This window comes from Halorubrum sp. F4, from assembly GCF_027257195.1.
Taxonomy (GTDB): domain Archaea; phylum Halobacteriota; class Halobacteria; order Halobacteriales; family Haloferacaceae; genus Halorubrum.
Genome location: NZ_JAPDFS010000001.1, coordinates 84,012 through 190,797, shown reverse-complemented (window position 1 = coordinate 190,797; position 106,786 = coordinate 84,012). Strand labels below are relative to the sequence as shown.

The window sequence follows — 106,786 nt, the reverse complement described above, 5'->3', positions numbered from 1 at the left end:
CGAGCGCCTGCATCGCGTTGTCGCCCTCCTCCGGGGATTTCCCCGCGTGCGCCGAGGTTCCGCGGAACGTGGCCTCGACGTGCGCGATCGCGAGCACCCGCTCGATCCCGGAAACGATCCGGCCGGTCGGGTGTCCGAGCCCGACGTGGACCGCGAAGAGGTAGTCGATCCCCTCGATGAACCGGCTCTCGGCCATCGGGTGGCCGCCGCCGCCCAGTTCCTCTGCGGGCTGGAAGAAGACGACGAACCGTCCCGAGAAGTCGCTCTCCTTCACCGCCTCGAGCGTCGCGAGCCCCAACGTCATGTGGGCGTCGTGCCCGCACGCGTGCATCACACCCTCGTGTTCGGATCGGAATCCCCCGCGAGCGGGCTCGTGGTCGTCGTCGGTCGACTCCTCGACCAACAGGCCGTCGATGTCGACCCGGAGACCGACGGTCGGGCCCTCGCCGCGGTCGAGAACCGCCACGCAGCCGGTGACGCCGCCCGCCGTCGCCTCGAGCACGTCCTCGCGCGCGCCGCGTTCCCTGGCGCGTTCGACCCACTCGTCGTGAGCGCCATCGTCGTGAGCGCCCTCGTCGGGAACGTTCATCCGGTCGTCGGGGTCGTACGCCTCCCGCCCGACGGCGAGCTCGTCGACGCCGATCCGCTCTATCTCCTCGACCAGCCGGCTCGTCGTGTAGTACTCGCGCCAGCCGGGCTCGGGATGTTCGTGGAAGCCCCGACGCAACTCGACGAGCCGCTCCGCGACGGATCCTGTCATGTGAGTCCGTGGCGCCCGAACGTACTTAAGGGTCTCCGACGGGTTCGGAGAGAACCGAGGAGCTCCCGAATCGTCCGTTCACGGCCAAAAACGGTCGGTCCGTGAGCCCTCGATCGACGGCGACGGGACTCACCCCTCCAGCGTCCCGTTCAAGACCTTCGCCGCGACCAGTATCGGGTCCCAGACCGGACTGAACGGCGGCGCGTACGCCAGGTCCAGGCGCTCGAGTTCGGGGACCGTGAGGTCCGCCTCCAGCGCGGTCGCGAGGGTGTTCACCCGCACGGCCGCGCGGTCGGATCCGACGATGCTCCCGCCGATCAGCCGGCCGGAGTCGCGGTCGGCGACGAGGGTCACGTCCGTCTCGGCCGCGCCGGGGTAGTAGCCCGAGCGTGAACCCGCGGTGACCGTCTCACGAACCGGGTCGAAGCCGGCCTCGATCGCCGCCTCCTTCTCGAGGAACCCGACGCGGCCGCACTCCTGATCGAACGCCTTGACGACCGCCGTCCCGGCGATCTCGCCGACGGGCGTCGGGTCACCGGCGACCGTGGCACCGACCGCCCGACCGGACCGGTTCGCCGTGAGCCCGAGGGGCATCCAGGCCTCCTCGCCGGTGACCGCGTGGATCGCGGTCGCGCAGTCGCCGGCGACGTACACTCCCGGGAGGTTCGTCCGGCCGTACTCGTCGGTCCGGACCGCGCCGCCCTCGCCGAGTTCGACGCCAGTCCCGGAGAGCAGTTCCGTGTTCGGCTCGATCCCGACGCCGACGATCGCGAGGTCGACGGGGAACTCGTCGCCGTCGAACGCGACCGCCTCGATCCGGTCGTCGCCGACGAGTTCCTCGACGGGACGGCCCGTGTGGACGGCCACTCCCCGATCCGCGAGCTCCGTCTCGACCCGCTCGCCGACCGCCTCCCCGAACGGCGGGAGGAGGTGCTCGGAGCGCTGGAAGAGGTGAACGTCGAGCCCGCGGCCGGTGAGCGCCTCGGCCATCTCGACGCCGACGTACCCCCCGCCGACGATCGCGGCGGTCTCCGGAGCCGGCAGGGCCGCGTTGTGGTCGACGCGCTCGCGATCGACGGCCGACACGTCGGCCCGATCGGGGTCGTATTCCTCGGGATCGGCGACGTAGGCGTCGATCGCCGCGGCGGCGTCCATGTCGTGGAGGGTGAACGCGCCGTCCGTCTCCCGGACGTCGAACGGGCCCGTGACCGCCCGACCGCCCGTCGCGACGAGCAGGTCCCCGTACCTCCGTTCGAACGTCTCCCCGTCCGCGGTCCGCACCGAGACGCGCCGCTCCTCGGGGTCGACGCCGACGACCTCGTGGCCGCGCCGGAGGTCGATCCCGCGCTCGTCGACCTCGCTCGGCGACAGCGAGAGGAGGTTCGAGAGCCGCTCGATCCGTCCCTCAATGAAGTACGGCATCCCGCAGTAGGCGAACGAGATCCAGCGGCCCTTCTCGAAGACGACGACGTCGCGGTCGGGGTTCTCACGGCGGCACTTGCTGGCGGCGCTCAGTCCGGCTGCGTCGGCACCGACGACGACGAACGGGTCGGTCATGTCCGGAGGGTCGCCGACCGCGGACAAAAAGCCGTCCCCGACGTGCGCGGTGAACGCATCGGGCTCGCCGCTCGTCGCGTCGCCTACGAGCCGTTTCCGCTCTCGGTCGCGCCCTCGACGCCGAGCGCGTCGAAGAGCTTCCGGCGGACCGCCTCCTCGGTGAGGTGGAGGAGCGTGTCGCGGTTCCCGCCGCTCGCCTCGATGCCGGTGAAGATGCCGAGCGGGATCTCGACGGAGCCCTGCGTCGAGTGGCCGGCGGCGTCGCCCATCTCCGCGAACGCCTCCTGGAGGACGTTCCCGATGTTGAGCCGGATGTCCTTCGAACGGGCCGCGAGGTAGATGCGGTCGTCGGCGATCCCGAGCACGGCGGTCGTGGTGATCCCTTCCAGGTTGAGGAGGTGTTGGGCCGCCTGCGCGAGCGCCTCGCGGTCGCGGATGAACCCGGCCGTCGAGAAGAGGTGGCTTCCCTGGACCTGCCGGTTCTGGATCGCCTCCGCCAGGACGTCGAGCGTCTCCGGGGACATCGACGGCGACTCCACCTGTTCGAGCGTGTCGTGGTTGGCGAACGGATGGAGGTACGCCGCCGCGGTGAGGTCCGCGGGCGTGGTGTCGCGTTTGAAGTCCAGCGTCTCGGCGCGGATCCCGTACAACAGGGCGGTCGCGACCGCCTCCGTCGGCGACTGGTCGAACTCCTGGAGGTACTTCGTGAGGATCGTCGACGTCGAGGAGACGTTGGTTCGGACGTCGACGAACCGGGCGTCCGGCGGCGCGTCCGACTCGAGGTGGTCGATGTAGACGTCGATGCCGGTCTCGAGGTCCACGTCGTCCTCGGCGGACTTCGCGAGGTCGACGGCGGCGACCGTGTCGTACTCCGAGAGGGGTGGCGCGTCCGCCCGGGAGCGGAGGTCGATGCCGAGCAGGTTCACGAACGCCCGGTTCTCCTGGTGACCCACGTCGCCGGAGTAGAGGATGTCGGCCTCGACCCCGAACGCGTCCGCGATCGCCTGGAGGGCCGTCGCCGACGCGATCGAGTCCGGCTCGGGGTTGTCGTGAGTGAGGATCGCCATCCGGCCGCCCCCGCCCTCGATGATCTCGGCGAGCTGGCGCGCCATGTACTCCAGCTCGCCCGTCTCGAGCGACTGGAGGGCGCTGTCGGCTATCACCGTCGAGGGGTTGATCACCACGTCCGCACCGCGTTCCCGCAGTTCGTCCTCGCTGACCGGGTCCGACGCGCGCACGACCACGTACTGGTCGCCGTCGCGGTCGCGGATCGCCGAGACGGCCGCCTTGTTGGCCTCGACGTCGGACGCGAGGATCAACACGATGTCCCGGTCGTCGATGGCGTCGACGACGTCGGGCTCCGCGATGTCCTGGACGCGGGCGTTGAGGTCCTGGTCCCGTAGCGCCTCGACGCGGCTCTCGTCGCGGTCGAGGATGAGCACGTCCTTGCCGCGATCGGACAGGGACTCCGCGACCGCGTGCCCGACGCTCCCGCAGCCGAGGATCGCGTATCGCGTGCGTGCCGAGCCGGATGCGCCACTACTCATTGAACCTGATTTCCGCGGGACGACACTTAACGAGTGCGCTCTCGTCGCGGAGGTCCGATCGGAGGAGACGTCGACTTCGCCGGGTTCATGCGGTTTCACGCCAGTCTCGCGGCCGTCCGTCCGAGACGAACGCGGATCGTCGTCGCCGCGGTGCCCGGCGAATGAAAAGGCCTTTTACCGTGACTTGGATAGGGAAATTCGAGGGCCGGTAGCTCAGTTAGGGAGAGCGACGGACTCTTAATCCGTCGGTCGCGTGTTCAAATCGCGCCCGGCCCGTTTCCTCACCGAACGATCCCGAGTCATAGCGCGTACTCGTGGTACTCCCCTTCACAGGGTGGTCCGCGCTGTCCGAGTATCCGCCGCTCTCCGAGATCGATGACGAGGCTCGCGTTCGTCTGGCCGTGTTCGATCGCCGGGAGCGACGGGTCGACGTGGCTACAGATGCTCGACGGTCGACCGAAGTGGTCGCGGAGCCCCTCGCGGATCGATTCGGAGTCGATCCCGCCTTCGCCCGCGTCGTCGTCCGGGGCGGCGTCCGCGGCGAGCAGCCGACGGAGCCGCTCGGCGCGGTAGAGCGTGCTCGGGCCGCGCCGCTCGTTGACGCTCTCGACCGCGTCGGTCTCGAAGTGGTTCGAGTGCGTGAGGACGCCTCCGTCCGGGTGGATCGGGTTGACGAGTTCCGGGGCGGCCTCGAGGTCGATCAGTTCGCCGTCGGCGTGGCCGACGAGGACGTTCGCCGAGCAGACGCGGTCGGTCTCGAGGATCGGCCGGAGCGCGTCGTCGTACCGCTCGGCGTCGAGTACCTCGCGGAACCGGACGTGATAGGGTTTCCGGAGCCCCTCGCTCCCGTCGTCGCCGGAGATGAGGCCGTTGACCGCGATCCCGATGCCGTGTTCGTTCACGCCGATCTTCCCCCCGACGATACCTGCCTCCGTCATCGCCAGCACGTCCGGCGCGTCCTCGCGGCGGAGTTCCATAAGAAAGAGCGTGTCCACGATCGGCGCGAGCCAGTCCCAGTTCTGTCCCATGTACGTCGTTCCGTCGGCCGTGGCCGACGGCATCACTCCGAAGCTGGTACAGCCGTCGATCGGCGGCTCGGGTTCCGTCACGACCGTCTCGTTCGCCTTCTCCGTCTGCGCCTTCCACGCCGGATAGATCACCTCCCACCGGACGTTGAGCATCGTCACGTCGACGAGGGGAACGCCGCTCCCCTCGGCGATCCCGCGCATCTCGGCGGCGTACTCCGGGCTCTCGCGTTCGATGTACTCGACGTACTCGGCGGCGTGTTCGCGCATCGCGTCGACGTCGACTCCCTCGTGGGAGAACCGCTCGCGGTACGTCTCGACGTTGGCGGCGACCTCGTCGGCGAACCGCTCGCCGTGTTCGATCCCGCGTTCTCGGGGCGTGCCAGACAACACCACGCGCTCGAATTCGGCCATGGACGGAGTGGGACGGGGTGGATGATAAAACTTCGAGTGGGGACCGTCGCTCGGCGGGGGCGACCCCCAGGGCTTTCCCCCCGGCGGCCGACGTGGCCGTATGGTGACGAACCCCGTCGATCCGGACGACACGTTCGACCTCGGTGACGGACTCGCGGTCTCACGACTCGGGTTCGGTGCGATGCGACTGGTCGGCGAGGACGTCATCGGACCACCGAGAGACGAGCGGGCGGCGAGATCGGTCCTCCGTCGAGCGGTCGATCTCGGCGTCGACTTCGTCGACACCGCCGACTCCTACGGACCGGGCGTCAGCGAGCGGCTGATAGGCGAGGAGCTCGGTCCGGACGACGACGTCGTCGTCGCGTCGAAGGCCGGACTGCTCCGGAACCGCGACGGCGACTGGATCCCCCACGGCGACCCGGACTTCCTCCGAAATCAAGTCCTGTGTAGCCTCGATCGGCTCTCGACCGATTCGATCGACCTGTACCAATTTCATCGACCCGACCCGGACGTCGACTTCGCGGACTCGGTCCACGCCTTCGCCGAGATGAAGGACGCCGGTCGGATCGACCGCGTCGGCCTCTCGAACGTCTCCGTTGAGCAGCTGGAGACCGCTCAGGAGATCGTCGAGATCGCGACGGTACAGAACCGGTACGACGTGGGCAACCGCGACGAGGAGGACGTCCTCCGCGCGTGTGAGGAGTACGACGTCGGGTTCATCCCGTGGGGCCCGATGTACGCGGTCGAGGAGGAGGCGGCGCGTGGCGTGCTGGAGACGGTCGCCGACGAACACGGCGACGGAACGACCGCCCATCAGGTCGCGCTCGCGTGGCTGCTCGACCACTCGGACGTGATGCTCCCGATCCCCGGCACGTCGAGCGTCGACCACCTCGAATCGAACGCCGCGGCCGTGAACCTGGAACTGACCGACGACGACGTGAGGAAACTGAACGGGATCGACCCGCGGCCGTGACCCGATACGCCGGCGTCCCGATCGTCGTCGTCTAGATCCCGAACGTCGCCCGCAGCATGTCCCGCGTTCCGGGCCCGAGCCCGACGGCGAGCACGGTGACGAGCAACAACAGCGTGTATCGGGGCGACTCCTCGTAGAGCTCGCCGTTGAACACCCAGACGACGAAGGTCGCCGCGGCGAGCTTGACGAACAGGAACGGCCAGGCGTCGCCGGTGACCGCGAGCACCGACTCGGGGAGCAATCGACCGGTCCAGTTCACCACCAGCTCGTTGACGACGTGTTTCGGGACGAGGTTCGCGCTTCCCGTCAGCGCCGGCATCCAGTCGAGGCCGATCACGTTCGCGACCCCGTCGACGGCGTGCCCCCAGATGATCACGAAGCCGACGAACCCCGTCCCGCGGTTGATCGACGGCTCGAACCGCTCGATCAGTTTCCACGTCACCGCGGCGGACGCGCTCGCGATGACGAGGATGGACCCGATCACCTGCGGGTAGAAGGTCACGTAGTCGGTGGCGACCGCGAGGTACGCCAGATAGCCGACCGACGCCGTCAGCGCGACCGCGCCGGCTCCGAAGAGCGGCGGGGCGTAGTCGTCGACGATCCCTCGTTCCTCGAGCCCGTACGCGCCGATCACGCAGAGAAGCGTCACCGCGAAGACCGTGAAGTAGATGAACGGGCTGATGATCAGCGCGCTCCAGGGAAAGGATATCAGCGGCTCGACGCCGGCGCGTATCGCGGCTATCCCGGCGTCCTCGACGGTGCGGAGCGCGCCGCCGAACAGCATGAACGGGAACAGCGCGTAGAAGAACCGGAACTCCGTGGCGATCTCCAGTCGACGGAGCAGGAAGACGACCCCGATCAGCATCGCCAACAGGATCACCACGTAGCTCAGCGTCGAGACGGTGGTGTAGCCGGGGTACGCGACGACCTCACCCGCCGCGGCCGCGTCCGCACACGCGGAGGAACTCGTCAAAAGCTCCGTTCCGCCGTCGGCCGGGCGGACCGCACACTGTGCGGCCTGTCCGTCGGCGGCGACCGGCCCCCAGAAGTACCGCCAGAGGAACCGGTCGTACACGACCCGCGGGAGGACGACGGACCCGACGACGAGGATCGCGGTGATCGCGGCGACCGCCGCCGCCCACGCTCGCTCCGCTGAGAGCCCCAACCGGTCCTCGAACCGTGCGCTCATACCAGTGGTTCGGAGGGTTCCGGAGTTGAGGGTTCCGGTCGAGACCGATCGACGTCACCCCGGCGGGGCCAACGGGCTCGACGGGATCGAAAGGATCGACGGAACCGACGGAATCGACGGTATCGGAAATCCCGTGGATTCCGTCAGTCCACGTCTACGCGCTCAGATCGGCGGTCCCTCGGCCTCGTAATCGGTTCCGAGGATGATCATGGTCTGTGACCGCGAGAAGCCGTCCATGTTCGCGATCCGGTCGAACATCAGGTCCCGAAGCCGGTCCGTGTCCTCGGCGACCACGCGAAGGATCACGTCCCATTCGCCCGTCGTCAGGTGGATCTCTCGGACGCCCTCGATCTCCCGGAGGCGTTCGAGCGCGTCCACCTCGCGACCCTGTTCGACCCGGAGACCGACGAGCGCACTGACGCCGTACCCGACCGCCTTGGCGTTCACCGAGGCGTGATATCCCTCGATGACTCCCGCGTCCTCCATCCGGCCGACACGATCGTGGACCGTCGCGCTCGACATGTCGATCCGGCGCGCGATCTCCGAGAACGGGGTCCTTGCGTTCTCCTGGAGGATCCGAAGGATCGCCCTGTCCGTGTCGTCCAGTTCCATGCCGCTCGGTAGTCGCCGGAGGACTTTGAACTTGCCCCCGCCGGCGATCCGAGTCGGAACCGATACAGCGGACGGAACCGTGGCCCCGTTCGACGGCCGAAGTCGGAGAATTAAGTACCCGCCTTGTGACCGGGAAACGATGCCCTCCAGACGCATCCTGCTCGGACGCCTCGCTACCGTCGGTCTCCTCGGAACGTCGATCGCCGGCTTCACGGCCGGTTCCGCGGTCGGCTCGGCCGACACGGCCGACGTGACCGCCCCGAGCGACACGACCGACGCCGACCGCGACGTCACCCCGAACCGAACCGCCCCGTACGACGCGGCCCGTATCGCCGACGGCGACACCGTCGTCACCGCGGTCGTCGATCCCGCGGCCGTCTCGACGGTCGGTCTCCCCGAACCGTGGTCGACGCGGCTCTCCGCCGCGATGACCCGCGCTGACGTCTCTCTCGCCGACGCCGACTCGGTCGCCGGGAGCGTCGCGTTCTCGGGCGAGGCGGTCGAGGGGGCCGTCGCCGTCCGCGGCTCCTTCGACGCGGACCGGCTCGCCGCCGCCGTCGTGGACCGTGGTCGCTGGTCGACCACCCGAACCCGACGGGCCGGCGGGACGGACCGTCTGTTCCGAGGCCGTGAGGAGCCGTACGCGGTCGCCGTAAGCGATACCGAGCTCGTCGTCGGATACGCGCCGGTCGTCGATCGCGCCGCGGCTCACGCGGACGCCGCAGTCGGGACGGGTACTGCGCCCGGGACCGACGCCACGAACGCCGGAGACGCCCCGATTCCGCCGTTGCTGTCGGGTGACGTTGCGGTGTACGCGGACCTGGGTGAGTCGGGGCGGAACCGACTCCGTGACGTTCTCTCCGGCGCGCCGGAGGCCGTCCGTGCGAGCGTCGAGGCCGCCGGCTCCATCGGCGTCGCGCTCGGGATCGACGGCGGGATCGACCTCCGGTACACGGCGACGCTCGATCCGACGCGACTCACGCGCGAACGCCTGCGCCGGATCTCCGGAGGCGTCGATGCCGAGGGAGTCCTCGACGACGCGACGATCGAGATCCGCGGGCGGACGGTCGTCGTCGACGCGACGCCGACCCGCGAGGAGCTGTTCTCCCTCCACGACGATCTGCGCGCCGCCCGCGACGACGCGAACGGTGCCGGATTCGGCCGGTAGCTCCCGCCGAGCGTCTCACCCCTCGTCGCCGGCGAACGAGCCCTCCCGGATGGCGCGCTCGGCCGCCTCGAGTGCGGCCTCGGGATCGAACTCGTCGACGATCGCCCGACGCTCCGCCGGCGACGCGTCGGCCAGGTCTCGAGCGTGTGCCGTCACGTTCGGGACGGCCCTGAGGACGTTGTCGATGATCGGGATCGCGGCGGTTCGCGGCGATCGGCTTCCCGGGTTGAGGTCGATCACGATCTCCGTCTTGCCCGCCGCCGCGAGCGCCTCCGCACGATCGCCGTCCTCCAGCGGGACCACGACCACGTCGGCCGCGCCGATCCCGTCCGCGTCGACCGTCCCCCGGGCGTGTTCGAGTCCGGGGATCTCGCCGTCGCCGGTCAGCCCTTTCACCTCCGCTGCACCGTGTTCGCGGAGGTGTGCGGCGATCGCCTCCATCCGTTCTTCGGTCCGATTGAACAGGTTCACCTCGAGGTCGGCACCGACGGCCTCGGCGAGTTCGACGGTCTCACCGGGGACCAACGCGGCGACGTTGCCGTTCACGGAGAACACCGGCCGCTCCGCGGAGAGCAGCGTCGCGGCCGCGGCGCGCGCGGCGTCGTCCGCGCTCGGGAGCGTCCGCTCGCCGAGGAGGTAGTCGAACGCCTCGCCGCGACCCTGCGCGATGAGCCCCTGTTTCGAGGTGATCCCTCTCTCGACGCCCGCCTCGATCCGGTGTCGGGTGAGAAGCGACGCGTACCGCGGGTGATCCTCGGGGATCTCCGTCCCGGTCATGGTCGCGGTTGCCCCCCGGAGGAGTAAAGTGGCGCGTTCGCCCGTCACCGTCCGTGCCGATCGATCCGGTAGATCCGACCGGACGGTGAGGGTCCGACGATACGCGCGGGGGAGCCGACGACACACGTTTTTGACGGGGCGGCCCCTTCCGTGGGTATGAACGGATGGCAACGACGAGTCGTCGGCTACTTCCTTCTCTTAGCTCTGGCGCTCGTCGGTACCGCGGCGGTCTACCAGTGGGGGATGGGGACGTTCGAGGGGCGACCCCGGACGTTCCTCGACTCGCTCCAGTTCGCCGTCGAGATGTTCACGACCACGGGCTTCGGAGGGGACGCCCGCTGGACGAGCCCGCAGATGCAGGCGTTCATCGTGGTTACCGACCTCATGGGGATGGCCCTGCTCGTCGGCGCGCTCCCGGTCGTCGCGACGCCGCTCTTGGAGAGCGCGTTCTCGGACACGGCCCCCGAATCGCTCGACGATGATATCTCCGGTCACGTGATCATCTGCTCGTACACCACGCGCGCGGAGGTCCTCATCGAGGAGCTCGACGCACACGACGTCCCGCACGTGATCGTCGAGGCCGACCGCGATCGAGCGAACGAGCTGTACGGAGACGGCAACCGGGTGATCCGCGCGGATCCGGAGTCCGCGGAGGGGCTGGAGGGAGCGAGGCTGCCCGCGGCGCGGGCGCTGGTGGCCGACGTCTCCGACCAGGTGGACGCGAGCATCGTCCTCGCCGCCAAGGAGGTCGCCGAGGACGTTCCGGTCGTCAGCGTCGTCGACGACCCGGAGCTGGAGCGGTACCACCGGCTCGCCGGCGCGGACCACGTGCTCTCGCCGCGGCCGCTGCTCGGTCGCGGGCTCGCCGAGAAGGTGACGACCGCCCTGCGGACGGAGCTCGGGGAGGCGGTCGCGATCGGCGAGGACCTCCGGCTCGCGGAGGTGTCCGTCCGCCACGGCGGCGACCTGGCCGGGTCGACGCTCGCGGAGAGCGGGATCCGCGAGCGGGCCGGCGTCAACGTGATCGGTGCGTGGTTTCAGGGGGACTTCGACGCCTCGCCGTCGCCGGACGCGACGCTGGAGCGCGGAACCGTGCTCCTCGTCTCCGGCCGGCCGGACCAACTGGAGCGACTGGTCGGGATGACGCAGTCGTCGGTACGGCGCTTCTCGCCCGGTCGAACCGTGATCGCCGGCTACGGACAGGTGGGTCGGACGGTGGCGGCGGAGCTCGACGACGCCGGGATCCCGTACACCGTGGTCGACCGGACTGACGACGAGGGCGTCGACGTCGTCGGCGACGCCACCGAGCCGGAGACGCTCTCGACCGCCGGGATCGACGAGGCAGACACCGTCGTCCTGGCGCTCCCCGACGACACGACTACCGAGTTCGCCACCCTCGTGATCCGGGAGGCGGCACCCGACACCGAGATCGTCGCCCGCGTCGACGAACACGCGAACGTCTCGAAGACGTACCGGGCGGGTGCGGACTACGTTCTCTCGTTGGCGACCGTGACCGGTCGAATGTCGGCGGCCCGGCTGCTCGAGGGGCGCGAGGTGCTTTCGGTCGAGGGACAGGTCGAGGTGATCAGGCTCGAAGCGCCCCGCCTGGTCGGATCGACGCTCGGCGAGGCGAACGTCCGCGATCGGACCGGCTGTACCGTGATGGCGATCGAGCGTGACGGAGCGGTGCGCACGGAGATGGGTCCCGACACCGTCGTCGAACGCGGGGACGAGCTGGTCGTCGTCGGGACCGACGAGGGGATCCGCGCGTTCGAGCGAGCGTACGCGTAGTCGCCCTTCGCGTAGATACGGGTCACCTACGTATAGATGCGGGTCGGTCGATCCCGGTTTCCCCCGTCGCTCACTCGGAGGAGTCCCGACTGGGGAGCGTGATCACGGGACGGTCCGCGTTCGTCACCAGCTTCAGGCTGCGGTCCCCGGAGAGGAACTGCATGAGCCGGCTCCCGCCGCGGGAGCGGTAGGCGATCGCGGTCGCGTCGACGTCCTCGGCGGCGTCGAAGATCGCGCCCACGACGTCGCGGGCGTAGGCGGTGTGGTCGTCGGCGTCGGGGAACACGGAACGGACCGCGGCGTAGGATTCTTCCGCCAGCTCCTCGGACTGCTCGACCGGCGTCTTGTCCGGGACGCCGCCCCCCTTCTCGACGACGTGGAGGGCGGTCACCCGGCCCGGCCGATACGGTTCGAGGGCTCGTGCGGTCGCCAGCGCGTCCTTCTCGTTGGCGACCGGGAGGAGGACGTGGCCGAGCAACTCCCGTCCGTCGGTCGGATCGGTGTCCGTCATGTGTCGTACTACGTGGCCCTTCAGTTAAGAAGATACGCACACGGCACGCACGCCGAACGCTGACACGCGACGTCGACCCACCCCGTCACTCGTCGACGCCGGCGACGAGAAGCGCCAGCACGGGAACGATCTCGAGTCGGCCGATCCACATGAGAACGATCATGAGAAGCTTCGTCGTGTCCGGGAGGAACTCGTAGCTTCCGAACGGACCCAGCGGACCGAGCCCGGGGCCGATGTTCCCGATCGTCGCGAGCGAGGCGGCGAGGGCCTCGGTGCCGGACAGCGGCTGCCCGATCCGAGCCGTATCCAGTTCGATGAACATCGCCGCGATCGCGAATATGAGAAAGTACAACAGCGTGAACGTGAGGATACCGCGGATCACTTCCTCGTCGACGACCTCGCCGCCGAGCCTGACCGGGCGGACCACGTCCGGGTTCGCGGTGGTGTACAGCTCGCGACGGAGCGTCTTGAACAGGATCAGCCACCGGATCACCTTGATCCCGCCGCCGGTCGACCCGGCCGAGCCGCCGACGAACATCACGAGAAGCAGGAAGAATCGCGTCTGAATGTCCCACTCCGCGAAGTTCGCGGTCGCGAACCCGGTGGAGTTCATGAGCGAGGCGACCTGGAAGACGCCCTGCCGGAGCGCGTTCCCGGCGATGCCCTGGGTCGCTCCGCCGATCGCCGTCGTCGGGGCACCGCCCCAGAACAGTCCGACGGCGAGCACGGCGGAGAAACCGGTGACCAACCCGAGGTAGACGCGGAACTCGGTGTTCCCGAACATCTCCGTCGGGTCGTCGCGGATGACGTACCAGAACAGCGCGAAGTTCACCCCCGCGACGACCATGAACGGGACGAAGACCCACTGGACGACGGGGGAGAACGCGGCGATGCTGTCTCCCTCGGGGGAGAACCCGCCGGTCGGGAGCGTCGAGAACCCGTGGGCGATCGCGTTGTACAGGTCCATCTCCGGCGCGAGCCCGACGAGGTGGAGCGCGTACAGGAGGACGACGAACGCCACCGTGAGCCCGGCGTAGATGGCCCAGAGCGCGCGGGCTGTCTCGGCGATCCGGGGCGTGAGCTTCTGGAGATCCGGGCCCGGGGCCTCCGACCGCATCAGCTGAGCGCCGTTGACCGCGAGTTCCGGGAGGATCGCGATCATCAACACGATTATCCCCATACCGCCGAGCCACTGCGTGAGCTGTCGCCACATCAACACGGCGTGTGAGTGTCGATCGAAGCTGATCTCCGCGAGCGCGGTCGCGCCCGTCGTGGTGAACCCGCTCGTCGACTCGAAGAGCGCGTTCACCGGGTGTGCGAGCGCGGAGGCCGTGCCGTATCCCGCGAGGAGGTACGGCACCGCACCGATGATCGCCGCCGCGAGCCACGCGAGCGAAACGACGGCGAGCCCCTCGCGAGGCCCGAGCTCCGGATCCGGGTCGAGGCGCTCGAGTCCGCCTCCGACGGCGACCCCGATCGCCATCGAGGCGGCGAACACCCACACGTCCTCGGCATAGATCACGGCGACGAGGAGCGGAACGAGCATCGCCGCCGAGAGGTACTTGAGGACGCTTCCGACGTAGCTGAGCGTCGCCCGCTTGTCGATGGTTCGCGTCATGGATGGCGTCCCGGGTCGTGGAGACTGTGTTCGTGGGGCGAATAAGTAGGCGTCGATGCGGTCACGGGTCGACGGCCACCGACACGATCCGATGAATACCGGCACGGCCCGCCGATGACCCACGTCAAACCGCCGGCGACGACCGATGAGGTCCGGAAAGTCGCGTGACCTACGACGTCCAGAACGCCCGGGTGAACAACACGAGCACGGGGATTATCTCGATCCGGCCGATCCACATCAGGACGACCATCACGCCGCGGGTCGTCATCGAGAAGGAGGCGAACGTCCCGTAGGGGCCAGCCTCGCCGAAGGCGGGACCGATGTTGAGGAAGGTCGTCGCGGCCGCGCCCATCGCCTCGAACTCGGTGACGCGCAGGTCGGCGCGCTCGGCGTCGACGACGATCACGACGGTGAGTAAAAAGAATATCACGATGCTGAGGAGGAGGTAGCCGTAGATGTCGCGGATGACCTCCTCGTCGACGGGTTTTCCCGTGACTCGGATCGGACGGACCGCCTCGGGGTGGATCGCGGTGTAGAGGTTCCGACGGAACGCCTTCAGCGCGACGAGCCACCGCAGCGACTTGATCGAACACGTCGTCGATCCGACCATCCCGCCGACGAACATACACGCGAACAGCACGTGCTTGGCCGCGGGAGCCCACTGGACGTAGTCGGTGCTCGCGTATCCCGTCGTGGTCACGATGGAGGCGACGTTGAAGACGGCGTGGCGGAGCGTCCCCTCGGCCCCGAACGTCGTCGACGGATCGAGAAACAGCGCGATCGCGACGACCGAGGAGAAGGTCGCGAGCACGCCCAGATAGAAGTGGAACTCCTCGTTTCGAAGGAGCCGCATCGGCTCGCCGTTGATGAAGAAGTACAGCAGGACGAAGCTCGTCGACCCGACGACCATGAACGGGACGACCGCCCACTGGATGACGGGATGGAACGCGCCGACGGAGAGCGGCTCCGGGGAGAACCCGGCGGTCGCCACGGAGGTGAACGCGTGTGCGACCGCGTTGTAGAGGTCCATCCGCGGGTCGAACGCGAGCCCGAGCACGAAGTAGGTCGCGATCGCGAGAACGGTGAGACCCAAATAGAGCCCCCAGATGAGCCGGGCGGTCGCCGATATCTTCGGGGTGAGCTTGTTGACGTCCTGCGTCTGTGACTCCGACTCCATCAGCTGTGCGCCACCGACCCCGATCTCCGAGAGCACCGCCGTCGCGAGGATCAGGATGCCGAGTCCTCCGAGCCACTGGATCACCTGCCGCCACATCAGCACCGACCGGGAGTGGAGGGAGAAGTCGCGGAGGACGGTCGCGCCCGTCGTCGTCAGCCCGCTCATCGCCTCGAACATCGCGTTGACGGGATGGGCGATCGTCCCGACGCCGGCGACGACGAACGGGATCGCGCCCACGGCGGCGACGAGAAACCAGATCAACGCCACCGCGAGGAACGCCTCCCGCGGTCCGAGGTCCTCCTCGGGGTCCGCGAGCCGTCGGAACCCGGACCCGAGCGCGAGGGTGACGGCGATGGCGACGAGGAACGGAAGCGACGACTCGGCGTAGTAGACGGAGAGGAGAAGCGGAAACGAGAGCGGGACGACGAGGTACGTGAGCACGTCGCCGGTGAGCCCCACGCTCGCCCGCCAGCCGACGCGGACCCGTCTCGTTCGGGTCATCTCAGGCCATCGAAGCGATCTCGCCGACGTCGTCGGAATCGACGAGCAGGATCACGTGATCTCCGGGCTGAAGGACGGTGTCTCCCCGCGGCGTGACGAGCGCGTGGTTCCGGGTGATCGCGCCGATGACGAACCGGACGTCGATCTCGTCGACGAGCTCGGAGATCGGGCGGCCGACGAGCCCACATCCCTCGGTCAGCTCGAGTTCGAGCACCTCCGCCTGGTCGTTCTCGAGGACGGCGATGTTCTCTGCGACGCTCTCGTAGGTGAAGCGGGTGATCTCCTCGGCGGTCACGGTCCGCGGGTTGATCGCGATGTCGATGCCGATCTCCTCGAAGACGGTCACGTAGTCCGCGCTGTCGACGACCGCGATCACGCGGTCGACGCCGAGCCGTTTCGCGAGAACCGCCACGAGCAGGTTCTGCTCGTCGGAGCCGAGCGCGGTGACGACGATGTCGGCCTCGTCGACGTGCTCCCGCGAGAGGAACTGGGTGTCGGTCGCGTCGTGTTCCATCACGACGGTGTTCGGGAGGTCCTCCGCGAGCGCCCGCGCGCGCGCCGAGTCCCGCTCGATCAGCCGCGGTTTGAAGTCGCGATCCTCGAGCAGCCGGGCGGTCTGGTAGCCGATCTCGCTGCCCCCGACGATCACTATCTCGTCGGCGCGGCCGGGCGTGGCGTCCGGCGCGACGTCGTTGGCGAACGACTGGACGCTCTCGGGGCTTCCGATCACCACGGCGCGGTCGCCGGCTCCGATGTCGGTGTCACCGCGCGGGATGATCATCTCGCCGTTACGGAAGATCCCGACGAACGTCAGCGACTCGAACCGGTCGGCCTCGGACACCGTCTGTCCGGCCACCGGGCTCTCGGCGGCGATCTCGAACTCCGCCATCTGGACGAGCCCGCTCGCGAACGGGTCGACGTCGATAGCCGCGGGAAGGCCGATGACCCGGACGATGTTCTCGGCGGTCAACAGGTCCGTACACACCATGAAGTCGACGCCGAACGCGCCCTCGTTTCCCTCCCACGTCCGGAGGTACTCGGTGCTCTTCACGCGGGCGATGGTGAAGCCGTCGCCGAGCGTCTTCGCGGTCCCGCAGGTCACGAGGTTGGTCCGGTCGTCGTCGGTACAGGCGATGACCATGTCCGCGCGCTCGACCTCCGCGGCGGTCTGTATCCCGGACGTGGTCCCGTCGCCGGCGATCGTGAGCACGTCGAGTTCGTACTTGAGCTGTTCGGCGCGGTCGGGGTCGACGTCGACGACGACGACCTCGTGGTCCGGCGCGAGGCTCGCGGCGATGCTCGTGCCGACCTCGCCGGCACCGACGATGACCACGTGCATGGATGCACCCATTCGGCGGAGTTACAAGTGGATTTCCATCGCGGGTGGGTCGGTACTCGGTCGCCGTCGCCTACGCCTCCCCGCCGAAACTCGCCGGTTCGGTCCACGCGTCGCGCCCGGAGACCGTCCGCTGGGGGAACGGGATCGTGATGTCCTCCTCGTCGAACCGCGCTTTGACCGCCTTCACGTAGTCCGCTCGGGCCTTCACGAAGTCCGCCCGCGAGGGGTCGTCGATCCAGATCCGCGCCTGGAGCCCGACGTACGAGTCGGCGAGCTCTGTCAGCCGCACCGAGGGGGCGGGGTCCTCGAGGATCGCCTCGCTACGCTCGGCCTCCTCGACGATGATCTCCGTCGCGCGGTCGATGTCGTCCCCGTAGTCGATCCCGAAGACGAACTTCAGCCGCAGCGTCTTCTTCGCGACGGGGTTCTTGACCACGTCGCTGGTCAGGGCGTGGTTCGGCACCGTGAGCAGTTCGTTGTCGAAGGTTCGCACACGGGTGACCCGGAACGAGATGTCCTCGACGACCCCTGAGTTGTCCTTCCACTCGATCCAGTCGCCGATGCGGAACGGCTTGTCCGTGTAGATGAACACGCCCGCGACGAAGTTCTTGATCACGTCCTGGAGCGCGAACCCGACCGCGAGCGTGGCCGCGGCGGCGATCGTCGCCAGCGACCGGAGGAACCCCTGGTAGCCGGCCGCGCCGAACGCGACCGTGACGCCCGCGAAGAGCACGAGGAAGGTCGCGATCTTCTGGAGCGGCCGGCGCGCGTGCTCGTCGAGTCCCTGCCGGTCGAACAGCCGTCCGACGAACGGGGAGAACACCGCCTTGTTGATCACGTACACGCCCGCGAGCACGACGAGGAATATCCCCGCGGAGACGACGACGCCGGCGAACGGGCCGAGATACGGTTCCAGAAGGTCGCTGACGGGTGCCGTCGGGGCGGGATCGGTGCCCGTCGCCGTCGCGACCGCCGTCATCAGTGGAACACCGCCGTGTTCCCGCGCGTCTCGATCAGGTCGGCCCCGACCGTCTCCGCGAGTTCGTCGGCGAGTTCGTCCGTCGAGGTACCGCCGCGGGCGGCCCGGAGGAACTTCGCTTTCACCAGTTTCCGGTCGTCGAGCTGGTCGGACAGCTCGTCGACGACGGCCTCGATGCCGCTCTTCCCGACCCAGACGGTGACGTCGAGGTCGTGTGCCTCCTTGCGGAGCTGCTGGTCGGTCATACCCGATTCACTCGCTCGCCCGCATTGAAGCTTGAGGTTCGTGCCCGCCGGGGTCCTCACGGTCCGGCGCTCCCGCCAGTGCTCCCGCCGACTCGCCATAATTAGACTAGTCTAATCTTTTCATTAGATGCGCAAAGACTATGCGTGTCCCGGGCGGACGAGGAGGCAATGAGCGTCGATGGAGACGGGACGGAACGAAACGGCTCGGGGGTCTCGCGGCGTCGCGTCCTCGCCCTCGGTGCCGGGAGCCTCGCGGGCGGAGTCGCCGGCTGTCTGGGAGGATCGGCGACACCGGGTGCCGACGGGAACGGTGACGACGGGAACGACGACGGACCCACGGTCGTCGCGTCGTTCTTCACGTTCTACGACTTCGGACGGCGACTGGCGGAGGGGACGGACGTGTCCGTCGAGAACCTGGTCCCGACGGGCCTCCACGGCCACGGGTGGGAGCCGGACCCGTCGATACAGCGGCGGATCACCGACGCGGACGCCTTCATCCACGTCGGCCCCGACTTCCAGCCGTGGGCCGACCGCGCGATCGACGCGCTCGCGTCCGAGTCGATCGAGACGGTCCTGATAAACAGCCGGGAGGGGATCGAGCTGATCGACCTCGGCGAGGGGCTCACGGAGGACGAGGCGGTCGAGGGAGCGAAGGACCCGCACTTCTGGCTCGACCCGCAGCGCGCGAAACGCTCGGTCGAGAACCTCGCGAGCGGGCTGACGGACGTCGCTCCGGACGCCGAGGAGGTGATCCGTGAGAACGCAGCGGCCCTCGAGGCCGACCTCGACGACGTCGACGCGGCGTGGGAATCGACGTTCGAGGCGGCCGAGCGCGACGTGGTCTTCCTCGCCGCGCACAACGCGTTCGGCTACCTCTCGGACCGGTATGCGACCACCATCGAACCGCTCGTGGTGAACCTCGCGGCCAACGGCGACGTTCGCCCCGCGGACATGCGCCGAGCCCAGGAGACGATCGCCGAGAACGACATCCGACACATCGGGGCGGCGGTCTTCGAGCCGATCCGCTCGGCGAGGCAGTTGCTCGAACAGACCGACGTGGAGGCGTACTACCCCGTGACCCCGTACGCCGGGACCGCGGAGTCGTGGGCCGAGCGCGGCTGGGGATACTTCGACATCGCCCGCGAGGTCAACGCGCGGACGTTCCGGATCCTCCTCGGCGTCGACTCGCCCGAGGACGTGAGCTTCGTCGACTACGGCCGGAACTTCGAGCCCTGATACCATGTCGTTCGAAGGGATCCCATCGATCGGCGTCGACGCGGTCGAAACGAACCGGCCGGGCGAGAACGGGGAGACCGACCGCGTCGTCGACGTCGTCGACCTCACGTTCGGATACGCCGCGGCACCCGTGGTCGAGGACGTCTCGTTCGGCGTCGACCGCGGTGAGTACGTCGGAGTCATCGGTCCGAACGGCTCCGGCAAGAGCACGCTGTTGCGGCTCGCCTTAGGCCTCCACGATCCCGACGCCGGGAGCTGCCGGCTGCTCGGTCATCCCTCGCTCGCGTTCGCGGAGCGCGAACGCGTCGGCTACGTCGCACAGGACGTGACCGAGAACACGAAGCGGATGCCCATCACGGTCGCGGAGGTCGTGTTGATGGGACGGTTCCCCCACGCCGGGTTCGGCCGGGTGACCGAGTCGGACCGCGAACGCGTTCGCGAGGCGCTCCGGACGGTGGGGATGGAGAGACTCGCCGATCGGAAGATAACGGCCCTCTCGGGGGGACAGCGTCAGCGGGCGTACATCGCGCGGGCGCTCGCCGGCGAGGCCGAGCTCCTCGTGTTGGACGAGCCGACGGTCGGCGTCGACGCCGAGTCGGTGGACGCCTTCTTCGAGCTGCTCTCCGACCTCAACGATGAGGGGATGACGATACTCCTCGTCGAACACGACATCGGTGCCGTCCTCGAGCACGCCTCGCGAGTGATCTGTCTCAATCGCGAGGTGTACTTCGACGGGTCGCCGACGGCCTTCGCCGAGAGCGACGCCCTCGACCGGGCGTACGGGACGAACCTCGGCGGGAGGAAGGGAGATTCCGACGGGGGGAAGGGAGATATCGACGGGAGAAACGGAGGTGACGGGAGATGACCGCCCCCCTCATCGGCGACGCGGTCCGGGCTCCGTACGACCTCCTCGCGTGGCTGATCGGGCTGTGGAGCGACGCCCTGGCCGCGGTCGGCGACGCGCTCGGGATCGGCATGCTCGACTACGTCTTCATGCACCACGCGCTTCTCGTCGGGGGGCTGATCGCGGTCATGGCCCCGCTCGTGGGGACGTTCCTCGTCCACCGGCAGATGGCGCTCATCGGCGACGCGCTGGCACACACCGCCTTCGCGGGCGTCGCGGTCGGGCTGTTCGTCAACTCGCTTCTCGGCACGGGGATATCCCCGTACGTCACGGCGGTCGTCGTCGCGATGCTCGCCGCGCTCGCCATCGAACTGATCTCGGAGGTCACCGACGCGTACAACGACGTCTCGATGGCGATCGTGCTCTCGACGGGGTTCGCGCTCGGGGCGGTCCTCATCAGTCTGAACACCGGCGGACTCGCCGTCGGGATCAACCAGTACCTGTTCGGCAACCTCGCGACGGTCTCACGGGAGAACGCGGCGCTTCTCGTCGTGCTCTTCCTCGTCGTCTCGATCGTGGTGACGATCACCTACAAACAGCTGTTGTACGTCACTTTCGACGAGACCGCGGCCCGCGTCGCCGGCCTCAACGTCTCCTGGTACAACCGCCTCATGACGACGCTGACCGCGATGGTCGTGGTCGGCGCGATGCAGATCATGGGCGTGATCCTGGTCGCCGCGATGCTCGTCGTGCCCGTCGCCGCGGCCGCCCAGGTCGCCCGCGGCTTCCGTGAGGCGCTCCTCGCGTCCGTGGTTCTCGCGGAGATCGCCGTGATCGTCGGTATCACGCTGTCGTACCGGTACGAGGCGACCGCCGGCGGCACGATCGTCCTCGTCGCCGTCGCGGTCTACGTCGGCATGGTGTTGGCCGGGAAACTCCAGTCGCGGCGGGACGTCGTCGAGGAGTCCGAGGCGGTCACGGGAGGGATGGACGCCGCGGCCGGCGGATCGGCGGAGGACTGAGCCGGATTCGGCGGATCGACCGGCGATCGAGGCCGCTACTCGTTGACTTCCACCGTGACCGCGTCCCGCTCGACCGCGAGACGGAACGTCGGCACCGTCCGGTAGACCACCTCGACGACGTTCTTCCGCTCGAGGCTCCGGAGCGCACGGCGGACCTCCCCCACGTCGGGGTCGATGTCGTAGGTCCCCCGGAGTTCCTCGAGGACGCTCACGACCGACTGCGAGCGCTCGTCCGGGCCGGCGACGACCGCGAACACCCGGGCTTCGAGCTCGGGGACGCGGATCGTGTCGGGGGCGGCTCCCTTCGCGACCGCGTCCGCCTCGATGCCGGGTTCGACGTCGACGAGGTCGTTCGCCTCCGCGGTCGCCCGGATCAGGCTGTCGTCGTCGCGGTAGTAGTAGTCCTTTAGGTGGTTCTCGAGGTAGCGGTGGACCTCGCTGCCGCCGTCGACGCCCCAGGCCTCCTCCAGCTCGGAGTTCTTCGTCGGCTGGAGCCGCACCACGTCCGCGAGACGGTCCAGTTCCTCGTCGGTCAGGCTCATCGGTCCTCGACCGCGCTCGCCGCGCGAATGACCGTCGCCTCGTCGAACTTCGGGCCGACGAGTTGGAGGCCGACCGGGAGCCCGTCGGCCTCGCCCGCGGGCACCGAGATCGCCGGCAGGTTCGCGAGGTTGGCGGGCGTCGTGTTCGCGTCCGCGAGGTACATCCGGAGCGGGTCGTCGAGGCTCTCGCCCAGCTCGAAGGGGAGCACGGGCATCGTCGGCGACGCGATCACGTCCACGTCGGCGAAGGCGTCCTCGAAGTCCCGTCGAACCCACTCGCGGGCGTCCTGGGCCTTCCGATAGTACTTGTCGTGGTATCCCGCCGAGAGCGCGTAGGTCCCGAGCAGGATCCGGCGTTTGACCTCCGCGCCGAACGCCTCGCGGGTCTCGGCGAACGACTCGTTCCAGTTGCCGTCCGAGTCGGCACGGTGGCCGTACCGCACCCCGTCGAACCGTGCGAGGTTCGAGGAGGCCTCGCCGGTGGCGATCACGTAGTACGCCTGGACCGCGTGCTCGACGGAGGGGAGGGAGATCTCGGTCGTCTCCGCGCCCTGCACCTCGAGGTCGGCGATCGCGGCCTCGACCGTCTCGACCACGCGCTCGTCGGCCCCGTCGAACAGCTCCGTCGGCACGCCCACGGTCAGTCCGTCCACGTCGCCGTCGGCGGCCGCGGCGTATCCACTCTCCGGGACGCCCGCGTCAGCGCCGTCGACCTCGCGCGGATCGCGGGTCGTCCCGTCGTTGGGGTCGGGGCCGGCGATGACGTCGAGCGTCTCGGCGGCCCTCTCGACGGTGCCCGCGATCGGGCCGATCTGCTCGAGCGAGTTGGCGTACGCGACGAGACCGTACCGCGAGACGAGCCCGTAGGTGGGCTTGATCCCGACGACGCCACAGAACGCGGCCGGACAGCGCACCGACCCGCCCGTGTCCGATCCGAGCGCCACGTCGGCCTCGCCGGCGGCGACCGCCGCCGCGGACCCGCCCGACGAGCCTCCCGGTACGCGTTCGGGGTCGGCGGGGTTCCGCGTCGGGCCGAACGCGGAGGTCTCCGTGGTGGTTCCCATCCCGAACTCGTCCATGTTGGTCTTCCCGACGACCGTCGCGCCCGCGTCGGTCAGCCGCTCGACGACGGTCGCGGAGTACGGCGGGACGTAGTCGGCGAGCATCTCCGAGCCGCAGGTCGTCCGGACGCCCGCGGTGGAGATGTTGTCCTTGACCGCGACGGTCGCGCCCGCGAGCGGCCCCGAGGCGTCGGGATCGCCCTCGATCGTGTCCTCGGTGATGAACGCGTTGTAGTCGGTCGCCATCTACGACACCTTCGGCCCCTTGAAGAAGCCGTCCTCCGTCTCCGCGGCGTTCGAGAGCGCCTCCTCCCGTGTGAGTCCCTCCTCGATCTCGTCTTCGCGCATCACGTTGACGAGGTCCTCCTCGCGGTCGAGGTCGGGGACCTCGTCGAGCGCCTCGAAGTACTCGAGGATCTCCGCGAACTGGTCGGCGAACGCCGCCGTTTCTCCCTCCTCGAGACGGACTCGGGCCAGCTCCGCGACGTGCTCCACTTCGGCGGCGTCGACGGCGGGGTCGTCCCCGTCGGCCGAACCGTCCGAATCCGGCGTGTCTGTCATACCGGGAGGTACGACGGGCCGGGAGTAAGGGTTTCGGAACGCCGAACCCCCGGCGGTCCTCGCCGCCGATCAGATCACTCGTCGTCGACCTCGTCGGCGCGAACCGTCACCACCGGCGCGTCGGCCAGCCGAACGACCTTCTCGGAGACGCTGCCGAGCAGGTACCGTTCGACGCCGGTGTGACCTTCGGTGCCCATCACCACGAGGTCGATGTCGTTCTCGTCGATATACGCGAGGATCTCCTCGTGGGGGTTCCCCTGCCGGGCTACCGGAACCGTCTCGATGCCCTCGAGGTCGTCCGCGAGCTCTTCGACGTACGGTTGGGCCCGTTCCTCGACGGCCCGCCGTCGTTCCTCCTCGGACGGACGGTCCCCGGTGTAGCTTTTCACGCCCGTGAGGTAGTTGCTTCCAATCCCGAGATGGGCCTGACGCGTGTCGACGACGTGCAGCACGTGAACGGTGGCGTCGAACGCCTCCGCCAGTTCGCGTACGTGTGCTATCGCGGCCTCGGAGCCGGCGCTCCCGTCCGTGGGGAACAGTATGTGTTTGTACATGTCCTCACCACGGGGACGATCCGCACAGGCGTATAAAAATCCCCCCGGCGAAACCGATGTTCCGGCAAAAAACGATACCTCGGCGAAACCGATGGGACGACCGGGACGGCCCGTCGCACTCGGTTCGTCGACGACCTAGAGCAGGTCGTTCGCGACGAGCCGGTCGACCGCCTCGCGCAGGCGCTCCTCGCTCGCGGCGTAGGAGATCCTCGCGAAGCCGGGAGCGTTGAACGCGTTTCCGGGCACACAGGCGACTGAAGCCTGCTCGATCGCCCGCTCACACCAGTCGGCGTCGTCCGCGTCCACGGGTATCATCATGTAGAAGGCTCCGTCGCCGACGTCGACGTCGACGCCGTGTTCGTCGAACAGATCGACCAGCAGATCCCGACGGTCGGCGAACGCCTCGCGCATCTCCTCGACCGACTCGTCGGTGTTCTCGAGCGCCTCGACGCCCGCGCGCTGGACGAAGTTGGTCGCACACGAGACGGAGTGCGAGTGGAGCTTGCCCGCCTGGCCGACGAACCCCTCGGTCGCGTGGAGGTAGCCGAGACGCCAGCCCGTCATCGAGTACGCCTTCGAGAAGCCGTTGACCGTCACCGTGCGGTCGGCCATCCCGTCGAGGCTCGCGAGCGAGACGTGGTCCGCGTCGTAGACGATCCGCTCGTAGATCTCGTCGGAGATCACGGCGAGGTCGTGTTCGACCGCGAGGTCGCGAACGCCCTCGAGCGCGGCCTCCGAGAACACCGCGCCGGTCGGGTTCGACGGGGAGTTGACCACGAGGAGTTCGGTGTCGTCGGAGACCGCCTCGGCGAGGTCGTCGAGGGCGGGCTCCAGCTGGAAGCCGTGCGGAGCCAGGTCGACGCGGGAGAGGTCGCCGCCGGCGAGCTTCGCCATCGCCTCGTAGGAGACCCACGCGGGGTCCAAAAGCACTACCTCGTCCCCGTCGTCGATCAGCGTCTGGAACGTCTCGTAGAGCGCCTGTTTGCCGCCGGGAGTGACGACCACCTCGTCGGCGGTCGCGTCGATCCCGTCGTCGCGGAGTTTCGCCGCGATCGCCTCACGAAGGGACGGGATCCCGTTCGAGGAGGTGTACCCCGTATGCCCCGCGTCGAGGGCCGTCTTGCCGGCCTCGACGACGTTCTCGGGCGTGTCGAAGTCGGGCTCGCCCACCGAGAGATCGACGATGTCCGCCCCTTCGGCCTCCTTTTCGGCGGCCAGGTTCGATATCGCCAGCGTCGCGCTGGGCTCTACGCGTCCGATCCGGTCGGAGTAGTCGTATGCGTCGGTCATTGTGTTCCGTTGGTCGTGTGTCGTTTGGTCGTGAGCTTCGTCGATCGTGGGGAGCCGTCAGCCGTGAGGGTCCGTCGATCGTGGGAGTTCGTCAGTCGAGCTCCTCCGTGAGGTCGATGGCGGCACGAGCGGCATCCGCGCCCTTGTCTATCCGCTCGCGGGCCTCCGCCCCGGACATTCCCGGGCCGCTCACGCCGAACGTGACCGGGGTGTCGCGGTCGAGGCTCACCTCCGTGAGCTTCTCCGCGGTCGCGTTCGCGATGACGCGGTCGTGGTCGGTGTCGCCGGTGACGATCGCGCCGACGACGGCGACCGCGTCGACGTCCTCCCGCCGTGCCAGCCGATCGGCCGCGAGCGGGCTGTCGTACGCGCCCGGCACGCTCACTTCGTCGACGACGACCGCGTCGCGCTCGGCCGCCGCCTCCCGGGCGGCCTCGGCCATCGGTTCCGTCACGGAACCGTTGAACCGCGCCACCACCAGTCCCAGCGAGACCATACCACGGCTGGGAGGGGGGACGGCAAAGGTCTACCGTTCGGCGACGAGGACCGGCACGCGCTGACGGGATCCCTCGGACGGTGTTTAATAGGCTCGCGCCCCTATCGGGGGACATGACGGAACCCCTCGAAACGGCGACGTTCGGCGGCGGCTGCTTCTGGTGTGTCGAGGCGGCGCTCGAGGAACTCTCGGGCGTGGAATCGGTGACATCCGGGTACGCCGGGGGCCACACGGAGGACCCGACGTATCGGGCGGTCTGTACCGGCGAGACCGGCCACGCGGAGGTCGTCCAGGTCGAATACGATCCCGAGGTCATCACCTACGACGACCTGCTGGAGGCGTTTTTCACGATCCACGACCCGACACAGCTGAACCGGCAGGGACCCGACGTGGGGAGCCAGTACCGGTCGATCGTTCTCGCGCACGACGAGGAGCAGCGCGAGCGGGCCGCGGCGTACATCGAGGCGCTCGACGAGGAGTACGACGACGAGGTGGTAACCGAACTCGAGCCGCTGGAGACGTTCTACCGCGCCGAGGAGAAACACCAGGACTACTTCGCGAAGAACCCGGACGACGCCTACTGTACGTTCCACGCGCAACCGAAGGTCGAGAAGGTCCGCGAGAAGTTCGAGGCGAAGGTCGCGAAGTAAGAGGGACGTTCGCGACGACGGAGCCCGACTCGACCCGAGAGCCAAACCGCTTTAGGACCGCCGCCGTAAGGGGCGGTAATGGCGACGTGCGACGAGTGCGGGGAGTACGAGAACCTCCCGTACCAGTGTCGACGGTGTGGGCGGACGTTCTGTGCCGACCACCGGCTGCCGGAGAACCACGACTGTCCGGGGCTCGCGGAGTGGAACGACCCCGGCGGCGTCTTCGACAGCGGCTTCGACGACGGCGTCGAGGGCGGACCGGCGGGCGGCACCGGCGACGCCGGGGGCGGCGGCGTCACGAGTCGGATGAAACGGCGGATCGAGCGTGAGACCGGGACCGGCGGCCTGCTCGGCTACTTCCGCGGGAACGCCACCTACGTGTTGCTCGCGGCCATGTGGCTCACCTTCGTGGCGCAGTGGGCGGTGACGCTCACCCTCGGCGAGGCGGCCCACAGCCAGATATTCGTGTTGCGGTCGGACGCGCTCGGCAACGTCTGGACGTGGGTCACCTCCGTCTTCTCGCACTCGCGGGGCGGGCTGTTCCACATCCTCGGCAACAGCATCGTGCTGTTCTTCTTCGGCCCGCTCGTCGAGCGCGCGGTGGGTTCGAGGAAGTTCCTCGGCTTCTTCCTCGCCTCGGGGATCCTCGCCGGGCTCGGCCACGTGCTGTTCGTGCTCGCGACCGGCGGACTCGTGGGCGTGCTCGGAGCCAGCGGCGCGACGTTCGCGATCCTCGGCGTGTTGACGGTCTGGCGGCCGAACCTCGAGATCCTGTTGTTCTTCGTGATCCCGATGAAGCTCAAGTACCTCACGTGGGGCGTGGCGCTGATCTCCGCGCTCCTCGTCGTCTCGACGGGCGCGGGCGGCGTCGGCGGGATCGCCCACGTGGCCCACCTGATCGGGTTCGCGATCGGCCTCGCGTTCGGCACGCGGAACCGCGACCTCGCGCGTCATGCGGGCGGTCCGGGCGGAGTCTCGATGGGCGGCGGTCGCGTCCGTGGACCGGGCGGTCCGGGCGGACCCGGCGGCCCGGGCGGACGGTTCTGAATGCCGCCGGACTCGATCGCGAACCCGGAGTACCTCCCCGACTCGGACCGCTCGCGCGAGGAGATGGAGTCGCTCCAGCGTGAGTTGGCGGCGGAAGCGACGTTCGTGGACGACCTCGAGTTCACCCCCGACGACGTCGCGATCGACGAGGCCGCCGACCTCTCGGGGGGACTGCCGCCCGCGGCGGACGAAACTGCTGCTGTCTCGTCCGCCGACCCCGACGCTCCGGTCGTCGTGGGGATCGACCAGGCGTTCCGTTCCGAACACGACGAGGCGGTGTCGGCCGCGGTCGCGATCCGCGACGGGACTGTGGTCGAGTACGCGGACGCGGTCACGCCGCTTTCGATCCCGTACGTTCCCGGGCTGCTCGCGTTTCGCGAGGGAGAACCGATCCTCGCCGCGCTCGCGAACCTCTCCGTGACTCCCGACCTGCTCGTCTGTGACGGATCCGGTCGGATCCACTACCGCGAGGCCGGGCTGGCGACGCACGTCGGCGTGACCCGTGACCTCCCGAGCGTCGGCGTCGCGAAGAGCCTCCTCTGTGGCGAGCCGGACGAGCCGGTCGGGGAGCGCCCCGAGGGATGGCGAACCACGATCCGCGCCGACGACTCGGTGACCACCGCCGCACCGGGGACGGTCATCGGCCACGCCTACCAGTCGCGACAGTACCCGAACAGCCGTCGCGTGAATCCGCTGTACGTGAGTCCGGGCCACCGCGTGTCCGCGGAGACGACCGTCGACCTCGTCGCGGCGCTCTCGGCCGGCTACAAGCTCCCGGAGCCGACCCGCCTCGCTGACGCGCACGCGGACCGAGTGAAACGCCGACTCGGGGAGAACGACTGATCGGGCGGCCCCGTCCACGACCGATCGCGGCGCGGTGGCGTCGCCACCGGTGGTGCGGTGGCGTCGCCGTCGCTGGCGCGTCGTGGCCGCCACGACGCGGATCACCGCGATCCGCAACGTCGATCCGAGTCTTCCGCCGATTCGGATCTTCAAGGCTTTACGTGCGCGGAATGACCGCTCCGGTATGAGCCACCGGATCCTGCTTCTGGGCGCGCCGGGCGCCGGCAAGGGGACACAGAGCGCGAAACTGGCCGCGGAGTACGGGATCGAGCACGTCACCACCGGGGACGCGCTCCGGGCGAACAAGGACATGGAGACGGAGTACGGGACGCCCCGATCGTTCATGGAGGCGGGCGAGCTCGTCCCCGATCCGGTCGTCAACGAGATCGTGAAGACGGCCCTGGAGGACGCCGACGGCTTCGTGCTCGACGGCTACCCGCGGAACCTCGAGCAGGCGGAGTACCTCTCGGGGATCACCGACCTCGACGCCGTGGTCCTCCTCGACGTCGACGACGAGGTGCTCGTCGACCGGCTCACCGGCCGCCGCGTCTGTGAAGGATGTGGGGCGAACTACCACGTCGACTTCCAGCCGCCCGAGGAGGCCGGCGTCTGCGACGAGTGCGGCGGCGAGTTGGTCCAGCGTGAGGACGACACCGAGGAGACCGCGCGCGAACGGCTCGAGGTGTTCGAGGAGAACACCGAGCCCGTGATCGAGCACTTCCGCGAGGAGGGCGTCCTCGAGGAGGTCGACGGCGAGGCGACCCCGGATCGGGTCTTCGATCGGATCAGAGACGTCGTCGAGGCGTGATCGGTCCCGTCGTCGCGACCGTCTCGCGGCGACGATCCTACAAGGTTCTTAACCGTCGACCGCTAACCGCTCGATAATGAGTAAGGTCGAACGGCGCGTCCGCTCGCTCGTCTCGGAGGACGGCGAGATGCGGGACGCGATCGAAACCGTCCTGGATCACGCCGCCGACGGCGAGGTCCAGTGGGTCGAGGTCCGCGACGAGATCACCAGCGGACAGTGGGGACGGCTCATCGAGAAGGAGGTCCTCGTCGACGGCGAGACCGGGTTCGCGCTCGCCGACCGCGAGGCGATCGAGGCCGGATTGACCGACGACGACGGGAGCGGTGGCGGCGGCGACGCCGAGACCCCGGAGACCACCTCGTGGACGAAGTGGGACAAGCTGGCGGCGCTGGCGACGGTCGGCGCGTTCGTCGGCTACGCGGTCTCGCCGGTTCGAAACGTCATCGCCGGCGCGATCGACTTGGTGTTGGGCCCGCTCCTCGAGATCGTCCCCTTCTACGTCATCATCATGGTGATCGCGTTGGGAACCGGCCTCTACTCCACGCTGTTGCGCGCGGGACTGATGGACATGGAGAAGATGAGCCAGTACCAGGACCGCATGAAGGAGATCCAGGAGCGCCGAAAGGACGCCAAGGAGCGCGACGACCAGGAGGCGCTCGACGCGATCCAACAGGAGCAGATGGACGCGATGGGCGACCAGCTCGGGATGTTCAAAGAGCAGTTCCGCCCGATGGTGTGGATCATGTTCCTGACCATTCCGGCGTTCCTCTGGATGTTCTGGGTCATCGGCTATCGCGGGTCCAACGCCGCGTATCCCGCGATCGCCGCCCAGGAGCTCGTCGTCCCGCTCGCGGGCACGGTCACCTGGGACGCCGGTCTCGTCGGCCCGATCCAGATGTGGATCGTCTGGTACTTCCTCTGCTCGATGGCGTTCACCCAGCTGGTCCAGAAGAGTCTGAACATCTCGATGTCGCCGTCCTCGTCGTAGGTAGCTCGTCGTCGGAAGCGATCCGAAACGGAGCCCGTTCCTGCCGTCGTTTTCCCTCGTCTACTGATCGTCGTCAGCGACCGCTTCGTCGGCATCGTCGTCGTCGACAGCGTTGCCCGCTTCGACCTCCTCCGCGACGGCCTCGAACGCGGCGAGAATGACCCGCTTACACGCCTGTCCCTCCGTGCTCCAGTGGTGCGCGTAATCGAGCATGTCGTCGTAGATGTCGGGCTTACACCCCGCCGCCTGCGGGTGGCCCCCGCCGTTCACCTTCCCTGCGACCTCGTGGGCGTGCTGGAAGTCCTCGGAGCCGCGGATCGACGCCGAGCCCGCGGGCTTGACTATCACGACGGCGTCGGCTCCCTTCTCTCGAAGGCGCTCGGCCACTTCGTTCTGTGAACACCGGCCGTACGTCACCGCGACGCGCCAGTCGCCGACCTCGTGGGTAGCGGCGCGGTCGACGGCGGCGTCGATCCGCGCGGCCTTCTCGACCCGGCGCGCCTCGACGTACTCGCGGACGACGGGCGGGAGGTCCGCCCCGTACGCGCCGATCACGGCCGCGTACTCCTCGCTCCCGGACCAGTAGGAGTAGTCGGCGAGGTCGTCCGAGCGGGAGTCCTCCTTGATCCAGAGGTCGTGGTCGCGGGTCACCGCCGCGAGCTCGGTCCAGCGCTCGTCGAAGTCGTGATCGAGCGATCGGAGCGTCACGTCCGCGGTACACTCCTCGTCGGACTCGCCGACGACGAGGTCGACGCCGCGCTCTCGGACCGCCGCCGCGACCGCGTCGTTCCACTGGTGGTGGTCGAACCATCGGATCGACTCGCACGACTCCGAGAGCGCGTCCAGCGCCTCCTCGATCGGCTCGAACTCGTCGGGACAGAGGTCACAGACGTAGAGGTCGATCCCGTCGTCCGCGTACGCGACGACGCGTTCGAGGGCGGTGTCGAGCGAGTACGGCCCGGCCGAGACCAGGCCCACCGGCGACTCCGCGTGGGCGTTCTCGGTCGGATCGTCGGCTTCGGCGACTCCCGCGGCATCCTCGTCGGCGTCGGCGGTCCCGCCGTCCACGGCATCGTCGCCGTCGGCGGTTTCAGCCTCGCTGGTTTCGGCCCCGTCCGTCGCTCGCTCCGCGATAACGGTCTCGAAGGGTTCGACGTCGAGGGCGGCGTCGTACGCCTCGCGGATCATCGCGGCGCAGGCGAGCCCGTCGGCGTCGCCGTCGGCGATCACGACCGCCTCGCTGCCTTCGATCGTCTCGCGGGCGCGCCGCTCCGCGCGTTCGTCATCGAGCGAGTCGGGGTAAAAAAAGCCCGTTCCGGGAAGTTTGGTGTATCGGGACAGCGGGGTCCCGGTCTCGTCGATGAGGTCCTCGTCCATACCCGCAGGCCGGGCGGCAGCGGGAAAACTCCGCCGCTCCGCGACGGTGACCGCCGAGAACGAGAGCGGTCGGTCGCCGACCGAACCACCTAACCCCCCGCCGACCCCTTCGGGGAGCGTGAACGAGCGCGACGCCCTCCGGAGACTCGCGGCCGACCTCCCCCGCGCCGGCGACGACGCGGCCGTCGTGGACGGCACCGTCATCACCACCGACATGCTCCACGAGCGGACCGACTTCCCGCGGGGAACGACCCGGTACACTGCCGGGTGGCGCGCGGTGGGAGCGTCGCTGTCCGACGTCGCAGCGATGGGGGGAGCGGCGACCGCGGCCGTCGCCGTCTACGCCGACGAGACGTTCGATCCGGGCCAACTCGACCGGTTCGTCGCCGGCGCGGTCGACGTCTGTGAGGCCGTCGGCGCGGAGTACGTCGGCGGCGACCTCGACGAACACGTGGAGTTCACGACCGCGACGACCGCCATCGGGACCGTCGACGGCGGCGACGCCGCTTCCGCTTCCGGCGGTGTCACCCGGAGCGGGGCCGAGCCGGGCGACGCGCTCTGTGTGACCGGCGAGTGGGGCCGCTCGGCAGCCGCGCTCCGGCTCTTCGAGCGCGGAACCGAGGCCGCGGTCGAGCGCGCGAACGACCTCTTCCGCTTTACCCCCCGGATCGCCGACGGTCGGGTGCTGGCCGGGAGCGCGACGGCGATGATGGACTCCTCGGACGGTCTCGCGCGGTCGCTCCACCAGCTCGCGGAGGCGAGCGAGGTCGGATTCGCGCTCGACCGCGACGCGGTTCCGGTTCATCCCGCCGTCAACGACGTGATCGGGGACGGTGGCAGCGTCGGCGACGCCGACGGCGACGAGGAACGCTTCGAGCTCGCCGCACACTTCGGCGAGGACTTCGAGTTGGTGTGTACGGTGCCGGACGCGGACGTCGATCGGCTTCGGGAGGAGTGTCCGGCCGGCCTCGTTCGGGTCGGGACGGTCGTCGAGGCGGACGAGGAGGTCGCCGCCGACGGCGACCCGCTTCCGGACCGCGGGTACACCCACGGCTGAACTGCCTAGTTCTTCGGTTCGTCCGCGTCGACCTCGGACTCCTCGAGTTCCACGTCGGTTTCGAGGTCCTCCTCGAGGTCCGCCTCCAGGTCCGCGCCGTCGACCTCGGCCTGGAGGTCGTCGAGCTCGGCGTCGATCTCCTCGTCCGTGCTCTCGCTCGCGCCGTTCGCGTCCTCGCTCGGGGCGTCCGCCTTCCCGAGTTCGCCTTTCAGCGTCTCGAGTTCGGCGTCGACCTCGCTGTTCGTCGAGAGCCCCTCCAGCTCGCGGTCGATGCTGTCCTTGTCCGAGAGCGCGTCCTCGAACGCGCCGGTCTCCTCGAGCTCGTCCATCGCCTCCGCGCGCGCCTCCATCTCCTCCGTGCGCTCCTCGGCCCGCTCGATCGACCGGCTCACGTCCTCCATCTCGTCGCCGACGCCGGTCATCGCCTCCGAGACGCGCGAGGACGCCTCCGCGGCCTCGTAGCGGGCCTTCATCGTCTCCTTTCTCGTGCGGAACTCCTCGATGCGGTTCTGGAGCTTGTTCTTCTTCTCGACGAGTTGGTCCTGAGTGTCGTTCAGCTTCGCGATCTGTCCCTCCAGCTCCTCGATCTGCGTCATCTTCGACTTCTTCTTCTCGAGGGCCTTCCGCGCGAGGTCGTCGCGGTCCTGTTGGACCGCCTCCCTCGCCTGCCGGTTGTGCTTCTCGACGTTCTCCTCGAGCTTGCGCTTCTGGATCTCCAGGCGCTTCTTCTGGGTCGTGAGGTCCGCGATACCCTGTTTGACGTCCTGGAGCTCGTCGCGCATCTGCTCGTAGGAGTAGTCGAGCGACTCCGTCGGGTCCTCGGCCCGGTTCAGGAGGGCGTTCATCTTCGAGCGGATGACGTAGGAGGCGCGCGAGAGGATTCCCATGGGGGTCATACACGCTCCATCCGTTAAAACCTCATGTGGTTCGCGTCCGGTCTCACGTCGTGCGTGGTTCGCTCGTGCGTGGTTCGAGTCCTTGCGGATCGTAGCGGCGACCACCTGACCGTATCCTAAAGGTTTATTCGGGACGTAGTTAGATTCCTACGCATGGACATCGGCGTACTGACCGTTCCGCTCGGTGACGAATCGATCGAGGACGCGTCCGCGTACCTCGCCGGGCTCGACGTCGACGCGGTCGAGATCGGCGTCGGCGGCTTCCCCGGCGAGGACCACCTCGACCGCGAGGAGTTACTCGGAAACGACGCGGCGCAGGCGGAGCTCGCCGACCTGCTCGAGGAACACGGGCTGCGCGTCTCCGCGCTGGCGACCCACAACAACCCGCTCCATCCCGACGAGGAACGGGCCGAGCGGGCCGACCGGGAGCTGCGCGAGGCGATCGAGTTGGCCGCCGAACTCGGCGTCGACACGGTCACCTGCTTCTCCGGGTTGCCCGCGGGCGCGCCCGGCGATTCGACGCCCAACTGGATCACCGCTCCGTGGCCGACCGAACACGCGGAGGCACACGAGTACCAGTGGGACGAAGTCGCGATCCCGTACTGGAGCGACCTGGCCGAACACGCCGACGCCCACGGCGTCGATCTCGCGATCGAGATGCACCCGAACATGCTCGTCTACGAGCCGACCGGGATGCTCGCGCTCCGCGAGGCGACCAACGATCGCGTCGGCACGAACTTCGACCCCTCACACCTCTACTGGCAGGGGATCGACGTGGCGGAGGCGATCCGCTTTCTGGGCGAGCACGACGCGATCCACCACGTCCACGCCAAGGACACGAGGGTGTACGAGTCGAACGCCCGCGTGAAGGGCGTCCTCGACACGACGGACTACACCGAGGAGGCCGACCGCTCGTGGCTGTTCCGCTCGATCGGGTACGGCCACGACGAGGCCCACTGGAAGGACTTCGTCTCGACGCTCCGGATGGTCGGCTACGAGGGCGCGCTCTCCATCGAACACGAGGACTCGCTCACCTCCTCGCGGGAGGGACTGGAGAAGGCCGTCGACGTGCTCTCGCGGGCCGTCTTCGAGACGCGGCCGGGCGACGCGTACTGGGCGGAGTAATCGGGAGCGAGAGAACGACCACAACGACAACGATGACCGACGAACCACTGAAGATCGGCGTTCTGGGGTATCGATTCATGGGCAACGCGCACGCGAACGCGATGGCGCGGCTTCCGATGTTCTTCCCCGACGCGCCCGACGTCGAGCGGCACACGCTCGTCGGGCGCGACGAGGAGGCGCTCGCGGAGGCGGCCGAACGGTTCGGCTTCTCCCACACCGAGACCGACTGGGCCGACGCCATCGAGGCGGTCGACGTCTTCTACAACCTCGGACCGAACCACGTCCACGTCGACCCGTCGGTCGCCGCGCTGGAGGCGGGCGTTCCCGTCCTCTGTGAGAAGCCGCTCGCGCCCACCCTCGAGGGGGCGGAGCGCATGCGCGACGCGGCCGCCGCTGCGGACGTTCCCGCCGGCTGCGCGTTCAACTACCGGTTCGTTCCGGCGATCCAGCACGCGCGGAACCTGATCGCCGACGGCGAACTCGGCGAGATCCGACACGTCCGCGGTCGGTACCTCCAGGACTGGCTCGTCGACCCGGACGCGCCCTGGGCGTGGCGCATGGACGCCGACCTCGCCGGCTCCGGCGCGCTCGGCGATCTGGGCGCGCACTCGATCGACCTCGCGGGGTTCCTCCTCGGCGACGCGGTCGGCGGGATCGACAGCGTCTCCGGACACCTCGAGACGTTCGTCGAGGAGCGACCCGTCCTCGACGACGACGGCGACGTCGAGGAGTACCGCGACGTGACGGTCGACGACGCGTTCTCGGCGCAGGTCGCCTACGAGTCCGGCGCGATGGGAACCTTCGAGGCGTCGCGGTTCGCGACCGGCCACAAGAACGACCACACGGTCGAGGTCCACGGATCGAAGGGAAGCCTGCGGTTCTCGCTCGAGCGGCTGAACGAGCTCGAGGTGCTCCGCGAGGGCGACCGCGGCTACGAGACGGTGCTCGTCACCGACGAGTCGGACCCCTACGTCGACCACTGGTGGCCGCCGGGCCACGTGCTCGGCTGGGAGCACACCTTCGTCCACGAGAACTACGAGTTCCTCTCGGCGGTCGCGGAGGGCGGCGAGTTCTCGCCGTCGTTCGCGGAAGGATACGAGGTCCAGCGTACCCTCGACGCGATCGAGCGCTCGGACGAGCGTGGTGAACGGGTTAACTTATAACGGACTGACTGGAGTATCCACGGAGGACGCCTCGCGCTTCAGCGCGGGGAGGAAGCCCGGCCGATGTTAATTTTCAAATATGAGCCACCGACAGGAGGGATGAATTCCGATGATGTCTCCTCTATCGGAATGAATCAGTACCGGAGGTGAACGCAGTACTGTTGATCCGATGAGATCACACGGACTCACGTCCCGCACAACCACGGTATTTATATTCATTCTCATTGCGGTACCGATATGATCGGGGAAATCCCTCCTGAGACGTCCAAAGAGGAAGCAGCCGATCTCCTTGCCAAACTCGTTTCGATCGACACCCGGAACCCGCCGGGTCGGGAGAAACCTCTAGCCGAATTCATCTACGAGTGGCTGGAAAGTCGGGGGATCGACGCGGAAATTGTCGACCGCCCCGACCCCGATCGTCCGCAAGTCGTCGCGGAGATAGGCGCCGGCGATCCGGACGCGGGAAAGCTGGTTCTCAACGGCCATATGGACGTTGTACCACCGGGGGACCGCGATCGCTGGTCTGTCGATCCGTTTAACGGCGTCGTCGCCGACGGGAGGGTGTACGGTCGCGGTACCAGCGACATGAAAGCCGGTCTCGCTGCCGCGATGCTTGCGGGGCGAGCTGCGGAGTCCTCCGGTGCTGTCGATGGAAAGCTTATCCTTACCTTCGTGATGGGCGAGGAGACCGCTGAGCCCGGTACCAAAACGTTGTTGGAAGGCATCGATGCCGATTATGGAGTGGTTCTGGAACCGACAGAACTACACGTACACACGGTCGCGAAGGGACTCGCGTGGTACGCCGTCGAGATCGGAGGGAAGTCCAGCCACGCGAGCAAGCCGGAACTCGGAAAGAACGCGCTCGACGCGCTCTTCGGGAACGAATCCCGGCTCTCCGCCTATCGTCGTCGGATCGCCGAACGGACTCACCCGCTCATCGGCGAGTCGCTGTGTACGCCGACGATGGTTTCCGCGGGGACCAAGGAGAACGTGATCCCGGAGTCTGCGGAACTCCGAATGGATCGTCGGTTTCTGCCGTCGGAGGACGTCGACGCTCTCGACGAAGAGATCGAAGAGGTGTTCGATCCGCTCCGCGACGACGGATTCGAAGTATCGATCGACCGGGTGCGGACGTACGAGGCGGCTGAGATCGACCCCGACGAGCACGTCGCGACGGTTTTCAGGAAACACGCAAACGACGTCGCCGGTGTCGACACCGCCCCTGCCGGCAAAAACGCGGCCACCGATCAACGAAACTTCGTCAACGACGCCGGCATTCCGGCGATCATCTGGGGTCCAGGTACCTCGGCCCAGTCGCACACGACTGACGAATGGGCACGGATCGATCTCCTACATGACAGTGTCGACGTCCTCTGTCGCGCCGTCGAAGACCTCTGTTCGGTCTCCGTTGAAGAGACCTAACTCGATCCGGATCTTCAGTTCAGTCCTGACGACTCATCGGAAGCGATTGAGCTACGCCGAGCGAGGGCGGAGCCGTCGTTCGAAGACGGGGGTACCAGGTCCAGCGGGTCCTCGATACGATCGAACGGTCCGACGAGTGTGGCGAGTGGGTGGAGCTCTGATCGGTGGAGGCTGCCAACTCACGGACCCCCGTCTCCCTACGCCGCGACCGGGGCCGCCGCCGGCCCGTTCTCCTCGGCCCACTCGTCGATCTCGGACTCCTCGTCGGGCTCGTAGCTGCCGAGCGTCTCGCTGCGGTCGAACGCCACCGGCTCCCAGACGACCTCCAGCGTCTCGTCACCGGTGGCGTTGGCTACCGCCACCCGGTCGCCCGGACGGACGACGCCCTCCCCGGGCCAGCCGCCGAACGTCACCGAGTCGTCGGGGTCCTCCCCGCGGACGTACAGCTCCTCGGCCGGGACCGGGTCCGGGCCGGCCGCGACCACGACGAGACCGTCGGCCTCCCGTTCGACCTCGAACTCCGCGTCCGGCGGGGCGACCCCGTCGATGAGCCCGAAGACCGCGGCCCCGACGACCGCCAGGACCAACACCACGACGCCGACGAGGACGCCGGTCCCCGCCATGGGCGCGAACCCCCGTTCGTCGTCTCGATACCCGGTCATTCGTCTCCCGCTCCGCCGCGAGCGATATAAGGGTTTTTCCGCCGACTATCAGTCCGGATAACGCGGATCCACGCGGGCGTCCCGTCTCGAACCGGAACCCCGTTATTCGGGCGTCCCGTATCGTCCGGCGTGAACTCGTGGACCGAGAACCCGGAGGGCGGACGGGACCGCGGCCTTCGTGGGCTCGCTCGCGCCTGGATCGAGGTGCTGATCCGGCCGCGGCGCTTCTTCGCGAACGGCGTCGCTCCGGGCGATCAGGCCCCGGGATTGACGTTCGCCGCGGCCGTCGCCGCCGTCTTCGTCCTCGGCTGGATCGCGACCGAGCCGACCGTGGTGCCGTCGATCGCCGAGAGTTTCGTCCTCTCCGCGGCCGTCGTGGTCCTGCTCGTCACGGCGCTCGCGGCCCCGGTCGGGCTCCATCTGACCGCCGCGCTGGCGACGGTGTCGCTCGTGATCGCCAGTCTGGAGTTCCACGGCGGGGTCTCCTTTCGCGACCGCGGCGGCGTGAGCGAGACGGTGCAGGTGGTCGCGTACGCGAGCGCGCCGATGGCGCTCGCGGGGGCGGCAGTCCCGGCGCTTCGAGTCGTCTGTGGCGGATACGCGACGCTGCTGTTGTTGGTCGGGTTCCGGGTCGTTCACGGAACGACGCCGTTCCGGACGGTTCTCGCCGGGATCCCGGCGGCCGTGTTCGGATACGGGATCGGCTATCGCGTCGTGGCCGCGGTGCGGACGCTCTTCGCCGGCTGATTCGACGGCTGACCCGTCCCCGTGGCGGATGCCACCGATCGCCCTCCGGACGACTTTCGACAACCGTTTTAGGCGTGAGCCACTCGAGAGACTCAAATGGGATCCTGTATCATCTGTGGCGTCGACGTCGACGGCGGCGGTCGTATCTGCCGCTCACACCAGGAGGACGTGGTCTTCGACTTCCGGGGCGACAGCCCCGATGGGCTCGTCGCGAACCGCTTCTACCGCGGCGTCGTCGACGGCTACGCCGAGTTCGGCGTGTTCATCGATCTCGCGCCCGGCGTCACGGGACTGCTCCACCGCTCGGAGCTCGACAGACGGCTCGACAGCCTCGAGTGGGAGCCGGGCGACGACGTGTTCGTCCAGGTGAAAGGCGTCCGGGACAACGGCAACATCGACCTCTCGTGGTCGATCCGCCAGGCCGACCGCGAGTTCCGCGGGGCGCTCGTTCAGGACGGCGAGACCGAGTACGTGCCCGACGAGGACGAGGGCGCGGACGGAGGGGAAGCCGAGAACGCGGACAGCGACGACGCAGGCAGCGAGGATGCTGACGACGACGCGGACAGCGAGGACGCGGACGCGGCGAACACGCCGGCCTCGACCGAGGACGTCGCGGGAAATGAACGCTCCGCGGCGTCCGACGCGTCGGAAGCCGCGGGCGACTCGGACCGATCGAGCGGACGCTCGGAGGCGGACACCGACGGGACGGTCGAAGCGGGAACGACCGCGGACGAGACGCCCACCGACGAGACGGTCGTCGAGGGGGTCGCCGACGCGAGCGACGCGAGCGAGAACGTGAGAGACGACGTGAACGCGGAATCCGAGGCGGAGTCGGCACCGGACGCGGAGTACGAGCGCGTCGACGTCGAGACGCTCCCGGACCGCGTCGGCGAGACGGTCCGACTGGAGGGCGAGGTCGTGAGCACGCACCAGACGGGCGGACCGACCATCTTCGAGCTTCGCGACGCGACCGGCGTCGTCGACGCGGCCGCGTTCGTCGAGCCCGGCGTTCGGGCGTATCCCGAGGTCGAGGTCGGCGACGCGATCCGGATCGACGGCGAGGTCGAGCGCCGCCGCGGCGACATCCAGGTGGAGACGGAGGCGCTCGTGATTCTCGACGGGGAGGACGCCGAGACGGTCCGTCGCCGGCTCGCCGAGGCGCTGGCCGCGAAGGCCCGCCCCGAGGGACTTCAGCCGCTCGCCGGCGACGGGGCGGTCGCCGAGCTCGGCGAGGGGCTGCTTGACGCCGCGGAGGCCGTCCGCCGTGCGGTCCTCGAGTCGCGCCCCATCGTGGTGCGTCACCCCGCGACCGCCGACGGCTACGTCGCCGGCGCCGCGGTGGAACGCGCCGTGCTCCCGCTCATCCGCGACGAGCACGCGAAGAGCGACGCGGAGTACCACTACTTCACCCGTCGACCGACCGAGGAGCCGGTCTACGACATGGACGCGGCGACGAACGACGTCACCCGCATGCTTCAGGACCGCGACCGGCACGACGAGAAGCTCCCGCTGTTCCTGCTCGTCGGCACCGGATCGACCGTCGAGTCCGAGGACGGGCTCGACCTCCTGTCCGTCTACGGCGTGGAGGCCGTCGTCGTCGACGCCGCGGTCGCGGACCCCGAAACGCGAGAGCGGGTCGACACGCTCGTGTCGCCGGAGCTCGCCGAGGTCGACGACGACCTCTCGACGGGCGCGCTCGTCGCGTCGCTCGCGTCGGCGGTCAACGACGAGGTTCGGTCGGAGCTCGTTCACCTGCCCGCCGTGAGCTACTGGAGTGACACGCCGGACCGGTACGTCGACCTCGCCCGCGACGCCGGCTACGACCGCGAGCGGATCGCGGAGCTTCGCGAGGCGGTGGCGCTCGAGGCGTACTACCAGTCGTACCAGGACAAGCGCGAACTCATCGCCGACCTGCTGTTCGAGGACGGCGGTGACCTCGCCGCACACGTCTCCGAGCAGTTCCGCGAGAAGCTCGAGACCGAGATCGAGACCGCGAGCGCCAACGTCGTCAGCGAGTCCGTCGACGGGGTCGAGTTCGCGCTGCTCGACACCGACGAGTACACCCACCGGTTCGACTTCCCGCCGACGCCGCTGCTGCTCGACGACCTCCACCGCCGACACGCGAACGGCGACCCGTTCGCCACGGTCGGCATCGGCACCGACGAGCTGTACGTCCGGTCGACCGCGGACCTGTCGGTCAGGGAGGTTGCCGCCCGGGCGGACGAGATCGCTCCGGCCGCGGACGTCGCGACCGCCGGGCTCCGCGAGGGGAAGATCGGCTTCCTCTCCGGTGAGCGTGACGCGGTCGAGGACGCCGTCGTCGCCGCCATCGCCGAGCAGTTCTAGAATCGACCGCGCCGTTCCCTCGTCGGTTCGCATCTCGATCCGAGGCCGTCGGTCGCCTTCTCACTCCGATCTCGCCCGTCGGAACGGCCCGGGCGGCAGTCGTAACTCGTCGAGTTCGGGGAGGTGTTTGACGTTGAAGACGACCTTCAGCTCGTCGGAGAGCGGATAGCCGTTACACGAGAGCCGGAAGCCGCGCTCGGCGTGTTCCTCCGAGAGGATGTGGTTCGCGGGCTGGGAGAGCTCGCCCTCGACGAGGTAGACGGCGCAGTTCGCGCACGCGCCGCCACGACACGAGAACGGCCAGGAGAACCCGCGGTTCTCGGCGGCCTCGAGCAGGCTCTCGTCGGGTTCGACGAGGAGGCGACCGTGATCCGTCGGAGCGAGGTCGGCGTCGGCCGCCTTCGCGAAGAGGTCGCCGTCAGCGAGGTCCCACCCGCGGTCGGCGACCGCCTCGTAGTCGAGGAACTCCACGCGGATCGATCCGGTTCCGTCCCCCTCCGTGATGTCGATGTCGGCGGGGTCGTCGTCGGATCCGGTCGTTCCCGTGCCGTTCAGGTCGCGCTCGGAGAGTTCCCGGTAGGCACGCCTGACGAGCTGGAACTCCTCGATCGAGCCGCCCGTGTCCGGGTGTGCCTCCTTCACCCGCTCGCGGTAGGCCCGTTCGACGTCGGCGTCGTCCGCGTCCTCGTCGAGATCCAACACGTCGAACGGGGAGACCATTCGGTGTGTGACCTAGCCGATAGAGACGGATAAACGTCTCACAACCGCCGCTCTCCGCCGGTATTCGGAGGGACGTTTTCGGGGATCAGCCGGAGAGGATCCGGCCGATCGATCGTTTCATACCGTCGGCACGATTGATTATGTGTACGCATGACACGCGACGATCGGATCCCCGTCACCGTCCTCAGCGGATATCTCGGCGCCGGGAAGACGACGTTGGTGAACCACCTGTTGGAGAACCCGGGTGACCGACGGATCGCGGTGATCCTCAACGACATGGGCGAGGTGAACGTCGACGCGGAGCTGATCGCGCGCGAAAACGACGAGGAGGGCGTGATCGATCTCTCGAACGGGTGTATCTGCTGTCGGCTCCAGGACGACCTGTTGACCGAGGCGACCGCGCTCGCGGACTCCCGGGACTTCGATTACCTCCTCGTCGAGTCCTCGGGGATCTCCGAGCCCGTCCCGATCGCGCGGGCGTTCCTCGAGGGGACCGAGGGCGCGGATATCGACCCCACGGAGCGGTTCAGGCTGGACACGATGGTGACCGTCCTCGACACGTACGGCTTCTGGAAGGAGTTCGACGCGGGCGAGGACCTGCCGGGCGGCGCGAACGCCGGTGCAGGGGCGGAGCGTCCCCTCGCGGACGTGCTCGTCGAGGGGATCGAGTTCTGTGACGTCCTACTGTTGAACAAGACCGACATGGTTCCCGACGACGTGTTGGATCGGATCGAGTCGGTGGCCGAGCGGCTCGGCCCACGAGCCGAGCGGATCCGGACGACCTACTCGTCGGTCGACCCCGAACGGGTGCTCGACACGGGCTCGTTCGACTTCGAGCAGGCGAAACGCTCGGCGGGCTGGAAGCGCGCCATCGCCGAGAGCGAGGGCGACGATCCGAGTCACGACCACGCCGAGAACGGGCACGACCACACCCACGACCACGCCGAGGGCGCGGCGGCCGCCCACGGCGTCGACTCGTTCGTTTACCGCGACGACGACCCCTTCGCGCCGAGGGCGTTCGCGGACTGGCTCGACGACTGGGACGGTTCCGTGATCCGCGCGAAGGGGTTCGTCGCCGTCGCGGGCACCGACGAGGTGATCGGCGTGAGCCAGGCCGGGCCGTCGGTCCAGGCCGGACCCATCGGCGAGTGGGACCCCGACGACGACCGCCGAACGCGACTCGTGCTCATCGGCGAGGGAATGGACGAGTCCCGACTGCGCGCGGAACTCGACGATCTGACGGTGAGGGACGGATCGGGCGAGGACGACGATCGGACCGCCGAGGACGTCTTCCCGATCTGAGACGGGATTCAGTCGTTCGCGACCCGCTCGAGTCGATCGGACGTGACGGGTGCGGTCGCGGAGTGGTAGAACGCCTCGCCGGTCTCGGGCTCGAAGAGGTGGAGGCGCTCCGGGTCGTACGTCACCGAGACGGTCTCGCCCGGCTCGAGCGACGAGCGCGGTTCGGCTCCCATCTTGAACGTCGCGTCCCCGACCGAACAGTGGACGAGGAGGCTGTCCCCGAGCGGTTCCGTGACGTCGACCGTGGCGTCGAACGTGGTCTCCCCGAGGTCGGGCCGGTCACGGGCCGGATGGAGGTCCTCCGGTCGGACGCCGAGGACCGCGTTCCGACGGTTCCCCGCGTCGGGGTCGGCGAACGACTCGGCCGGGGTTCCGTTCTCGATCGCCTTTCCATCCCCGGTCTCTCCGGTCGGGAGCGGGATCCGGAAGGCGTCGTGGACCGCGACGCCCCCCTCCACCGCCACGTCGATCATGTTCATCGCCGGGTCGCCGATGAACTCCGCGACGAACCGGTTCTCCGGGAAGTCGTACAGCGCCTGCGGCGGGTCGACCTGCTGGATCTCGCCGTCGTCCATCACGACGACCCACTCGCCGAGGGTCATCGCCTCGGTCTGGTCGTGCGTGACGTAGACGGTCGTCGTCCCCAGTTCGGCGTGGAGCCGCGTGAGCTCCGCGCGCATCTGGATCCGCAGCTTCGCGTCCAGGTTCGAGAGCGGCTCGTCCATCAGGAACGCGTCCGGGTCCCTGACGATCGCCCGGCCGAGCGCGACGCGCTGGCGTTCCCCGCCGGACATGGCCTGCGGCTTGCGGTCGAGCAGATCGGTGATGTCGAGCGTCTCGGCGGCCTCCGCGACGCGCCGGTCGATCTCCTCGTCGGTGAACGAGTCGGTGGCATTCATGCCGAACGTGATGTTCCGCCGACCCGTCATGTGCGGGTACAGCGCGTAGTTCTGGAAGACCATCGCGACGTTCCGCTCTTTCGGCTCCGTGCCGGTGACGTCGCGGTCGTCCATGCGTATCTCGCCGTCCGTCGCCGTTTCGAGCCCGGCGAGCAGGCGGAGCGTCGTGCTCTTCCCGCAGCCGCTGGGGCCGACGACGACGAGGAACTCGCCGTCCCGGACCGTCAGGTCCACGCCGTTGACTGCGACGACGTCGTCGAACTCCTTGCGGAGGTTTCGTAGCGTTATCGTTGTCATATCATCTGGATGTCGTGGTTCATTTCTGTTGGATCGCGAACGTCTCCAGGAGCGGTTTCCGGAAGAGGATCATGAGCGCCAGCGGGGGGAGAAGCGTCAACACCGAACCGGCCATCACGAGCGACCAGGAGAGCTGTCCTCCCTGAACGTCGCCCTGAAGCAGCTGTAAGCCGACCTGTGCGACCTGGTTCGCCTCGGAGTCGATGATCACCAGCGGCCAGAGGTACTGGTTCCAGGCGTAGACGAACATGATGATCGAGACGCCGACGAGGACGCCCCTCGACATCGGTATCAACACCTGGAGCGTGAACTTCACCGGTCCGACGCCGTCGAGTTTGGCGGTCTCGACGATCGAGTTCGGGATCGAAAGGAAGTGCTGTCGCAGGATGAAGACGGTCGTCGCGCTCGCGAGATACGGGACCGTGATCGCGAGCAGGCTGTTGCCCCAGCCGAGGTCGTTGATCAGCTGGAACAGCGGGATGAACCGAACCGGAACCGGCAACAACAGCGTGAACAGCACGAACAGGAAGACGAGGTCCTTGTACGGGACCCGGTAGTAGACGATCGCCATCGCGGCGAACACGGAGATCACGAGCTTTCCGACGACGACCACGACGGACATCAGGAGCGAGTTCCACATGAACCGGCCGAACCCGTAGTCGACGATCGCCTCCCGGTAGTTCTCCACCGCGTACGTTCCGGGGATCAGGTCGGGGAGGCTCGTCACGATCCCCTGCTGTTTGGTGCTCACGACGACCGCGACGAGGATCGGGAACACCACCATCCCGACCAGAAGCCAGAGCTGGAGGTGGACGCTGACGCTCTCCTCGCGTCCGATCACCGCCAGCGGTTCGTCCTCGTCATCACCAGCTATCGCCCCCTTCAACGCCTCGAACCGTCGTTTCGTGTACTGGATCGCGTTCGTCATTTCACGCTCCGTAGTAGGAGTACTCCTCGGTCAGTCTGAACTGTATCACCATCAGGACGGCAACGACGAGGAACAACACGACGGACTTCGTCGAGGCGACCCCGAAGTTGAAGAAGGAGAACCCCTCGCGGTAGAGGTCGAAGATCAGGACGTTCGTCGCGTTCGCGGGACCGCCGCTCGTCAGCAGGTCGACGAACGCGAACGTGCCGAAGAACGCGTAGATCGTGTTGATGATCACGAGGAAGAACAGCGTCGGAGTCATGATCGGAACGTACACCGAGACGAGTCGACGCAACCGACCGACCCCGTCGAGTTCGGCGGTCTCCGTGAGCGCGTCCGGGACGTCCTTCATCGCCGCGATCATGAAGATCACGTTGTACCCGATCTGTTTCCAGATCGCCACGAGAAGGACGACGAGGAACGCCTGCGGGCCGTCGTTGAACCAGTCGACGTCGAACCCTACCGCCTCGATCGGCCCCGTGAGAACGCCGAGCGTCGGGTGGAGGATGAAGAGGAACACGAGCGCGGCGACTGCGGGAGGAAGGGCGTACGGCCAGATCACGGAGATCAGATACCAGCCCTGTCCGTCGTCGACCTCGTGGATGAGGAACGTCAGGTACAGCGAGACCGTGATCGTTCCGACGACCACGAGCGCCGCGAAGAGGACGGAGATCGCGACGCTCCGGTGATACGCCGAGCTTTCCAGAAGCGTCAGGTAGTTCTCGAGGCCGACGAACTCCTCGGCCCGGCCGAAGCCGGCATCGAAGAGGCTGGTTCGGAACGCGAGTGCAGTCGGATAGTAGAGGAAGACGACCGAGACCAGGAGCGTCGGCGCTAAAAGCAGGGCCGCCTCCAGTCGTCCGTCGAATATCTCTCGTGTGGACATCTGACCCGTCGACCTCGATCACTCGTAGTAGTCGGTCAGCACGGACTCGACCTCCGACTTCATCGTCTCGATCTCCGATCCGACGTCGTCGGCGTTGACGACGTCGACCGACTTGTCTTGGATCACCGTCTGGACGTTTCGGGCCGGACCGAGGAGCGCCCGCTTCGTGGCGGGGTCGGAGGCGTCGCCGTTCTGGAGCTGCTCGAGCGCGACGTTGTACATCGGGTTCTCCTCGAACCACCCCTCCTCGCGGAGCGAGTCGACGGATGGCTGCGTGATCGGGTAGTACCCCGATCCCTTGTGCCACTCCGTCTGGACTTCGGGTTGGGCCATGTACTGGAGGAGCCGCCCGATCTCCTCGTACCGGTCCTCGGGAAGCCCGTCGGGAACGTAGAAGGACGCGCCGCCGATGACCGGTCCCACTCGGGTTTCGCTGATGGACGGATACGGAGCCGCGTCGACGGTGAAGTCCTCCGAGTCGGCGATCAGTCCCGCGACCGACGCGGTGCTCGTGAGGACCATCGCGGACTCCTGCTCGATGAAGAGCGAGGTCGCCTCGCCCCACGCCTCGATCCCCGGGTTGGTGTAGAGCCCGTCGTCGGCCATCCCCTTCCACCACTCGTAGAGGTCGTGGACGGCGTCGGGCGTGTAGAACTCCGAAGGGTCGCCGGCGTGGCCGTTCTCGGCGTCGGTCATGAGCTCGCCCTCGAAGCCGTACCACGTCTCCACGAACCAGACGTGGTTCGGCCAGGTGATCCCGTACTGGGTGACGCCCTCGTCGACGAGCGTCTCCGAGGCGGATCGCACCTCCGCGAGCGTGGTCGGCGGGTCGTCCGGGTCGAGTCCCGCCTCCTCGAACGCGTCGCGGTTGATGTACATGATCGCGTTCGAGTTGTTGAAGGGAAGCGAGGCGAGCTCGCCGTCGACGGTGAAGAACTCCGCGACGTTGTCGAGGAAGACGTCAGTGTCGAAGTCGTCGGGGAGGATCTCCGCGACCGGCCGAACCTGGTCCGTGTCCAGCACCTGTTGGGCGAACAGGCTGTCGACCTGGAGCATGTCGGAGACGTTTCCGGAGTCGAACGCCGCGAGCGTGTTCGTCAGGACGTTCTCGTAGGAGTCCTGAAACTCCATGTTCGCCTCGATCCCGTGTTCCTCCTCGAAGCCGGCGGCGATCCCGTCGAGCGTCTCCCCGTTGGTGCCGCCCATGGCGTGCCAGACGGTCAGTTCGTCGGCGATGGGCGAGAACTGCGCCTCGTTCCCCTCGCTTCCACCCATACATCCCGCCAGCCCGGTCATCGCGCCCAGCGCCGCCCCGGTCGTGGCGAGCGTGTTTCGGCGTGAGATCCCGCGCGTCGAGTCGTTGTTCGACGTCATGCGACCGAAGGTGGCGAAAGCGACCTAAAAGCCTCTGCTAAGAGGTCTACGGACCGATTCGAGCCGTACGGACCGCTATATATCGCTCCGTCCCGGTTCGATCTCACGACCGCCCGTCCGCTCACGACGACCCGCCGAGCAGGCCCGCGTAGTCGGCGATGATCCCGTCCACGCCGACCGCGGCGAGCCACCGAGCCTGATACCACGTCTCGACCGTCCAGACGTTCACGTCGCGGTCCTCCGCGTGGGCGGTCTCCACGAGGTCGACGCCCGCGTCGTCCGCCGTCCCCGAGAAGGGCGTTCCTCCGACCAGTCCGATCGGCGGGTGGATCGCCTCGGCGTCGTACGCGCGGGCGATCGCGAGACCGTCCTCGACCGACTCGGAGAGGATCGGCGCGACCGGATACGACGAGACCTCGCGGCTCGCCGCCAGCGCGGCCTCGTAAAACGACGAGAGGAGCACCTCGTTGTCGTGGTCGTCGAGGACCGAACACACGCGCTCGACGAACGGCCGCCAGACCGCCGTGCGCTCGGTCAACTCCGCCTCCGGGAGCTTCTCGTCGGGTCGAAGGTCCCCGTGTCCGGGGTTCTTCAACTCGACGTTCACGCCCACGTCCGCGGGGAGCACGTCGAGCAGGTCCCGGAGGAGCGGAACCGTCTCGCCGCTTCCGAGCACCTCCGCGCTCGTGACGGTCTCCGTGTCCGTCTCGCGGACGAGACCCTCGGCGTCGGTGAGTCCGAGGGCACCGCCGGCGCGTCCCGCGAGCCGGTCGTCGTGAAAGACCACCACGTCGCCGTCGGCGGTCGCGACGGCGTCGACCTCGACGAGGTCGGCCCGTCGAGCGTCCGGGACGTCGCGGCCCGCGGCCGCCTCCACCGCCGCGACCGTGTTCTCCGGGTTCTCGCCGGCAAATCCGCGATGGGCGATGAGCGCGAGGTCGGAGCCGGTCTCCGGACCGAACGACTCGAGCGGTGCCGGCTCAGTCGCCTCCTCGCGCGTCCCACCGTCCGTGTACGCCAACCCGACCGCCCCCACGGTCGTGATCCCCGCGGTCCCCGCCAGGAGGGCTCGACGACGAGAGACGGTCGTCTCGGTGTCGCCGGTCGTCGACCGAGCGGGATCGTCGGGTCGGGTGGGATCGTCGGGCCGGTCTGCACCGTCGGACCGAGCCGGGTCGTCGGATCGGGTCATGGGTCGTCGCTGTCACGTCCGAATATAGGACCTGCTATGAGGGCTCCCGAGGGCTCCGTACCGAAACGTACCGGTCGCGTCGTCGTCTCGATCACGGACCCGTTTCGCGCTCGAGTCCGCTCAGATCCCGAGTTCCGCCTGGAGGTCGTCCCAGTCCTCGTGGAACCCGTGGGTGGACTCCGTTTCGGCGCCGACGGCCGACTGGTACACCTCGTCGTACTGGAGCAGTTCGCCCCACCCGTCGTGGAACGCCCAGTTACAGTATTGGCACATGTATCGGCGAACGCGTCGGTGCGCCATAAGCGTTGGCTGGGTCGAAAAAACGTGAGAACGGAGCCCTCGTCGATCGGACGGGTCGGCCGACTCAGGGTTCGAGGAGGACCTTCGTGACGCCCTCCTCGCGGGCGTCGAACGCCTCGTACATCTCGGGCGCCTCCTCGAGGTCGACGCGGTGGGAGACGACCCAGCTCGGGTCCGCGCGGCCCTCGATGATCATGTCGCGCAGGTACCGGTTGTACGACTTGACGTTACACTGGCCGGTCCCGCACTTGAGGCCCTTCTCGAAGAACTTCCCGAAGTCGATGCCGAGCCGCCCCTGTGCGGCCATGTCGTCGGGTGCGCCGGGGTCTTCGGGGACGTACAGCCCCGGAATGCCGAGCTGACCGGTCGGCCGGACGACCCGGATCAGGTTGTTGATCACGACCGCCGGGTTCTCCTTGGCCGGCTGGTAGGAGTAGTCCTCCGTGTCGGTGTCGACGTCGTCGGGATCAGTCGCCTGGTACCCGACCGCGTCGACGCCCTTGTCGACCATCCCGCCGTGTTCCTCGATGATCTGGTCGACCGGGTCGCCCTCCGAGAAGTCGATCGCGTGGGCGTCACAGTGCTCCTCGGCCAGTTCGAGCCGGCTCGGTACCTGGTCCACGACGTAGATCTCCGCCGCGCCCTTGATCTTGGCGCTGTAAGCGGCCATCAGCCCGACCGGGCCGGCTCCGAAGATGGCGACCGACTCGCCGGGTTGGAGGTCGGCCAGTTCGGTTCCGTGCCACCCGGTCGGGAAGATGTCGGCGAGGAGCGAGAACGCGTCCTCGTGTTCGCGTCCCTCCGGCAGTTTCAGCGCGTTGTGGTCCGCGTACGGGACGCGGAGCTTCTCGGCCTGTCCGCCCGGGTACGGTCCCATGGCGACGTAGCCGTACGCGCCGCCCGCGAATCCGGGGTTGACGTTGGTACAGAAGCCGGTGTATCCCTCCTCACAGTTCTGACAGAACCCACAGGAGACGTTGAAGGGCATCACCACGCGGTCGCCCTCCTCCAGCGTGGAGACGGCCTCGCCGACCTCGCTGACGATCCCCATGTTCTCGTGGCCGAAGACGATCCCCTCCTCGGCTGCGGTTCGGCCCTCGTACATGTGGAGGTCCGATCCGCAGATACACGACGTCGTGATGTCTACGACCACGTCGTTCGGGTGCTCGATCTCCGGTTCCTCCACGTCCTCGACAGCGACCTCGTACGGTCCCTGATACACTACTGCTTTCACAAGTGATCCATGAGAACGAAGGGCATCATTTGACGTAAGTCTATTTACAGGTCAGTTACCATTAATAAATCTATAACGATCGATAGCAACACTACTCCGGTGTGAGGCGACCGCGACGCGATCGTTCCCGGCGAGGGGTTCAAACCCTTCGAGCACCTCCATGCGAACGAATGACTCCCATACAGGGCACGGGATCCCCATGGTGACCTACCGGCGCGGCGGATACGTTCAGGACGGCGACGACGCGGTCGAACGCGGCTGTGACCACTGCGAGTGGCACGCCGTCGCCGACTCCTATCCGGAGCTGATCGGCGCCTACCAGCGGCACCTCAAAGCGGAGCACCCGAAGGCCTGGCTCAGGGTGTGAGGACGTGTTCCGCCGCGTGAGGCCGGTTCAGGTCTCGAGATCGGTTCACGTCTCGGCGCGTTCCCCGCGTCGTCTCCAGACGACCATGTACAGCTCCCACGGGTCGATCCCGTACCGTTCCGCGAACTCGTCACACGCCGCGAGGTAGTCGTCGTACTCGTCGATCGAGGGCGGATCCGGATACGGTCCCTCGAGGTCCGTCAGGTCACACAGGACCCTCCACTCGTCGGGACCGACGACGACGAAGCGGTCCGGGTGGACGAACGCGAGGAACGCCGAGGCGACCGGGAGGTCGACGCCCGGAAGCGAGGTCAACGCGTCGACCGCCGCCACGTACGACTCCCGATCCGCGTCGACCGCGGTCGAGATCGCCTCGAGAACCGCCTCGAAGTCGGCTCCCTCGAAGGCCTCCTCCCGCCGGCTCCGGTCCGTTCCCGGCGGCTCGTCGCCGAGGTAGCGACGGCCGTACCACCGCACCACCCACTGGGCGTCCCGCCGACCGTACTCGCCGCTTCGGAACGCGTCGGGCAGGGTCTCGACGGCCTCGGCCTCGACGGAGTACAGCGGTTCCGACTCACGGTACGCCTCGATCGTCGCCCTCACGTCGTCCCGCGAGAGATCCATACCTCGCGATCGGTCGCCGCGCACCTAACGCTTCCGCGCGGCGGGATGGGGCGGATGAACCACCGACACACTCATGCAACTAGCGGCATAGATCGTGACACATGAACGCGTTCCGAGCGGGTGGTCGACATGTCCAGTGAGGGTGACGACGCGGTCAAGACGATCTGCCCGTACTGCGGGGTGGGCTGCGGTATCCAGATCCAGCAAGGGGAGGACCTCGGCGACGTGAACTTCCGGCCGTGGGGTGACGCCCCCGTCAACGAGGGTCGCATCTGTATCAAGGGCGGCGCGGCGACACAGGTGATCGACCACGAGGACCGACTCACGGAGCCGCTGATCAAGGAGGACGGGGAGTTCCGCGAGGCGACGTGGGAGGAGGCGTACGACCGGATCGTCTCGGAGATGGAGCGGATCCGTGAGGAGCACGGCCCCGACGGGATGGGCTTTTACGGCTCCTCGAAGACGATGAACGAGGAGAACTACCTCCTCCAGAAGCTCGCGCGCCGCTACGGCACCAACAACGTCGACAACTGTACCCGGATGTGTCACGCCTCGACCGTCTGGGCGCTCCGGACCAGCCTCGGCGCGGGGGCGATGACGAACAGCATGGAGGACTTAGAGGAGGCCGCGGACGTCTTCTGGATCCAGGGGGCGAACCCCGGCGAGCAGCACCCGATCGCCAACAGCCAGTACTTCCGGCAGGCGGTCCTCGAGGGCGCGACGGTGATCCAGGTCGACCCGCACGCCAACAAGACGACGCGGTCGTTCGACATCGACGAGACCGACCGCCACATGCACCTCCAGGTGAACCCCGGCGCGGACATCCCGCTCCTCAACGTCGTGCTCAAGACGATCCTCGAGCGCCACGAGGCGGAGCCCGACGCGGGCTGGATCGACGAGGGGTTCATCGAGGAGCGGACCGAGGGCTTCGACCACCTGAAGGAGACGCTCGCGGACTTCGACGAGGAGGCGGCCGCCGAGGAGGCCGGCGTCCCGCTCGAGGACATCGAGCTCGCCGCCGAGAAGTACGCGATGGCGAACAACGCCGCGATCTTCACCGGGATGGGGATGAGCCAGCACACCTGCGGCGTCGACAACGTCCAGAACGAGATCAACCTCGCGTTGATCACGGGCAACCTCGGCAAGCCCGGGACCGGCGTCAACCCGCTGCGCGGCCAGAACAACGTCCAGGGGACGAGCGACGTGGGCGCGATGCCGAACGTGCTTCCCGGCTACCAGCTCGTCGACGACGACGAGGCCCGCGAGTCCGTCGAGGACGTGTGGGGATTCGAGGTACCCGACGAGCCCGGCCTCACGAACGTCGAGATCTCCCACGAGGCGGGCAAGTCGGTTCACGGGCTCTACGTGATGGGCGAGAACCCGATCATGAGCGAGCCCGACGGCAACCGGGTCGAGGAGCGGCTGAACTCGCTCGAGTTCATGGTGGCACAGGACATCTTCATGACCGAGACCGCCGAGCTCGCGGACGTGGTGCTCCCGGCGACGACGTGGGCGGAACGCGGCGGCACGGTCACGAACACCGACCGTCGCGTCCAGCGAATGCGCGGCGTCGAGAAGGTTCACGAGAACACGAAACACGACCTCGAGATCCTGATGGAGGTCGGCAGCCGGCTGTTCAGTGAAGCGGAGTTCCGCTTCGAGGACGTCGAGGCGGTCTTCGAGGAGCTCCGGGAGGTGTGTCCGATCTACCACGGGATGACCTACGACGGGCTCGGCGAGGAGGGACTCCACTGGCCCTGCTACGAGGAGGGGGACGAGGGCGACCAGTTCCTCTACGAGGACTCCTTCGACACCGAGAGCGGACTGGGCCAGATCGAGGGCGTCCGCCACCAGCCGCCCGCGGAGGTTCCGGACGAGGAGTACCCGCTCATCCTCACCACCGCCCGGCTCGAGGAGCACTACAACACGGGGACGATGAGCCGTCGCTCGCCGACGCTCTCGCGACAGCACCCCGAGAACTTCGTCGACGTCCACCCGAACGACGCGGAACGGTACGGTATCGAGGACGGCGACATGGTCCAACTCCGGTCGCGCCGCGGCGAGATCGAGGTGAAAGCGCAGGTGACGGAGGACATCAAGGAGGGCGTCGTCTGGACGACGCCGCACTTCGCGGCCGCCTCCGCGAACCGACTCACGAACGACGTGCTCGACGACCGTGCGAAGATCCCCGAGTACAAGGCCGCCGCCGCCGACATCGCGGTGACGGTCTCCGACGGTGGGGAACCGACCGACGGCGACGTGGCCGGCGACGACCCCGAGCCCGCCGACGACTGAACCGTTCTCGGCGTTTTGGCAGGGATTCGCCGTTCGAGTTCTCTGCGAGTCCCGATCCCACGCGATCGGAAACACCTCCAACGCTCTTGACCCGCCCCCGTGAAGGGCCGGTATGGTGACGACAGATCCCGACGACGGAACGCCCGAATCCGATCTCGCCGTGGCCCGATCGACGAGCACGCGCCCCATCGAGGAGGTCGCCGCCGATCTCGGCTTGGCTCCCGACGACGTCGAGCCGCGGGGTGACGGGGTCGCGAAGCTGACCCTGGACGCGGTTCGGTCGGCGACCGCCGGCGGGACCGACGGCACGACCGTCCTCGTGACCGGAATGACGCCGACGCCGAAGGGCGAGGGGAAGACGGTGACCACGGTCGGACTCGGACAGGGGCTCGCGGCGCTCGGCGAGTCGACGACGGTCGCGGTCCGGGAGCCCTCGCTCGGACCGGTGTTCGGGATCAAGGGCGGCGCGGCCGGCGGCGGCTACTCCCAGGTGTTGCCGATGGAGGCGATCAACCTCCATTTCACCGGGGACATTCACGCACTGACGGCCGCACACGACCTGCTCGCCGCGACCCTCGACAACCATCTCCACCAGGGGAACGACGAGGACGTCGACGTTCGCCGGGTTCACTGGCCCCGGGCGCTCGACGTCAACGACCGCGCGCTCCGCGAGGCGGTCGTGGGGCTGGGCGGTCCGACCCGTGGCGTACCCCGTGAGGACGAGTTCGTCATCACCGCGGCGTCGGAGCTGATGGCCGTGCTCGGGCTCGCTTCCGATCTCGAGGACCTCAAGTCCCGGGTCGGCCGGATCGTGCTGGCCGAGGACGTCGACGGCGACCCCGTGACGTCGACGGATCTCGGCGTCACCGGCGCGGTCGCGGCGCTGCTCCGTGACGCGTTCCGCCCCAATCTCGTCCAGACGGTTGAAGGCGTCCCGGCGCTGGTCCACGGTGGGCCGTTCGCGAACATCGCGCACGGCACCAACACTCTCGTCGCCGACCGGGTCGGCGCGTCGCTGTCCGACTACCTCGTCACCGAGGCGGGGTTCGGCGCGGACCTCGGCGCGGAGAAGTTCGCCCACATCGTCGCCCGCGAGGGGATCGTCCCCGACGTCGCGGTCGTCGTGGCGACGGTTCGGGGGGCGAAACGCCACGGGTTGGAGATGTGGCCGACCGACTTCGACGCGCTCGCGGACCCGGACCCCGAGGCGATCCGGGCCGGCGTCGACAACGTCCGCCGCCACGTCGAGATCGTCGAGTCGTTCGGGGTTCCGGCAGTGGTCGGGATCAACGTGTTTCCCGACGACACGGAGGCGGAACTCGCGGCACTCGAGGACGCGCTCGTCGACGACGGGATCGCCGTCGCGCGTTCGACCGCGTACGGCGACGGCGGCGAGGGAGCGACCGACCTCGCCGAGCGGGTCCGGAACCTCGCGGGGACGGGAGAGTTCACGCCGCTGTACGACGTCGACGAGTCGGTCGAAGCCAAGATCGGGACGGTCGCTCGCGAGGTGTACGGTGCCGACGACGTGGAGTACGTGGACGGCGCGCGCGACGACGTCGACCGCCTCGAGGAATGGGGGTACGGCGACCTCCCCGTGTGTCTCTCGAAGACGCCGTACTCCTTCTCCGACGACGCCTCGCTCACCGGCGTCCCGGAGGGGTGGACGCTCACCGTCAGGGAGGTAACTCCCTCCGCGGGAGCCGGGTTCCTCGTGGTCAAGACGGCGGACGTGATGACGATGCCGGGGCTGCCCGCGGAGCCGGCCGCCGAGGCGATCGACGTCGACGCCGACGGTGACATCTCCGGGCTGTTCTGAGCCCGGTCCGTCTACTCGGCGTCGGGACCGACCTCCCGCTTCTCCTTCGAGACGACCTCGACGTCCGCGATCCGCGTGTCCGGATAGCCGCCGTCGGCGTCCTTCTCGGCGGCCTTCACCATGTCCCAGACGACGTTGAGTCCGGTGGTGACTCCCTCGAGTGCCTCCATCTCACAGCCGGTCTTCCCGGTCGTCCCGACGGCGACGGTCAGCTCGACGCGGTCGTCGTCGACGGCGAACTCCGTGTCGACGTTCGTGATCGGGATCTGGTGGCACATCGGGATCGTCTCCCAGGTGTGTTTGACGGCCTGAATCGCCCCGATCCGCGCGGTCGCGAGCACGTCGCCCTTCGCGATCCCGTCGGCGCGGATCGCCTCGATCGTGGAGGGCGTGAGCCGGACCTCTCCGCGGGCGACCGCCCGTCGGGCCGTGTCGGGCTTGTCGCCCACGTCGACCATCTGGACGTCGCCGTCGGCGGTGGTGTGGGTCAAGTCGTCGTCGGTGGCTGGACCGGAGGCCTCGCTCGTGTCCGTCTCCTCACTCATCGTACAGCGCGTGCGGGAGCCGGTCGATTAAGTCCGTCGCCACGAGCCCGTGTCCGTTCTCCGCCGCCGCCGAATCCCCCGCGAGCCCGTTGACGTACGCGCCCGCGGCCGCCGCCTCGAACGGAGCCGTCCGGGCCGCGAGCGCACCGACGGTCCCCGCGAGCACGTCGCCGGTGCCGCCGACGGTCATGCCCGGATTGCCGGTGCGGTTCTGCCGAACCGTCCACGTCTCCCCGGCGTCGGCATCGGCCGTCCGTCCGGCTACCACGTCGTACCGCCCCTTCACCAGGAGGGTGTGGCCGAGCTCCGCGGCGAACTCCCGGACGAGTTCCGCCCGCTCGTCGGGATCGGCGGCGGTCTCGCCGCCCATCCCCCGAAGCTCCCCCTGATGTGGCGTACAGACCAGCTCGGCGTCCGTCTCGACCTCCGGGACGAGCCGGAGCGCGTCGGCGTCGACCACCGCCCGGCCGTGGAAGTCGGCGAGGAATCGACGGGCCAGTTCGAGCGATCCCTCGGAATCCCCCATCCCCGGCCCGATCACGACGACGTCCCCGTCCGCGGCGAGGTCCGCGACCCGCCGGAAGTGATCGGGCGCGAGCGCGTCCCCCGGCAGCTCCCGAACGATGAGGTCCGCGGAGTACCCCTGGACCTCGTCGGCGACGCCCGCCGGACACGCGACCCTGACGAGGTCGGCACCGGCCCGGAGCGCTGCTCGCGCGGAGAGCGCGGGCGCGCCGGTGTAGGGACCGCCGCCGACGACGAGGACCTCCCCGTTCTCGCCCTTGTGCGAGTCCGGATCCCGGCCGAGCCCGTGGAGATCGCCGGGACCGGTGTACCGCTCCGCGGCCACCGGGATCCCGATGTCGGCGACGGTCACGTTCGCCTCGATCCGGGCGAGCCCGGGCTTCGCGTCGTGGAAGGTCACGACGCGGTCCGCGTCGACGGCGATCGCCGCCTCCCCGCCGGTCGACTCCCCCGTGTCGGCGTCCATCCCGGAGGGGACGTCGACGGCGATCACGGTCGTGCCGGCGGATCCGTCGTCCGCGTCTCCCCGCAGTTCGGTTATCGCTTCCGCCGCCGTCCGTGCCGGCTCGCGCAGTCCGCCCGCGATCCCGGTGCCGAGCATCGCGTCGACGACCACGTCCGGGGATCCGAGGTTCACCTCGGCGGAGTCGGTGACGATCGTGATCGGGATCTCGGCCGCACGCAACGCCTCCCAGTTCTCGCGGGCGATCGTCGTCCCGATCGATTCCGGTCGGCCGAGCAGGTGGACCGTCACGTCACGGTCGGCGAGGAAGCGGGCCGCGACGAACGCGTCCCCGCCGTTGTTCCCGCGGCCGCACACGAGCGCGACCGCGTCGCCGGGATCGCTCGCCGCCCGGACCTCCCGGGCGACCGCGTTTCCGGACGACTCCATCAGCTGTTTTCGCGGAACGCCGAGCGCGGCCGCGTTCGCGTCCACGGCCGCCATCCGCTCGCTCGAGATCATATCGTCGATCCGTGGGTGACGGCCATAACGATGGTGGCCCGTGGAGTGAGCCGAAAGACCCGAGGGTGGTCCCGTTCGAGCCCCGGTTCCGTTCGACGACCCCGCTCGCTCCCGAACGGACGAAGATTCGATATCGCATGATGAAGTTTATTCGACGGAGGCCGGACACGGATCACGACATCGACTACCACATATCGGGGCGACTCCGGAACGGTTAGGGGGGAAGCTGAGACAGGGACACGCATGACGAGTTCCGACTGGGGCGACTGGCTGCCGCGCGCGGTCGCGGAGGCCGACCCCGAGACGGTGTCGCTGTGGTACCTCGGCTGTAACGGGTTCGCGATCAAGGGTCGCGACGGCACGGTCCTCTGGATCGATCCGTACGTGGGCACGGGAGACCCCCCGCGGACGGTGCGGATGGTTCCGGTCCCGTTCGACCCCGACGACGTCGACGTCGCGGACGCGGTACTCGCGACCCACGAACACACCGACCACGTCCACGGCCCCTCACAGGCCCCGATCCTCTCGAACACGGGGTGTGACTTCGTCGCTCCCGACGACTCGCTGGCTGTCGCCCGCGACGAGGAGCGGTGGACCGAGGAGTGGGCCGTCGACGACGAGCAGTTCACGGAGGTGACCGAGGGCGACGAGATACGGATCGGGGAGTTCACGATCCACGTCGTCGAGACGCACGACCCGGACGCGACCCATCCGGTCGGCTACGTGATCGAACACCCGACGGGCACCGTGTTCCACGCCGGCGACAGCAAACCCTCGCCGTCGTTCCCCGACCTCGCCGAGGAGTACGACATCGACCTGGGTATCCTCGCGTTCGGCTCGGTGGGAACGATCCCCGACAAGGAGACCGGCGAGCCGGCTCGGACCAAGTGGTACAGCGACGAGAACCAGGCGATCGAGGCCGCGAGCGCGCTGGAGCTCGACCGGCTCGTCCCCACGCACTGGGACATGTGGAAGGGACTGACGGCCGATCCGACGGCGCTCCACGAGCACGCCCGCAGCTTCGAGCACCCGAAGCGACTGGAAGTCGTGGAGATCGGCGACCGGATCGAACTGTAAGCGTCACCGCCGCCTAATCACCCCTCGCCGCGCGTAGCTATCCCTCGGCGCACGCCGTCACCCCCTGCCGCGCGCCGAGAGCAGTTATCACGCGTGAGAGGTCGCCCGTGGAATTTAAGCCCTGGCTTGCGGACGATAGCGTATGAACGAACGGACGGCGGAAGCAACGACCACCGTCGAGGAGGACGGCGTCCGCGTCGAGAAGTCCTTCACCGACGACGCGTTCCCGGTACCCGCAGTGACCTTCGAACTCTCCTCCCGTCGCGAGGACGCGGTCCGAGTGCGGATCGTCGACCGGATCCCCGATGAGTTCCCGATGGACCGAGTCGGGTTCCATCCCGACTACGAGAGTGAGAACTGGACGGCCTACAAGGACCACCGAGTGGAGTTCGAGCGGGTTCTCGAACCCGGCGAGTCCGTCGAGACGGTCTTCGGGATCCGCGACGACGACCCGGATCTGGACGGGTTCCTCGGAACGCCGGTCATCGAACACGTCCCCGTCGGCGAGGAGATCGGGGACGTGCTCGGGTCCGGCGAGACCGACGCGGTGAGGGAGGTGCTCGCGGGCGACCGCGATACCCTCCCGGGCATGGAGAAGGAACCCCTCGACGAGGCCCCTTCCGAGGACGAACCCGTCGCCGAATCCGACACCGACGGGGAGGCGACTGAGCCGGACGAGGACGCCGATTCGGACGAACCGGAAGTCGGAGGACCCGAACCCCGGACGGTCGCTGACGGAACGATCGCGGCGGTCACTCCGCGTGAGGACGTCGAAGACGACGAGGCGGACGAGGAGATCGACGCCGACGAGGCCGACCCCGACGCACTCGACGAGGCCGAGCACGCCGATTCGGCGGACGAGGACGGCGAACCCGTCACGGCCGCGGGCGGGATCGCGGCCGGGCTCGCGGAGGAGATCCGAGCCGGTGCGGTAGAGGAGGACGACATGGAGCTCCTGCGTTCGGAACTCGACCTCGGCGTCCCACGGAGCGTCGACGTCCGGATCAGTCGACTCCAGTCGAGCGTGTCGGACATCGAGGCGTACGCCGACGCGCTCGCCGAGTTCATCGACGAGGAGGGCACCGCACGGGAGGTCCTCGACGGGCTCGACGCCCGCGTGGACGACGTCGAGTCCACCGTCGACGCGCTCGACACCCGCGTCGGAGCCGGCGAGCGGGCACACGGGGAACTCGTCGACGATGTCGACGGGATGGAGTCCGACGTCAGTGACCTCCGGGACGACGTCGACGGGGTCGAGACGACGGTCGACGAGTTCGGGGACACCGTTTCGGCGGTTCAAGCGACCGCGGCAGGACTCGAGGAGACCGTTGAGGGTGTCGCCGGGGACGTGACCTCGATCGAGGCCGATATCGCCGGGCTCGACGACGCGCTCGACGACTTCGACGACGACGTCGAGACGCTCTACGAGGAGGTCGACGACGCCGCGGCGGGCGTCGAACGGGCCGACGAGCGGATCGACGACGTGGAGGAGCGGTTCGGCCGCTTCGACGAGGAGTTCGACGACCTGTGGGACGACCTCGCGGAGGTGGACTCGCGGCTGACCGACATCGAAGGACGGCTCGGGGACGACTTGGAGGACGTCGAGGCCGAGCTCGAGGCGATCGACGACCACCTCGAGGAACTCGAAGCCTTCCGGAAGCGGCTCAACGAGGCGTTCGGGCCGTAGCCGGTCGAAAGCGCAACCCGTTTTAGCCGCGGCGACTCACACCGGGTAATGACCGACCCGCTCCCGGTCGCCGTTCCGCGCAAGGGTCGTCCGCTGGAGGCCGTCCTCGAGCGGATCGCCGACGCCGGGCGAACCGACGAACTCGACGAGCTCGCGGACAGCGTGAGCAACACGCTCCGGTACGAGAAGGCGGTGACGAAGGGGTCCGTCGAGGCTGAGGAGGGCCCGTACCACCGGCTCGCGGAGTATTCGGACCCCTCGGAGCCGGGGAACCCGGAGTTCACTCTGCTCCGCGACGATCGTGAGGGGAAACCCCGCCGGATCGTCTTCGACGCGGCGACCGTCACCGTCGACGGCGTCGATCTCAAACTGGTCGGACGCGAGGAGCCGTTCCGGGCGCTCCGGACCCACGAGTTCGCGCTCGGCTTCGACTCGGCGGACCTCGTGTTGGAGGAGGTAGTCGGGATCCGGGAGACCGGCCTCTCGGGACTCTCCGACGTCAACGATCGGATCGATCCGGTGGACACGGACGTCCGGATCGTGAGCGGGCTCGGTGACACGGTGTATCACACGCTGATGGGTCGTCCCGAGGCGCTTGCTCCCGGCGAGAAGTTGGATCGTGAGTTCCTCGCGGGCTACGAGGGGCGACTCTGTATCTCCCCGCGTTACGAGCGCCTGGTCACCGCGGTGTTGGGAACGGACACGCTCCGTGACGTCGAGTTCGTCTACCCCGACCCCGAGGACACCGAGGAGGCGGCGATCGCCGAGGCCGGCCTCGGCGTCTACCTCACCGTCACCGGATCGACCGCCCGAGAAAACGGACTCGTCCTCGGTGAACACCTCTTCCCGAGCGAGACCGTCGTGATGCGAAACACCGCGGAGGATCACGCACACCTCGACCGGGCGCTCGCGCTCTTCGATGGACTGGAAACTGCCTCGGAGATAACCGTCTAGCGACGGGACGTACTCGACGGGAGACGGAAGAGATCGAGATCAGTCGCTTTCGACGTGATCTTCGACCAGCCGCGGGGGATCTCGAAGCCCACGGGAGTCTCGAAGACGGCGTCCGCCCGCTGGGGATCTCGGACCTCGACAGTCATCCGGATGCGTGGTTCCGTTCCGATCGCGCGCACGAGGAACCAAGCGTTCCCGAGGTCGACTCGGAGGCGTCGAGCGTGTCGACGTCCTCGGAGCGGACGACGGCCGCAACTCGCTCCATGATCGTCGTCTCCTCCGTGATCTCGGGGGTCGTCCGACGGACGGGGTAGCGCTCGATGCTCCCGGCCAAAAAGATTGTATTGCAGTATACGATTTATGAGATCGAGTTCGGACGGCCAGTAATAACATACGATTGATGATTTCACCAATCGGCCGTGATCACTCGGAAGCCGTAGTGGACGAATGAACGCTGAACGTCGTTCGGCGCGATCGCGTCGGCCGCCGTGGCTACCGCGAAAACGTCCGGCGGCCGATCGGATCCCGGTCGTCGTTTCGAGTCGATCCGCTCACGCCGCGTCTCGGGAAGGAGACGGTCCGCTCCCCCGTCCGTTCGAGCACCTGGGAGACGATGAAGAGGAGTTGAGGTGAACTGAGGACGAACAGACGGTGTTCTAACGCTCCCTTGGGCGTCGTCTCGATGCCCAAGTGCCTCGCCTCCGACCAGCTCTCAACCGAAGGAGAGGACCTCACGGCCGTTCTACGGCGTCGCCGGGCCACCCGAACGACCCGAATGCCGGGGACGGATCGCCCCACTATCGAACCGGACTCGAGCCCGCAACCGAAGACCGTGACGACTCGGAGTCGACCGTCCGATCGCTCAAGCAGTCTTTGGACGGGTTCTCGTGACTCGAGGCGAGAACGAAGGTTCACGGATCGAGAAGGGAACCGTCGCAGTAGCTCTCCGAGAGCCGATCGTCTGCCGATTGAATGATCCGGAAATTTGGACCCAACACGAGATGGTAGATGATCCGTATATCTGTACCTATATAATAAAATATCCATGAAATCAGTACTATTTACCCGCGCATTTCTGACCTAAGTATACGGATAAGGTCACTTATCTGTATATGTGGGATACCTTGAAGTCGATGGAGCGAGAGAGCCTCGATAGGGATGAGCCAGGACCGCCGCTCGGTGAAGACGTACGTTCCCGCCGAACAGAAGGCGAGGTGGCAGGAACACGCGGACGACCTCGGGATGTCACAGAGCGAGTTCGTCAGAACGATGGTACAGGCCGGGAGACGAGGATTCACGCTTTCGGGGGCGAGTACCCCCGACGAAGGCCCTTCCGAGGGGGCTGACCCCGGGGGTGACGGCCTCGAAACCCGGATCGAGGCGGCGATCGCGGACGGTCACACGTCGTGGGACGAGCTCGTCGAGGCGGTGTTCGACGACTTCGAGGGGAGCCTCGAGGAGGCGTTGGACTCGCTCCAGGAACGCGATCGCGTCCGATACAGCGGACGCGAGGGGGGATACACGCTCGTCGATGAGCAGTAGCCCACGCACGGTCGAGGACCCCGACGACCCGATCGCGTACTTCATCGAGGACCTGACCTACCACGGGAAATCCGATCGGACGAGGGAGTCATACGAGCGGGTCCTCCGACGGTTCGAGTCCTTCCTTGACGGGGGGACGACGCCGGCGACCGCGACCCACCGGGACTGTATGGCGTTCGTCCACTCGCTCCGGGGCGACGCGGCCGACAGCACGGTCGCGACGTACGCGGCGTACCTCCACCGGTTTTACGGCTACATGACGGAGGTGGGGGTCTTCGACGGGAACCCAATGACGCTCGTGATGGAGGAGATGGACGAGACCGTCGACAAGGACCCTGCGCGCCGCGATGTGCCGATCCCGCGGATGCGGTCGTTCGTGGCGGGGATCACCCATCCGCTCCACCGTGCGATCGTCTGTACTCTGTTGAAGACGGGTATGCGGGTCGGAGAGCTCTGTAACCTCGATCTACGCGATCTGTCGGTGACGGACCCGGAGCTCGAGGCCGCGTACGCGCTCGGCACGCGTGCGGCACTCGACGACCGGCCGAACTCGCTGTACGTGACGCCGAACGCGGCGGTCGGCGAGGAACTGAACGGCGAGGTCCGGACCGCCTCCAACAAGCGGAAGCGCGAGACCGTGATCCCCGTCGACGCAGAACTCCGGGCGGCGCTCAAACGCTGGCTCGCGATACGGCCGGACACGACGTCGCCCGCGGAGCCGCTGTTCGTGAACACTGCCGACGGATGGGGAAACCGACTCGACCCGCAGGCGGTCCGCCACATCGTCGAGGGATACGCCCGCGAGGAGGGATGGTACAGGACCGGCGGCGGTGCCGGGGAGAACGTCACGCCGCACTACTTCCGGCACTTCTTCACGACGCATCTCAGGGATCGCATCGGCGATCGGGGCATCGTGAAGTATCTCCGTGGGGACGTCGCCGACGACGTGATCGACACCTACACCCACAACTGGGGGGACCAGGTGCGTGAGACCTACGAGGCCAACGTCTACCGGCTGTTCGTGTAGGTTTCGGTCGTCGATCGCCCATCGAGCCTCGATTCCGTCGTTTCTAAACGGTCGAATCTATGTCTCGGAAGCACCGTGTAAATTATATAATGCTATACAGAAAAACTCGATCGAGTCGAGCCGAGATCGACCGGAACGAGTCCCGGATCCGCCGTTTCGAGAGTAGAGCGCTTCGAGGACGGGAGGAAGTCACCGGAGCGTCCGTCGAGGAACGCCCGATCGCCTGCTCGGAGCCAACATCCCGGACGTGGCCGAGCTCCCGGAGTTCGTGAAACGCCGAATCGACGCCGCCGCGGCCGGTCGTCTCGACGGGCGGGACGAGTCTACCGATCTTCATCGCGACGAGCGACGGGTTAAGGACTACTCGGTCCGTACGGGAGTCATCGATGTGTGGCCGGTACACGCTGTTCACGCCCGCCGGGAAACTCGAGTCGCGGTTCGACGCGATGTTCGAGGGATTCGAACCGAGTTACAACTGCGCGCCCGGCGAGGACCTCCCGGTCGTGACGGGCGAAGACCCGGATAGAGCGACTCGTATGAAGTGGGGGCTCACGCCGTCGTGGGCCGAGGAATCGTTCGACCTGATCAACGCGCGCTCCGAGACGGTTCGAGACAAGCGGAGCTTCACGGACGCCTACGAGTCCCGACGATGTCTCGTTCCCGCGGACGGGTTCTACGAGTGGGTCGACGATGACGACGGGACCGGAAAACGGCCGTACCGCGTCGCCTTCGAGGACGACCGTCCGTTCGCGATGGCCGGCCTGTACGAGCGATGGAAACCGCCGGAACCGGAGACGACTCAGACCGGACTCGGCGCGTTCGGCGGCGGGACGGATGCGGACGGGGACGCCGAGACCGGGGACGAAGGCCGGATCCGCGAGACGTTCACCGTCGTGACGACCGATCCGAACGACCTGGTCGCCGACCTCCATCACCGGATGGCGGTGGTCCTCGCGCCAGACGAGGAGGACCGCTGGCTCCACGGCGATCCGGACGAGGCGGCGGCGATCATGGACCCACATCCGGCCACGGAGATGGAGGCGTATCCGGTTTCGACGCGCGTGAACGCCGCGGGAACGGACGGCTCGGAGCTGATCGAACCGATCGACGTCGACTGAGGAACGCGACGTCGACAGCCCGTCGATCACGGTCGGGGCCGCCGATCCGCAGAGTCGACGACGGGAGCGAGGGACAAACGTCGGTTTGTCCCTTGAAACCTTTTACCGCGATCGGGGTCAACGTCCCCGACATGGACACCAGACGACTGCTTTGCGTCGTGGCGCTCGCGACGCTCGTGGCGCTCGCCGGCTGTGCGGGTGCCGGGAGTGGCGGGGACGCGGGGGGTGCGGGAGACGGGGACGTCACACGATCCGTGGACGGTGGCGGAACCGATGGGACGGGATCGGTCACGGAGGAGGCCGGAGACGGTTCGGATGCCGGATCCTACTCGATGGCCGACGGAGGGGACGGTCAGACCGCCGCGGCGATCACGGACCGCCGACTCATTCGAACGGGCGATATCCGGCTGACCGTCGAGTCGTTCGAGGACGCCGACGCCGAGACCCGTTCGATCGCCGAGGGATACGGCGGGTTCGTGAGCGATTCCACCCGGGAGACCCACGAGCGAGGCGACGAGGAGTTCACCGTCGGCGAACTCACGCTCCGCGTGCCGAGCGAGGACTTCGACGCCGCGATGACCGACCTCGAGTCGCTGGGGGACGTCGAGCGCTCGACGACTGAGAGCCGGGACGTCACGGATCGGATCGCGGACCTCGAGGCGCGCCTGGAGAACCGACGGGCGGAGCGCGATCGACTCAGGGAGCTGTACGAGGGCGCCAACACGACGGAGGACGTGCTGGCGGTCCAGCGGGAACTCGCCGACGTCCAGGAGGAGATCGAACGGATGGAGGCCGAACGGGCCGCCCTGGAGGAACGCGTCGCGCTGTCGACGATCCGGGTCGAACTCCGCGAGGAGCCGCCCGAACCGTCCGCCGTCTCGACGGCGTGGTACGACACCGGCGTGGTGACCGCGTTCCTCGAGTCCGTTCGGGGCCTCGGAACGGTCCTCCGGGCCGCCGTCGTGGGGGCCGCCTACGCCGCGCCGTACCTCCTCGCGGCCGGGCTGCCGCTTCTCGGCGTCGGACTCGCCGTCCGTCGCCGGCTTTCACGACCGGACGGCGAGGAGTGACGACGCCTCATCGACGTGGGTCGTAATCGTTCCCCTCAACGACGGCCCGCTACGACCCGTCGACCACTCGGATCTCGATCCCGTCCGGATCGGTGACCGCGAACCCGCTTTCGATCGTCGATTCGAGGTTTGTGGGGAGACGGTCCCGGAGCTCTCGGCGGAGCGCGTCGTCCGACACGACGACCTCGAACCAGTCGAGTCCGCGTCCGTCTCCCGTGGGGCCCGTGCGCCCGTTCCACGTGTTCGCCCCGACGTGGTGGTGGTAGCCGCCGGCGGCGACGAACCGCGCGTCGGGGTAGGTCGCTCGGAGGTCGAAACCGAATGCCGCTATATAGAACCGCTCGAACGCCTCGAGCGACGCGACCTCGAGATGGACGTGACCGACGTCGGTGTCGGCCGGCGCTCGCTCCTCGCCGGTCGCGGCCGCGGCGACGCCCTCGAAGTCGAACGGTTCGGTCACCATGTGAACCCGGCCGTCGCCGACCGTCGACCACGTCTCACGGGGGCGGTCGCGGTACACCTCGACCCCGTTACCCTCCGGGTCGTCGAGGTACAGCGCCTCGCTCACGTCGTGGTCGGAGGCACCGTCCAGTTCCCATCGGTTCCGGATCCGTTCCAGGGCGTCGCCGAGCGCGGCACGGGACGGGACCCGGAACGCGGTGTGGAACAGTCCCGCCTCGGTCCGGGTACGCTCGGCCGCGTCGGGGTCGGCGGTCAGTTCGAGGAGCGGGCCCCCGTCCGCACCGAGCGTCGCCGTCGTCCCGTTCCGATCGAGCACCGAGAGTCCGATCACGTCCCGATAGAACGCGGTCATCGGTTCGAGGTCGCCGACGCGAAGCGCGACCCGGCCGAGGTGCGTCTCTTCGGGGAGCGTCCAGTCGTCGTCGGTCGGAGAGTCCATGTCCGAAGGAGGTGGAGCGGACTGATGGAGATGTCGATCCGATCGGTTTTCCACAGCGTTCGACCGACCGGGCTCGACTTCCAGAGTCCGGCCGCTCCCGCTGATCGGTCGTCAGCGTGCGACGACGTCGACGACGGTCTCGTCGTCCACGACGACGTTGTACGCGGCCTCGTCGTCGTTCCAGAGCACGAGTCCGTTCTCGACGAAGAGGACCGCGCCGTAGTCGGCCTCGCGAAGGCCGTCGTTGAGGACCGTCTCGCGCGTACAGACGAGGTAGTGGTCGACGGACTGGGAGCCGTCGCCGACGCGGTACACCGCGTTTTTCCCGTCGCTGAGGTCGTGGCTGAGTTTCACCGCGAGGAGGTTCACGCGGTCGGTGACGTGTTCCTCGGAATCGCTCATTCTCGCACAGCGCTCGTCGCTCGCGCGGACGTCCGCTCGGCGTTTCCCGTCGGTTCGGAGGATCGAGTAGGCGAACTGGACGTCGACGTTGTGGAACTCGCCCGGCTCGTCGGTCGTCTCGCGGGCGGCCGCCTCGTCGAGCCGGCGCTGGAACGGCGGGACCGCGAGGTCCGCCCGCACGTCGAAGGACCATCCCCGGTCGGTCGGGCTCGCGTCCGGCCAGAGCCGGAGGGCCGGCGAGTAGATCTCGACGCCGCCGTCGGGGGTCGCGACCGCCCGCTCGGCCTGGCGGAGCCCGATCGCGGTCTCGCGGTCCGCCGGCGCGAGCGCGATCACGCTCCCGTCCGCGGCGAGCGCGTCAGTCCCGGCCTCGAGGACGGCCGTCGCGTCCTCGAGTTCCGAGAGGACGTTCCCGAAGATCACCAGATCGAAAGGCTCGTCCAGGATCGAGCCGGCGTCGCTCCCCGTATCTTCGAGCCCGAACGTCGACTCGGCGGTCGTCCGGTGGACCGTCGTGCGGAAGTTCCGGCCCGTCTCCTCGAGCAGTCGGTCGAGGACGTCCGCGGCGGCGCTCGGCTCGACCGCGTGGTACTCCACGACCGCGTCCTCGGGGAGGTAGTCGTGGAGCCCGAGCGCCGGGCCGCCGACGCCCGCACCGACGTCGAGGACGCGGAGCGTCCGGTCCAGCAGCCCGTTCTCGGCGAGGTCGTCGAGGACGTAGCCGATCGCCGCGTAGTAGTCGGGGAGGTGATAGATCGCGTAGCCGAGGGCGGCGATCCGGTCGTATCGAACGTCGTTGCCGTAGAGGTAGTCAGCCTTGAGCCGGCGGATCGTCTCCCGGAGTTCGTGGCCGGAATCGCCGACGTGCCAGTTCGCGCCGAACTCCGCGACGAGGAGGTCCTCCAGGGCGAACGCGTACGCCTCGGGGAGCGCGTCCGGAGCCCACCCCGGCGGGCGGACCGGGTCGTCGTCGACGGGAACGAAACTGCCGTCCTCGCGTTCGCGAAGCCGGAGATCGAACGCCTCCTCCCGGAGCGTCTCGCGGATGACCGCGGGATGCGGCGTCCCCTCGATGTATTCGGTTATCTCCTCGGGGTCGATGGGGCGGACCTGGCGCAGGTAGTTGGCGGTGTCGCGGACCGCCGTTCTGTCGATCATGGTGGGTATCGGTCGGTTCGGGGATGGAGGGTCAGTCGGGGTGGGGATCAGTCATGTCGCTCGCGCGGGTTCCGGTCGCCGCGGGCACGCTCGTAGAGTTCGGCGAACCGTTCCGGGTCGGCGTCGGCGATCTCGCGGGCCGCCTCGGCGACGTCGTCGGCGCCGTCGAAGGCGCGCTGGATCTCGGCGTACACTCCGGGAGCTCCCTCCGTGACCGTGTCGGCCACGTCGTCGAGCGTCGCGGATACGGGGGTGTGAAACTCCTCTCGGACCTCCTCGCCGGCGAGCCGCCACGCGAGTACCGCGGCGTGTGCTCCCGCCTGGACGGTCTCCATCGCGCGGTCGTGTTCGGCCGCCGTCGTCTCGAAGACCTCGTTGCCGCCGGCCTCGATAGCCGCGGAGACCGAGCGTATCGCCGACCCCGGCTCGTCGACGACGGCGGCGACGTTGCCGGGGACCCGCGGCGGCGCGAAGAGCGGGTGGTAGCTCGCGCGCTCGAGACCGGGCGCGTGCTCGCGCATCGCCGCGATCGACGCGGTCATCTCGCCGGAGACGTCGAACATCGCCCGTTCAGCCCGCGGCGCGTACGCCGCGACCGCGTCGGGCACCGCCGACATCGGGACGGAGAGACAGACGGCGTCGTGCGTCGTCTCCGCATCGACCGGGACCGCCGTCGCGTCCCGTCCGGCGGCGGCGTCTGCCGCCACGTCGGCGTCGCGGTCGGTGAAGGCCACGCTCGCGTCGACGGGCGAGCCCTCGGCTGTGAGGGTGTCCGCCACCCACCGGCCGATCTCTCCCGCGCCGACCACGAGCAGGTCCATTCGTCGTCCGATCCCAGGACGCGCGAGCGGTAAAAAGGCTCGACTCGAACGTTTCCGACCCGGCGGGTTTCGATGGGGGTCACGAACGGGTCAGTCGTCTCCGGTCGACGGGGCGGGACCGACCCGGGGCGCGACCGCGCGTACGGCCGGGAGAAGCGCCAGCGCGATGGCGAACTCGAGCCCGCCCACGGCGAGGAAGGCGGCCCGGTAGCCGAACGCGCCGGTCGCGCCGCCGCCGACGAGAAACCCCGTCAGGAACCCGAGCGAGCCGAACACGTTGAACGCCCCCATCGCCGCCCCGCGCACTGCCGGGTCGACGAGGTCGGTGACGAGCGCCATCGTCGCCGGGGCCATTAGCGCGCCACAGACGCCGACGAGGGTCATCAACCCCGCCGCGATCGGGTAGACGGGCGCGACGCCGACGCCGATCGTGACGATCCCGTACGCGATCGACCCGAGGACGACCGGCGAGAACCGGCCGATCCGGTCAGAGAGCGACCCGAAGGGGGACTGTAACAGCGCGAACGGGACGAAAAAGAGCGCCAGCGTCGCGCCCGCTCCGGTCGCCGAGAGCCCGAAAGTGGCCGGGTCCTGGAAGTAGTACACCCCGACCAGCGCGAAGAAACCGGCGGTCAGGCGGTCGACGAAGCCGAACGCGAAGGGGACGAGGAGGCCAGGCGTCTCACGGGCGCGTGCGATCACCTCCCGGAATCCGGGATCGTCGTCGTCGACATCGCCGTCCCCCGAACTCGCGGAAGTCCCCCCCGTCGTGCGGTCGTCGACGGTCGTCGCGAGCAGCCCCGCGCCCGCCAGCACGACCGCGCCGGCGTAGACGGGGTAGAACGGCCCGACGTCGGCGAGTGCCCCGCCGACGACGGAGCCGACCGCCGCGCCGAGCCCGATCGCGAGCCCGGCGGCGCCCATGTTGCGGCCGTTGCCGCCGCCGAGGTCCATCAGCATCGTGATCGCGAGCGAGAACGCCCCGATCGTGAGCGATCCGCCGACGACGCGGACGACGAGGGCCGCCGAGAATCCGAGGCCGAGCCGCGGGATCGCGGCGAGCGCGGCGTAGGAGGCGGCCCCGCCGAGCGCGCCGGCGACGACGAGCGGGACCCGCCGGCCGAGCGCGTCGCTCGCGGCCCCCCAGACGACGGCGAACGTCACGAACGCCGCGAACTCCGCGACGAGGAACCACATCCCCGCGTCGATGCCCGCGGGCGCGCCGAGCTCGACCACGAGGACGGGGACGCCGGGATAGAGGAGGACCTGCGAGATCAACACCGCGAGCACGACCGCGCCGAGCCGCCGGCGGTCCCCGCGGTCCTCGCTCGTCATTGGTTTATAAAACGCGTCGAACCGTCAAAAGACCGACGTTCGGAGGCGTCCGCTCGACCCGGTCGAGGCCGGCCGCTCAAAGCGCCGACTCGATCGCGTCGATGATCGTCCCCGAGTCGTAGCCGTCGACCGCCTCGCCGTTCACGAATATCGCCGGCGTCCCGCGCACGCCGATCGATTCGCCCTCGTCTCGGTCGCTCATGGACGCTTCCTCGTACGCCGCGAACTGGGCGTCGGCGATCGCCGCACAGGGGTCCGCGCCCGCCGTCTCCGCGGCCGCACCGAGCGCCTCGCCGCCGTACTCGCCCTGCGACTCGTAGGCCGCCGAGGAGAACGCGAAGAACGCCTCGGCGCCGGCGCGATCGCCGACGCCGCGGGCCGCGCTGGCGACGGGGACCGCCCACTCCTCGTCGACCGGGATCGGGAAGTCCCAGTGTTCGTACCGGATCTCCTCCGATTCGATGAACTCCTCGCGAACGGACGGGAAGTGCTCGAGCTTGTATGTCGCACAGTGCCCGCAGGTGAAGTCCTCGAAGGCTCGGACGACCACGTCCGCCTCCGGGTCGCCGAGGGTCGGTCGGTACTCGAGGTCCGGGTCGGTCGGCTCCGAGAGGTCACAGTCGTACTCGCCCGTGTCGAGCGTGTTCCCGCCGTCGCTTCCGCCGCCTCCACCGAGACACCCCGTCACGCCGACGACGCCCCCCGCCGCGACGCCGGAGAGCATCGCCCGCCGCGTGTGTTCCATGCCGCCGGCTCGGGGTGGAACGCACTTAACCGCTCCGAGAGCCTCGGATCGGACGTGACCCGACCGTCGACGTACGAACACTCCCGATACCTGGAGGCCAAACGAACCGTCGACGACCGCGCGCTCCACCGTCCGACGCTCGACCGGCTGCGGGAGGCGCTCGCGGACCGGTCGTCGCCCCTCCGCGTCGTCGAGGTCGGCTGCGGGACCGGGACGATGCTCCGACGACTCCTCGCGTGGGAGGTCCTTCCGGACGACGTCGTCTACCGGGGATACGACCTCCGTGAGGAGGTGATCGGGCGCGCGGTCGAGGAACTGGAGGTGTGGGCGGAGGACGCGGGGTACGCCCTCGAGGACGGCGACCCCGATGCGACGCGGACGGTCCGCCTCGACGATCCGGAGGGCGGGACGGTGACCGCGACGTTCGCCGCGGCGGACGCGGTCGAACTCGCCCGTCGGAGCGACGCCGAGTACGACCTGCTCGTCGGCTGTGCGTTCCTCGACCTCGTCGACCTCGACCGCGTGCTCGGCCCGCTCCTCGGGCTGGTTCCGGACGGGTTCGCGTACTTCCCGATCACCTTCGACGGGGAGACGTTCCTCGCTCCGTCGCTCCGGGGGGACGGGAGCGTCGGCGACAGGACCGAGCGAGCCGTCCTGGACGTCTATCACGCGACGATGGACGCGCCGGACCGCCCGGGCGGGAGCCGCACGGGGCGTGAGCTGTTCGCGGCGCTGCCCGACGCCGACGCGGAGGTCGTCGCCGCCGGCGGCTCGGACTGGCTCGTGACGCCACCGTACCCGGGCGACGAGGCGTACTTCCTCCATCACCTCGTCGACGGGATCGAGGGGGCGGTCGGCGGGGCGCTCGCGGACGGATCGCCGGCAGTTGCCGACGGGGACACCGTCGACCGGCTCTCGCCGGGAATGGTCGGGGAGTGGGCCGACGCGAGACATCGCGTGATCACGAACGGCCAGCTGACCTTCGGGGCACACAACCTCGACGTGCTCGCGCGCGTCGAGTCGGACGATTGAGCGTTCGCCCGTGTGCGTTTCGAGCCCGAGGACGCTCCTGAACGCTTCCTGGGGACGCGCCCGAACGCTTTTGCCGGCGTGAGTCGACGCTCGAGTATGAGCGACTGGGACCTCGACCTCCGCGACGCCGAAGAGCAGATGGACGAGGCGTTCGCCGACGCCGGCGACGTCGTCCTCGGCGTCCTCGACGGGACGACCGACCCGGAGACGTGGATCCGCTCCGTCGATTACGGCAACACGCTCGTGTTGTCCGTCGAGGGCGACCTCAACGAGCTCGCGGCCGGCTTCGCCCGCGAGATCAAGGACATGGACGGCGAGCTGATGCACTTCCGCGGGTTCCTGATCGTCTCGCCGCCCGGGACCGGCATCGACACGGACCGGCTGGAGTGAACCGAACGGGGAGAGAATCGCCGCTACGACGCGTCCGCGAGACGGGAGAGCGTCTCCCGAGCGTTCTCGACGGCCGCTTCCTTCTTCGCGGGGTACGCCTCGACCTTCGCCCGGACGGTGATCCCGGGACCGAGCCGAACCTCGTCGCGGAACGCCGCCTGTTTGTCCAGCCGCATGAAGAGCGCACAGTTGTCGTCGACGCGCTGGTCGAGTTCGTCGAGCACGCGGTCGAGGTCGTCGAGCTCGGCGATCCGGTCGAGCACGTGGCGCATCCCGTCGGCCCGCTCGATCCGCGCGGAGAGGACGACGATCCGGTCGCCGTGGTGGCCCACGTTCTCGACGCGGTCGAGGTCGACGTCCTCGGGCAGAAGCGCTCGGAGCGCCTGCTCGACGCGCTTCTCGTCCTCGGTCGCGTACGAGAACGCCCGGAGGTCGACGTAGTGGAACGGGACTGCAGGCACGGCGGTAGAAGCGGTTACTCCTCGCTCTCGACGGCGTCGAGCGACCCCTCGGGAACGCCCGTCTCCTGGCCGTCCTCGAAGCTCACGGTGTAGGTCGCGTCGCCGAACATCGTCTCCATCACCTGCGTGATCGTCCCGGTCTCGCCGTCGTACTCGCTGTGTTTGTCGTGGAGGACGACCTCGTCTTCCTTCTCGAAGCTCATGTCACTCGGTTCCGCCGGGACGCTTAAAAGCGCGCGGATCCGGCTCGAGCGGCGGAGGCGGACGCGGACCCGGTTCCGGGAGTTCGCGGTAGCCGATGTGAACCCTCACGACAACAGGTATAGCGTGGCCGCGAGCGTCACCGCGAGGACGAAGCCGACCGCGAGGAAGACGAGCACGCTGTCGATTGCGAACGCGGCCACGACGCCGAGTGCGACCGCGAGAAACGAGACGAGAAGCGCCGGCACGCCGCCCCGTTCTATCGCCCGTTCGATCCCCGCAACGAGTCGGCTCGGCCACGGTTGTGGCGGACTCTCCTCGGGCGGTTTCGCGAACCGCTCGTCGACGACCACCTCGTCGGGAGCCACCTCCGGCGGCGGTTCGATCCGCACGTCGACGTACGCCGTGTTCGAGCCGTATCCAGTCACGACCTTCAGCTTTCCGCGGACGGGTTCGTCGACCTCGACGGCCGAGACGTGGACGCGTTTGACCGCGTCGTCCTCGACGTAGTGGTTCACGGCGGCGATCGACGCGACCCGGTCGAGGTCGTCGTCGAGGTGGAGGTGGACGTGGGTCGATCGGCCGCGGTTCGCGAGCTCGATCGAGAACGGGGCGGTCGTGGTGAACCGGTCCGGGGCGCTGATCGCATGGACTTCGTCCCCGTTCAGTTCGACGGCGAGGGTCGACACGGATGGTACCTCACGCCGCGGTCAAAAAAAGATTCAGTTAATTGAGACCGCATCTGACCGATGCGAACCCATTACCCACCGGAGGTCCTACCTCGAGGAGACCCATGTACGACGACCTCCTGCTGCCGTTCGACGGGAGCGACGGAGCCGTCGACGTTCTCGGCCACGCCGCCGACATCGCGAGCGGTACCGACGCGACGGTTCACGTACTGTTCGTCGCGGACACCGCCCGCGACAGCGTCACCGTGATCGAAGGCGAGACCGTCGACGCCCTCGAACGGCGGGGCGACCGCGTCGTCTCGGAGGCGACCGAGGCGCTCGAGGCCGCGGGCGTCGACCACGACGCCACGGTCCGGCACGGAAACCCCGTGCCGACGATCGTCGATCACGCCGAACGGGAGGGGCACGACCTGATCGTGATGCCGACGCGCGGCCGGGAGGGGATCCCGCGACACCTCCTCGGGAGCGTGGCGGAGAAGGTGGTCCGGCACTCGACGATCCCGGTGCTCACGACGCGGATGCGCCCGGAGGAGCGTCGCGTGTTTCCGTACGAACGGGTCCTGATCCCGACGGACGGGAGCGCCGGCGCGGCGGTCGGAGTCGAACACGGTCTCGCGCTCGCGGCCGCGCTCGACGCCACCGTCCACGGCCTGGCGGTCGTCGACGACGAGGGATTCGACCCGCTCTCGGGACTCCTCGGAGACGGCGCGGACGACGGGGACGCCCCCGACAGCGCCGTCGGCGGGACGGTCGCCGCGACCGCCGCCCTCGACGACCTGGCCGCCGCGGCCGAGCGTCACGGGGTCACGGAGTTCGGTCGGCACGTCGAGCGGGGTGATCCCGTCGAGACGATCGTCGACGCCGTCTCCGAACTCGACGCCCACGCGGTCGTGATGGGCGCGACCGGGGACCACGGCGACGATCGCGTCCTGCTCGGGAGCGTCGCGGAGCGGACGGTCCGCACCGCGCCGGTTCCGGTGATCACTGTTCGGGAGTGAAACGAGAGAGCGGGCGGGACGACTCGGGCGGACGATGAGGGACCGTCTCGGTCACGGAGACGGCGGCCTACGCGGCGGCTTCCTCCTCCTCGCGCATGTCCGGCGGGAGGAGGTTCGGGATCCCGTCCTCGATCGGGTAGACCTCGCCGCACTCGGTGCACGCCAGCGTCCCCTCGAGGATCTCCTCGTCGTCCCGCTCGTCGACGTCGAGGTCGAGGTCGGCCTTGTCGAGCGGACAGCAGATCACGTCCATCAGGGATTCCTTCATGCCGCCCGGTTGGCATGGACCGTTCAAAAAGGATGCGGGTCGGCCGGGTTTCGGACTCGAGAGCCGGTCCCGGCCCCGACGACAACGCCTTTGTGCCGCGGTCGCCCCGAAGGCGTATGGGGATCCCCGAGGAACGGATCGAGCGACTGTTCGGGCTCGCCCGGGAGGCGGTCGTCGACGACGAGTACGACCGCGCGCGGGAGTACGTCCGTCTAGCGCGGCGGATCGCCGAACGGAACCGCTGTGGCGTCCCCCGCGAGTTCGAACGGAAGACGTGTGACGACTGCGACGTGTACCTCCGGCCGGGAAAGACGAGCCGGGTCCGGCTCGGCCCCGGCCGCGTGGTCGTCCGGTGTCGCGAGTGCGGCGGGACCGGTCGGTACCCGTACGCCTGACGGCGGAGGTCCCGTAAACCACGTCCGTCCGCGGATCAGGGTGCCAGACCGGATCGAAGCGCCTCGAGAACCGCCGCCGTGCCGTCCATGTACGCCGCCTCGAGTACGACGTCGGCCGCCGCGGTCGCCGCCGGATCCGCGTTGGCGACGGCGTAGGCCGTCCCGGCGGTCTCGAACGTCGAGACGTCGTTCTCGCTGTCGCCGACCGCGACGAACTCGGCCGGATCGACGCCGAGCGCATCGGCGACCCGCGCCAACCCGTCCCCCTTGTTCACGCCCGGCGACTTGACGTGGAAGGCGTAGCCGGTGTCGACGACTTCCACGCTCCCGGCGGCGATGGCGACCTCGCGCAACAGCGTCTCGTCGGCGTCGGGCGCGACCGCCACCTCGGTCTCACGCCACCGATTCACCGTCTCGTCGTCGCCCCATCCCAGGTCGCCGCCGCGTTCGAGGAACGTCTCGATCACGGCGCGCGGGGCCGCGGGGTCCGCGAGAACGCTCGTCTCGTCGTCGACGTGGACGACCCCGCCGTTCTCGGCGATCACGGTCGCCTCACGGCCGAGAAATCCCGCGAGCGCCACCGGGTACGGGAACGCCTTGCCGGTCGCGAGCGCCACGGGAGCCTCCCAGTCGGGGAGCAGCTCGAAGACGCGGGGGTCGAGCCGGCCGTCGGCCGTCGTCAGCGTCCCGTCGATGTCCAACGCGAGGGGCGGAACCATGTGTCGGGATCCGGGGACCCGGTGGCAACTGTCTTGCGTTCGGGTACGGGGTCTCCCGTTCACGTGCGGGCCGATCGGTCGAACAGCTCGCGGTAGACGAGCGTCGGGAACCGCGGGACGAGCCGGCTCGGCGGTCGTCCCTTGCCGTCGCTCCGTCGCACGGTCACCCGGTCGAGCAGTCCGGCGTCCGCGAGCTCGTAGAGCACGCGACGCACCGTCGAGGCCGACAGGTCGACGCGCCGCCGCGAGGCGATCGTCTCCGTCGCGGCGCTCACCGAGGACCGGTCGGACTCGGGCAGCGTCACGAGTTCGTAGAGGAGCCGGCGGCGGCTCTCGGAAAGCGAAAGGATTCGCCCCAGCGTGACGCACGGCTTCGGGACCTCGTCTATCCCCGCGTCGACGTCCTCGGGCCGGATCGTCGAGACGCCCGCACGCTCGGCGCGGATGGCCGCGCCCGCGATCGCGGCGAGCGCGTCGTGGGCGTCGCCGGAGGCCCACTCACCGATCTCCCGGACCTGGTCGTGGCTGAGCGCGTCGCGCCCGAGTCCCGTCGAACACCGGCTCGTCAGCAACTCGACGAGCACGTGCCGGCGGTACCGCGAGAACGCCACCGACTCGTCGGGCTCCCACTCGATCTCCTCGGGCGGCTCGCGGCCGAGACACACCGGGACGATGTGTCCGCTCACGTCGGTGAGCCACTCGACCACGGTCGCCGCGCTCGGCGTCTCCGGCTCGTTCGTGTGGTCGATCGCGACCACGACGTCGGGTCCGGTACGGATCGCGTTCCGGAGCGATTCCGCGAGGTCGTCGGTCCCGATGCCGTGGTCGGGCACCGTCTCGTCGCCGACGGCCGCGAGCGTGTCGTGATAGAGCCGAAACCGTGTCGAGGCCCGCCTGGCGTCCACGTAGACGAACCCCGGAAGCGTCGGCTCGACCGCTCGCGTCGACGTCTGGATCGCCTGTGGCGGACCGCTGTGGGTCGTGAGGCGGGAGAACAGCGCGGAGACGACGGCGGACTTGCCGCTGCCCTTCGGACCGTGGACGTAGGTGCTCGGGGGCAGCGCGCCGGAGAAGGCCGGACTGAACGCGTCGAGCAGGCGCTCGAGCGCCGGTCCGCGCCCGATCGGCGCCTCGAGGTGGAACACCGGGGAGACGGCGTCGAAGTCGACGAAGACGCCCGCCCCGGTGTCGTATCCAAGGCGCCGCTCGATCCGGTCGTCGATGTTCACGCTACCCCCTCCTGGGTACGGGAATAAAACCGATGCGAACCGCGGTCGGGTCGATGCCGCTTCCCTACCAGTGGTCCGGCTTGTATCGGTTGATGAGTAGCGTCGAGACGACGAAGACGACGGCGCTGACGAGGCCGGCTATCGCGCCGGCCACGATCCTGACGCCGAGCGCTCCCTCGGCAGTCCAGGCGATGAGAAGCGTCACGACGGCCGCGACCGCGAGCATGTTCCGCCCGTCGCGCCTCTCGAGACCCAACGTGTTCATGTCGTCCGCTCGCCCCGCTCCGGGTTAAATCCACCCCGGTGGCGGAGTTCGTTCCGATGGCGCGATTCGATCCGACGGGACGGTTCGTTCCGCCGGCGCGATTCGATCCGACCACACACTTAACCCGGCCGGCCGCTTTCCGGCGAGCATGTCCGAAGGATCGTTCCACGAGTCGGTGGTCGCCGCCGACCGGTGGAGCAAGGCGCTCGCGCTGGTCGTCGCGATCGTCGCCTTCCTGGCGGTTCGGGAGGTCGTCGTCGACGTCCAGGTCGCCTCCATCGTGGCGGCGACCGCCGGGATCGGCGTGCGGCTGTACGTGCCGTATCACGCCAGCGTCAGGGTTCCCGAGTCGGAGCGGAAGCCGCTGGCCGAGCATCCGACCGCCGGAAGCTATCACCACGGCGCGGCCGGGATCGCGCTCGTTGCCGCCTCGCTCGCAGTAACCGGCGTGTTCGGTCTCGGTCACGGGTTCATCACCGCGGTTGGTGTCGGAGTCATGTCCGGAGGTGTCGCGTACGTGGTACTTTCGTCGGCGCTTCCGACCGCGTGAAAAACCGGCCGTGAACGCGGCGTTCAGACGGCCCCGGGGACCCACACCGCGGACCCCAGGATGCCGGCGATCGAGAGGATCGCGATGAGCGTGTGCGTGATCGCGATCGAGGCGGCCGGCGGGTCGACGTGCGTGTCCCCGTGCGCGTAGAAGACGCGCTGGAACGCCTCGCCGACGACCGCGCCGAGCAGGCCGAAGAGCCCGGCGATGAGCAGCGCCACGAGCGGGCTGTATCCCGTCCCGGCCGTGGCGAGGTACGCCGTCGCCCCCGGCAGGGTCATGTGGTGGGTGACCGGGATCCGCTCGACGCCGAGGTTCAAGAACAGCAGCGTCGCCGCGCTGATCCCGAACCCGAGGAACGGACTCCCGGTCTGGATCGCGGCGTAGGCCGCGGCCAACCCGGCCGTCAGCCCGATCGCCGCGACGTGCGACCACTTGTACATGTTCGGCAGCCACGGCTCGACGGCGAGCCGGTCCTCGCTCTCCTTTTCGCCGTCGCCCGGCACCTCGCCGGCCTCCCGCATCTCTCCGCGCTCGAACGGGCCCATGTCCATGAACCCGTTCGCCTTGTCGCTGACGATGCCGATCACGGAGTAGCCGAACACCGCCCGGTGGAGCAGCGCGCTCGCGACGACGGTGAACGCGATCGGGTCGGTCGGAACCGCGAGGTTCCGGAGCGTCTGTTCGAGCACGATCCCGAAGACGCCGAAGACCGCCCCGACGGCGAGGATGTCCGGCTTGCTCCCGAGCGCGAAGCCGATGTCCTTCGCGTTGTGGTAGTCGAATCCGGACTCCATCAGGCCGTTCTTGGCGGCGTACGCCGACGCGGCCGCGCCGCCGGCGAAGGAGATGTGCGGGCCGAAGACCGGGCCGAAGCCGACTCCGACGCCGGCTCCGCTGGCCGCGTCGCCGCCGAAGACGCCGGCGATGACGAGGAACCCGGTGAAGATGAACGCGGGGAGCGCGCCGAGAGCGGCACCGAACGCGCCGCCCGCGGCAGCGCCGAGCCAGATGGTCGGGTCGAGCAGGATCTCGAGCACCGCGTCGATGGAGCCCGCGCTCCAGCCGCTGGCCTGCGCGAGGATCCCCATCGCGACTGCGGAGTTCATCTACTCGTCCCCCTCGTCGTCCTTCGCCCAGTCGAGCGACTTCTCGACCGCGTCGCCCCACCGGTCGTACAGCTTGTCGACCTCGGCCTGCTCCTTCTCCGGAGTGAACTCCCGGTCGACCTGCCAGTTGTCGCGGAGCTCGTCGACCGTGTCCCAGTAGCCGACCGCCAGACCGGCCGCGTACGCGGAACCGAGCGCGGTGGTCTCGTCGACCTCCGGGCGCGCGATCTCCGTCTGGATGATGTCGGACTGGAGCTGACAGAGGAAGTTGTTCTTGACCGCGCCGCCGTCGACGCGGAGGCTCGTCGTCTCCACGCCGGAGTCGGCCTCCATCGCCTCCGCCACGTCGCGGGTCTGGTAGGCGATCGACTCGAGCGTCGCGCGGACGATGTGCTCCTTGCTCGTCCCCCGAGTCATCCCGACGATGGTGCCGCGGGCGCGACCGTCCCAATGGGGTGCGCCGAGCCCCGTGAACGCCGGGACCATGTAGACGCCGTCGGTCGACTCGACCGACCGAGCCAGCTCGGCGGTCTGGGCGGCGTTGTTGATCAGGTCGACGTCCTCGAGCCACTCGATCGCCGCGCCGGTGATGAAGATCGAGCCCTCGAGCGCGTACTGGACGGGCTCGCCGGACATCTGGAAGCCGATGGTCGTCAGGAGTCCGTGGTCGGACTCGACGGCCTCGGTGCCCGTGTTCATCAGGTAGAACGAGCCGGTGCCGTAGGTGTTCTTCGCGTCGCCCTCGTCGAAGCAGGTCTGGCCGAACAGCGCGGCCTGCTGGTCGCCGAGCGCGCCCGCGACCGGGATCTCCTCGCCGAGGAAGCCGTCGGCGTCGGTGTGGCCGTAGTAGTCCTCGTCGGAGGAGGGCCGTACCTCCGGAACCATCTCCTTCGGTACGCCGAACTCCGCTAAGAGCTCGTCGTCCCACGCCAGATCCCGGATGTTGTACAGCATCGTCCGGGACGCGTTCGTCACGTCCGTGATGTGGTTGCCCGTGAGGTTGTAGATGAGCCACGAGTCGATCGTCCCCATCACCAGTTCGCCCTCGCGGGCCCGATCGCGGAGGTCGCCCCCGCGGGAACTCTGCATCTTGAGCGGCTCGGCGTTGTCGAGGATCCACTCGGTCTTGGTCGCGGAGAAGTACGCGTCGGCCTCGAGGCCGGTCTTCTCGCGGATCTCCTCGACCATTCCGGCGTCCTGAAGCTCCTCGACGCGGTCGGTCGTCCGGCGGTCCTGCCAGACCAACGCGTTGTGGACCGGCTTTCCGGTTTCACGGTCCCATACGATCGTCGTCTCGCGCTGGTTCGTGATCCCGATCGCGTCGAGCTGGCCCGCCTCCAGACCCGCGTCAGCGAGTCCGTCGAGGACGACCTCCTGGGTGTTCTCCCAGATCTCTATCGGGTCGTGTTCGACCCATCCCGGGTTCGGGTAGATCTGTTCGTGCTGTTCGTAGGCGTTCGCGACGACCTGCCCGCCGTGGTCGAACACCATGAAGCGGGTTCCGGTCGTCCCCTGGTCTATCGCACCGACGTACTGTGTCATGTTTTGGATCCCTCCTGCGGCGCTGGTCCGGCCACAACGACGACGCCACCGTCCGTGTCCTGGTCGGTTCCGGGACCGAACTCGTCACCCTCCCCGCCCCGAAACGTCGTCTTCGAGCCGCAGTTCGGCCCGTAGACCGGGGATGCGGGGTCGCTGTCGTCGCCGCCACGGCATATCTTCACGTAAGCTACCACGCCATTCGTGAACATAATGTACTACCATAATAATCTTCCTGTTAAAATCCGAGAGAGGACAGGCATAAAAAAGGTCAGTATATATATCTACCGGACGTTACGCCGTCAACGGTGTATGAATGTCCCTGATAGTTATGAACGGGTCGCTACGAGAGGTAAAGTAAAGTGATCCCGGTCCAAGCGCTATGACATGGACGATCAAGTGGACGTCGTCGTCGTCGGTGGGGGGTCGACCGGCTGCGGCGTGATACGCGACCTCGCCCGGCGGGGGCTCGACGCGGTCCTCGTCGAGAAGGGAAACCTCACGCACGGGACGACCGGCCGGATGCACGGGCTGCTCCACAGCGGCGGCCGATACGCCGTTTCGGATCAGAAAAGCGCTCGCGAGTGCATCGAGGAGAACCGAGTGTTGCGCGACATCGCCGCCCACTGCGTCGAGGAGACCGGCGGGATGTTCGTCAAACGACCCGAGGACTCCGAGGAGTACTTCCAGGAGAAGCTCGAGGGATGTCGCGCGTGTGATATCCCCGCGGAGGTGATCGACGGCGAGGAGGCCCGGCGGCGCGAGCCCTACCTCGCACGGGACGTGGAGAAGGCCATCGTCGTCCCCGACGGGGCGGTCGACCCGTTCCGGCTCTGTGTGGCGAACGCCGCCGACGCCCGCGAGCACGGCGCGCGCGTCGAGACCCACGCCGAGGTGACCGACGTGCTCGTCGAGGACGACGAGGTCGTCGGCGTCGAGATCGAACACGACAGCGGCCCGGGCAAGCGCGTCCACCGCGAGCCGGGGACGACCGAGGAGATCCACGCGCGCTACGTGGTCAACGCGACGGGCGCGTGGGCCGGGCAGATCGGCGAGATGGCCGGCGTCGACGTGGAGGTCCGCCCCTCGAAGGGCGTGATGACCGTGATGAACACCAGACAGGTCGACACCGTGATCAACCGCTGCCGGCCGAAGGGCGACGCCGACATCGTCGTCCCCCACGAGACCGCCTGCATCCTGGGGACGACGGACGAGGAGGTCGACGACCCCGAGGACTACCCCGAGGAGGAGTGGGAGGTCGACCTCATGATCGAGACCCTTTCGGAGCTCGTACCCGCCCTGAAGGACGCCCGCACGCTCCGGTCGTTCTGGGGCGTCAGACCCCTCTATGAACCGCCCGGAACCGGCACCGACGACCCAACCGACATCACCCGCGACTACTTCCTGCTCGACCACGACGAGCGCGACGACCTCCCCGGCATGACGAGCATCGTCGGCGGGAAGCTCACCACCTATCGGATGATGGCCGAGTCGATCACCGACCACGTCTGTGAGAAGCTGGACCACGACGCCGACTGCGACACCGCCGACGCGCCGCTGCCCGGCTCCGAGGACTTCAGCGTCCTGCGCGACTACATGGAGGAGTTCGGGATCCGGTCGCCGATCGGCCGGCGGTCCGCCCAGCGGCTCGGTTCCCGGACCGACGACGTGCTCTCCGGGACCGACCCCAACCCCGTCGTCTGCGAGTGCGAGGGCGTCACCCGCGCGGAGGTCGGAAACGCGATCGACGACGCGGGATCCGACCTGAACGCGGTCCGGATCCGCACCCGAGCCTCGATGGGCAACTGTCAGGGCGGCTTCTGCACCCACCGGATCGCGTCGGAGCTGGCACGGGAGTACCCCGGGAGGGTCGTCCGCGACGCGGAGGACGAGCTCTACCAGGAGCGCTGGAAGGGCCAGCGACACGCGCTGTGGGGCCGACAGCTCTCGCAGGCGATGTTGAACCACCTGCTCCACGCCACGACGATGAACCGCGACGGCGACCCCGCGACGACGAATGCCGACGTCGACTTCGGCGCGTTCGACGCCGGGATCGACTCGGGATCCGAAGGGTCCGGAACGGGTGATTCCGGGTCGGACGACTCCCACGCAGGCGTCACGGCGACGGACGGCGGGCTGGATGGAGGGAAGCATGGCGATAGATAGCGAGGTCCTCGTCGTCGGCGGCGGGCTCGCGGGGATCACGGCCGCGGTCGCGGCCGCGCGAGAGGGGGCCGACGTCCGGCTCGTCTCCCACAAGGCGAGCACGCTCCGACAGGCCTCGGGGCTGATCGACGCGCTCGGCTACGTCCCGGCGACCGAGCCGTCGAAACCCCTCCGGGAGGGGCCGCCGACCGCTGGCCGGAACCTCGACCCCGACGAGTGGCCCGACCCGGAGGGGCCGCTCGCGGACCCGTTCGAGGCGACGGACCGGCTCCCCGAGGACCACCCGTATCGGCTCGTCGGAGCGGACGCGCTGCGGGAGGGGCTCGACCTGTTCGACGACCTCGTCGGCGACGCGTACCTGGGCGGCCACACCGACCGGAACGCCCTCGTTCCCACCTTCGGCGGGAGCGTGAAACCCACGGCCCGCTACCCGGCGTCGGCCGCGGCGGGACTCGCGAGCGACGACCGACCGACGCTGATCGTGGGGTTCCGCTCGCTCACCGAGTACGACGCGCGGGCGTTCGCCGACCGGCTCTCGGCGGCGGGCGTCCCGTTCGACGTCGCGGGCGCGGAGGTGGAGTTCGCGGAGGCGTTCCGCGCGGACGCGAAGACAACCCGCCTCGCGAAGGCGCTCGACCGCGACGAGGCGATCGACGGCACGCCGGCCCGCGAGGCGCTGGCGAAGGCGGTCGGGCCGCACCTCCACGACGTCGTCGACGACGAGGGGGGAGTCGACCGCGTGGAGCGGGTCGGATTTCCGGCGTTCCTCGGCGACGATCACGCGGCGGAGGTCAGAGCCGACCTCGCGGACCGGCTCGGCGCGGACGTCTTCGAGGTCCCGATGGGCCCGCCGAGCCTGCCGGGGCTCCGGCTCGAGGACCTGCTGTACGACGCGCTCGACGACGCGGGGGTTCGGTTCGAGACGGGGACGCCCGCGGTGGGGTACGAAACCGCCGATGGCGACGACCGGATCGACCACCTCGTGATGGACCGGAAGGGCAGCGCGGTTCCGTACGGCGCGGAGGCGGTCGTGCTCGCGACGGGCGGGCTGGTCGGAAAGGGGCTCGACTCGGACCGCGAGGGCATCCGGGAGCCCGTCCTCGACCTCCACGTCCCGCAGCCGTCGGACCGCTACGAGTGGTTCGTCGACGACGCGTTCGGCGAGCAACCGTACGCGCGGTTCGGCGTGCGACCGGACGACCGGCTCCGCCCGCTCGACGCGGCGGAAGAGGTAGCGTACGACAACGTCCGGGTCGCCGGCGGCGTCGTCGGCGGCGCGGACGTGGCACGGGAGAAATCGGCGAGCGGCGTCTCGCTCGCGACCGGCCTCGTGGCCGGTCGGGAGGCGGCACGGGAGGTTCAGCAATGACACGACACACAGGGGACGACGGCGACGAGGCGAGTGGAACCGGGGCTTCCGAACGGCACGGCGACGCGGACGACGGGACGCGCTCACGGCCGGGGGTTCCGGCGCTCGGCCGCGACGAGCAGCCGGCGATCTTCGTGCCGGACGACGAGGAGGACGAGGCCGCGGGGGGCGGGGAAGCGACCGACCCGCGAACCTCGGCCGATCCGCGGACCGCGACCGACCAACGAACCGCGACCGACGGGGGCGTCGAGAGCGCGACGGGCGGCAGCGACTCGGCCGAGCTCGACCCCGACGCCTACGACCCGATCGACGTGTTCCCCGAGGGCGATCTCGACCTGCGGGACGGAGCCGACTCCTGTTACAAATGCACCTCCTGTGATACCTCGTGTCCGGTCGCGGAGGTCGACGACGAGTTCCCCGGACCGAAGTTTCAGGGACCCGAGCAGTGGCGGCTCAAGCGGAAGGACGACCACGACATCGACGAGTCGATCACCTCCTGTTCGAACTGCATGCGGTGTGACGACGCGTGTCCCTCCTCGGTCCCCCTCTCGCAGATGCACAACGAGGCGCGCGGGCAGTTCGTCGAGGAGCAGATGGAGAAGCTCTCCCTCGAGTACGTCCGCAACCGGATCTTGGCGAACTACCGGACCTCCGCGCGGCTGGCCAGCGTGGTCCCGCGGCTCTCCACGTTCGCGATGAACTTCGGGCCCGCCCGCTGGGCGATGGACAAGGTACTGGGGATCCCCAAGGAGCGGGAGTTCCCCGAGTTCGCGACCCAGACGTTCCGCGAGTGGTGGCGCGACCGCGGCGGCGCGCAGGTCGAGAACCCCGACAAGCGCGTGGCGTACTTCCACGGCTGTTACTCCAACTACAACACGCCGGAGGTGGGGAAGGCCATGGTGCGCGTCTACGAGCACTTCGGCTACGAGGTCATGGTGCCCCCGCAGAAGTGCTCGGGCACGCCGATGTTCGCGAACGGGATGTTGAAGGACGCCCGCCGGCACGCCGAGACCAACGTCGAGAACCTGGTCGCCGCGATCGGCGACGGTGCGGACGTGATCGCGTCGTGTACCTCCTGTTCGATGTCGCTCCGCCAGGAGTACCCCGAGCTGTTCGACATCCACGGGATCGAGGACGTCTCCGATCACACCTTCGAGGCGCTGGAGTACCTCCGGATCCACGAGGACCTGGACGGCGCGCTCGCCGAGAGCGACGGCCCCGAGGACGACCGCGAACTCGCGTACCACGCGCCGTGTCACGCCCGCAACCAGGGGCTCGCGCGGCAGGCGGTCGAGACGTTCCGCGACGTTGACGGCGTCGAGATGGAGGACGTCGGCGACTCCTGTTCGGGGATCTCCGGCACCTACGGCTGGAAGAGCGAGAAGTACGAGAAGTCGATGCAGATCGGCGAGGAGATGTTCGAGCACATGGAGGACGCCGAGGGCGAGGTGGGGATGACGGAGTGTCCCACCTGCGCGATGCAGATGGAACACGGCACCGGCTACGAGATCGAACACCCGCTCCAGCTGCTCGAGGAGACGGTCGTCGCGTAAACCGCCCGGAGGGATCTCCGGTCGGGCGGTCGGATCGTCGCGGGATAGATCACCGTGGGGTGGACCACCGCAACGCGGATCGACCCCCGGCGGTTCGGGGGCATCCAACCCGTGAGTTCATAACCCCCGGGCGGTGACGGACGGCCATGTTCGCGGACCGTTCCGACCTGCTCGCCGACGCCGACCCCGTTCGCGGGTACGGGGTCGCCGTGACTCCGGGACGGGACGGACCGCTCGTGTTCGTGGCCGGGTACGGGGAACCGAACCGCCTGTACGCCCGCGAGAGCGGCGAGAACGGCGAAAAGGGGCGGTTCGCCGACACCGCCTGCGGGATCGTCGCCGACGGCGACAGGCACGCGATGGGGGTCTGTGCGGCAGACGTCGACGCCGACGGCTGCGAGGAGATCTACGTCCACAACTGCGCCAACAGCGCCGGAGTCGCCGGCGACTCCGACCTCCTTCTGGACCGGCTGGAGGCCGACCGGTACCGGTGGACCGACGCGTTCGCGCTCCCGGTCAACGCCGACCGGCTCAACTTCCGCGCGGGTCGGTCCGTCGCCGCGCTCGATCGGTTCGGGACCGGCCGGTACGGGGTCGCGGTCGCAAGCTACGGCGCGCCGTTGGCCTTCTACGAGTTGGGCGACGACGGCGAGGCGTCCGACATGGCCGACGCGGTCGGGCTCGCCGTCGACGACGGCTGTCGGTCGCTCCTACCCGGCCCGCTCTGCTCGCCCGGCACCGACCTGTTCGTCGGCGTCGAGCGCGGACCGAACCGGCTGTTCCGCAACGAGGGCGGCCACTACGAGGCGGTCGACGGCGGCCGGGCGATCGCGGATCCGGAAGGGGACGCCCGCGGGGTCGCGCTGGTCGACGAGGACGGGACGTTCGCGCTCGCGGTCGGCAACTGGGAGGGCCGGAGCCGGCTGCTCAGGCCCGACGCGTCCGGGGTGTACCGCGACGTCGCTCCGCCGGAACTACGCGCCGCCGAGAGCGTCCGCTCGGTCGTCGCCGCCGACTTCGACAACGACGGCAGACAGGAGCTGTTCTGTAACGGGTTCGGGGAGCCGAGCCGGCTGTTCGAGCGGGTCGACCCGCTCGACGGGACCGCCGACGAGCACGGACCGCGGTGGGCCCCCGGCGACGTCGGGGCGGCCGCCGAGCCGACGGGGTTCGGGACGGGGGCGGTCGCCGCCGATCTCGACGGGGACGGGGCTCTCGAACTCCTCGTCGTCCACGGCGAGGTGGCCGCCCAGCCGATCTCGGTGTACGGCGTCCCGGACGCGGCCGAGAACGGGTGGCTCCGCGTCCGGCCGACGACTCCCCAGGGTGCGCCCGCTCGTGGCGCGACCGTCCGACTCCACGCCGACGGGAGGACCCAGCGGCGCGTGATCGACGCCGGCGGCGGATACCTCTGTCAGACCGAGCCGGTCGCGCACTTCGGGCTGGGCGGGGGGGACCCGGACCGCGTCGTCGTGCGCTGGCCCGACGGACGCGAGCGGACGATCCGCGACCCGGAGCCCGACGGCGAACTCGACGTGGCCCACCCGACCGACCGAGACGAGTGAGGCGGGCCGGTCGTCCTCCGGCCGGCCAGAACTGCCGGGCTTGCCGGGTTCAAGTGTGCGCGGCCCGGGGGGAGTCGTATGGTGGACCCGACATCCGACCTCGGCGAGGACGACGAGGCGTCCGCGCCGCGGTGTGAGAACTGTGAGGAGCCGGCGCTCGGCGTCGGCCGACGGACGCTGACGTGGGTGGAGAACGGCGCGGTCGAACGACGGAACTTCTGCGGGGAGGCGTGTCGAAAGGAGTGGGAACGGTAGCGGAGAACGCGAACACGGGAGCGTCGGAGGAGCGGAAGTGCGGGAGAACGGAGCGGGAGCGCGGGAGGCTTTTTATCGCAGGGGTGGTATCCACATGTATGATATCACTCGACGAGGCGGTGACCGCCAGACTGGAGTCACACGGGGAGCGATTCGAGGTGCTCATCGACCCGGACGCCGCGTTGGCGATGAAACGCGGGGAGTTCGAGGGCGAGTTGGAGGACGTGATCGCCGCCGAGGACGTCTTCGAGAACGCCTCTCGAGGCGATCGACCCGCCGAGGAGGACTTAGAGACGGTCTTCGATACGACGGATCCCCTCGAGATCATCCCGCAGGTGGTCGAGCGTGGCGAGATACAGATCACCGCCGAGCAGCGCGAGGAGATGCAAGCGCGCAAGCACAAACAGCTCGTGAACACGATCACGCGCAACGCGGTGAACCCGCAGATGGACGATTCGCCGCACCCGCCCGAGCGGATCGAGCGCGCGTTGGAGGAGGCCGGGTTCCAGATCGACCCGATGGAGCCGGTCGAGAACCAGGTCGACGACGCGCTCGAGGCGCTTCGACCCGTCATCCCGATCCGGTTCGAGGAGGTGACGATGGCGGTTCAGTTGCCCGCGGACTACGCGGGATCCGGACAGGCACAGGTACGGGAGTTCGGCGACCTCGAGCGCGAGGAGTGGCAGAACGACGGCTCGTGGGTCGGCGTGCTCACCTTCCCGGCCGGGCTCCAGAACGACCTCTACGACCTCGTCAACGAGGTCACCTCCGGCGAGGGCGACGCCCGCGTGATCAAGGATAAGGACGAGTTGCGGACGCGGTGAGGGAGTCACGGAACCGAGTCGCCGACGGGGTGAGAACGGGCGAACACGGGTCGGCCCGACGATCGTCGCCTACTCCAACAGGACCGTGAATCCCCACCGCCCGGACGACAGCGGTTCGGCGTCGTCGGAGACGATCGAGACCGTCGTCTCGAACCGGAACTCGCCGACCGGGAGACAGCCGTCCGCCTCGGGGGTCGCGTAGAGGTCGACGTCGCGGTCGCTCGACGCGCCGGCGTCGACCGCGAACGTCCGGTACTCCTCGGTGACGGCGATGCCCTCGTCGAGCCGCCAGCAGTCGGGCTCCGCGGGATAGTCGCCCCCGGTCGGAAGGAGCGTCAACAGTCCGGAGCCGTCGGCGACGTACTCGAAGTGGGCCGCTCGGCCCTCGCCGAGCCTCGCTCGTTCGTCCCCCGCGTTGGTCAGCGTCGTCCGGAGCCGTGGCGGGGATTCCGGGGTTGCGGCCTCGCGGATGACCTCGACCGCCGGCTCGATCGGGAGGTCCAGCCCGTCGTCGACCGAGACGACGGTGACGCCCGGACCGCCACTTCCGGAGGGACGCGTGCCGCCGGGGCCGGATCCGTTCCCGTCGGAAGCAGTGGGCGCGGGGACGGCACAGCCGGCGAGGCCGACGGACGCGGACCCACAGACTCCGCGGAGGTAGCGCCGTCGTGTCGGTGGCATACGACACACAGGTTTCGAGAGCGTATACGTTGACCGGGCGGCCGGCGCGCCTTCCGGCCCCGCCGATCTCTACCGCATCCGGGAGGTTGATGGGTCGCCACGTCACCGGATCGGTCATGCATCAGCGAGCCTCGGAGTTCGCGGAGCGCGCGCACGAGCGATACGGCGTCGACCTCGAGGTCCTGGAGTTCGACGCGGGGACGAAGACGGCGGCGGCCGCGGCGGACGCGGTCGGCTGTGAGGCCGCGGCCATCGCCTCGACCATCGTGGTCGAGCTGTCGGGCGGCGACCGCGACGGCGACGGGGAGGGGGGACGCGCCTCCGGCGGTCGGGCTTCACACGAGGACCTCGTCGCCGCGATCACCAGCGGGGCGAACCGGCTCGATCTGGACGCCGTCGCCGAGCATTTCGACGCCACGTCCGCCACCATGGGCGACCCGGAGCGGATCCGGGAGGTCGTCGGGTGGAGCATCGGCGGCGTTCCCCCGATCTGTCACGACGAGACGGTCCCGACGGTGATGGATCCGACGCTCGGGACGTTCGAGACGGTGTACGGCGCGGCGGGAACTCCGAGCGCAGTCTTTCCGATCGAGCCGGACCGGCTGGCCGACCTGGCGGACGCGACCGTCGTGGACCTGACGGAGTCGTAACCGAGGAGCGCGTAGCGGCAACTCACTCGATCGATCCCGACGTTTATCGCGTCAGGAAGCCAAGCGGTAGCATGGCACGAGACCTGCCCCCGATGGATCCGGAGCTATCGGCCGTCCTCGAGGAGATCCCGGACGAGTTCCTCCTCGCGAACGTCGTCGACTTCGACGACCTGCCCGCGACGCGCGAGCGGATGACCGAGCTGTTGGAGGCGATGCTGGCCGAGGTGCCCGATCGTCCCGGCGTCGAGTCCGAGGACGTGGTCGTCCCCGGTCCGACGGACGACCGGGACCTCCCGCTCCGGGTGTATCGGCCGGTAGACGTCGACGGCGATGACCCCCTGCCGTGTCTCTACTGGATCCACGGCGGCGGCATGGTGTTGGGCGACCTGGATCAGGACGACCCCACGTGCGAGCTGCTCGTCGACGAGGTCGGGTGCGTCGTGGTCTCGGTCGACTACCGACTCGCACCCGAACACCCCTATCCCGCCCCCGTCGACGACTGCTACGCCGGACTGGAGTGGGTCGCGGCGAACGCCGCGGACCTCGGCGTGGACGCCTCCCGGATCGCGATCGGCGGGCAGAGCGCCGGCGGGGGCCTCTCGGCCGCCGTGGCGCTCCGCGCACGCGACGAGGACGGACCCGAGCTGTGTCACCAACACCTGATCTACCCGATGCTGGACGACCGGAACGTCACCGAGTCGAGCGAGCAGGTCACCGACGTCGGGATCTGGGACCGCGAGATGAACGTCCGGGCCTGGGAGGCGTACCTCGGGGAGTTGAGCGACGCGGACGACCTCCCGCCGTACGCCGCGCCCGGGCGGGTCGAGGACCTCTCGGGGCTGCCGCCGACGTACCTCGACATCGGGACCCACGACGTCTTCCGGGACGAAACGAGCGCGTACGCCGAGCGGCTGCTCGGCGGCGGCGTCGAGACCGAGTTCCACCTCTGGCCCGGCGCGTACCACGCCTACGAGACGTTCGCTCCCGAGGCCCGACTCTCGCGGGAGACGTGGGACGCGCGCGTGAACGCTCTCGAACGGGCGTTCGACGAGGAGTGACGAGGAGCACGTGCGGGAGGGCGACCCGATCCGTCGGCCGTTGTTAACTCGACCGGCCGTATCTGCCCCGGATTATTAAATTTGGTTTATCAAATAATAACCTTTTTGTGTTAATCGAACCCATCGATCGGTATGGACGACACACGCAGGTCGATGTTGCGTCGAAGTGCCGGACTGCTCGGCGTCGGCGTCGTCGGATCCCTCGCCGGCTGTGCCGGTACGGGCGTCGGATCGGGTGCCGGCGACGGGGGAGGTGGCGGGGCTGTCGACGGGCTCGACTCCGGCTACGCGATGTTCTTTCCCCTCCACGACTGGGCGAATCGCGTCGCCGGCGACCACGCGACGTTCACGAACCCCGTCGACGTGGGACAGCTCGGCCACGGCTGGGAGCCGAGCGGGACGCTCGCCGCCGACGTCGCCTCGACCGACGCGTTCGTGTACTTCGACAGTGCCGAGTTCACCTGGGCGCAGGACCTCGCATCGACGCTCGAGTCAGATTACGAGGACGTGGCGGTCATCGACGGACTGAGCGACCTCGACGAGCAGTTGCTCGCGTGGGATCACGGCCAGGAGTCACACGAGGAGGGCCACGATGAGGAGGGCGGAGGGGACGATCACGACCACGAGGAGGAGGACGGAGGGGACGATCACGACCACGAGGAGGAGGACGACCACGAGGAGGAGGACGAACATGACCACGGCAGCGAGATCGACCCGCACGTCTGGGTCGATCCGGTTCTCGCGACGGAGGTCGTCGACACCATCGCGGGCGGGCTGAGCGACGTCGACCCGGACAACGCCGACGACTACGTCGAGAACGCCGAGGCGTACAAGTCGGAGCTCGACGAGGTGGACGAGGCGTTCTCCTCGCTGGTCGGCGATGCCGAGCGGGAAGTCGTCGTGCTCGGCGGCCACGACTCCTTTCAGTACCTCTCGGAGCGGTACGGCTTCGAGATCCACTCGCCGGTGGGCGTGTCGCCGCAGAACGAGCCGAGGGCGAGCGACATCTCCGACACGATCGAGGTCGTCGACGAGAACGGGATCGACGTGGTGTTGTACGACCGGTTCGAGTCGCCCAACCTCGCGGAGACGATCGTCGAGAACAGCGATGCGAGCGAGACCATGGCGGTGACGGCCGTGGGCGGGTCGACCCGGGAGTGGAACGAGGCGGGCTACGGCTACCGCGAGCAGATGCTCGAGGTCAACGTCCCCGCGTTCCGACGTGCGCTCGGCGCGGAGTGATGGACGTCGACCGGATCGCCGCATCGAATGGAAGAGCTAAACGTCCGGAGGACGGATCGTCGCCACACACCGTGGACCCGGTCATCGAGCTCGAGGACGTGACGTTCGCGTACGGTGACACCGTCGCCGTGAGAGACGTCTCGCTGACGGTGGAGGCGGGCGACTTTCTGGGACTCGTCGGCCCGAACGGCTCCGGGAAGACCACGCTTCTCCACCTCATGCTGGGGCTTCACACTCCCGACGAGGGAACCGTTAGGCTGTTCGACCGACCGATCGACGAGGTCGACGACGGGAGCCGGATCGGGTACGTCTCCCAGCAGGCGACGAACCGCGGCGGGACGATGCCGGTCACCGTCCGCGAGTGCGTCACCATGGGTCGGTTCGCCCACGTCGGCCACGGTCGACTCGGCGAGGCCGACCGGAGGGCGATCGCGAACGCGATGGAGACGGTCGGCATCGTCGACCTCGCGGACCGGCTGATGAACCAGCTCTCGGGCGGACAGCGCCAGCGCGCGTACATCGCCCGGGCGCTCGCGAGCGAGGCCGACCTGCTCGCGCTCGACGAGCCGACGGTCGGCGTCGACGCCGAGTCCCGGGACGCCTTCTACGCGCTCTTAGACCGGCTCAACGACGACGGTATCACAATCGTGTTGATCGAACACGACATCGGCGTCGTCACCGACCGCGCCGATCACGTCGCGTGTATCAACACCGAGCTGTACCACCACGGTGACACCGAGTCGTTCGTCGAGAGCGACGCCTTAGCGGACGCCTACGGGGCCACCGGACAGGTCGTCCACCACCACCACCCATGAGCGGCGGGGAATCGACCGCGGCGAGCGGAGACGCGACCGGCTCGACGCGCGACCGCCGCCGGATCGTCGAACTCTCGGGCGTGGCCGTTACCGCCCTCCTCGCGGCCGCGATGATCGGGTTCGTGCTCCTCTACTGGGCACAGGACCTGCCGGTCGCTGGCGGCCTGTACGCCGGCTTCCGCTCGCTCGGACGCGGGATGGACGCCGCGTTCGGCACCAACGTGTTCAGACACCCGTTCATGTGGCAGTCGATGGCGACCGGCGTGCTGATCGGCGTCGTCGCCCCGCTCGTCGGGGTCTTCCTGGTTCACCGCGAGATGGCGCTCATCGGCGAGACTCTCGCGCACACGGCGTTCGCGGGGGTCGCGCTCGGTTTCCTCGTGAACGCGGTCACCGGCTGGGACGGCCCGCTGCTCCTGATCGCGCTGGTCGTCGGGATCGTCGGGGCGCTCGGCGTCCAGTGGCTCACGGAGCGGACCGACGCCTACGGCGACGTGCCCATCGCGATCATGCTCTCGGGGAGCTTCGCGGTCGGGACCCTGATCGTCAGTTACGGCCGCGGGCTCACCGGGATCGCCATCGAGGGATACCTCTTCGGCAACCTCGGCGTCGTGACCGTCGAGGGTGCGCGGCTGATGGCCGGACTCTCCGTCGTCGTCGTCGTCGCGGTCGCGGCCACGTACAAGCAGATGCTCTTCATCACCTTCGACGAACAGGCCGCACGGGTCGCGCAGTTGAACGTGACGGGCTACAACACGCTGCTCGTTGTGTTGACCGCGGTGGTCGTCGTCGGCGCGATGCAGGTGTTGGGCGTGATCCTCGTCGCCGCGATGCTCGTCGTGCCCGTCGCCGCGGCCTCGCAGATCGCTCGGAGCTTCCGGGAGACGACGTACCTGTCGGTTATCTTCGGCCAGCTGTCGGTGATCGGCGGGTTCGCGGTCGCGATCGGCGGGGAACTGCCCTCCGGCGGGTCGATCGTCGTCGTCGCGATCGCGATCTACCTCCTCGCGGTCGCCGCCTCCGGCTTCTCCGTGCGGGCGATCTCCGCCCACGGATGAACGACGTTCCCCACGAACGATCGACGTTCTCGAGCGAGCGACGTCACGGACGAACCGCGTTTTCGCTCGTCCTTTCCCGTTCGTGCGCGTGCCGAGCCCGGTTTCCACAGACCCTTATGTCGCGGCCGCGACTGACGCGTATGGGAGACACGGAGACCTACACCGTTACCGGCCCCGACGGAGAGGAGGAGTCGTTCGAACTGCCCGCCGGCCTCGTCGACGTGCTCAGCGAACAGGGCGAGCCGTCGACGCGGGTCGTCACGGACGTGATCGTCCAGGCGATGGCCCAGCAGGCACACGTCATCGCCCACCACAGCGAGGGCGGCGTCCCCGACGACATCGCCGAGATGAACGAGACCGCGGAGGAGCTCTTCGAGGAGCGGTTCGGTCAGTCGCTCCAGGACGCGCTCGGCCACTCGCACTAGTCGGAGCCGCCGGGAGAGAGGGCCGTTCGGCGACGCGGCCGACCGCTTAAGTCGGCTCGGGACGTATTCTCAATCATGAGCCACCCGGCCGGTTCACCGGTGTTGATCTTCGACGGTGACTGTCCCTACTGCTCGATCGCGGCGGTCGCGCTCCGCCGGCTCGACGACGTGGAGGCGGTGCCGTGGGAGGCCGATCCCGTCGGCCCGTTCCTCGACGCGCAGTTCGGCGCGCGGCCGTTCGCGATGGTGCTCGTCGACCCCGAGGAACGGCGGGTGTACGCGGGGCGATCGGCCGCCGAGGAGCTCGCCGAGCGGGCCGGGACGCCCGGGATCGTCGGCGGGCTCGTCCGCGACAACTACGACCGGATCGCCGGCGTCGTCGGCGCGCTGTCCGGACGCGACCGCGACCCCGCCGACTTCCACGACGCCTACGACCTCACCGGGGAAGCCGCCGAGCTGGTCGAGACGCTGCGACCGGCCGCGAGCGAGCCGCCGGAGCCGGCGGCGTGAGCCGTGCCGGTGAACGACCGGTCGACGACGGGTGAATCGGGGAGCGTCGCCGAGGGCGGAACCTACACGCTCCTCGTCGAACTCCCGGCGACGACCACGCTGTCCGTCGGCGCGCTCGGTGAGCATCGGTTCTCCGCGGGCGCGTACGCCTACACGGGCAGCGCGCTCGGCTCGGGCGGGTTCTCTCGGGTCCGTCGACATCGACGGACCGCCCGCGGCGACCACGAGGTTCGCCACTGGCACGTCGACTACCTGCTCGGAGAGACGGACGCCCGGATCGACCGCGTCGTGTACGCGCCCGGCGTCGACGCGGAGTGTGCGGTCGCCGGGCGGCTCCCGGCGGGGCCGGTCGACGGGTTCGGCGCGTCCGACTGCGGATGTCCGAGCCACCTCTCGGCCACGGCGAGCCTGGACGCTCTGGGCGAGCGCGTGGCTCGCGCCTACGACGCCGAGGGGGCGACCGTCCGGACGGGCGCTCCCCTTCGCTAGAGGTCGTATCGGTCGACGACCTCCCGGAGCTGTTCGCGGCGTCCCTCGACGGCTCGCGTCCGGAGCGCCCGCTCCGCGTCCGTCGGGCACGCGAGGTCCGGGACCGCCGTCGGTCGACCCTCCTCGTCGAGCGCGACGAACGTGAAGTACGACGCGGTGGTGCGGCGCTCCTCGCCGGTTCGCGGGTTCTCCGCGTGGACCTCGACTTTCACGTCGAGGCTCGTCCGTCCGGTGTTGAACACGTATCCCTCGATCACGACGACCTCGCCCATCTCGATGGGGGCGATGAAGTCGACGTGGTCCATCGACGCGGTGACGACCTGTCGGCTCGAGAATCGCATTCCCGCTATCGCGCCGCAGACGTCCATCCAGTGTAACACCGCGCCCCCGAGGGCCCGCCCGAGGTTGTTGGTGTCGTTCGGCAGGAGCATCTCGGTCATCTCGGTGTGGGAGTCGGCGAGGGTCGCGTGGTCCGCGTCGCTCGCGTCGCCGGCCGAGTCAGATCCGTCCGTCGATTCGGCGTCTGGATCGCTCATGCCCCCGGTCTGTCGGGCGATCACTTGAACCCGCGGCTACGGGCCGTCGCGTCGATCGTCGCCGAATCGGATCGAGTCGGGCGGCCGACCCGCCTCGTCTATCACCGCCTCGGAGACGATGATGGGGCACTCGATGCGGACGGCCAGCGCCAGCGCGTCGGAGGGTCGCGCGTCGAAGACGAACCGCTCAGGCTCGCCGTCGTCGTACCGTTCGGCGTCGACCTTCGCGTAGAACGTCCCGTCGGAGAGGTCGTCGATCCGTACCCGGTCTATCGCGCCGCCGAACTCGGTGAGGATCTCGACGAGGAGGTCGTGCGTGAGCGGCCGGTCGAACGGTTCGCCCTCGAGGACGGTCCCGATCGACCGTGCCTGGTCGCCGCTGACGAAGATGGGGACGTACTCGTCGCGGACGCCCAGGATCACCGCCGGGACGTCGCCGCCGGGCGCCGAGCCGGCTCCGATCCCGACGACCTCGGCTTCGTGTTCCATACGGGTAGATGGGCACACCCGCATGAATAACTGTCCCCGCGGAGGGTGCAGGTCGCCGGTCGTTCAATCCCCGGCGTTCGGCTCGCCGATGGCCTCTCAGCGACGATCAGGCCGCGGCCCGGCTCCGACGGTACCAGTAGAGCCAGGCGATCGAGAACACGAAGGCGGCTCCCAGGAAGAACACGACACCCGGCTCCGAGAGGGCGGCGGCGAGGTCGACGAGGAGGTCGGACGCCAGGTCGGTGACGACGTCGAGAACGCCGTCGTTCGCCTCCGCGTCCACGGTCGGCTCCGTCGTGGGAGCGTCCTGATCCTCGGTCGCGATCCCGACGTCGCCGCCCCCGCCGCCATCACCGGCACCGTTGGTCCCGGCGTCGTCGCCGGCGGATCCGGTGTATCGCTCGGCTGCGGCGTCGGGGGTCGCCATCGCCGCGAGGCGTTGGACGGCGAACGCGGCGAGTCCGAGGAGGGCGTAGCCGCCGAGGAGCCGCGTCAGCGCCGTCTTGATCCCGGAGGACTGCTCCTCGCTTCCCGCGAACAACACGAGGGGCTCGTCCGCCGGCGCGTACACGTTCATCTCGCGACCCTTCTCCGAGTAGGTCGTGTCGATGACGTCGACGACCTCGGCGTCGGTGAGGTTCGAGAGGTGGTACTGGACGTTCTGGAGGGACGTATCGAGCTCGTCGGCCAGCTCGGAGGTCGTCGACGGTCGCTCGTGGAGTACCGAGAGGACGTTGCGGGCGGTCTCGGAGCCGAGCGCCGCGAGCAGCTCTTCGGCTTCCTCGTCGTCGACGCCGACGACGCGCGGTTCGCGGTCGTCGGGTTCGGGGTCCGGCAGGGAGGGCAACAGCCGCGACATACGCGGGTATGCGCGGGGTGTGAATACAAATCTGTTGGGACGGGCTCGATGAACTCGCGGTGGCCGACCCGTCGAACTCGCGGCGGGTCACGGTCGATTCGGCGACGTGAGAGAGCCCCGTGGCCGCTCGATACCGACTCACAAACCCTAAACGACGTGACGCAGTACGTCGGAGTGATGACAGAGACGCCCGAGGGACCGGCCGACGCCGCGTCGGCCCCCTCCGAGAGCACTCCTGCCCCCGGCTCGGCCGATCCCGATTCGGGCGACCGTGAGTCCGGATCGGTAACGGTCGTCGGCACCGCACACGTCTCGGAGCGATCCGTCGAGGAAGTCGAGGAGGCGATATCGCGCGAACGTCCCGACGTCGTCGCGGTCGAGTTGGACGAGGGTCGCTACCGGCAGATGCAGGGAGAAACCCCCGACGACCTCGACGCGAGCGACTTGCTCAAGGGGAACACGGTCTTCCAGTTCCTCGCCTACTGGATGCTCTCGTACGTCCAGACGCAACTCGGCGAGCGGTTCGACATCGAGCCCGGCGCGGACATGAAAGCCGCCGTCGACGCCGCCGAGGAGCTCGGGATCGACGTCGCGTTGGTCGACCGCGACATCCAGACCACGATCCAGCGGTTCTGGGCGCGCATGACCTTCGTCGAGAAGCTCCGGATGGTCGGCGGGCTCGCGTTCGGGGTCACGGACTCCCGCGTCGTCGGAGTGGTCGCCGGGATCCTGATCGGGGTGATCGCCGGCCCCGCGATCGGGCTCTTCGGCGGCTCCTTCGGCGTCACGGTGCCGATCCTGACGAGCGTGACCGCGGGGATGCTGTCCGCGGTCCTGGTCGCGCTCGTCGTCGACCAGGTCGGAAAGGCCGCCCTCTCGCCGGACGCCAGACTGTACGCTGCGGCCGCGATCGGGCCGCTCTCGGGGGTCGCGGTGGCGGTCTCGGGCGTCGCCGACGGGCTCGTCGCGACCTACCTCGGTGGGCTCACGGTCCGCGCGATCGGCAGCCTCGGTCTCGGGCTCGCGCTCGGACTGTCGGTCGGCGTCCTCGGTGCGACGCTGCTCGGACTGTTCGGACGGGCGGGAACGGGAGCCGACGCCGAGTACGGCGGGATCGACGACATCGACATCGAGGAGCTCACCGACACCGACGTGGTGACGATGATGATGGAGGAGTTCCGGCAGTTCTCCCCGGGCGGCGCGGAGGCGCTCATCGACGAGCGCGACGCGTTCATCGCCCACCGGCTCGTCGCCCTACGGGAGGCCGGCCACGACGTGGTCGCCGTCGTCGGCGCGGGCCACCGCGCGGGGATAGAGGGATACCTCGCGGACCCCGAGACGCTCCCGGCGATGGCGGACCTGGTCGGCGAGGAGTCGGGACGAGGGTTCCCCTGGAAGAAGGCGCTCGGCTACGCGATCACGGTCGCGTTCGTCGGCTTCTTCGTCCTGCTCGCGATGGCCGGCGTCCGCAACGGCTTCCTGCTTCGACTGTTCGGCGCGTGGTTCCTGATCAACGCCGCCTTCGCGTTCGGGTTCGCGAAGCTCGCCGGCGCGCGGTGGTCCTCCGCCGGCGTCGGCGGCGCGGTGGCGTGGATGACCTCGATCAACCCGCTCCTCGCGCCCGGCTGGTTCACCGGCTACGTCGAGTTACGACACCTGACGGTGAACGTCGGCGACATCGGCACGCTCAACGAGCTGTTGGCCGACGAGACGCGACCGCCCGGAGAGCTCGTCAAGGAGATGCTCGACGTCCCGCTGTTCAAGCTCATCGTGGTGGTCGCGATGACGAACGTCGGCAGCATCGTCGCGAGTTTCCTCTTCGCCGTCTACGTCCTGCCCGCGATGTTCGGCGACATCGGCGGCGTCGAGGAGGTCTCGCGACTGATGATCCAGGGCGCACGAAACAGCGCCGAGCTGATCCGCGGACTGGTCGCACCCTGATACACGCACGCACACGTCATGTCAACGAACCTCACCGGTCGCCGGATCGGCGGCCTCTACTTCAGCGGTACCGAACTCAGAGACCTCCTCGTCGCGTGGCTCGCGCTCGGGGTGGCGTTCACGCTCTTCTTCGTCGGCGGGACGGCGGGTATCGATCGGATCGTGGACGCCGGCGTGGTGCTCCCGCTCCTCGTCGGCCTTCTGACCGCGGGCGTGGGATTCCTGCTCCACGAGATCGCTCACAAGGTCGTCGCCGTGCGCTACGACCAGGTGGCGGAGTTCCGCGCGGACAACGGGATGTTGTTCCTCGCGGTGGCGAGCGCCCTCCTCGGGTTCATCTTCGCCGCGCCGGGCGCGGTCCACCACCGCGGGCGGCTGACTCCGGGCGAACACGGACGGATCGCGCTCGCAGGCCCCGTCGTCAACCTGCTCCTCATGGTCGTCTTCGTTCCGGTGTGGTACGCCGGGATCCTCCTCGGGGGCGACGTCCTGACGCTCGTCGGCGAGCGAGGGATCGCGATCAACGTCTTCCTTGCGGCGTTCAACCTGGTCCCGTACGGTCCCCTCGACGGAAAGACGGTGATGAACTGGAGCCGCGTCGTGTGGGTGGTCGCGTTCGTCCCCTCGGTCCTGCTCACGGTGCTCCTCGTGTTCGTGCTCGGCCTCGGATTCGGCGGGCCGTTCTGAGGAGCGAGGGGAGGGGGCGTCTCCGCTCCGCGGGACGTCTTCGCTTCGCGGAGCGCCCTCGCTTCGCGGAGACAAGCGGTGTTCTTTTGCTCCGGCGCGCCACGTCACGCGTATGGACGATGACGACGGCGACGGCGTCGACGGCGGCGACGGTACCCGCGGCGGCGACGCCGACGGCGACGAACTCACGTACGCCGACGCGGGCGTCGACATCGAGGAGAGCGAGGCGGCGACCGCCGCGCTGATCGGCATGGTCGGCGAGGGCGAGGGCGACTACGCCGGCCTGCTCGACATCGGCGACCGCTACCTCGCGTTGGCGACCGACGGCGTCGGGACGAAGCTGCTCGTCGCGGAGGCGCTCTCCGACTACTCGACGGTCGGGATCGACTGTATCGCGATGAACGTGAACGACCTCGTCGCCGCCGGGGTCCGCCCGGTGGCGTTCGTCGACTACCTCGCGGTCGACGAGCCGGACGAGACGTTCGCGGAACAGGTCGGCGAGGGGCTCGCCGCGGGCGCGGAGCGCGCCGACATCGAGCTCGTCGGCGGCGAGACGGCGGTGATGCCCGAGGTCGTTCGCGGGCTCGACCTCGCGGGGACCTGTGCCGGACTCGCCGCGAAGGACGGCGTGTTCGACGGGGAGGCGGAGCCCGGCGACGCGCTCGTCGGCTGGGCGTCCTCGGGGATCCACTCGAACGGACTGACGCTCGCGCGCGAGGCGGTCACCCGCGAGCACGCGTACGACGACCCCTGTCCGTTCGAGGGATACGAGGTGCTCGGCGAGGCGCTCTTGGAGCCCACCCGGATCTACACCGACCTCCTCGATCCGATGCGCGATCACGGCGTTCGTGCCGCGGCTCACGTCACCGGCGGCGGCTGGACGAATCTGACGCGGCTCGGCGCGCACCGATACGTGATCGAGGACCCCTTCGACGCCCAGCCCGTCTTCGAGTTCGTCCAGTCGGCGGGCGGCGTCTCCGACGAGGAGATGCATCGCACCTTCAACATGGGGACCGGGTTCGTCGCCGCGCTCGATCCCGAGACCGCCGAGTCGCTGGCGGCGGCGACCGGCGGACGCGTGATCGGACGGGTCGCGGAAGCCGGAGGAGCGGACGGATCGGTTTCGATCCGCGGACTGGAGCTGTGAGCGCGGTTCGACGTCTCCAACGAGGAGGATCGTTGCAGTACCTGCCGTCTCGCGGTTCTCCCGCTCCGCCTCCTCGGTAGTGTCCGCTCGCGTGTCTCTCGTGGGAGTTCGTCTTCCGATCAAATGGACTCGCCGTCATCGAAGCGAGCGGGAGCGACGCCCCGGAACGACGCTCCTCCGGCTCGCGTCCCCGTCCGCTCCCGACGGGAGGGAACACGCGAGCGGTTTTTACGCGGAGGTCCGGTAGCGTCGGTGACGACCATGCCGGACACCAGAACCCGGGTACGGAGCCACGTTCGGGAGATCCCGGGCGTCCACTTCAACCGGGTCGGCCGGGAGCTCGACATCGCCACGGGACAGGCGCAGTACCATCTCCGGCGGCTCGTTCGCGACGACGAGATCACCGTCGAGCGCGTCGCCGGCCGTGCTCACTACTTCGACCCGGCGTTCGATCCCTGGGAGCGCCGGGCGATCGCGTTCCTCCGCCGGGAGACCGCCAGGGGGATCCTCCTCCGGCTCCACGCCGAGGGGCCGACACGACCGGCGGCGCTCGCGGACGACCTGGATCTCGCCCGGAGCACGATCGCCTGGCACGTCTCGAACCTCGTCGACGCGGGGATCGTCGAGAAGTCCTCGGACCGACCGATGACGGTCGCGTTGGCGCGTCCCGAGCGGACCGCCGAGCTGCTGGACGTGGTCTCGCCGTCGCTGCCGGATCGGATCGTCGACCGCTTCGTCCGGACCGTCGACAGCCTCTTCGAGTGAGCCATCGGACACCCGAGTTTCTCCCGGGTGGCCCGCCCGTTCGTCGATCACACCAGATCGGTTAGGGACGGCCGTCCCGACCGTCAGGCATGCGCGCGCTCCCGGTCGCGTTCGGTTCCGTGCCGAACCGAACCTGGCTCGGTACCGTTCCGACGACCGCCACGGCGACGTGTGAACCGGCCGGGTCCCTCCACTCGGCCGAACCGTTGAGCCTCGCCGTGTTCCTTCTCATCGGGTTACTCGGCGGGGCACACTGCCTCGGCATGTGCGGGCCGCTCGTCACGACGTACGCCGATCGAATGCGGGAGGGTGGACGCCGCGACGACGACCTCACGGTTCGACAGGTCCGTCAACACGCGCTGTTCAACGTGGGTCGAACGGCGATCTACGCCGTGCTCGGGGGCCTGTTCGGACGCGCCGGTGGCCTCGCGTTCGTCACCGGTCGAACCGTCACGACGCTCGCAGATGACGTCCACGCACTCACGGGGATCCTCGTCGGCGGGGTCATCATCGCGCTCGGCGTCCGGTACGCGCTCCGGTTGGAACTCCACTCGTTTCCCGTGCCCGGCGTCGATCACCTCTCCGGGATCGTCGCCGGACGGATCGTCCCACGCGTTGACACGTGGGTCGGCGACTGGCGAATACTCGGACTCGGCGCCGCTCACGGATTGCTCCCGTGCCCGCTTTTGTACCCGGCGTTCCTCTACGCCTTCGTTCAGGGAAGTGCGGCCGGCGGGGTCGTCGCGCTCGGTACCCTCGGGATCGGAACGATCCCGGCGATGTTCCTCTTCGGAACGGTGTTTCAGTCGGTGAGCGTCGAGACTCGGACCCGACTCCACCGGGTCCTCGGCGTGGCGTTCGTCGTTCTCGGCTACGTGCCGCTCCAGCATGGACTGGTGACTCTCGGCGTGCCGCTTCCGCACCCGCCGATCCCGTACTACACGCCGTTTTGACCCGACGGCCGGCGGCGGCGACCGTCCGTGCGTTCGCGTCGGAGTGGTTCGACTGCGGCTCGTTCGGCTCCGATCCCTTCGATCGCGGTTCGTTCGAACGTCGCACCATACCGGTTATGCCCCGGCCGTCCGTCGATCCGACATGAAACGCCGAGCGCTGCTCGGAGGGATCGGAACGGTCGCGACCGGAGGCGTCGCCGGCTGTACGGCGGCGCTGTCGAACGACGAACCCGAGAGAGTCGTCCTCGATCCTCAGGAGGACCAACTCGCCGACTCCGACGACCTCGCGTATCCCGCCTACGGCCAGCCGCTTCCCGAGTTCGAACTCAGAGCGCCGCTCTCCGGGGAGACGATCGACGGCGCGTCGCTCGATCGGACCGCAGTCGTCACAGCGGTGTTCACGTCGTGTCCCGCGGAGTGCGGGATACTGCTTCGCCGTCTCGTCGGAGTTCAACGACGCGTCGCCGAGGCGAGGCTGACCGACTCGGTCGCCTTCCTGCCGATCACGTTCGATCCCGAGCGCGACGACGAGCGGGCGCTCCGCGAGAACGCCGAGTCGCTCGGCGTGGATCTTGAGGCGGGGAACTGGCACTACCTGCGCCCCTCGTCACCTGCGGACGCGGAGAGGGTGGTCGAGGACCGCCTCGGAATCGGCTTCGAGCGGACAACGGAGAGCGATCGTCTCGAGGGATACGACTTCAATCACGCCGTGGTGACGTTGCTCGCCAACCCGGACGGGATCGTCGAGCGAGCCTACCGCGGCGAGCGCGTCGATCGGGAGCGGGTGGCCGACGACATCTCTGCGGTCGTCGAGTCGTTCTCGGCCGAGTGATCGACTGAGACTCTCCGTTTCGGGCGGTGAGCACGCCCCCGGACTCGTCTCGTGATTTAATATCGTTGAGAGGTAATTGTGCGATATGTCAACAGATGAGTTACTAGAATCGAGCGCGGCGGCGATGACCGACGACCGGATCCGGGAGTTCCTGACCGAGCAGGGCGTCGGGACGCTCGCACTCCCCGACGACGACTCCCCTTACCTCGTGCCGATGTCGTTCGGGTACGACGGGGCGTCGGCGCTCTACTTCACGTTCCTGCTGTTCGGCCCCGAGAGTCGGAAGGAGATGCTGAGCGAGCGTGCCTCCGGAGCACGGTTCCTCGTGTACGAGGCCCGATCGCCGCACGAGTGGCGCAGCGTGAACCTCCGGGGACGGATCGAGGCGATCGAGGAGGACGACTGGGCCGACCTCCGGGAGGCGATGGCCAACGCCTGGCATCCGGACCTGTTCAGCTCCGCCGAGCCGACGCGGGGCGTCCGAGGCTATCGGTTCCGGATCGACGAGTGGACGGGGATCCGGCAGGGTGGGCCCGTGGAGTGACCCCTCCCGGAGGAGTCCGACGCCCCGTCGCTTCCACCCGCGCGACGGGGGACGGCCTGCCGGAGGGGGAACGCCCATACTCGCTGAGGTTCTCCTCCGCGTATGAACGTCGACGTTCTGCTGTACGACGGCTTCGACGAGCTCGACGGGATCGGCCCGTACGAGGTGTTCGACTACGCGATCGACTACGCCGCGGAGGGGGATGACGGCCGATCCGGGCGCGTCCGCTACGTCACCCTCGAGGAGCGCGAGACGGTGACCGCGAGCCACAGAACCCGCGTCGGGATCGACGGCGTGCTCCCCGAACCGGGCGACGACGACGTTCCCGACCTCCTCGTCGTCCCGGGCGGCGGGTGGAACGCGCGCGACGAGACCGCGAGCGCGTGGGCGGAGGCGAACCGCGGGGCGATCCCGACCGCGCTCGCCGACCACCACGAGGCGGGGACGCGGATCGCGAGCGTCTGTACCGGGTCGATGCTGCTCGCCGAGTCGGGGGTCACGGACGGCCGCCGCGCGGTCACCCACGCGGGCGCGGTCGACGAGCTCCGTGAATCGGGCGCGGACGTGGTCGACGCCCGCGTCGTCGACGACGGCGACCTCCTGACCGCGGGCGGTGTCACCTCGGGGCTCGACCTGGCGCTGTACGTCGTGGAACTGGAGTTCGGCGAGGAGATCGCCGACCGCGTCGCGACCGTGATCGAGTACGAGCGACGCTACGAGGTCGCCGGGCGAGAGTGAACTGAGCCGGGGCAGCGAGATCGAGCGGGATCGAAGAACGGCCATTGGACGGTCGAGGTTCCGATCCGAACGGACCCGACGACGAGAGACGATCCGCTGGACGAACGTCGACTGCAGTCGGCGCGTGCCCGTGAGCGCCCGCCAGGGCGCGAACCGGCCCGCGCGAGGGAGTCGCGAGTGAAACGAGCGACGAGGCTGGGGAGGCGTGAGGTGCGGGGCTGTGCGGGGCCGTGCGGGCGGTTGCGGTCGGGTGGGATTCAAAGGGGCAGTTTCGAGGACGAAGCCCGGCGACGTAAGCACCGCAACGAGGGAGCGCTAGCGACCGAGTGAGGAGCACAGCGAGCCGCACGAGTCCTCGAAACTGAGGCTTTGGAGATGTTCTCCAGTGATGTCTCCGAATGCGATCGCTTGTAGCCGGTAAAAGTCGAATCTGCTACCGAAAGAGAGGGTAGTTAGTTGAACGTGATGTCCTGGTCGTCGGTGATATCGTCGATACCCTCCACTCCGATCGTCCGGTCAACAAGGATCGACTCGCTTGGCTGGTGGATAATGCGGATCCGGATTTCCTGGCTCGCTCCGGGGTTATCATTTACCTCAAAAATCCCTGATTCGATCTCTCCGACACTGAACCGCTCATCGAACTCCCCGGTAGCGGACGCCTCGTCTCCGTTCTCGTCGGTGACGATGATCCGGAGTGTCCCTGACTGGATCGGATCGCCCCCACCGTGTTCGATGGTGACGTTCTTCACGGTTGCATTGGCTCCGTCATCAATACTCACGTCCAACTGCGTCGTCGGTTGATTGTCTCCAAGCGAGTCGCCGAGACCGAGCACGAAGGTGCCGATCACGGCCGCGAGGATGACCGTGATTGCGACCATTAGAATAACTCCGATAACGGGGCTCACCGCGCGGTCGTCCGAGTCGAAGGGATTGGGTACGTACATGATTGGATCCGCCGTCGACCGATCGGCGTTCGATCGATCGCGTGCCCGTCGGACGGACACGCGACGCGTTCTCCGCGTCGGTCGTCGGTTATATGAGACACGGACGGGACGTACAAGTACTTATTGACATCTCTCTCGTTATCGGAATTTGAAACGAATCCGGGCGTTCGCGTGGCTGTGACCCTCTCGAGTATCGACAGCGTATTTACGTGACGAACGCGTTCGTGGCGACATGACTCTGGTCGTGGTACCGGTCCGGTATCCGCCGACGGCCCACTCGGAGGCGACGCTCCGGGAGGGCGTGCGCGTCGCCGAGGAGCGCGACGCCGAACTCACCGTCCTCCACGTGGACCTGTATCAGAACAGCGGCGGCGTCTCGCGAAGCGACCTCAAACGCGCCGTCGAGCGCCGGATCGGCCGGGTCGACCGCGCCCGGTACGTCGTCCGACGCGGCTTCCTCGTCGAGGAGACCATTCTCGAGGAGATCGTCGCCGAGGACGCCGACGTCGTCGTCATCGGATCGAAGCAGGCGGGCCGCTGGCGACGCATGGTTCAGAAACTCCTCTCGGACCCCGACATCGACACGTACCTCCGCGACCAGCTCGACTGTACGGTGATCACGGTCGACGGCTCCGGCGACGCCGTGTCGAACGTCGACGTCTGAGAGTCGTGAGCAGAGAATCGTGAGTAAAGTATCGGGAGTAGAGAATCGGGAGGGAACCGACGTCTCGATGCGAGATCGTTGCTGGGGCGGCGAACACCGCCAAAGCCCCAGTCGCTCGGTTCTACAGCGTAGCGAACTCGATCTCTAAGAACAC

The 106,786-nt window shown here is 68.6% G+C and carries 109 protein-coding genes, 1 tRNA gene and 1 pseudogene; 57 read left to right on the top strand and 54 right to left on the bottom strand.

The window, feature by feature from the left end; genetic code table 11:
- From OKW78_RS00970 to OKW78_RS00960, 3 genes are all read right to left on the bottom strand, one after another.
- On the bottom strand, positions 1-760 hold a 760-nt coding region (locus OKW78_RS00970; protein WP_281193468.1), incomplete at its 3' end, for an amidohydrolase.
- A 129-nt stretch (positions 761-889) separates the two neighbouring features.
- Positions 890-2,317, bottom strand: a complete 1,428-nt coding sequence (locus OKW78_RS00965; RefSeq protein ID WP_281193467.1) for an FAD-dependent oxidoreductase — start codon at positions 2,315-2,317, stop codon at positions 890-892.
- Between the two features lie 83 nt (positions 2,318-2,400).
- Entirely contained in the window at positions 2,401-3,864 is a 1,464-nt protein-coding gene (locus OKW78_RS00960; protein WP_281193466.1) for a DHH family phosphoesterase, read from the bottom strand.
- A 202-nt stretch (positions 3,865-4,066) separates the two neighbouring features.
- Here OKW78_RS00960 and OKW78_RS00955 point away from each other — a divergent pair.
- Positions 4,067-4,140, top strand: a tRNA-Lys gene (locus tag OKW78_RS00955).
- Between the two features lie 23 nt (positions 4,141-4,163).
- Here OKW78_RS00955 and OKW78_RS00950 read toward each other — a convergent pair.
- Positions 4,164-5,303: a C45 family peptidase gene (locus OKW78_RS00950; protein WP_281193465.1), complete on the bottom strand. Its 1,140-nt coding sequence runs from the start codon at positions 5,301-5,303 to the stop codon at positions 4,164-4,166.
- Positions 5,304-5,403: 100 nt separating this feature from the next.
- On the opposite strand from OKW78_RS00950, the gene OKW78_RS00945 reads away from it, so the two are divergent.
- The gene (locus tag OKW78_RS00945) at positions 5,404-6,276 is read left to right on the top strand and encodes an aldo/keto reductase (protein WP_281193464.1); all 873 of its coding nucleotides are present in this window, start codon (positions 5,404-5,406) and stop codon (positions 6,274-6,276) included.
- A 31-nt stretch (positions 6,277-6,307) separates the two neighbouring features.
- On the opposite strand, the gene OKW78_RS00940 is transcribed toward OKW78_RS00945, so the two are convergent.
- Both OKW78_RS00940 and OKW78_RS00935 read right to left on the bottom strand, forming a co-directional pair.
- The gene (locus tag OKW78_RS00940) at positions 6,308-7,465 is read right to left on the bottom strand and encodes a DUF63 family protein (RefSeq protein WP_281193463.1); all 1,158 of its coding nucleotides are present in this window, start codon (positions 7,463-7,465) and stop codon (positions 6,308-6,310) included.
- A gap of 162 nt (positions 7,466-7,627) precedes the next feature.
- Complete coding sequence (locus OKW78_RS00935; protein WP_281193462.1) at positions 7,628-8,077, bottom strand: Lrp/AsnC family transcriptional regulator; 450 nt, start codon at positions 8,075-8,077, stop codon at positions 7,628-7,630.
- Positions 8,078-8,216: 139 nt separating this feature from the next.
- Between OKW78_RS00935 and OKW78_RS00930 the strand changes: the two genes are divergently transcribed.
- Entirely contained in the window at positions 8,217-9,245 is a 1,029-nt protein-coding gene (locus OKW78_RS00930; protein ID WP_281193461.1) for a hypothetical protein, read from the top strand.
- A gap of 15 nt (positions 9,246-9,260) precedes the next feature.
- Here OKW78_RS00930 and OKW78_RS00925 read toward each other — a convergent pair whose 3' ends face one another.
- Positions 9,261-10,022, bottom strand: coding sequence for a 4-phosphopantoate--beta-alanine ligase (locus OKW78_RS00925; RefSeq protein ID WP_281193460.1), 762 nt, complete (start codon positions 10,020-10,022; stop codon positions 9,261-9,263).
- A 156-nt stretch (positions 10,023-10,178) separates the two neighbouring features.
- On the opposite strand from OKW78_RS00925, the gene OKW78_RS00920 reads away from it, so the two are divergent.
- A complete protein-coding gene (locus OKW78_RS00920) occupies positions 10,179-11,813 on the top strand; it encodes a TrkA family potassium uptake protein (RefSeq protein ID WP_281193459.1) in 1,635 nt (544 codons plus the stop codon).
- A 70-nt stretch (positions 11,814-11,883) separates the two neighbouring features.
- On the opposite strand, the gene OKW78_RS00915 is transcribed toward OKW78_RS00920, so the two are convergent.
- From OKW78_RS00915 to OKW78_RS00890, 6 genes are all read right to left on the bottom strand, one after another.
- A complete protein-coding gene (locus OKW78_RS00915) occupies positions 11,884-12,324 on the bottom strand; it encodes a universal stress protein (RefSeq protein ID WP_281193458.1) in 441 nt (146 codons plus the stop codon).
- Between the two features lie 85 nt (positions 12,325-12,409).
- Entirely contained in the window at positions 12,410-13,942 is a 1,533-nt protein-coding gene (locus tag OKW78_RS00910) for a TrkH family potassium uptake protein (RefSeq protein WP_281193457.1), read from the bottom strand.
- A gap of 169 nt (positions 13,943-14,111) precedes the next feature.
- Positions 14,112-15,620 carry a TrkH family potassium uptake protein gene (locus OKW78_RS00905; protein WP_281193456.1) on the bottom strand — a complete coding sequence of 503 codons (1,509 nt, stop codon included), beginning with the start codon at positions 15,618-15,620 and terminating at the stop codon, positions 14,112-14,114.
- Between the two features lies 1 nt (position 15,621).
- Positions 15,622-16,959, bottom strand: coding sequence for a Trk system potassium transporter TrkA (gene trkA / locus OKW78_RS00900; RefSeq protein WP_281193455.1), 1,338 nt, complete (start codon positions 16,957-16,959; stop codon positions 15,622-15,624).
- A gap of 70 nt (positions 16,960-17,029) precedes the next feature.
- Positions 17,030-17,938, bottom strand: a complete 909-nt coding sequence (locus tag OKW78_RS00895) for a mechanosensitive ion channel family protein (RefSeq protein WP_281193454.1) — start codon at positions 17,936-17,938, stop codon at positions 17,030-17,032.
- Complete coding sequence (locus OKW78_RS00890; protein WP_281193453.1) at positions 17,938-18,183, bottom strand: YhbY family RNA-binding protein; 246 nt, start codon at positions 18,181-18,183, stop codon at positions 17,938-17,940. Before OKW78_RS00890 ends, OKW78_RS00895 begins: the two co-directional genes overlap by 1 nt.
- 168 nt (positions 18,184-18,351) lie before the next feature.
- Between OKW78_RS00890 and OKW78_RS00885 the strand changes: the two genes are divergently transcribed.
- From OKW78_RS00885 to OKW78_RS00875, 3 genes are read left to right on the top strand one after another with little or no spacing between them, the layout of a single operon-like run.
- Entirely contained in the window at positions 18,352-19,419 is a 1,068-nt protein-coding gene (locus OKW78_RS00885) for a metal ABC transporter substrate-binding protein (RefSeq protein WP_281193452.1), read from the top strand.
- 4 nt (positions 19,420-19,423) lie between these two features.
- Positions 19,424-20,284, top strand: a complete 861-nt coding sequence (locus tag OKW78_RS00880; protein ID WP_281193451.1) for a metal ABC transporter ATP-binding protein — start codon at positions 19,424-19,426, stop codon at positions 20,282-20,284.
- The gene (locus OKW78_RS00875; RefSeq protein WP_281193450.1) at positions 20,281-21,285 is read left to right on the top strand and encodes a metal ABC transporter permease; all 1,005 of its coding nucleotides are present in this window, start codon (positions 20,281-20,283) and stop codon (positions 21,283-21,285) included. The genes OKW78_RS00880 and OKW78_RS00875 overlap by 4 nt, the downstream gene beginning before the upstream one ends.
- Before the next feature lie 35 nt (positions 21,286-21,320).
- On the opposite strand, the gene OKW78_RS00870 is transcribed toward OKW78_RS00875, so the two are convergent.
- From OKW78_RS00870 to ribH, 6 genes are all read right to left on the bottom strand, one after another.
- Positions 21,321-21,827 carry a DUF5797 family protein gene (locus OKW78_RS00870; protein WP_281193449.1) on the bottom strand — a complete coding sequence of 169 codons (507 nt, stop codon included), beginning with the start codon at positions 21,825-21,827 and terminating at the stop codon, positions 21,321-21,323.
- On the bottom strand, positions 21,824-23,134 hold the full coding sequence (gene gatA / locus OKW78_RS00865; protein ID WP_281193448.1) for an Asp-tRNA(Asn)/Glu-tRNA(Gln) amidotransferase subunit GatA: 1,311 nt from the start codon (positions 23,132-23,134) through the stop codon (positions 21,824-21,826). Before gatA ends, OKW78_RS00870 begins: the two co-directional genes overlap by 4 nt.
- Complete coding sequence (gene gatC, locus OKW78_RS00860; protein WP_281193447.1) at positions 23,135-23,449, bottom strand: Asp-tRNA(Asn)/Glu-tRNA(Gln) amidotransferase subunit GatC; 315 nt, start codon at positions 23,447-23,449, stop codon at positions 23,135-23,137.
- A 74-nt stretch (positions 23,450-23,523) separates the two neighbouring features.
- Complete coding sequence (locus OKW78_RS00855) at positions 23,524-24,003, bottom strand: universal stress protein (protein WP_281193446.1); 480 nt, start codon at positions 24,001-24,003, stop codon at positions 23,524-23,526.
- A 135-nt stretch (positions 24,004-24,138) separates the two neighbouring features.
- A complete protein-coding gene (locus OKW78_RS00850; RefSeq protein ID WP_281193445.1) occupies positions 24,139-25,293 on the bottom strand; it encodes a pyridoxal phosphate-dependent aminotransferase in 1,155 nt (384 codons plus the stop codon).
- Between the two features lie 91 nt (positions 25,294-25,384).
- Entirely contained in the window at positions 25,385-25,789 is a 405-nt protein-coding gene (gene ribH / locus OKW78_RS00845; RefSeq protein ID WP_281193444.1) for a 6,7-dimethyl-8-ribityllumazine synthase, read from the bottom strand.
- 113 nt (positions 25,790-25,902) lie between these two features.
- Between ribH and msrA the strand changes: the two genes are divergently transcribed.
- The 5 genes from msrA (at position 25,903) to OKW78_RS00820 (ending at position 30,125) form a co-directional block, all read left to right on the top strand.
- A complete protein-coding gene (gene msrA / locus OKW78_RS00840; protein ID WP_281193443.1) occupies positions 25,903-26,439 on the top strand; it encodes a peptide-methionine (S)-S-oxide reductase MsrA in 537 nt (178 codons plus the stop codon).
- A 78-nt stretch (positions 26,440-26,517) separates the two neighbouring features.
- Positions 26,518-27,486 (top strand): rhomboid family intramembrane serine protease, encoded by a 969-nt coding sequence (locus OKW78_RS00835; RefSeq protein WP_281193442.1) that lies wholly within the window; start codon positions 26,518-26,520, stop codon positions 27,484-27,486.
- Positions 27,487-28,329: an endonuclease V gene (locus tag OKW78_RS00830; RefSeq protein WP_281193441.1), complete on the top strand. Its 843-nt coding sequence runs from the start codon at positions 27,487-27,489 to the stop codon at positions 28,327-28,329.
- 184 nt (positions 28,330-28,513) lie between these two features.
- Positions 28,514-29,137 (top strand): adenylate kinase, encoded by a 624-nt coding sequence (locus OKW78_RS00825; protein ID WP_281193440.1) that lies wholly within the window; start codon positions 28,514-28,516, stop codon positions 29,135-29,137.
- A gap of 76 nt (positions 29,138-29,213) precedes the next feature.
- A complete protein-coding gene (locus tag OKW78_RS00820; RefSeq protein WP_281193439.1) occupies positions 29,214-30,125 on the top strand; it encodes a DUF106 domain-containing protein in 912 nt (303 codons plus the stop codon).
- 60 nt (positions 30,126-30,185) lie between these two features.
- Here the strand turns inward: OKW78_RS00820 and OKW78_RS00815 are convergent, their stop codons facing one another.
- A complete protein-coding gene (locus tag OKW78_RS00815; protein ID WP_281193438.1) occupies positions 30,186-31,502 on the bottom strand; it encodes a DHH family phosphoesterase in 1,317 nt (438 codons plus the stop codon).
- Between the two features lie 118 nt (positions 31,503-31,620).
- Between OKW78_RS00815 and thiL the strand changes: the two genes are divergently transcribed.
- Positions 31,621-32,559: a thiamine-phosphate kinase gene (gene thiL / locus OKW78_RS00810; RefSeq protein ID WP_281193437.1), complete on the top strand. Its 939-nt coding sequence runs from the start codon at positions 31,621-31,623 to the stop codon at positions 32,557-32,559.
- A gap of 5 nt (positions 32,560-32,564) precedes the next feature.
- On the opposite strand, the gene OKW78_RS00805 is transcribed toward thiL, so the two are convergent.
- Complete coding sequence (locus OKW78_RS00805) at positions 32,565-33,446, bottom strand: PspA/IM30 family protein (RefSeq protein WP_281193436.1); 882 nt, start codon at positions 33,444-33,446, stop codon at positions 32,565-32,567.
- A 162-nt stretch (positions 33,447-33,608) separates the two neighbouring features.
- On the opposite strand from OKW78_RS00805, the gene OKW78_RS00800 reads away from it, so the two are divergent.
- The 3 genes from OKW78_RS00800 (at position 33,609) to OKW78_RS00790 (ending at position 37,165) form a co-directional block, all read left to right on the top strand.
- Positions 33,609-34,580, top strand: a complete 972-nt coding sequence (locus OKW78_RS00800; RefSeq protein ID WP_281193435.1) for a sugar phosphate isomerase/epimerase — start codon at positions 33,609-33,611, stop codon at positions 34,578-34,580.
- Positions 34,581-34,612: 32 nt separating this feature from the next.
- Positions 34,613-35,743: a Gfo/Idh/MocA family protein gene (locus OKW78_RS00795; protein ID WP_281193434.1), complete on the top strand. Its 1,131-nt coding sequence runs from the start codon at positions 34,613-34,615 to the stop codon at positions 35,741-35,743.
- Positions 35,744-35,980: 237 nt separating this feature from the next.
- Positions 35,981-37,165: a M20 family metallopeptidase gene (locus OKW78_RS00790; protein WP_281193433.1), complete on the top strand. Its 1,185-nt coding sequence runs from the start codon at positions 35,981-35,983 to the stop codon at positions 37,163-37,165.
- A 197-nt stretch (positions 37,166-37,362) separates the two neighbouring features.
- Here the strand turns inward: OKW78_RS00790 and OKW78_RS00785 are convergent, their stop codons facing one another.
- Positions 37,363-37,827, bottom strand: a complete 465-nt coding sequence (locus OKW78_RS00785) for a type IV pilin (RefSeq protein WP_281193432.1) — start codon at positions 37,825-37,827, stop codon at positions 37,363-37,365.
- A gap of 129 nt (positions 37,828-37,956) precedes the next feature.
- Here OKW78_RS00785 and OKW78_RS00780 point away from each other — a divergent pair, with 129 nt between their 5' ends.
- The gene (locus tag OKW78_RS00780) at positions 37,957-38,574 is read left to right on the top strand and encodes a YIP1 family protein (protein WP_281193431.1); all 618 of its coding nucleotides are present in this window, start codon (positions 37,957-37,959) and stop codon (positions 38,572-38,574) included.
- A 96-nt stretch (positions 38,575-38,670) separates the two neighbouring features.
- Positions 38,671-40,920, top strand: a complete 2,250-nt coding sequence (locus OKW78_RS00775; protein WP_281193430.1) for a DHH family phosphoesterase — start codon at positions 38,671-38,673, stop codon at positions 40,918-40,920.
- A gap of 60 nt (positions 40,921-40,980) precedes the next feature.
- Here the strand turns inward: OKW78_RS00775 and fer are convergent, their stop codons facing one another.
- The gene (gene fer / locus OKW78_RS00770; RefSeq protein WP_281193429.1) at positions 40,981-41,640 is read right to left on the bottom strand and encodes a ferredoxin Fer; all 660 of its coding nucleotides are present in this window, start codon (positions 41,638-41,640) and stop codon (positions 40,981-40,983) included.
- 150 nt (positions 41,641-41,790) lie between these two features.
- Here fer and OKW78_RS00765 point away from each other — a divergent pair, with 150 nt between their 5' ends.
- Positions 41,791-42,942, top strand: a complete 1,152-nt coding sequence (locus tag OKW78_RS00765; protein ID WP_281193428.1) for a GTP-binding protein — start codon at positions 41,791-41,793, stop codon at positions 42,940-42,942.
- 8 nt (positions 42,943-42,950) lie between these two features.
- Here OKW78_RS00765 and OKW78_RS00760 read toward each other — a convergent pair whose 3' ends face one another.
- The 7 genes from OKW78_RS00760 to OKW78_RS00730 form a co-directional block, all read right to left on the bottom strand.
- Complete coding sequence (locus tag OKW78_RS00760) at positions 42,951-44,138, bottom strand: ABC transporter ATP-binding protein (protein WP_281193427.1); 1,188 nt, start codon at positions 44,136-44,138, stop codon at positions 42,951-42,953.
- Positions 44,139-44,157: 19 nt separating this feature from the next.
- Positions 44,158-45,066 (bottom strand): carbohydrate ABC transporter permease, encoded by a 909-nt coding sequence (locus OKW78_RS00755; RefSeq protein ID WP_281193426.1) that lies wholly within the window; start codon positions 45,064-45,066, stop codon positions 44,158-44,160.
- Position 45,067: 1 nt separating this feature from the next.
- Positions 45,068-45,952 (bottom strand): carbohydrate ABC transporter permease, encoded by an 885-nt coding sequence (locus OKW78_RS00750; RefSeq protein ID WP_122104701.1) that lies wholly within the window; start codon positions 45,950-45,952, stop codon positions 45,068-45,070.
- Positions 45,953-45,970: 18 nt separating this feature from the next.
- On the bottom strand, positions 45,971-47,158 hold the full coding sequence (locus OKW78_RS00745) for an ABC transporter substrate-binding protein (protein ID WP_369335026.1): 1,188 nt from the start codon (positions 47,156-47,158) through the stop codon (positions 45,971-45,973).
- A 289-nt stretch (positions 47,159-47,447) separates the two neighbouring features.
- Complete coding sequence (locus OKW78_RS00740; RefSeq protein ID WP_281193424.1) at positions 47,448-48,518, bottom strand: glycerophosphodiester phosphodiesterase; 1,071 nt, start codon at positions 48,516-48,518, stop codon at positions 47,448-47,450.
- Between the two features lie 120 nt (positions 48,519-48,638).
- Complete coding sequence (locus tag OKW78_RS00735) at positions 48,639-48,791, bottom strand: hypothetical protein (RefSeq protein ID WP_185955725.1); 153 nt, start codon at positions 48,789-48,791, stop codon at positions 48,639-48,641.
- A 91-nt stretch (positions 48,792-48,882) separates the two neighbouring features.
- Positions 48,883-50,052: a glutathione-independent formaldehyde dehydrogenase gene (locus tag OKW78_RS00730; RefSeq protein ID WP_281193423.1), complete on the bottom strand. Its 1,170-nt coding sequence runs from the start codon at positions 50,050-50,052 to the stop codon at positions 48,883-48,885.
- A gap of 199 nt (positions 50,053-50,251) precedes the next feature.
- Here OKW78_RS00730 and OKW78_RS00725 point away from each other — a divergent pair, with 199 nt between their 5' ends.
- Positions 50,252-50,419: a hypothetical protein gene (locus OKW78_RS00725; protein WP_281193422.1), complete on the top strand. Its 168-nt coding sequence runs from the start codon at positions 50,252-50,254 to the stop codon at positions 50,417-50,419.
- A 45-nt stretch (positions 50,420-50,464) separates the two neighbouring features.
- On the opposite strand, the gene OKW78_RS00720 is transcribed toward OKW78_RS00725, so the two are convergent.
- Complete coding sequence (locus tag OKW78_RS00720; RefSeq protein WP_281193421.1) at positions 50,465-51,043, bottom strand: hypothetical protein; 579 nt, start codon at positions 51,041-51,043, stop codon at positions 50,465-50,467.
- A gap of 129 nt (positions 51,044-51,172) precedes the next feature.
- Between OKW78_RS00720 and fdhF the strand changes: the two genes are divergently transcribed.
- Both fdhF and OKW78_RS00710 read left to right on the top strand, forming a co-directional pair.
- Entirely contained in the window at positions 51,173-53,338 is a 2,166-nt protein-coding gene (gene fdhF / locus OKW78_RS00715; RefSeq protein ID WP_281193420.1) for a formate dehydrogenase subunit alpha, read from the top strand.
- Positions 53,339-53,450: 112 nt separating this feature from the next.
- Positions 53,451-55,157, top strand: coding sequence for a formate--tetrahydrofolate ligase (locus OKW78_RS00710; protein ID WP_281193419.1), 1,707 nt, complete (start codon positions 53,451-53,453; stop codon positions 55,155-55,157).
- Between the two features lie 11 nt (positions 55,158-55,168).
- On the opposite strand, the gene moaC is transcribed toward OKW78_RS00710, so the two are convergent.
- Together moaC and OKW78_RS00700 are read right to left on the bottom strand one after the other, a co-directional pair.
- Positions 55,169-55,702, bottom strand: a complete 534-nt coding sequence (moaC, locus tag OKW78_RS00705) for a cyclic pyranopterin monophosphate synthase MoaC (RefSeq protein ID WP_281193418.1) — start codon at positions 55,700-55,702, stop codon at positions 55,169-55,171.
- The gene (locus OKW78_RS00700; RefSeq protein ID WP_281193417.1) at positions 55,695-57,191 is read right to left on the bottom strand and encodes an NAD(P)H-hydrate dehydratase; all 1,497 of its coding nucleotides are present in this window, start codon (positions 57,189-57,191) and stop codon (positions 55,695-55,697) included. The genes moaC and OKW78_RS00700 overlap by 8 nt, the downstream gene beginning before the upstream one ends.
- A 243-nt stretch (positions 57,192-57,434) precedes the next feature.
- Between OKW78_RS00700 and OKW78_RS00695 the strand changes: the two genes are divergently transcribed.
- The 3 genes from OKW78_RS00695 (at position 57,435) to OKW78_RS00685 (ending at position 60,909) form a co-directional block, all read left to right on the top strand.
- The gene (locus tag OKW78_RS00695; RefSeq protein ID WP_281193416.1) at positions 57,435-58,268 is read left to right on the top strand and encodes an MBL fold metallo-hydrolase; all 834 of its coding nucleotides are present in this window, start codon (positions 57,435-57,437) and stop codon (positions 58,266-58,268) included.
- A gap of 142 nt (positions 58,269-58,410) precedes the next feature.
- Complete coding sequence (locus tag OKW78_RS00690; RefSeq protein WP_281193415.1) at positions 58,411-59,955, top strand: hypothetical protein; 1,545 nt, start codon at positions 58,411-58,413, stop codon at positions 59,953-59,955.
- Between the two features lie 48 nt (positions 59,956-60,003).
- The gene (locus OKW78_RS00685; RefSeq protein ID WP_281193414.1) at positions 60,004-60,909 is read left to right on the top strand and encodes a hypothetical protein; all 906 of its coding nucleotides are present in this window, start codon (positions 60,004-60,006) and stop codon (positions 60,907-60,909) included.
- Positions 60,910-61,051: 142 nt separating this feature from the next.
- Here OKW78_RS00685 and OKW78_RS00680 read toward each other — a convergent pair whose 3' ends face one another.
- Complete coding sequence (locus OKW78_RS00680; protein WP_281193413.1) at positions 61,052-61,243, bottom strand: hypothetical protein; 192 nt, start codon at positions 61,241-61,243, stop codon at positions 61,052-61,054.
- Between the two features lie 824 nt (positions 61,244-62,067).
- Between OKW78_RS00680 and OKW78_RS00675 the strand changes: the two genes are divergently transcribed.
- The 4 genes from OKW78_RS00675 to OKW78_RS00660 all read left to right on the top strand — a co-directional run bounded on the left by OKW78_RS00675 (position 62,068) and on the right by OKW78_RS00660 (position 65,666).
- Complete coding sequence (locus OKW78_RS00675) at positions 62,068-62,451, top strand: DUF5805 domain-containing protein (RefSeq protein WP_281193412.1); 384 nt, start codon at positions 62,068-62,070, stop codon at positions 62,449-62,451.
- Positions 62,441-63,478, top strand: coding sequence for a tyrosine-type recombinase/integrase (locus tag OKW78_RS00670; protein WP_281193411.1), 1,038 nt, complete (start codon positions 62,441-62,443; stop codon positions 63,476-63,478). Before OKW78_RS00675 ends, OKW78_RS00670 begins: the two co-directional genes overlap by 11 nt.
- A 386-nt stretch (positions 63,479-63,864) precedes the next feature.
- Positions 63,865-64,596 (top strand): SOS response-associated peptidase, encoded by a 732-nt coding sequence (locus OKW78_RS00665; protein ID WP_281193410.1) that lies wholly within the window; start codon positions 63,865-63,867, stop codon positions 64,594-64,596.
- Between the two features lie 131 nt (positions 64,597-64,727).
- Complete coding sequence (locus OKW78_RS00660) at positions 64,728-65,666, top strand: DUF4349 domain-containing protein (RefSeq protein ID WP_281193409.1); 939 nt, start codon at positions 64,728-64,730, stop codon at positions 65,664-65,666.
- Between the two features lie 49 nt (positions 65,667-65,715).
- On the opposite strand, the gene OKW78_RS00655 is transcribed toward OKW78_RS00660, so the two are convergent.
- The 5 genes from OKW78_RS00655 to OKW78_RS00635 form a co-directional block, all read right to left on the bottom strand.
- Positions 65,716-66,567 (bottom strand): VOC family protein, encoded by an 852-nt coding sequence (locus OKW78_RS00655; protein ID WP_281193408.1) that lies wholly within the window; start codon positions 66,565-66,567, stop codon positions 65,716-65,718.
- Positions 66,568-66,678: 111 nt separating this feature from the next.
- Entirely contained in the window at positions 66,679-68,127 is a 1,449-nt protein-coding gene (locus tag OKW78_RS00650) for a small ribosomal subunit Rsm22 family protein (protein WP_281193407.1), read from the bottom strand.
- A gap of 47 nt (positions 68,128-68,174) precedes the next feature.
- On the bottom strand, positions 68,175-68,948 hold the full coding sequence (locus tag OKW78_RS00645; protein ID WP_281193406.1) for an NAD(P)-binding domain-containing protein: 774 nt from the start codon (positions 68,946-68,948) through the stop codon (positions 68,175-68,177).
- A gap of 90 nt (positions 68,949-69,038) precedes the next feature.
- Positions 69,039-70,283, bottom strand: coding sequence for an MFS transporter (locus OKW78_RS00640; protein WP_281193405.1), 1,245 nt, complete (start codon positions 70,281-70,283; stop codon positions 69,039-69,041).
- 76 nt (positions 70,284-70,359) lie between these two features.
- Complete coding sequence (locus tag OKW78_RS00635; protein ID WP_281193404.1) at positions 70,360-71,028, bottom strand: thioredoxin domain-containing protein; 669 nt, start codon at positions 71,026-71,028, stop codon at positions 70,360-70,362.
- A 54-nt stretch (positions 71,029-71,082) separates the two neighbouring features.
- On the opposite strand from OKW78_RS00635, the gene OKW78_RS00630 reads away from it, so the two are divergent.
- Positions 71,083-72,060: a hypothetical protein gene (locus tag OKW78_RS00630; RefSeq protein WP_281193403.1), complete on the top strand. Its 978-nt coding sequence runs from the start codon at positions 71,083-71,085 to the stop codon at positions 72,058-72,060.
- Between the two features lie 96 nt (positions 72,061-72,156).
- Positions 72,157-72,444 (top strand): annotated as a pseudogene (locus OKW78_RS00625) (DUF5779 family protein); the annotation flags it as partial.
- Between the two features lie 29 nt (positions 72,445-72,473).
- Here the strand turns inward: OKW78_RS00625 and OKW78_RS00620 are convergent.
- The 3 genes from OKW78_RS00620 to OKW78_RS00610 form a co-directional block, all read right to left on the bottom strand.
- Positions 72,474-72,911, bottom strand: coding sequence for an RNA-binding protein (locus OKW78_RS00620; RefSeq protein ID WP_281193401.1), 438 nt, complete (start codon positions 72,909-72,911; stop codon positions 72,474-72,476).
- Positions 72,912-72,925: 14 nt separating this feature from the next.
- The gene (locus OKW78_RS00615; RefSeq protein ID WP_281193400.1) at positions 72,926-73,114 is read right to left on the bottom strand and encodes a DUF1918 domain-containing protein; all 189 of its coding nucleotides are present in this window, start codon (positions 73,112-73,114) and stop codon (positions 72,926-72,928) included.
- A 105-nt stretch (positions 73,115-73,219) separates the two neighbouring features.
- Positions 73,220-73,801: a hypothetical protein gene (locus OKW78_RS00610; protein ID WP_281193399.1), complete on the bottom strand. Its 582-nt coding sequence runs from the start codon at positions 73,799-73,801 to the stop codon at positions 73,220-73,222.
- A gap of 104 nt (positions 73,802-73,905) precedes the next feature.
- Here OKW78_RS00610 and OKW78_RS00605 point away from each other — a divergent pair, with 104 nt between their 5' ends.
- Entirely contained in the window at positions 73,906-74,799 is an 894-nt protein-coding gene (locus tag OKW78_RS00605; RefSeq protein ID WP_281193398.1) for a universal stress protein, read from the top strand.
- A gap of 67 nt (positions 74,800-74,866) precedes the next feature.
- Here OKW78_RS00605 and OKW78_RS00600 read toward each other — a convergent pair whose 3' ends face one another.
- On the bottom strand, positions 74,867-75,067 hold the full coding sequence (locus OKW78_RS00600; protein ID WP_281193397.1) for a methytransferase partner Trm112: 201 nt from the start codon (positions 75,065-75,067) through the stop codon (positions 74,867-74,869).
- Between the two features lie 116 nt (positions 75,068-75,183).
- Here OKW78_RS00600 and OKW78_RS00595 point away from each other — a divergent pair, with 116 nt between their 5' ends.
- On the top strand, positions 75,184-75,462 hold the full coding sequence (locus OKW78_RS00595; protein ID WP_281193396.1) for a ribonuclease P protein component 4: 279 nt from the start codon (positions 75,184-75,186) through the stop codon (positions 75,460-75,462).
- 35 nt (positions 75,463-75,497) lie between these two features.
- On the opposite strand, the gene OKW78_RS00590 is transcribed toward OKW78_RS00595, so the two are convergent.
- From OKW78_RS00590 to OKW78_RS00580, 3 genes are all read right to left on the bottom strand, one after another.
- Positions 75,498-76,181 carry an HAD-IIB family hydrolase gene (locus OKW78_RS00590; protein ID WP_281193395.1) on the bottom strand — a complete coding sequence of 228 codons (684 nt, stop codon included), beginning with the start codon at positions 76,179-76,181 and terminating at the stop codon, positions 75,498-75,500.
- A 59-nt stretch (positions 76,182-76,240) separates the two neighbouring features.
- Positions 76,241-77,410, bottom strand: a complete 1,170-nt coding sequence (locus OKW78_RS00585) for an AAA family ATPase (protein WP_281193394.1) — start codon at positions 77,408-77,410, stop codon at positions 76,241-76,243.
- Between the two features lie 64 nt (positions 77,411-77,474).
- Entirely contained in the window at positions 77,475-77,675 is a 201-nt protein-coding gene (locus OKW78_RS00580) for a hypothetical protein (protein WP_281193393.1), read from the bottom strand.
- Between the two features lie 148 nt (positions 77,676-77,823).
- On the opposite strand from OKW78_RS00580, the gene OKW78_RS00575 reads away from it, so the two are divergent.
- Positions 77,824-78,225: a hypothetical protein gene (locus tag OKW78_RS00575; protein ID WP_281193392.1), complete on the top strand. Its 402-nt coding sequence runs from the start codon at positions 77,824-77,826 to the stop codon at positions 78,223-78,225.
- 23 nt (positions 78,226-78,248) lie between these two features.
- On the opposite strand, the gene OKW78_RS00570 is transcribed toward OKW78_RS00575, so the two are convergent.
- Genes OKW78_RS00570 through OKW78_RS00560 form a run of 3 tightly spaced genes read right to left on the bottom strand, consistent with a single transcriptional unit; the run spans position 78,249 to position 81,085 of the window.
- Positions 78,249-79,334, bottom strand: coding sequence for a hypothetical protein (locus OKW78_RS00570; protein WP_281193391.1), 1,086 nt, complete (start codon positions 79,332-79,334; stop codon positions 78,249-78,251).
- A complete protein-coding gene (gene glpK / locus OKW78_RS00565) occupies positions 79,335-80,876 on the bottom strand; it encodes a glycerol kinase GlpK (RefSeq protein ID WP_281193390.1) in 1,542 nt (513 codons plus the stop codon). It lies immediately after the preceding gene.
- The gene (locus OKW78_RS00560; protein WP_281193389.1) at positions 80,873-81,085 is read right to left on the bottom strand and encodes a hypothetical protein; all 213 of its coding nucleotides are present in this window, start codon (positions 81,083-81,085) and stop codon (positions 80,873-80,875) included. The genes glpK and OKW78_RS00560 overlap by 4 nt, the downstream gene beginning before the upstream one ends.
- Positions 81,086-81,260: 175 nt before the next feature.
- Here OKW78_RS00560 and glpA point away from each other — a divergent pair, with 175 nt between their 5' ends.
- The 6 genes from glpA (at position 81,261) to OKW78_RS00530 (ending at position 88,605) form a co-directional block, all read left to right on the top strand.
- Entirely contained in the window at positions 81,261-83,039 is a 1,779-nt protein-coding gene (gene glpA / locus OKW78_RS00555) for an anaerobic glycerol-3-phosphate dehydrogenase subunit GlpA (RefSeq protein ID WP_281193388.1), read from the top strand.
- A complete protein-coding gene (gene glpB / locus OKW78_RS00550) occupies positions 83,026-84,408 on the top strand; it encodes a glycerol-3-phosphate dehydrogenase subunit GlpB (RefSeq protein WP_281193387.1) in 1,383 nt (460 codons plus the stop codon). Before glpA ends, glpB begins: the two co-directional genes overlap by 14 nt.
- Positions 84,405-85,961 (top strand): anaerobic glycerol-3-phosphate dehydrogenase subunit C, encoded by a 1,557-nt coding sequence (locus OKW78_RS00545; protein WP_281193386.1) that lies wholly within the window; start codon positions 84,405-84,407, stop codon positions 85,959-85,961. Before glpB ends, OKW78_RS00545 begins: the two co-directional genes overlap by 4 nt.
- A gap of 146 nt (positions 85,962-86,107) precedes the next feature.
- The gene (locus OKW78_RS00540) at positions 86,108-87,526 is read left to right on the top strand and encodes a CRTAC1 family protein (RefSeq protein WP_281193385.1); all 1,419 of its coding nucleotides are present in this window, start codon (positions 86,108-86,110) and stop codon (positions 87,524-87,526) included.
- A 78-nt stretch (positions 87,527-87,604) separates the two neighbouring features.
- A complete protein-coding gene (locus OKW78_RS00535; protein WP_281193384.1) occupies positions 87,605-87,781 on the top strand; it encodes a hypothetical protein in 177 nt (58 codons plus the stop codon).
- Between the two features lie 98 nt (positions 87,782-87,879).
- Positions 87,880-88,605: a ribosome assembly factor SBDS gene (locus OKW78_RS00530; RefSeq protein ID WP_281193383.1), complete on the top strand. Its 726-nt coding sequence runs from the start codon at positions 87,880-87,882 to the stop codon at positions 88,603-88,605.
- A gap of 69 nt (positions 88,606-88,674) precedes the next feature.
- Here the strand turns inward: OKW78_RS00530 and OKW78_RS00525 are convergent, their stop codons facing one another.
- Positions 88,675-89,286, bottom strand: coding sequence for a hypothetical protein (locus OKW78_RS00525; RefSeq protein WP_281193382.1), 612 nt, complete (start codon positions 89,284-89,286; stop codon positions 88,675-88,677).
- 116 nt (positions 89,287-89,402) lie between these two features.
- Between OKW78_RS00525 and OKW78_RS00520 the strand changes: the two genes are divergently transcribed.
- The 8 genes from OKW78_RS00520 (at position 89,403) to OKW78_RS00485 (ending at position 95,533) form a co-directional block, all read left to right on the top strand.
- Positions 89,403-89,936: a YbaK/EbsC family protein gene (locus OKW78_RS00520; protein WP_281193381.1), complete on the top strand. Its 534-nt coding sequence runs from the start codon at positions 89,403-89,405 to the stop codon at positions 89,934-89,936.
- Positions 89,937-90,007: 71 nt separating this feature from the next.
- Complete coding sequence (locus OKW78_RS00515; protein WP_281193380.1) at positions 90,008-90,994, top strand: alpha/beta hydrolase; 987 nt, start codon at positions 90,008-90,010, stop codon at positions 90,992-90,994.
- Between the two features lie 132 nt (positions 90,995-91,126).
- Positions 91,127-92,236, top strand: a complete 1,110-nt coding sequence (locus OKW78_RS00510) for a metal ABC transporter substrate-binding protein (RefSeq protein ID WP_281193379.1) — start codon at positions 91,127-91,129, stop codon at positions 92,234-92,236.
- A 71-nt stretch (positions 92,237-92,307) separates the two neighbouring features.
- Positions 92,308-93,051 (top strand): metal ABC transporter ATP-binding protein, encoded by a 744-nt coding sequence (locus tag OKW78_RS00505; protein WP_281193378.1) that lies wholly within the window; start codon positions 92,308-92,310, stop codon positions 93,049-93,051.
- Entirely contained in the window at positions 93,048-94,109 is a 1,062-nt protein-coding gene (locus OKW78_RS00500) for a metal ABC transporter permease (RefSeq protein WP_281193377.1), read from the top strand. Before OKW78_RS00505 ends, OKW78_RS00500 begins: the two co-directional genes overlap by 4 nt.
- A 140-nt stretch (positions 94,110-94,249) precedes the next feature.
- The gene (locus OKW78_RS00495; protein ID WP_112078223.1) at positions 94,250-94,534 is read left to right on the top strand and encodes a hypothetical protein; all 285 of its coding nucleotides are present in this window, start codon (positions 94,250-94,252) and stop codon (positions 94,532-94,534) included.
- 75 nt (positions 94,535-94,609) lie between these two features.
- On the top strand, positions 94,610-95,044 hold the full coding sequence (locus OKW78_RS00490) for a DUF393 domain-containing protein (protein ID WP_281193376.1): 435 nt from the start codon (positions 94,610-94,612) through the stop codon (positions 95,042-95,044).
- Between the two features lie 9 nt (positions 95,045-95,053).
- On the top strand, positions 95,054-95,533 hold the full coding sequence (locus OKW78_RS00485; protein WP_281193375.1) for a GIY-YIG nuclease family protein: 480 nt from the start codon (positions 95,054-95,056) through the stop codon (positions 95,531-95,533).
- Here the strand turns inward: OKW78_RS00485 and OKW78_RS00480 are convergent.
- The 3 genes from OKW78_RS00480 to OKW78_RS00470 form a co-directional block, all read right to left on the bottom strand.
- Complete coding sequence (locus OKW78_RS00480) at positions 95,530-95,973, bottom strand: acyl-CoA thioesterase (RefSeq protein WP_281194137.1); 444 nt, start codon at positions 95,971-95,973, stop codon at positions 95,530-95,532. The genes OKW78_RS00485 and OKW78_RS00480 overlap by 4 nt on opposite strands.
- 132 nt (positions 95,974-96,105) lie before the next feature.
- On the bottom strand, positions 96,106-96,558 hold the full coding sequence (locus tag OKW78_RS00475; protein ID WP_281193374.1) for a bifunctional nuclease family protein: 453 nt from the start codon (positions 96,556-96,558) through the stop codon (positions 96,106-96,108).
- A 106-nt stretch (positions 96,559-96,664) separates the two neighbouring features.
- A complete protein-coding gene (locus OKW78_RS00470; protein WP_281193373.1) occupies positions 96,665-97,417 on the bottom strand; it encodes a winged helix-turn-helix domain-containing protein in 753 nt (250 codons plus the stop codon).
- 177 nt (positions 97,418-97,594) lie between these two features.
- On the opposite strand from OKW78_RS00470, the gene OKW78_RS00465 reads away from it, so the two are divergent.
- From OKW78_RS00465 to OKW78_RS00430, 8 genes are all read left to right on the top strand, one after another.
- A complete protein-coding gene (locus tag OKW78_RS00465) occupies positions 97,595-99,358 on the top strand; it encodes a TraB/GumN family protein (protein WP_281193372.1) in 1,764 nt (587 codons plus the stop codon).
- Between the two features lie 18 nt (positions 99,359-99,376).
- The gene (locus OKW78_RS00460) at positions 99,377-100,045 is read left to right on the top strand and encodes a M50 family metallopeptidase (protein ID WP_281193371.1); all 669 of its coding nucleotides are present in this window, start codon (positions 99,377-99,379) and stop codon (positions 100,043-100,045) included.
- Positions 100,046-100,157: 112 nt separating this feature from the next.
- Entirely contained in the window at positions 100,158-101,192 is a 1,035-nt protein-coding gene (gene purM / locus OKW78_RS00455; protein WP_281193370.1) for a phosphoribosylformylglycinamidine cyclo-ligase, read from the top strand.
- A 261-nt stretch (positions 101,193-101,453) separates the two neighbouring features.
- A complete protein-coding gene (locus OKW78_RS00450; protein ID WP_281193369.1) occupies positions 101,454-101,957 on the top strand; it encodes a helix-turn-helix domain-containing protein in 504 nt (167 codons plus the stop codon).
- Between the two features lie 89 nt (positions 101,958-102,046).
- On the top strand, positions 102,047-102,910 hold the full coding sequence (locus tag OKW78_RS00445; protein WP_281193368.1) for a sulfite exporter TauE/SafE family protein: 864 nt from the start codon (positions 102,047-102,049) through the stop codon (positions 102,908-102,910).
- 142 nt (positions 102,911-103,052) lie between these two features.
- Positions 103,053-103,742: an SCO family protein gene (locus tag OKW78_RS00440; RefSeq protein WP_281193367.1), complete on the top strand. Its 690-nt coding sequence runs from the start codon at positions 103,053-103,055 to the stop codon at positions 103,740-103,742.
- An 85-nt stretch (positions 103,743-103,827) separates the two neighbouring features.
- The gene (locus OKW78_RS00435) at positions 103,828-104,286 is read left to right on the top strand and encodes a pyridoxamine 5'-phosphate oxidase family protein (protein ID WP_281193366.1); all 459 of its coding nucleotides are present in this window, start codon (positions 103,828-103,830) and stop codon (positions 104,284-104,286) included.
- 102 nt (positions 104,287-104,388) lie between these two features.
- Entirely contained in the window at positions 104,389-105,024 is a 636-nt protein-coding gene (locus OKW78_RS00430) for a DJ-1/PfpI family protein (RefSeq protein ID WP_281193365.1), read from the top strand.
- Positions 105,025-105,476: 452 nt separating this feature from the next.
- On the opposite strand, the gene OKW78_RS00425 is transcribed toward OKW78_RS00430, so the two are convergent.
- Entirely contained in the window at positions 105,477-105,968 is a 492-nt protein-coding gene (locus OKW78_RS00425) for a type IV pilin N-terminal domain-containing protein (RefSeq protein ID WP_281193364.1), read from the bottom strand.
- Positions 105,969-106,200: 232 nt separating this feature from the next.
- Here OKW78_RS00425 and OKW78_RS00420 point away from each other — a divergent pair, with 232 nt between their 5' ends.
- On the top strand, positions 106,201-106,632 hold the full coding sequence (locus OKW78_RS00420; protein WP_281193363.1) for a universal stress protein: 432 nt from the start codon (positions 106,201-106,203) through the stop codon (positions 106,630-106,632).
- The last annotated feature ends 154 nt before the right edge of the window (positions 106,633-106,786 follow it).

Bases quoted from the DNA above. Each gene is read 5' to 3' on its own strand.
- OKW78_RS00965 (WP_281193467.1), bottom strand. From the start codon at position 2,317: ATGACCGACCCGTTCGTCGTCGTCGGTGCCGACGCAGCCGGACTGAGC.
- OKW78_RS00960 (WP_281193466.1), bottom strand. From the start codon at position 3,864: ATGAGTAGTGGCGCATCCGGCTCGGCACGCACGCGATACGCGATCCTC.
- OKW78_RS00950 (WP_281193465.1), bottom strand. From the start codon at position 5,303: ATGGCCGAATTCGAGCGCGTGGTGTTGTCTGGCACGCCCCGAGAACGC.
- OKW78_RS00945 (WP_281193464.1), top strand. From the start codon at position 5,404: ATGGTGACGAACCCCGTCGATCCGGACGACACGTTCGACCTCGGTGAC.
- OKW78_RS00940 (WP_281193463.1), bottom strand. From the start codon at position 7,465: ATGAGCGCACGGTTCGAGGACCGGTTGGGGCTCTCAGCGGAGCGAGCG.
- OKW78_RS00935 (WP_281193462.1), bottom strand. From the start codon at position 8,077: ATGGAACTGGACGACACGGACAGGGCGATCCTTCGGATCCTCCAGGAG.
- OKW78_RS00930 (WP_281193461.1), top strand. From the start codon at position 8,217: ATGCCCTCCAGACGCATCCTGCTCGGACGCCTCGCTACCGTCGGTCTC.
- OKW78_RS00925 (WP_281193460.1), bottom strand. From the start codon at position 10,022: ATGACCGGGACGGAGATCCCCGAGGATCACCCGCGGTACGCGTCGCTT.
- OKW78_RS00920 (WP_281193459.1), top strand. From the start codon at position 10,179: ATGAACGGATGGCAACGACGAGTCGTCGGCTACTTCCTTCTCTTAGCT.
- OKW78_RS00915 (WP_281193458.1), bottom strand. From the start codon at position 12,324: ATGACGGACACCGATCCGACCGACGGACGGGAGTTGCTCGGCCACGTC.
- OKW78_RS00910 (WP_281193457.1), bottom strand. From the start codon at position 13,942: ATGACGCGAACCATCGACAAGCGGGCGACGCTCAGCTACGTCGGAAGC.
- OKW78_RS00905 (WP_281193456.1), bottom strand. From the start codon at position 15,620: ATGACCCGAACGAGACGGGTCCGCGTCGGCTGGCGGGCGAGCGTGGGG.
- trkA (WP_281193455.1), bottom strand. From the start codon at position 16,959: ATGCACGTGGTCATCGTCGGTGCCGGCGAGGTCGGCACGAGCATCGCC.
- OKW78_RS00895 (WP_281193454.1), bottom strand. From the start codon at position 17,938: ATGACGGCGGTCGCGACGGCGACGGGCACCGATCCCGCCCCGACGGCA.
- OKW78_RS00890 (WP_281193453.1), bottom strand. From the start codon at position 18,183: ATGACCGACCAGCAGCTCCGCAAGGAGGCACACGACCTCGACGTCACC.
- OKW78_RS00885 (WP_281193452.1), top strand. From the start codon at position 18,352: ATGAGCGTCGATGGAGACGGGACGGAACGAAACGGCTCGGGGGTCTCG.
- OKW78_RS00880 (WP_281193451.1), top strand. From the start codon at position 19,424: ATGTCGTTCGAAGGGATCCCATCGATCGGCGTCGACGCGGTCGAAACG.
- OKW78_RS00875 (WP_281193450.1), top strand. From the start codon at position 20,281: ATGACCGCCCCCCTCATCGGCGACGCGGTCCGGGCTCCGTACGACCTC.
- OKW78_RS00870 (WP_281193449.1), bottom strand. From the start codon at position 21,827: ATGAGCCTGACCGACGAGGAACTGGACCGTCTCGCGGACGTGGTGCGG.
- gatA (WP_281193448.1), bottom strand. From the start codon at position 23,134: ATGGCGACCGACTACAACGCGTTCATCACCGAGGACACGATCGAGGGC.
- gatC (WP_281193447.1), bottom strand. From the start codon at position 23,449: ATGACAGACACGCCGGATTCGGACGGTTCGGCCGACGGGGACGACCCC.
- OKW78_RS00855 (WP_281193446.1), bottom strand. From the start codon at position 24,003: ATGTACAAACACATACTGTTCCCCACGGACGGGAGCGCCGGCTCCGAG.
- OKW78_RS00850 (WP_281193445.1), bottom strand. From the start codon at position 25,293: ATGACCGACGCATACGACTACTCCGACCGGATCGGACGCGTAGAGCCC.
- ribH (WP_281193444.1), bottom strand. From the start codon at position 25,789: ATGGTCTCGCTGGGACTGGTGGTGGCGCGGTTCAACGGTTCCGTGACG.
- msrA (WP_281193443.1), top strand. From the start codon at position 25,903: ATGACGGAACCCCTCGAAACGGCGACGTTCGGCGGCGGCTGCTTCTGG.
- OKW78_RS00835 (WP_281193442.1), top strand. From the start codon at position 26,518: ATGGCGACGTGCGACGAGTGCGGGGAGTACGAGAACCTCCCGTACCAG.
- OKW78_RS00830 (WP_281193441.1), top strand. From the start codon at position 27,487: ATGCCGCCGGACTCGATCGCGAACCCGGAGTACCTCCCCGACTCGGAC.
- OKW78_RS00825 (WP_281193440.1), top strand. From the start codon at position 28,514: ATGAGCCACCGGATCCTGCTTCTGGGCGCGCCGGGCGCCGGCAAGGGG.
- OKW78_RS00820 (WP_281193439.1), top strand. From the start codon at position 29,214: ATGAGTAAGGTCGAACGGCGCGTCCGCTCGCTCGTCTCGGAGGACGGC.
- OKW78_RS00815 (WP_281193438.1), bottom strand. From the start codon at position 31,502: ATGGACGAGGACCTCATCGACGAGACCGGGACCCCGCTGTCCCGATAC.
- OKW78_RS00805 (WP_281193436.1), bottom strand. From the start codon at position 33,446: ATGGGAATCCTCTCGCGCGCCTCCTACGTCATCCGCTCGAAGATGAAC.
- OKW78_RS00800 (WP_281193435.1), top strand. From the start codon at position 33,609: ATGGACATCGGCGTACTGACCGTTCCGCTCGGTGACGAATCGATCGAG.
- OKW78_RS00795 (WP_281193434.1), top strand. From the start codon at position 34,613: ATGACCGACGAACCACTGAAGATCGGCGTTCTGGGGTATCGATTCATG.
- OKW78_RS00790 (WP_281193433.1), top strand. From the start codon at position 35,981: ATGATCGGGGAAATCCCTCCTGAGACGTCCAAAGAGGAAGCAGCCGAT.
- OKW78_RS00785 (WP_281193432.1), bottom strand. From the start codon at position 37,827: ATGACCGGGTATCGAGACGACGAACGGGGGTTCGCGCCCATGGCGGGG.
- OKW78_RS00775 (WP_281193430.1), top strand. From the start codon at position 38,671: ATGGGATCCTGTATCATCTGTGGCGTCGACGTCGACGGCGGCGGTCGT.
- fer (WP_281193429.1), bottom strand. From the start codon at position 41,640: ATGGTCTCCCCGTTCGACGTGTTGGATCTCGACGAGGACGCGGACGAC.
- OKW78_RS00765 (WP_281193428.1), top strand. From the start codon at position 41,791: ATGACACGCGACGATCGGATCCCCGTCACCGTCCTCAGCGGATATCTC.
- OKW78_RS00760 (WP_281193427.1), bottom strand. From the start codon at position 44,138: ATGACAACGATAACGCTACGAAACCTCCGCAAGGAGTTCGACGACGTC.
- OKW78_RS00755 (WP_281193426.1), bottom strand. From the start codon at position 45,066: ATGACGAACGCGATCCAGTACACGAAACGACGGTTCGAGGCGTTGAAG.
- OKW78_RS00750 (WP_122104701.1), bottom strand. From the start codon at position 45,952: ATGTCCACACGAGAGATATTCGACGGACGACTGGAGGCGGCCCTGCTT.
- OKW78_RS00745 (WP_369335026.1), bottom strand. From the start codon at position 47,158: ATGGGCGGCACCAACGGGGAGACGCTCGACGGGATCGCCGCCGGCTTC.
- OKW78_RS00740 (WP_281193424.1), bottom strand. From the start codon at position 48,518: ATGACCCGATCCGACGACCCGGCTCGGTCCGACGGTGCAGACCGGCCC.
- OKW78_RS00735 (WP_185955725.1), bottom strand. From the start codon at position 48,791: ATGTGCCAATACTGTAACTGGGCGTTCCACGACGGGTGGGGCGAACTG.
- OKW78_RS00725 (WP_281193422.1), top strand. From the start codon at position 50,252: ATGGTGACCTACCGGCGCGGCGGATACGTTCAGGACGGCGACGACGCG.
- OKW78_RS00720 (WP_281193421.1), bottom strand. From the start codon at position 51,043: ATGGATCTCTCGCGGGACGACGTGAGGGCGACGATCGAGGCGTACCGT.
- fdhF (WP_281193420.1), top strand. From the start codon at position 51,173: ATGTCCAGTGAGGGTGACGACGCGGTCAAGACGATCTGCCCGTACTGC.
- OKW78_RS00710 (WP_281193419.1), top strand. From the start codon at position 53,451: ATGGTGACGACAGATCCCGACGACGGAACGCCCGAATCCGATCTCGCC.
- moaC (WP_281193418.1), bottom strand. From the start codon at position 55,702: ATGAGTGAGGAGACGGACACGAGCGAGGCCTCCGGTCCAGCCACCGAC.
- OKW78_RS00700 (WP_281193417.1), bottom strand. From the start codon at position 57,191: ATGATCTCGAGCGAGCGGATGGCGGCCGTGGACGCGAACGCGGCCGCG.
- OKW78_RS00695 (WP_281193416.1), top strand. From the start codon at position 57,435: ATGACGAGTTCCGACTGGGGCGACTGGCTGCCGCGCGCGGTCGCGGAG.
- OKW78_RS00690 (WP_281193415.1), top strand. From the start codon at position 58,411: ATGAACGAACGGACGGCGGAAGCAACGACCACCGTCGAGGAGGACGGC.
- OKW78_RS00685 (WP_281193414.1), top strand. From the start codon at position 60,004: ATGACCGACCCGCTCCCGGTCGCCGTTCCGCGCAAGGGTCGTCCGCTG.
- OKW78_RS00675 (WP_281193412.1), top strand. From the start codon at position 62,068: ATGAGCCAGGACCGCCGCTCGGTGAAGACGTACGTTCCCGCCGAACAG.
- OKW78_RS00670 (WP_281193411.1), top strand. From the start codon at position 62,441: ATGAGCAGTAGCCCACGCACGGTCGAGGACCCCGACGACCCGATCGCG.
- OKW78_RS00665 (WP_281193410.1), top strand. From the start codon at position 63,865: ATGTGTGGCCGGTACACGCTGTTCACGCCCGCCGGGAAACTCGAGTCG.
- OKW78_RS00660 (WP_281193409.1), top strand. From the start codon at position 64,728: ATGGACACCAGACGACTGCTTTGCGTCGTGGCGCTCGCGACGCTCGTG.
- OKW78_RS00655 (WP_281193408.1), bottom strand. From the start codon at position 66,567: ATGGACTCTCCGACCGACGACGACTGGACGCTCCCCGAAGAGACGCAC.
- OKW78_RS00650 (WP_281193407.1), bottom strand. From the start codon at position 68,127: ATGATCGACAGAACGGCGGTCCGCGACACCGCCAACTACCTGCGCCAG.
- OKW78_RS00645 (WP_281193406.1), bottom strand. From the start codon at position 68,948: ATGGACCTGCTCGTGGTCGGCGCGGGAGAGATCGGCCGGTGGGTGGCG.
- OKW78_RS00640 (WP_281193405.1), bottom strand. From the start codon at position 70,283: ATGACGAGCGAGGACCGCGGGGACCGCCGGCGGCTCGGCGCGGTCGTG.
- OKW78_RS00635 (WP_281193404.1), bottom strand. From the start codon at position 71,028: ATGGAACACACGCGGCGGGCGATGCTCTCCGGCGTCGCGGCGGGGGGC.
- OKW78_RS00615 (WP_281193400.1), bottom strand. From the start codon at position 73,114: ATGAGCTTCGAGAAGGAAGACGAGGTCGTCCTCCACGACAAACACAGC.
- OKW78_RS00605 (WP_281193398.1), top strand. From the start codon at position 73,906: ATGTACGACGACCTCCTGCTGCCGTTCGACGGGAGCGACGGAGCCGTC.
- OKW78_RS00600 (WP_281193397.1), bottom strand. From the start codon at position 75,067: ATGAAGGAATCCCTGATGGACGTGATCTGCTGTCCGCTCGACAAGGCC.
- OKW78_RS00595 (WP_281193396.1), top strand. From the start codon at position 75,184: ATGGGGATCCCCGAGGAACGGATCGAGCGACTGTTCGGGCTCGCCCGG.
- OKW78_RS00590 (WP_281193395.1), bottom strand. From the start codon at position 76,181: ATGGTTCCGCCCCTCGCGTTGGACATCGACGGGACGCTGACGACGGCC.
- OKW78_RS00580 (WP_281193393.1), bottom strand. From the start codon at position 77,675: ATGAACACGTTGGGTCTCGAGAGGCGCGACGGGCGGAACATGCTCGCG.
- OKW78_RS00575 (WP_281193392.1), top strand. From the start codon at position 77,824: ATGTCCGAAGGATCGTTCCACGAGTCGGTGGTCGCCGCCGACCGGTGG.
- OKW78_RS00570 (WP_281193391.1), bottom strand. From the start codon at position 79,334: ATGAACTCCGCAGTCGCGATGGGGATCCTCGCGCAGGCCAGCGGCTGG.
- glpK (WP_281193390.1), bottom strand. From the start codon at position 80,876: ATGACACAGTACGTCGGTGCGATAGACCAGGGGACGACCGGAACCCGC.
- OKW78_RS00560 (WP_281193389.1), bottom strand. From the start codon at position 81,085: ATGTTCACGAATGGCGTGGTAGCTTACGTGAAGATATGCCGTGGCGGC.
- glpA (WP_281193388.1), top strand. From the start codon at position 81,261: ATGGACGATCAAGTGGACGTCGTCGTCGTCGGTGGGGGGTCGACCGGC.
- glpB (WP_281193387.1), top strand. From the start codon at position 83,026: ATGGCGATAGATAGCGAGGTCCTCGTCGTCGGCGGCGGGCTCGCGGGG.
- OKW78_RS00545 (WP_281193386.1), top strand. From the start codon at position 84,405: ATGACACGACACACAGGGGACGACGGCGACGAGGCGAGTGGAACCGGG.
- OKW78_RS00540 (WP_281193385.1), top strand. From the start codon at position 86,108: ATGTTCGCGGACCGTTCCGACCTGCTCGCCGACGCCGACCCCGTTCGC.
- OKW78_RS00535 (WP_281193384.1), top strand. From the start codon at position 87,605: ATGGTGGACCCGACATCCGACCTCGGCGAGGACGACGAGGCGTCCGCG.
- OKW78_RS00530 (WP_281193383.1), top strand. From the start codon at position 87,880: ATGATATCACTCGACGAGGCGGTGACCGCCAGACTGGAGTCACACGGG.
- OKW78_RS00525 (WP_281193382.1), bottom strand. From the start codon at position 89,286: ATGCCACCGACACGACGGCGCTACCTCCGCGGAGTCTGTGGGTCCGCG.
- OKW78_RS00520 (WP_281193381.1), top strand. From the start codon at position 89,403: ATGCATCAGCGAGCCTCGGAGTTCGCGGAGCGCGCGCACGAGCGATAC.
- OKW78_RS00515 (WP_281193380.1), top strand. From the start codon at position 90,008: ATGGCACGAGACCTGCCCCCGATGGATCCGGAGCTATCGGCCGTCCTC.
- OKW78_RS00510 (WP_281193379.1), top strand. From the start codon at position 91,127: ATGGACGACACACGCAGGTCGATGTTGCGTCGAAGTGCCGGACTGCTC.
- OKW78_RS00500 (WP_281193377.1), top strand. From the start codon at position 93,048: ATGAGCGGCGGGGAATCGACCGCGGCGAGCGGAGACGCGACCGGCTCG.
- OKW78_RS00495 (WP_112078223.1), top strand. From the start codon at position 94,250: ATGGGAGACACGGAGACCTACACCGTTACCGGCCCCGACGGAGAGGAG.
- OKW78_RS00490 (WP_281193376.1), top strand. From the start codon at position 94,610: ATGAGCCACCCGGCCGGTTCACCGGTGTTGATCTTCGACGGTGACTGT.
- OKW78_RS00480 (WP_281194137.1), bottom strand. From the start codon at position 95,973: ATGACCGAGATGCTCCTGCCGAACGACACCAACAACCTCGGGCGGGCC.
- OKW78_RS00475 (WP_281193374.1), bottom strand. From the start codon at position 96,558: ATGGAACACGAAGCCGAGGTCGTCGGGATCGGAGCCGGCTCGGCGCCC.
- OKW78_RS00470 (WP_281193373.1), bottom strand. From the start codon at position 97,417: ATGTCGCGGCTGTTGCCCTCCCTGCCGGACCCCGAACCCGACGACCGC.
- OKW78_RS00465 (WP_281193372.1), top strand. From the start codon at position 97,595: ATGACAGAGACGCCCGAGGGACCGGCCGACGCCGCGTCGGCCCCCTCC.
- OKW78_RS00460 (WP_281193371.1), top strand. From the start codon at position 99,377: ATGTCAACGAACCTCACCGGTCGCCGGATCGGCGGCCTCTACTTCAGC.
- purM (WP_281193370.1), top strand. From the start codon at position 100,158: ATGGACGATGACGACGGCGACGGCGTCGACGGCGGCGACGGTACCCGC.
- OKW78_RS00450 (WP_281193369.1), top strand. From the start codon at position 101,454: ATGCCGGACACCAGAACCCGGGTACGGAGCCACGTTCGGGAGATCCCG.
- OKW78_RS00445 (WP_281193368.1), top strand. From the start codon at position 102,047: ATGCGCGCGCTCCCGGTCGCGTTCGGTTCCGTGCCGAACCGAACCTGG.
- OKW78_RS00440 (WP_281193367.1), top strand. From the start codon at position 103,053: ATGAAACGCCGAGCGCTGCTCGGAGGGATCGGAACGGTCGCGACCGGA.
- OKW78_RS00435 (WP_281193366.1), top strand. From the start codon at position 103,828: ATGTCAACAGATGAGTTACTAGAATCGAGCGCGGCGGCGATGACCGAC.
- OKW78_RS00430 (WP_281193365.1), top strand. From the start codon at position 104,389: ATGAACGTCGACGTTCTGCTGTACGACGGCTTCGACGAGCTCGACGGG.
- OKW78_RS00425 (WP_281193364.1), bottom strand. From the start codon at position 105,968: ATGTACGTACCCAATCCCTTCGACTCGGACGACCGCGCGGTGAGCCCC.
- OKW78_RS00420 (WP_281193363.1), top strand. From the start codon at position 106,201: ATGACTCTGGTCGTGGTACCGGTCCGGTATCCGCCGACGGCCCACTCG.